Origin of the sequence: Streptomyces sp. NPDC050997, assembly GCF_040660135.1 — a bacterium.
GTDB lineage: Bacteria > Actinomycetota > Actinomycetes > Streptomycetales > Streptomycetaceae > Streptomyces.
Genome location: NZ_JBFAGK010000013.1, coordinates 78,523 through 192,766 on the forward strand (window position 1 = coordinate 78,523; position 114,244 = coordinate 192,766).

General features: G+C 70.4%; 104 protein-coding genes and 7 tRNA genes (1 of these 111 cut by a window edge). 77 read left to right on the top strand and 34 right to left on the bottom strand.

The features are described from left to right. Positions 1–257 precede the first annotated feature (257 nt). The 7 genes from AB0H86_RS27395 to AB0H86_RS27425 form a co-directional block, all read right to left on the bottom strand. Positions 258–995, bottom strand: coding sequence for an FAD:protein FMN transferase (locus tag AB0H86_RS27395; RefSeq protein WP_362444100.1), 738 nt, complete (start codon positions 993–995; stop codon positions 258–260). Between the two features lie 55 nt (positions 996–1,050). Then, a complete protein-coding gene (locus AB0H86_RS27400; protein ID WP_362444103.1) occupies positions 1,051–1,827 on the bottom strand; it encodes an FMN-binding protein in 777 nt (258 codons plus the stop codon). Between the two features lie 28 nt (positions 1,828–1,855). Next, the gene (locus AB0H86_RS27405) at positions 1,856–3,238 is read right to left on the bottom strand and encodes a ferredoxin reductase family protein (protein WP_362444106.1); all 1,383 of its coding nucleotides are present in this window, start codon (positions 3,236–3,238) and stop codon (positions 1,856–1,858) included. A gap of 147 nt (positions 3,239–3,385) precedes the next feature. Then, positions 3,386–4,096: a L,D-transpeptidase family protein gene (locus tag AB0H86_RS27410; protein WP_362444108.1), complete on the bottom strand. Its 711-nt coding sequence runs from the start codon at positions 4,094–4,096 to the stop codon at positions 3,386–3,388. A 97-nt stretch (positions 4,097–4,193) separates the two neighbouring features. Continuing rightward, on the bottom strand, positions 4,194–5,876 hold the full coding sequence (locus AB0H86_RS27415) for a heme peroxidase family protein (protein ID WP_362444111.1): 1,683 nt from the start codon (positions 5,874–5,876) through the stop codon (positions 4,194–4,196). A gap of 110 nt (positions 5,877–5,986) precedes the next feature. Continuing rightward, entirely contained in the window at positions 5,987–6,568 is a 582-nt protein-coding gene (locus AB0H86_RS27420) for a pyridoxamine 5'-phosphate oxidase family protein (protein WP_362444114.1), read from the bottom strand. A gap of 204 nt (positions 6,569–6,772) precedes the next feature. Beyond that, positions 6,773–7,651, bottom strand: a complete 879-nt coding sequence (locus tag AB0H86_RS27425) for a hypothetical protein (RefSeq protein WP_362444117.1) — start codon at positions 7,649–7,651, stop codon at positions 6,773–6,775. A gap of 206 nt (positions 7,652–7,857) precedes the next feature. Between AB0H86_RS27425 and AB0H86_RS27430 the strand changes: the two genes are divergently transcribed. The 5 genes from AB0H86_RS27430 to AB0H86_RS27450 all read left to right on the top strand — a co-directional run bounded on the left by AB0H86_RS27430 (position 7,858) and on the right by AB0H86_RS27450 (position 13,773). Next, positions 7,858–9,051 (top strand): argininosuccinate synthase, encoded by a 1,194-nt coding sequence (locus AB0H86_RS27430; protein ID WP_362444120.1) that lies wholly within the window; start codon positions 7,858–7,860, stop codon positions 9,049–9,051. A 78-nt stretch (positions 9,052–9,129) separates the two neighbouring features. Then, the gene (gene argH / locus AB0H86_RS27435; protein ID WP_362444123.1) at positions 9,130–10,557 is read left to right on the top strand and encodes an argininosuccinate lyase; all 1,428 of its coding nucleotides are present in this window, start codon (positions 9,130–9,132) and stop codon (positions 10,555–10,557) included. 74 nt (positions 10,558–10,631) lie between these two features. Beyond that, positions 10,632–11,603: an aldo/keto reductase gene (locus AB0H86_RS27440; protein ID WP_362444126.1), complete on the top strand. Its 972-nt coding sequence runs from the start codon at positions 10,632–10,634 to the stop codon at positions 11,601–11,603. An 83-nt stretch (positions 11,604–11,686) separates the two neighbouring features. After that, positions 11,687–12,253, top strand: a complete 567-nt coding sequence (locus tag AB0H86_RS27445; protein ID WP_362444129.1) for a helix-turn-helix domain-containing protein — start codon at positions 11,687–11,689, stop codon at positions 12,251–12,253. After that, a complete protein-coding gene (locus AB0H86_RS27450) occupies positions 12,250–13,773 on the top strand; it encodes an MFS transporter (RefSeq protein WP_362444132.1) in 1,524 nt (507 codons plus the stop codon). The genes AB0H86_RS27445 and AB0H86_RS27450 overlap by 4 nt, the downstream gene beginning before the upstream one ends. Before the next feature lie 220 nt (positions 13,774–13,993). Here the strand turns inward: AB0H86_RS27450 and AB0H86_RS27455 are convergent, their stop codons facing one another. Further along, entirely contained in the window at positions 13,994–14,623 is a 630-nt protein-coding gene (locus tag AB0H86_RS27455; RefSeq protein WP_362444484.1) for a lysophospholipid acyltransferase family protein, read from the bottom strand. A gap of 400 nt (positions 14,624–15,023) precedes the next feature. Here AB0H86_RS27455 and AB0H86_RS27460 point away from each other — a divergent pair, with 400 nt between their 5' ends. The 3 genes from AB0H86_RS27460 to AB0H86_RS27470 all read left to right on the top strand — a co-directional run bounded on the left by AB0H86_RS27460 (position 15,024) and on the right by AB0H86_RS27470 (position 17,321). Beyond that, entirely contained in the window at positions 15,024–16,196 is a 1,173-nt protein-coding gene (locus AB0H86_RS27460) for a glycerophosphodiester phosphodiesterase (RefSeq protein ID WP_362444135.1), read from the top strand. Between the two features lie 75 nt (positions 16,197–16,271). Then, a complete protein-coding gene (locus tag AB0H86_RS27465) occupies positions 16,272–16,778 on the top strand; it encodes a sigma-70 family RNA polymerase sigma factor (protein WP_362444137.1) in 507 nt (168 codons plus the stop codon). 45 nt (positions 16,779–16,823) lie between these two features. Continuing rightward, positions 16,824–17,321, top strand: coding sequence for a GNAT family N-acetyltransferase (locus AB0H86_RS27470; RefSeq protein WP_362444140.1), 498 nt, complete (start codon positions 16,824–16,826; stop codon positions 17,319–17,321). A 72-nt stretch (positions 17,322–17,393) separates the two neighbouring features. Here AB0H86_RS27470 and AB0H86_RS27475 read toward each other — a convergent pair whose 3' ends face one another. Both AB0H86_RS27475 and AB0H86_RS27480 read right to left on the bottom strand, forming a co-directional pair. Further along, positions 17,394–17,822 carry a hypothetical protein gene (locus AB0H86_RS27475; RefSeq protein ID WP_362444143.1) on the bottom strand — a complete coding sequence of 143 codons (429 nt, stop codon included), beginning with the start codon at positions 17,820–17,822 and terminating at the stop codon, positions 17,394–17,396. A gap of 1 nt (position 17,823) precedes the next feature. Beyond that, on the bottom strand, positions 17,824–18,183 hold the full coding sequence (locus AB0H86_RS27480; RefSeq protein ID WP_362444146.1) for a hypothetical protein: 360 nt from the start codon (positions 18,181–18,183) through the stop codon (positions 17,824–17,826). A 69-nt stretch (positions 18,184–18,252) separates the two neighbouring features. On the opposite strand from AB0H86_RS27480, the gene AB0H86_RS27485 reads away from it, so the two are divergent. The 9 genes from AB0H86_RS27485 to AB0H86_RS27525 all read left to right on the top strand — a co-directional run bounded on the left by AB0H86_RS27485 (position 18,253) and on the right by AB0H86_RS27525 (position 30,995). After that, positions 18,253–18,903: an HAD family hydrolase gene (locus AB0H86_RS27485; RefSeq protein WP_362444149.1), complete on the top strand. Its 651-nt coding sequence runs from the start codon at positions 18,253–18,255 to the stop codon at positions 18,901–18,903. 347 nt (positions 18,904–19,250) lie between these two features. Next, on the top strand, positions 19,251–20,294 hold the full coding sequence (locus AB0H86_RS27490; RefSeq protein ID WP_362444152.1) for an ATP-binding cassette domain-containing protein: 1,044 nt from the start codon (positions 19,251–19,253) through the stop codon (positions 20,292–20,294). Then, positions 20,291–21,040: a methionine ABC transporter permease gene (locus tag AB0H86_RS27495; RefSeq protein ID WP_362444155.1), complete on the top strand. Its 750-nt coding sequence runs from the start codon at positions 20,291–20,293 to the stop codon at positions 21,038–21,040. Before AB0H86_RS27490 ends, AB0H86_RS27495 begins: the two co-directional genes overlap by 4 nt. 67 nt (positions 21,041–21,107) lie before the next feature. Further along, positions 21,108–21,932 carry a MetQ/NlpA family ABC transporter substrate-binding protein gene (locus tag AB0H86_RS27500; protein ID WP_362444158.1) on the top strand — a complete coding sequence of 275 codons (825 nt, stop codon included), beginning with the start codon at positions 21,108–21,110 and terminating at the stop codon, positions 21,930–21,932. Between the two features lie 160 nt (positions 21,933–22,092). Beyond that, complete coding sequence (locus tag AB0H86_RS27505) at positions 22,093–22,728, top strand: GNAT family N-acetyltransferase (protein ID WP_362444161.1); 636 nt, start codon at positions 22,093–22,095, stop codon at positions 22,726–22,728. A 105-nt stretch (positions 22,729–22,833) separates the two neighbouring features. Further along, entirely contained in the window at positions 22,834–24,054 is a 1,221-nt protein-coding gene (cbiE, locus tag AB0H86_RS27510; protein WP_362444164.1) for a precorrin-6y C5,15-methyltransferase (decarboxylating) subunit CbiE, read from the top strand. 378 nt (positions 24,055–24,432) lie between these two features. Continuing rightward, positions 24,433–28,716 (top strand): nicotinate-nucleotide--dimethylbenzimidazole phosphoribosyltransferase, encoded by a 4,284-nt coding sequence (gene cobT / locus AB0H86_RS27515; RefSeq protein ID WP_362444167.1) that lies wholly within the window; start codon positions 24,433–24,435, stop codon positions 28,714–28,716. 146 nt (positions 28,717–28,862) lie between these two features. Beyond that, positions 28,863–30,095: a uroporphyrinogen-III C-methyltransferase gene (gene cobA, locus AB0H86_RS27520; protein ID WP_362444169.1), complete on the top strand. Its 1,233-nt coding sequence runs from the start codon at positions 28,863–28,865 to the stop codon at positions 30,093–30,095. Positions 30,096–30,176: 81 nt separating this feature from the next. Continuing rightward, a complete protein-coding gene (locus tag AB0H86_RS27525; RefSeq protein ID WP_362444172.1) occupies positions 30,177–30,995 on the top strand; it encodes an RNA methyltransferase in 819 nt (272 codons plus the stop codon). A gap of 6 nt (positions 30,996–31,001) precedes the next feature. Here the strand turns inward: AB0H86_RS27525 and AB0H86_RS27530 are convergent, their stop codons facing one another. Next, on the bottom strand, positions 31,002–32,429 hold the full coding sequence (locus AB0H86_RS27530) for a protein kinase (RefSeq protein ID WP_362444487.1): 1,428 nt from the start codon (positions 32,427–32,429) through the stop codon (positions 31,002–31,004). Positions 32,430–32,988: 559 nt separating this feature from the next. Here AB0H86_RS27530 and AB0H86_RS27535 point away from each other — a divergent pair. From AB0H86_RS27535 to AB0H86_RS27545, 3 genes are all read left to right on the top strand, one after another. Beyond that, entirely contained in the window at positions 32,989–33,186 is a 198-nt protein-coding gene (locus AB0H86_RS27535; protein WP_362444175.1) for a hypothetical protein, read from the top strand. Positions 33,187–33,711: 525 nt separating this feature from the next. Continuing rightward, complete coding sequence (locus tag AB0H86_RS27540) at positions 33,712–34,632, top strand: aminoglycoside phosphotransferase family protein (RefSeq protein ID WP_362444178.1); 921 nt, start codon at positions 33,712–33,714, stop codon at positions 34,630–34,632. A 96-nt stretch (positions 34,633–34,728) separates the two neighbouring features. Then, positions 34,729–35,040 carry a zf-TFIIB domain-containing protein gene (locus AB0H86_RS27545; RefSeq protein WP_362444181.1) on the top strand — a complete coding sequence of 104 codons (312 nt, stop codon included), beginning with the start codon at positions 34,729–34,731 and terminating at the stop codon, positions 35,038–35,040. A gap of 59 nt (positions 35,041–35,099) precedes the next feature. Here AB0H86_RS27545 and AB0H86_RS27550 read toward each other — a convergent pair. The 5 genes from AB0H86_RS27550 to AB0H86_RS27570 form a co-directional block, all read right to left on the bottom strand. Then, positions 35,100–35,171: transfer RNA gene (locus tag AB0H86_RS27550), tRNA-Val, on the bottom strand. 51 nt (positions 35,172–35,222) lie between these two features. Next, positions 35,223–35,294 (bottom strand) — tRNA-Val (locus AB0H86_RS27555). A 19-nt stretch (positions 35,295–35,313) separates the two neighbouring features. Next, positions 35,314–35,385 (bottom strand) — tRNA-Val (locus tag AB0H86_RS27560). Between the two features lies 1 nt (position 35,386). Continuing rightward, positions 35,387–35,460 (bottom strand) — tRNA-Cys (locus AB0H86_RS27565). 39 nt (positions 35,461–35,499) lie between these two features. After that, a tRNA-Gly gene (locus AB0H86_RS27570) sits at positions 35,500–35,572 on the bottom strand. 179 nt (positions 35,573–35,751) lie between these two features. Between AB0H86_RS27570 and AB0H86_RS27575 the strand changes: the two genes are divergently transcribed. From AB0H86_RS27575 to AB0H86_RS27585, 3 genes are all read left to right on the top strand, one after another. Next, positions 35,752–36,798 (top strand): chorismate-binding protein, encoded by a 1,047-nt coding sequence (locus AB0H86_RS27575; protein ID WP_362444184.1) that lies wholly within the window; start codon positions 35,752–35,754, stop codon positions 36,796–36,798. After that, on the top strand, positions 36,795–37,616 hold the full coding sequence (locus AB0H86_RS27580) for an aminodeoxychorismate lyase (protein ID WP_362444187.1): 822 nt from the start codon (positions 36,795–36,797) through the stop codon (positions 37,614–37,616). The genes AB0H86_RS27575 and AB0H86_RS27580 overlap by 4 nt, the downstream gene beginning before the upstream one ends. A gap of 70 nt (positions 37,617–37,686) precedes the next feature. Further along, positions 37,687–38,511: a GNAT family N-acetyltransferase gene (locus tag AB0H86_RS27585; RefSeq protein ID WP_362444190.1), complete on the top strand. Its 825-nt coding sequence runs from the start codon at positions 37,687–37,689 to the stop codon at positions 38,509–38,511. Positions 38,512–38,554: 43 nt separating this feature from the next. On the opposite strand, the gene AB0H86_RS27590 is transcribed toward AB0H86_RS27585, so the two are convergent. Beyond that, positions 38,555–39,076 carry a DsbA family protein gene (locus AB0H86_RS27590; protein ID WP_362444193.1) on the bottom strand — a complete coding sequence of 174 codons (522 nt, stop codon included), beginning with the start codon at positions 39,074–39,076 and terminating at the stop codon, positions 38,555–38,557. Between the two features lie 210 nt (positions 39,077–39,286). Between AB0H86_RS27590 and AB0H86_RS27595 the strand changes: the two genes are divergently transcribed. Together AB0H86_RS27595 and AB0H86_RS27600 are read left to right on the top strand one after the other, a co-directional pair. After that, complete coding sequence (locus AB0H86_RS27595; RefSeq protein ID WP_362444196.1) at positions 39,287–39,736, top strand: hypothetical protein; 450 nt, start codon at positions 39,287–39,289, stop codon at positions 39,734–39,736. 176 nt (positions 39,737–39,912) lie between these two features. Next, complete coding sequence (locus AB0H86_RS27600; protein WP_020138043.1) at positions 39,913–40,065, top strand: hypothetical protein; 153 nt, start codon at positions 39,913–39,915, stop codon at positions 40,063–40,065. 118 nt (positions 40,066–40,183) lie between these two features. Here AB0H86_RS27600 and AB0H86_RS27605 read toward each other — a convergent pair whose 3' ends face one another. Then, complete coding sequence (locus AB0H86_RS27605) at positions 40,184–40,744, bottom strand: CGNR zinc finger domain-containing protein (RefSeq protein WP_362444199.1); 561 nt, start codon at positions 40,742–40,744, stop codon at positions 40,184–40,186. Between the two features lie 289 nt (positions 40,745–41,033). After that, positions 41,034–41,447: an SsgA family sporulation/cell division regulator gene (locus AB0H86_RS27610; protein ID WP_004002642.1), complete on the bottom strand. Its 414-nt coding sequence runs from the start codon at positions 41,445–41,447 to the stop codon at positions 41,034–41,036. Between the two features lie 191 nt (positions 41,448–41,638). Here AB0H86_RS27610 and AB0H86_RS27615 point away from each other — a divergent pair, with 191 nt between their 5' ends. The 7 genes from AB0H86_RS27615 (at position 41,639) to AB0H86_RS27645 (ending at position 49,441) form a co-directional block, all read left to right on the top strand. Next, the gene (locus AB0H86_RS27615; RefSeq protein ID WP_362444202.1) at positions 41,639–42,106 is read left to right on the top strand and encodes a TIGR02611 family protein; all 468 of its coding nucleotides are present in this window, start codon (positions 41,639–41,641) and stop codon (positions 42,104–42,106) included. A 78-nt stretch (positions 42,107–42,184) separates the two neighbouring features. After that, positions 42,185–42,256 (top strand) — tRNA-Val (locus AB0H86_RS27620). Positions 42,257–42,780: 524 nt separating this feature from the next. Beyond that, positions 42,781–44,070, top strand: a complete 1,290-nt coding sequence (locus AB0H86_RS27625) for an extracellular solute-binding protein (protein ID WP_362444205.1) — start codon at positions 42,781–42,783, stop codon at positions 44,068–44,070. Continuing rightward, positions 44,070–45,068, top strand: a complete 999-nt coding sequence (locus AB0H86_RS27630) for a sugar ABC transporter permease (protein WP_362444208.1) — start codon at positions 44,070–44,072, stop codon at positions 45,066–45,068. Before AB0H86_RS27625 ends, AB0H86_RS27630 begins: the two co-directional genes overlap by 1 nt. Next, positions 45,068–46,000 carry a carbohydrate ABC transporter permease gene (locus AB0H86_RS27635; RefSeq protein WP_362444211.1) on the top strand — a complete coding sequence of 311 codons (933 nt, stop codon included), beginning with the start codon at positions 45,068–45,070 and terminating at the stop codon, positions 45,998–46,000. Before AB0H86_RS27630 ends, AB0H86_RS27635 begins: the two co-directional genes overlap by 1 nt. 6 nt (positions 46,001–46,006) lie before the next feature. Continuing rightward, positions 46,007–46,606 (top strand): hypothetical protein, encoded by a 600-nt coding sequence (locus AB0H86_RS27640; RefSeq protein ID WP_362444214.1) that lies wholly within the window; start codon positions 46,007–46,009, stop codon positions 46,604–46,606. A gap of 99 nt (positions 46,607–46,705) precedes the next feature. After that, complete coding sequence (locus tag AB0H86_RS27645) at positions 46,706–49,441, top strand: Tat pathway signal sequence domain protein (RefSeq protein WP_362444217.1); 2,736 nt, start codon at positions 46,706–46,708, stop codon at positions 49,439–49,441. A 6-nt stretch (positions 49,442–49,447) separates the two neighbouring features. Here the strand turns inward: AB0H86_RS27645 and AB0H86_RS27650 are convergent, their stop codons facing one another. Next, positions 49,448–51,931 (bottom strand): hypothetical protein, encoded by a 2,484-nt coding sequence (locus AB0H86_RS27650; RefSeq protein WP_362444220.1) that lies wholly within the window; start codon positions 51,929–51,931, stop codon positions 49,448–49,450. A gap of 102 nt (positions 51,932–52,033) precedes the next feature. Here AB0H86_RS27650 and AB0H86_RS27655 point away from each other — a divergent pair, with 102 nt between their 5' ends. Beyond that, positions 52,034–52,480 (top strand): SRPBCC family protein, encoded by a 447-nt coding sequence (locus tag AB0H86_RS27655; protein ID WP_362444223.1) that lies wholly within the window; start codon positions 52,034–52,036, stop codon positions 52,478–52,480. 39 nt (positions 52,481–52,519) lie between these two features. Then, positions 52,520–52,591: transfer RNA gene (locus AB0H86_RS27660), tRNA-Val, on the top strand. 39 nt (positions 52,592–52,630) lie between these two features. On the opposite strand, the gene AB0H86_RS27665 is transcribed toward AB0H86_RS27660, so the two are convergent. After that, positions 52,631–53,356 carry a 3'-5' exonuclease gene (locus tag AB0H86_RS27665; RefSeq protein WP_362444224.1) on the bottom strand — a complete coding sequence of 242 codons (726 nt, stop codon included), beginning with the start codon at positions 53,354–53,356 and terminating at the stop codon, positions 52,631–52,633. A gap of 192 nt (positions 53,357–53,548) precedes the next feature. Between AB0H86_RS27665 and AB0H86_RS27670 the strand changes: the two genes are divergently transcribed. The 3 genes from AB0H86_RS27670 (at position 53,549) to thrS (ending at position 57,432) form a co-directional block, all read left to right on the top strand. Next, positions 53,549–54,115, top strand: a complete 567-nt coding sequence (locus tag AB0H86_RS27670; RefSeq protein WP_362444226.1) for a DUF4365 domain-containing protein — start codon at positions 53,549–53,551, stop codon at positions 54,113–54,115. After that, positions 54,112–55,365, top strand: coding sequence for a hypothetical protein (locus tag AB0H86_RS27675; protein ID WP_362444229.1), 1,254 nt, complete (start codon positions 54,112–54,114; stop codon positions 55,363–55,365). The genes AB0H86_RS27670 and AB0H86_RS27675 overlap by 4 nt, the downstream gene beginning before the upstream one ends. Before the next feature lie 90 nt (positions 55,366–55,455). After that, a complete protein-coding gene (thrS, locus tag AB0H86_RS27680; protein ID WP_362444231.1) occupies positions 55,456–57,432 on the top strand; it encodes a threonine--tRNA ligase in 1,977 nt (658 codons plus the stop codon). 26 nt (positions 57,433–57,458) lie between these two features. Here thrS and AB0H86_RS27685 read toward each other — a convergent pair whose 3' ends face one another. Beyond that, positions 57,459–58,115 carry a potassium channel family protein gene (locus tag AB0H86_RS27685; protein ID WP_362444234.1) on the bottom strand — a complete coding sequence of 219 codons (657 nt, stop codon included), beginning with the start codon at positions 58,113–58,115 and terminating at the stop codon, positions 57,459–57,461. Positions 58,116–58,181: 66 nt separating this feature from the next. Between AB0H86_RS27685 and AB0H86_RS27690 the strand changes: the two genes are divergently transcribed. Next, entirely contained in the window at positions 58,182–58,742 is a 561-nt protein-coding gene (locus AB0H86_RS27690; protein ID WP_362444237.1) for an HIT domain-containing protein, read from the top strand. A gap of 54 nt (positions 58,743–58,796) precedes the next feature. On the opposite strand, the gene AB0H86_RS27695 is transcribed toward AB0H86_RS27690, so the two are convergent. Both AB0H86_RS27695 and AB0H86_RS27700 read right to left on the bottom strand, forming a co-directional pair. Further along, positions 58,797–60,455 (bottom strand): hypothetical protein, encoded by a 1,659-nt coding sequence (locus AB0H86_RS27695; protein WP_362444240.1) that lies wholly within the window; start codon positions 60,453–60,455, stop codon positions 58,797–58,799. 203 nt (positions 60,456–60,658) lie between these two features. Continuing rightward, positions 60,659–62,857, bottom strand: coding sequence for an elongation factor G-like protein EF-G2 (locus AB0H86_RS27700; protein WP_362444243.1), 2,199 nt, complete (start codon positions 62,855–62,857; stop codon positions 60,659–60,661). Between the two features lie 309 nt (positions 62,858–63,166). Here AB0H86_RS27700 and pgsA point away from each other — a divergent pair, with 309 nt between their 5' ends. The 4 genes from pgsA to AB0H86_RS27720 all read left to right on the top strand — a co-directional run bounded on the left by pgsA (position 63,167) and on the right by AB0H86_RS27720 (position 67,016). Beyond that, positions 63,167–63,844 carry a phosphatidylinositol phosphate synthase gene (pgsA, locus tag AB0H86_RS27705; RefSeq protein WP_362444246.1) on the top strand — a complete coding sequence of 226 codons (678 nt, stop codon included), beginning with the start codon at positions 63,167–63,169 and terminating at the stop codon, positions 63,842–63,844. Next, a complete protein-coding gene (locus AB0H86_RS27710) occupies positions 63,841–64,842 on the top strand; it encodes a phosphatidylinositol mannoside acyltransferase (protein WP_362444248.1) in 1,002 nt (333 codons plus the stop codon). The genes pgsA and AB0H86_RS27710 overlap by 4 nt, the downstream gene beginning before the upstream one ends. After that, positions 64,839–66,008, top strand: coding sequence for a glycosyltransferase family 4 protein (locus tag AB0H86_RS27715; protein WP_362444251.1), 1,170 nt, complete (start codon positions 64,839–64,841; stop codon positions 66,006–66,008). The genes AB0H86_RS27710 and AB0H86_RS27715 overlap by 4 nt, the downstream gene beginning before the upstream one ends. A gap of 462 nt (positions 66,009–66,470) precedes the next feature. Next, positions 66,471–67,016: a hypothetical protein gene (locus AB0H86_RS27720; protein WP_362444254.1), complete on the top strand. Its 546-nt coding sequence runs from the start codon at positions 66,471–66,473 to the stop codon at positions 67,014–67,016. Positions 67,017–67,155: 139 nt separating this feature from the next. Here AB0H86_RS27720 and AB0H86_RS27725 read toward each other — a convergent pair whose 3' ends face one another. The 3 genes from AB0H86_RS27725 to AB0H86_RS27735 form a co-directional block, all read right to left on the bottom strand. After that, entirely contained in the window at positions 67,156–67,716 is a 561-nt protein-coding gene (locus AB0H86_RS27725) for a TetR/AcrR family transcriptional regulator (RefSeq protein WP_362444257.1), read from the bottom strand. Positions 67,717–67,894: 178 nt separating this feature from the next. After that, positions 67,895–69,286, bottom strand: coding sequence for an amidase (locus AB0H86_RS27730; protein WP_362444260.1), 1,392 nt, complete (start codon positions 69,284–69,286; stop codon positions 67,895–67,897). Further along, the gene (locus AB0H86_RS27735) at positions 69,273–69,479 is read right to left on the bottom strand and encodes a hypothetical protein (protein ID WP_362444263.1); all 207 of its coding nucleotides are present in this window, start codon (positions 69,477–69,479) and stop codon (positions 69,273–69,275) included. The genes AB0H86_RS27730 and AB0H86_RS27735 overlap by 14 nt, the downstream gene beginning before the upstream one ends. Positions 69,480–69,695: 216 nt before the next feature. On the opposite strand from AB0H86_RS27735, the gene AB0H86_RS27740 reads away from it, so the two are divergent. The 12 genes from AB0H86_RS27740 (at position 69,696) to AB0H86_RS27795 (ending at position 82,747) form a co-directional block, all read left to right on the top strand. After that, positions 69,696–70,604: an MBL fold metallo-hydrolase gene (locus AB0H86_RS27740; protein WP_362444490.1), complete on the top strand. Its 909-nt coding sequence runs from the start codon at positions 69,696–69,698 to the stop codon at positions 70,602–70,604. A 249-nt stretch (positions 70,605–70,853) separates the two neighbouring features. Next, positions 70,854–71,765 carry a pyridoxal 5'-phosphate synthase lyase subunit PdxS gene (gene pdxS / locus AB0H86_RS27745; protein ID WP_362444266.1) on the top strand — a complete coding sequence of 304 codons (912 nt, stop codon included), beginning with the start codon at positions 70,854–70,856 and terminating at the stop codon, positions 71,763–71,765. A gap of 6 nt (positions 71,766–71,771) precedes the next feature. After that, positions 71,772–72,380, top strand: coding sequence for a pyridoxal 5'-phosphate synthase glutaminase subunit PdxT (gene pdxT / locus AB0H86_RS27750; RefSeq protein WP_362444269.1), 609 nt, complete (start codon positions 71,772–71,774; stop codon positions 72,378–72,380). 48 nt (positions 72,381–72,428) lie between these two features. Further along, positions 72,429–73,181, top strand: a complete 753-nt coding sequence (locus AB0H86_RS27755) for a YebC/PmpR family DNA-binding transcriptional regulator (protein ID WP_362444272.1) — start codon at positions 72,429–72,431, stop codon at positions 73,179–73,181. Between the two features lie 200 nt (positions 73,182–73,381). After that, entirely contained in the window at positions 73,382–73,948 is a 567-nt protein-coding gene (gene ruvC / locus AB0H86_RS27760) for a crossover junction endodeoxyribonuclease RuvC (RefSeq protein WP_362444275.1), read from the top strand. Further along, the gene (gene ruvA / locus AB0H86_RS27765) at positions 73,945–74,550 is read left to right on the top strand and encodes a Holliday junction branch migration protein RuvA (protein ID WP_362444278.1); all 606 of its coding nucleotides are present in this window, start codon (positions 73,945–73,947) and stop codon (positions 74,548–74,550) included. The genes ruvC and ruvA overlap by 4 nt, the downstream gene beginning before the upstream one ends. A gap of 32 nt (positions 74,551–74,582) precedes the next feature. After that, positions 74,583–75,653 (top strand): Holliday junction branch migration DNA helicase RuvB, encoded by a 1,071-nt coding sequence (gene ruvB / locus AB0H86_RS27770; protein ID WP_362444281.1) that lies wholly within the window; start codon positions 74,583–74,585, stop codon positions 75,651–75,653. Between the two features lie 175 nt (positions 75,654–75,828). Further along, positions 75,829–76,428, top strand: a complete 600-nt coding sequence (yajC, locus tag AB0H86_RS27775) for a preprotein translocase subunit YajC (protein WP_362444284.1) — start codon at positions 75,829–75,831, stop codon at positions 76,426–76,428. Between the two features lie 132 nt (positions 76,429–76,560). Continuing rightward, positions 76,561–78,336 (top strand): protein translocase subunit SecD, encoded by a 1,776-nt coding sequence (gene secD / locus AB0H86_RS27780; protein ID WP_362444287.1) that lies wholly within the window; start codon positions 76,561–76,563, stop codon positions 78,334–78,336. A 1-nt stretch (position 78,337) separates the two neighbouring features. Then, positions 78,338–79,462 (top strand): protein translocase subunit SecF, encoded by a 1,125-nt coding sequence (gene secF / locus AB0H86_RS27785; protein WP_362444290.1) that lies wholly within the window; start codon positions 78,338–78,340, stop codon positions 79,460–79,462. Further along, positions 79,459–79,998 carry an adenine phosphoribosyltransferase gene (locus AB0H86_RS27790; protein WP_362444293.1) on the top strand — a complete coding sequence of 180 codons (540 nt, stop codon included), beginning with the start codon at positions 79,459–79,461 and terminating at the stop codon, positions 79,996–79,998. The genes secF and AB0H86_RS27790 overlap by 4 nt, the downstream gene beginning before the upstream one ends. Before the next feature lie 205 nt (positions 79,999–80,203). Beyond that, positions 80,204–82,747 carry a RelA/SpoT family protein gene (locus AB0H86_RS27795; protein ID WP_362444296.1) on the top strand — a complete coding sequence of 848 codons (2,544 nt, stop codon included), beginning with the start codon at positions 80,204–80,206 and terminating at the stop codon, positions 82,745–82,747. 75 nt (positions 82,748–82,822) lie between these two features. Here AB0H86_RS27795 and AB0H86_RS27800 read toward each other — a convergent pair whose 3' ends face one another. Together AB0H86_RS27800 and AB0H86_RS27805 are read right to left on the bottom strand one after the other, a co-directional pair. Further along, positions 82,823–84,052, bottom strand: a complete 1,230-nt coding sequence (locus AB0H86_RS27800) for a DUF349 domain-containing protein (RefSeq protein ID WP_362444299.1) — start codon at positions 84,050–84,052, stop codon at positions 82,823–82,825. Between the two features lie 135 nt (positions 84,053–84,187). Then, entirely contained in the window at positions 84,188–85,015 is an 828-nt protein-coding gene (locus tag AB0H86_RS27805) for a peptidylprolyl isomerase (protein WP_362444302.1), read from the bottom strand. Between the two features lie 179 nt (positions 85,016–85,194). Between AB0H86_RS27805 and AB0H86_RS27810 the strand changes: the two genes are divergently transcribed. Next, on the top strand, positions 85,195–85,914 hold the full coding sequence (locus AB0H86_RS27810) for an MBL fold metallo-hydrolase (RefSeq protein WP_362444305.1): 720 nt from the start codon (positions 85,195–85,197) through the stop codon (positions 85,912–85,914). A 13-nt stretch (positions 85,915–85,927) separates the two neighbouring features. Further along, positions 85,928–87,190 carry a histidine--tRNA ligase gene (gene hisS, locus AB0H86_RS27815; protein WP_362444308.1) on the top strand — a complete coding sequence of 421 codons (1,263 nt, stop codon included), beginning with the start codon at positions 85,928–85,930 and terminating at the stop codon, positions 87,188–87,190. Between the two features lie 241 nt (positions 87,191–87,431). On the opposite strand, the gene AB0H86_RS27820 is transcribed toward hisS, so the two are convergent. From AB0H86_RS27820 to AB0H86_RS27835, 4 genes are read right to left on the bottom strand one after another with little or no spacing between them, the layout of a single operon-like run. After that, positions 87,432–88,055, bottom strand: a complete 624-nt coding sequence (locus AB0H86_RS27820) for a response regulator transcription factor (RefSeq protein WP_362444493.1) — start codon at positions 88,053–88,055, stop codon at positions 87,432–87,434. Continuing rightward, entirely contained in the window at positions 88,052–89,290 is a 1,239-nt protein-coding gene (locus AB0H86_RS27825; protein ID WP_362444311.1) for a sensor histidine kinase, read from the bottom strand. Before AB0H86_RS27825 ends, AB0H86_RS27820 begins: the two co-directional genes overlap by 4 nt. Beyond that, positions 89,248–90,093 carry an ABC transporter permease gene (locus tag AB0H86_RS27830; RefSeq protein WP_362444314.1) on the bottom strand — a complete coding sequence of 282 codons (846 nt, stop codon included), beginning with the start codon at positions 90,091–90,093 and terminating at the stop codon, positions 89,248–89,250. The genes AB0H86_RS27825 and AB0H86_RS27830 overlap by 43 nt, the downstream gene beginning before the upstream one ends. After that, on the bottom strand, positions 90,090–90,956 hold the full coding sequence (locus tag AB0H86_RS27835) for an ABC transporter ATP-binding protein (protein ID WP_362444317.1): 867 nt from the start codon (positions 90,954–90,956) through the stop codon (positions 90,090–90,092). Before AB0H86_RS27835 ends, AB0H86_RS27830 begins: the two co-directional genes overlap by 4 nt. Positions 90,957–91,101: 145 nt before the next feature. Here AB0H86_RS27835 and AB0H86_RS27840 point away from each other — a divergent pair, with 145 nt between their 5' ends. From AB0H86_RS27840 to nusB, 15 genes are all read left to right on the top strand, one after another. Next, positions 91,102–91,767 (top strand): vitamin K epoxide reductase family protein, encoded by a 666-nt coding sequence (locus AB0H86_RS27840; RefSeq protein ID WP_362444320.1) that lies wholly within the window; start codon positions 91,102–91,104, stop codon positions 91,765–91,767. Between the two features lie 69 nt (positions 91,768–91,836). Then, positions 91,837–93,192 (top strand): replication-associated recombination protein A, encoded by a 1,356-nt coding sequence (locus AB0H86_RS27845; RefSeq protein ID WP_362444323.1) that lies wholly within the window; start codon positions 91,837–91,839, stop codon positions 93,190–93,192. A 302-nt stretch (positions 93,193–93,494) separates the two neighbouring features. Continuing rightward, entirely contained in the window at positions 93,495–94,109 is a 615-nt protein-coding gene (gene rpsD, locus AB0H86_RS27850) for a 30S ribosomal protein S4 (protein WP_067428966.1), read from the top strand. A 276-nt stretch (positions 94,110–94,385) separates the two neighbouring features. Further along, entirely contained in the window at positions 94,386–94,823 is a 438-nt protein-coding gene (locus AB0H86_RS27855) for a DUF948 domain-containing protein (RefSeq protein WP_362444326.1), read from the top strand. 9 nt (positions 94,824–94,832) lie between these two features. Continuing rightward, on the top strand, positions 94,833–95,183 hold the full coding sequence (locus AB0H86_RS27860; RefSeq protein WP_362444329.1) for a hypothetical protein: 351 nt from the start codon (positions 94,833–94,835) through the stop codon (positions 95,181–95,183). Further along, entirely contained in the window at positions 95,183–97,855 is a 2,673-nt protein-coding gene (gene alaS, locus AB0H86_RS27865) for an alanine--tRNA ligase (RefSeq protein ID WP_362444332.1), read from the top strand. Before AB0H86_RS27860 ends, alaS begins: the two co-directional genes overlap by 1 nt. Before the next feature lie 17 nt (positions 97,856–97,872). After that, positions 97,873–98,337, top strand: a complete 465-nt coding sequence (gene ruvX / locus AB0H86_RS27870) for a Holliday junction resolvase RuvX (RefSeq protein WP_362444335.1) — start codon at positions 97,873–97,875, stop codon at positions 98,335–98,337. 114 nt (positions 98,338–98,451) lie between these two features. Continuing rightward, positions 98,452–100,296, top strand: a complete 1,845-nt coding sequence (gene mltG, locus AB0H86_RS27875) for an endolytic transglycosylase MltG (RefSeq protein WP_362444338.1) — start codon at positions 98,452–98,454, stop codon at positions 100,294–100,296. Further along, complete coding sequence (locus AB0H86_RS27880) at positions 100,277–101,116, top strand: shikimate dehydrogenase (RefSeq protein ID WP_362444341.1); 840 nt, start codon at positions 100,277–100,279, stop codon at positions 101,114–101,116. The genes mltG and AB0H86_RS27880 overlap by 20 nt, the downstream gene beginning before the upstream one ends. 187 nt (positions 101,117–101,303) lie before the next feature. Then, the gene (gene aroC / locus AB0H86_RS27885) at positions 101,304–102,488 is read left to right on the top strand and encodes a chorismate synthase (protein WP_362444345.1); all 1,185 of its coding nucleotides are present in this window, start codon (positions 101,304–101,306) and stop codon (positions 102,486–102,488) included. A gap of 41 nt (positions 102,489–102,529) precedes the next feature. Then, positions 102,530–104,143: a 3-dehydroquinate synthase gene (aroB, locus tag AB0H86_RS27890; protein WP_362444496.1), complete on the top strand. Its 1,614-nt coding sequence runs from the start codon at positions 102,530–102,532 to the stop codon at positions 104,141–104,143. Between the two features lie 183 nt (positions 104,144–104,326). Next, positions 104,327–105,193: a Pro-rich N-terminal domain-containing protein gene (locus AB0H86_RS27895; RefSeq protein ID WP_362444348.1), complete on the top strand. Its 867-nt coding sequence runs from the start codon at positions 104,327–104,329 to the stop codon at positions 105,191–105,193. Positions 105,194–105,373: 180 nt separating this feature from the next. Next, on the top strand, positions 105,374–106,480 hold the full coding sequence (locus AB0H86_RS27900; protein ID WP_362444351.1) for an aminopeptidase P family protein: 1,107 nt from the start codon (positions 105,374–105,376) through the stop codon (positions 106,478–106,480). A gap of 86 nt (positions 106,481–106,566) precedes the next feature. Then, positions 106,567–107,133 carry an elongation factor P gene (gene efp / locus AB0H86_RS27905; RefSeq protein WP_362444354.1) on the top strand — a complete coding sequence of 189 codons (567 nt, stop codon included), beginning with the start codon at positions 106,567–106,569 and terminating at the stop codon, positions 107,131–107,133. Between the two features lie 2 nt (positions 107,134–107,135). Beyond that, positions 107,136–107,570: a transcription antitermination factor NusB gene (nusB, locus tag AB0H86_RS27910; protein WP_362444357.1), complete on the top strand. Its 435-nt coding sequence runs from the start codon at positions 107,136–107,138 to the stop codon at positions 107,568–107,570. A 190-nt stretch (positions 107,571–107,760) separates the two neighbouring features. Here nusB and bldD read toward each other — a convergent pair whose 3' ends face one another. Continuing rightward, the gene (gene bldD / locus AB0H86_RS27915; protein ID WP_030038549.1) at positions 107,761–108,264 is read right to left on the bottom strand and encodes a transcriptional regulator BldD; all 504 of its coding nucleotides are present in this window, start codon (positions 108,262–108,264) and stop codon (positions 107,761–107,763) included. A 244-nt stretch (positions 108,265–108,508) separates the two neighbouring features. Between bldD and pyrR the strand changes: the two genes are divergently transcribed. The 6 genes from pyrR to carB form a co-directional block, all read left to right on the top strand. After that, positions 108,509–109,117 (top strand): bifunctional pyr operon transcriptional regulator/uracil phosphoribosyltransferase PyrR, encoded by a 609-nt coding sequence (gene pyrR / locus AB0H86_RS27920; RefSeq protein ID WP_362444361.1) that lies wholly within the window; start codon positions 108,509–108,511, stop codon positions 109,115–109,117. Between the two features lie 93 nt (positions 109,118–109,210). Further along, positions 109,211–110,245: an aspartate carbamoyltransferase catalytic subunit gene (locus tag AB0H86_RS27925; protein ID WP_362444364.1), complete on the top strand. Its 1,035-nt coding sequence runs from the start codon at positions 109,211–109,213 to the stop codon at positions 110,243–110,245. 5 nt (positions 110,246–110,250) lie between these two features. Next, positions 110,251–111,537, top strand: coding sequence for a dihydroorotase (locus AB0H86_RS27930; protein WP_362444367.1), 1,287 nt, complete (start codon positions 110,251–110,253; stop codon positions 111,535–111,537). Continuing rightward, on the top strand, positions 111,534–112,103 hold the full coding sequence (locus tag AB0H86_RS27935) for a hypothetical protein (RefSeq protein WP_362444370.1): 570 nt from the start codon (positions 111,534–111,536) through the stop codon (positions 112,101–112,103). Before AB0H86_RS27930 ends, AB0H86_RS27935 begins: the two co-directional genes overlap by 4 nt. Next, complete coding sequence (carA, locus tag AB0H86_RS27940; RefSeq protein ID WP_362444373.1) at positions 112,100–113,257, top strand: glutamine-hydrolyzing carbamoyl-phosphate synthase small subunit; 1,158 nt, start codon at positions 112,100–112,102, stop codon at positions 113,255–113,257. Before AB0H86_RS27935 ends, carA begins: the two co-directional genes overlap by 4 nt. Continuing rightward, positions 113,250–114,244, top strand: partial view of a carbamoyl-phosphate synthase large subunit gene (carB, locus tag AB0H86_RS27945; protein ID WP_362444376.1) — the beginning only. Its footprint extends 2,314 nt past the window's final position; only the first 995 of its 3,309 coding nucleotides appear in the window; its start codon is at positions 113,250–113,252; its stop codon lies off the right edge, out of view. Before carA ends, carB begins: the two co-directional genes overlap by 8 nt.

The window sequence follows — 114,244 nt, forward strand, 5'->3', positions numbered from 1 at the left end:
GCCGGCTCGCCTACCGCTCCGCGCCCACGCGGGTGACTCGTACACCGCTCCGCGCTCATGCGAGGGAGCCGCACGCCGCTCCGCGCCCCGAGGGCCGGCTCGCCTACCGCTCCGCGCCCACGCGGGTGACTCGTACACCGCTCCGCGCTCATGCGAGGGAGCCGCACGCCGCTCCGCGCCCCGAGGGCGGGCTCGCGTACCCCTCCGCGCTCACGCGGGGAATCGGACATCGCCCCGCGCCCCCCGAGGGGACTCGCTCACCCGAGTCGCGCGGCGAGGCCCCCCGTGCAGCGCACCTCGTCGCCTGCCGTGATCAGGAGTGCCTCCACGTCCGGGAGGGACTCCAGCCAGGCCAGCGCCTCCCGGGATCCCATCGCGAACGCCGCTGTCGCCCAGCAGTCCGCCCAGGTCAGTCGCGGGGCCACCACCGTCACCGCCACCAGGTCGGTGACCGCCGAGCGGCCCGTGCTGGGGTCGACGATGTGGGCGCCGCGCTCGGCCGTGCCGGAGGTGGCCACCGCGAGTTCGGCGGCACCCGCCGCGGACACGACGGCCGCCAGGCCGCCCGGTCGCAGCGGGTCCGACACCCCGACCCGCCACGGCCGCTGCGGACCGGGAACGCCCAGCAACTGGACGTCCCCGCCGCCGTTCACGCTGACGCCGCTCACCCCGGCGTCCGCCAGCCGCCGCGCCGCGCGCTCCGCGGCCCAGCCCTTGACGACGCCGGTCGGGTCGAGGCGGCCCTCGTAGCGCATGCTGAACCAGCCGTCGCTCGTCCGCTCCGCCTCGGCGCCCAGTTCGAGCACCTCGGCGACCAGCGGATCGCACTCCTCGACGGTCAGCTCGCCCCGCGCCAGCCGGGACACCTGGCTGTCGTCGCGGTAGGTGCTGAACACCTCGTTCACCCGGTGCAGTCCGGCCACCGCGTCCCGCAGGGCCGCCTGGACGGCCTCGGGATCCCCGCCGCGGACGTCAAAGGAGAAGACCGTCCCCATGACCTCCTCCGCATGACGTACCGCGGCGGGAGCTTGTGCCGATTCAGCCACCGTGTCAGCCACCGGCCTGGTCCAGCGCCGACTGGAGGGACTCCTTGTAGCCGGTGCTGGTGTACGTGGCCCCGGACACCGAGTCGATGTCCGCGCTGCCGGCCGCCACCGCCTCCTGGTTGAGCTTGGGCACCGAGAGAGCCGTCTTCTGGGCGCTGGTGCCGCCCTCGGGCGCCTGGATCGCCTCGGCCTTGGTGATCTTCCCGCCGGCGACCGTGATACGGACCTGGACCGGCCCGTACTGGGTCTGCGCGACGCTGCCGGTGACGGTCGTGGCGGCCTGGGCGCTGCCCGCGCCCTGGTCCTGCCCGGAACCGCCCTGGGACGCCGCCGCCTTCGCCTTGTCCAGCGCCGACTGCAGCGACTGCTTGTAGCCGGTGCTGGTGTACGTGGCCCCGGACACCGAGTCGATGTCCGCGCTCTGCGCGGTGACCGCCGCCTGGTTCAGCTTGGGCACCGAGAGGGCGGTTTTCTGGTCGCTGGTGCCGCCCTTGGGCGCCTGGACCGCCTCGGCCTTGGTGATCTTGCCGTTGGCCATGGTCAGCCGGACCTGGACGGCGCCGTACTGCGTCTGGGCCGCGTCCCCGGTGACCGTGCCGGTCCCGGCGGCCTGGGCGCCGCCCTGGGCCGACTCCTGTGCCACCGGCGGCTGGGTCGCCGCACCGCCGGCCGCGGCGGAGGCCGGGTCGGAGGACGGCTTCAGCGACAGCAGCAGCACGACGCCGGAGACGGTGGCGGCGGTCGCGAGCACGACACGTCGGACGGGGTGACTCTTCCTCATCGCTTCAACAGCTCCTGAATCCCGTCGCTCACATCTCGAACGACTCGTGATGGATGCGGCGGGCGGGCACACCCGCGCCGCGCAGTGCTTCGTACACGGACTGCGCGAAGCCGGTCGGCCCGCACATGAAGACGTCGTGCTTTTCGATGTCCGGCAGTTTCTGCCGCAGACGGTCCGCCGAGATGTCCGGGCGTTCCCCGTCCGGGCTGTTGACCGCGTACATCAGGCGGGCCCCGCGCTCGTCCGCGATGGTCGAGAGCTCGTCCCACAGAGCCAGGTCCTGGGTGCTGTTGGCCCGGTAGAGGAGGGTGATGTCACCGGCCGCGCCGGGCAGCGTCTCGAACAGCGCCCGCATCGGGGTGATCCCGACACCGCCCGCGACCAGCAGCACCTTGCCCCGGCTGCGGCGGGACGCGGTCATCGCGCCGTACGGACCCTCGGCCCACACCTTGGTGCCGGGAGTCAGCTCGCGCAGCCGTTCGCTGTGGTCGCCGATCGCCTTCACCGTGATCCGCAGCATGCCGGGGCGGGGCGCCGCCGACAGCGAGTACGGGTGCGAACTGAACCGCATCCCCGGCGCCAGGAACCGCCACCGGAAGAACTGGCCCGCCTCCGCACCCATCCGGTGCAGCTTCCGCCCGCCGATCAGCACCGACACGATGCCCGGCGTCTCCTCGATGACCGCCTCGACGTACATGCGGTGGCGCAGGTTCAGCCGGATCGGGGTCAGGATCCGGTACCAGATCACCAGCGCCGTCACCGACCCGTACAGCGCGTACCAGACGGTCTTCGCGACGGGCTCGACGGCGAAGTCGTTGCCGGTGGTCAGCTGGTGCCAGAAGGTCAGGAACACCGCCGCGTACGTCAGCAGGTGCACGTGGTACCAGGTGTCGTACGGGATCAGGCGGCGCACCGGGCCGATCGAGATCAGCCCGATGAAGAACAGCAGGCCGGTGCCGATGGCGGCCTTGCCCATGTCGGGCAGCTGGTTGATGGAGTCGATGGTCTGCTGGACGATGTCGCCGAGGCCCTTGCCGGCCTGGAGGGCGTAGCCCCACATGATGAGGAAGACATGGGCGACAGTCAGACACAGCGTGTACCGGCCGCTCATCGCGTGCCAGCGCGCCACCCGGTCCGAGCCCACCCGGCGCTCCAGCGCGGGCACCCGGGCCATCTGCAGCACCACGAGCGCCATCAGGTACCCGGCGAGCAGACCGGTGATCCGGCCCGCGTTGAGGATCTTGCCGTTGTTGTCGCTGATCGACGGGGTGTTGGCCCACCACAGCCACAGCACACCGGCCGCGCCCGCCCACACGGCGAGCAGCAGCAGGGTCGCCGGTGAGCGGCGCGGGCGGATGCGGCGCATCGTCTGGCGGCGGGCGGCGCGGCCGCCTGCGAGCGTCGTGGTCACGATTCCTCCGGGGACGGGGCAAGGGGGGTGGTGAGGTGGTCCCTTGGCCCACAGATACGTGCCGCGACGCCCGTGTGTTCAGCCGACCACAGAGTCCCGTGCAGACTGAGTGACTGGCGGTAACCCGTACTCGTGTTCACATCCGGCTCAGTAGCGGGTGATCCCCGTACGCCCGCTGCGCGTTCCGATCGCCAGGTGCGGCCGCTTCCCGGGCTCGGCCCACCGCAGGATCCGCCGCATCGCGTCCGCGGGCACCGACACACAACCGGCCGTCGCCCCGCTCCCGTTGACATGCAGGAAGATCCCGGCCCCGCGCCCGCGAACCGGCTCGGCGTAGTTGAACCCGATGACGAACGCGTACGCGTACTGCCTGGTGTAGGCGATCAGCCGCTCCGACTCGGCCGCGCGGCAATCCGCCGGACGCGGCTCGACCCACCGGTTGTAGCGCCGGGAGTCATTGTCCTGACACCACCAGGAGTTCTGCCGCACGGCCCGGTACCGGTACGTCGTCCCACCCGGCGCCCCCTTGATCCCGAAGGCGTACGGCAGCTCGTACAGCCCCGTGGGCGTGGTGTTCGTCCCCTGCCTGCGCGCGGCCCCCTCGACCAGCCCCTTCGCCCCGAAGCGGGCCGCCGCCGAACCGGCCTCCACCCACTGCCCGTTCCGCTTGCTCCACCACGTCACCGTGCCCGAGGTCGAGCCCGGGTTCGGGGCCACCGCGGTGATCAGCTGCCTGCCGCCGCCGGTGTCCGCCATGCGCGCGGGCAGCGGCGGTGTCGGACCGCCGCCGGGCGCGGCACCGACGGCGAACAGGGACGCGGAGACCAGGGCCAGGGCGGCGACGGCAGCGGGACGCATGGTGGTGAACCTACGGCGAGGCAGCGGCGGCGGCAGCCGGACTGACCCGTTCGGGCCTGCCCCGATCCGCCGCCGCCGCTCTCCGGACGGTCCGCGCTCAGTCACCCAACGGGTTGAGCAGATCCGCCCGGCCCTCGAAGGCGTACAGCATCAGGTCGGTCATCTCGAAGACGTCCTTGGCGTTCCGGTCCGCGACCGGGCTGAGGAAGGGCCGCCAGAACGGGTCCCGCACGATGGAGTACCGGCTGCCCTCCATGGCGCGGTGGAAGACCTCGGCGACGATGCGCCCGCCGACGCCCGTCAGCCGCCCGCTGCCGTTCACCTCGGCCTCGCGCAGGATGTAGAACCACAGCGGGCAGTTGGCGGCGAGCTGCTTGCGGAGTCCCTCGCTGAGCTGGGTTCCGCCGCCGTTCTCGAAGTCGGACGGCAGGAGGGGCTTCACCCCGAGGTACTTGGCCATCTGCTGACCCGTCGCCAGGCTCATCATGTTCGCCCGGGTGAGGTTGCGGAAGGCCAGGTTCAGCTCGATCGGGTCCGGAGCGGGCGCGCCACGTCCGCCGAACGAGCCGAGCGGCAGATCGGCCAGCGGATTGACCAGCTGGGTGTCGATCCGCTTGGCGAGGTTGAACTTCTCCGCGGGCACCCCCAGGTCGTCGCGGCCCGCCTCGCGGAAGTCGAACAGGCGCCGGAAGTCGGCGATCCAGTTGGTGGGAAGCCGCTCGAAGGTGCCCGCCTCGGGGTCGCCCGCGTCGGCGGGCGGCGGCGAGAGAATGCCGCTGGTGCCGGTGAAACGGAAGAGCAGTGGCAGGGTGCCCGCGCCGTTGTCGAAGATCCGGTTCCAGTTGTAGGCGCCGCGCACCATGCTGTGGCCGAGCCGGTATGCGGCCACGGAGAACTCGATCGGCATGGTCGGACGCTCGTGCTCGCCCGGAGCCGGCTCGAAGAACCTGCGGCCCTTGGTGAACACCTCGTCGACGACACCGGGGTCGACGATCCGGGTCAGGAAGTCGTGCCGCAGCATCCACTGGTAGTGCTTGACCACCGTCTCGCGTGCCGTCTCGAACAGCACCGCGCTCGACACGCCCTTGCCGACCAGATCGGCCACGACCCGGTTGTGGAACCGGATGAAGGCGCTGTGGATCTGGGCGACGACGAGGTTCTCGTCGTTGCGCCCATCGGGGATGAGCGGGCGGCGCCGCTCGGAGATCAGCGAGCCCTGGCCCACCCGGGGCAGGTCGAACCCACCGAGGGGCAGGCCGACGATGTGGTCGTTGTCGGGGGCGGGCAGCCCCTGGGTGGTGCCGGTGCGCAGCCGCAGACCGTCGTCCTCGTAGAACCGGCGGTCGAAGCGGTGGTCCGGTCCGAGGCCGTAGAGGCTGTCCAGGTCGAGCGCCGGGGACCGGCCCTGCAGGAGCTGACGGACGGTGACCTCGTCCTCCAGCCGTACCGCCGTGGCGTCCAGGGTCAGGTCGTGGTCAACGAACTGGCCGAGATAGGTGAAGCCCGCCGGCACTGCGGGGTTGTTGGAGTCGGGCTGCGGACCGGCCTTGGTCATCGCCTGGGCGAGTTCCTCGCGGGCGGGCCGGTCGAGCAGCTGGGCCGGCTTGGCCGGCGGGCCCAGCCGGGAGAACTGGAACTTGCGCAGGGCCGCGACGGTGGACGCCGTCGACGGCTGCGCCGGGCCCTCTTCCCCGGAGTCGGCGAGGATGCCCTCGCCGACCACGAAGTACGAGGTGCGGACATGACGTTTGCTCTGAGGTTCGCGCGTCGGTCGGAACATGAATCCCCCATCTGTTCGTGCGGCCAGGCTAGGCACGCATACACGGCGGAGGGGAGAATTCCGTCAATATCGACAAGGAGGTTGTGTGCGTATAGATCAAATAAAATGCACTAAATCGGACGCAACGGCAGTGGCAGCCCCGGCAGCCCGTCCAGGCTCGTGGCGATGTGCTCCTTCTTGGTGAAGTACGCACTGAGCGAGGCGTCGTCCTCCCGCGCGAAACGCCTGGCATGCACGTCGCGGTCCCCGTCGTACGACATGTGGGGCACCGCGAACCCGCAGGAGTCGCGGATGTGTTCGGCCCGTACGACGATGACGGCGCGCAGTCCGTGCGGGGTCGGGTCGATGTCCGGGAAGCGGGCCAGCAGGTCGGGAAAGCGCGGGTCGTCGCGGAAGACCGGCTCCCCGCGGCCGTGTACGCGCACGATGTTCGGCGGGCCCTGGAAGGCGCACCACATGAGGGTGATCCGGCCGTTCTCCCGCAGGTGCGCGATCGTCTCCGCGTTGGACCCGGCGAAGTCGAGGTAGGCCACGGTGAGTTCGTCGAGGATCACGAACGAGCCCTTGAGTCCCTTGGGGGAGAGGTTGACCGTGCCGTCGCCGGAGAGGGGGGCGGACGCGGTGAAGAAGAGGGGCTGCGCCTCGATGAACGTGCGCAGCCTGCCGTCTATGCGCTCATAAGTCTTTCCCATGTCTAACGATTATGGGGGCAAGTCTTTTGTCTGTCTAAGGAATTCCGGTATCCACGCCACGAGGACGTCTCCGTGGGAACGCCCGCATGGGCGTGCCCTCCTGGAGACGTCCTCGTGAAGACGTCCTCGTGAAGACGTCCTCATGAAGACGTCCGCGGCCGCCCCGGCCGGCGCTCACACGGGGCGGCCGCGGCGCCTGTCACGTCACTTGTTGAGCGTGCAGGCGGCCAGGGTGTCCAGGCCCTCGGGCTTCTCGGCGGTGCGGCCGATCGCGGTGGCGATGCGGTTGACGGTGGAGATGCGCTTGTCCTCCAGCGGGCCGAGGATCGCGTTCTGGACGAAGTTCGCCCCGCCCTGGCCGACCGTGTCCACCAGGCGCTTGTTGGCCTCCTGGATCTGGGTGTCGAGGAGGGCCAGGTTGCGGTCCACCTCGGCCTGCGCGGAGGCCGGGATCGCGGGCAGCTGGGAGGCGACGTCGGGGCAGCTGATGGTCCCCGCCGCGCCGGCCTCGCCGCCGGCCTCCGCGCCCGCTTCCTCACCGGCACCGGCTTCCTCACCGGCACCGGCCTCCTCGCCCGCGCCGGCCTCCGCTCCCGCGCCCGCCTCCTCGCCGGCCTCGGCGGCGCCCCCGCCGTTCAGGGTGCAGGGCGCGAGGGCGTCCAGGCCCTCGGGCTTCTCGGCGGTGCGGCCGATCGCGGTGGCGATGCGGTTGACGGTGGAGATGCGCTTGTCCTCCAGCGGGCCGAGGATCGCGTTCTGGACGAAGTTCGCCCCGCCCTGGCCGACCGTGTCCACCAGGCGCTTGTTGGCCTCGTCGAGCTGGGTCTGCAGGAGGGCCAGGTTGCGGTCCACCTCGGCCTGCGCCGAGGCCGGGATCGCCGGCAGCTGGGAGGCGACGTCCGGGCAGGTGATGGAGCCCGGGTCGGCCAGCGTCTTGGCGTTCGTGCTGCCGCTCTTCGACGAACCGGGCGTCTCCCCGGCGAGGGCGGAGCCGGCGATCACCGCGCCGGAGAGTACTACCGCGGCGGCGCCGCCGATCAACGCGACGCGACGCTTGTTGTACTTCGGAAGAGCCCTGGACATGCGGATGCCTCACTCGGGTCGGGGGGTTCTCGTCGTTGACAGAACGCGGCGCCTGCGTTCGGCGAGAGGTACGAGTAAGCGGTTTCTAGCGTTCAAAGGCCCGGCAAATTTCCTGCAGCTCCGCCATCTCCGCGCCTGGATTGACGAATCATGCAGAGTTCTGCATACTCATGCATGTCAGTGAATGCAGTGTGGAGGAGGATCCCGTGGCCGAGCGCGTCGTACTCGCCTACTCAGGCGGACTGGACACCTCCGTCGCCATCGGCTGGATCGCCGAGGAGACGGGCGCCGAGGTCATCGCCGTCGCGGTCGACGTCGGCCAGGGCGGCGAGGACCTGGACGTCATCCGCAAGCGCGCGCTCGCCTGCGGAGCCGTCGAGGCCGAGGTCGCGGACGCCCGGGACGAGTTCGCCGAGGAGTACTGCCTCCCGGCGATCAAGGCCAACGCCCTCTACATGGACCGCTACCCGCTGGTCTCCGCGCTCTCCCGGCCGACCATCGTCAAGCACCTGGTCGCCGCCGCCCAGAAGCACGGGGCCACCACGGTCGCCCACGGCTGCACCGGCAAGGGCAACGACCAGGTCCGCTTCGAGGCCGGCATCGTCGCCCTCGCCCCCGACCTCAAGTGCATCGCCCCGGTCCGCGACTACGCGATGACCCGTGACAAGGCCATCGCGTTCTGCGAGGAGAAGCAGCTCCCGATCGCGACCTCCAAGAAGTCCCCGTACTCCATCGACCAGAACGTCTTCGGACGCGCGGTCGAGACGGGTTTCCTGGAGGACATCTGGAACGCCCCGATCGAGGACATCTACGAGTACACCGAGAACCCGGCCGTCCCGCGCGAGGCCGACGAGGTGGTCATCACCTTCAAGGAGGGCGTCCCGGTCGCTCTCGACGGCAGGCCCGTCACCGTGCTCCAGGCCATCCAGCAGCTCAACGAGCGCGCCGGCGCCCAGGGCGTCGGCCGGATCGACATGGTCGAGGACCGCCTGGTGGGCATCAAGTCCCGCGAGGTGTACGAGGCTCCGGGTGCGATCGCGCTGATCACCGCCCACCAGGAGCTGGAGAACGTCACCGTCGAGCGCGAACTCGCCCGTTACAAGCGGCAGGTCGAGCAGCGCTGGGGCGAACTGGTCTACGACGGCCAGTGGTTCTCCCCGCTCAAGCGCGCCCTGGACGGCTTCATCGACGAGGCCAACCAGTATGTCTCCGGCGACATCCGGATGACCCTGCACGGCGGCCGCGCGGTCGTCACCGGTCGGCGCTCCGCGTCGTCGCTGTACGACTTCAACCTCGCCACCTACGACACCGGCGACACCTTCGACCAGGCCGCGGCCAAGGGCTTCATCGACATCTACAGCCTGTCGTCGAAGATCGCGGCGCAGCGGGATCTCGCCTAAGCAGTAGCGTGATGACCACCTCCCTGTCCGTCTGCGGGGAGGCGGTCGCACATCCACCATCTCCGAGGAGCAACGCAAGTGAGCAGCAACAGCGGTGACGTACGGCTCTGGGGCGGCCGTTTCGCCGACGGTCCCGCCGAGGCCCTGGCGAAGCTGTCCGCGTCCGTCCACTTCGACTGGCGGCTCGCGCCCTACGACATCGCCGGTTCGCGCGCCCACGCGCGCGTGCTGCACAAGGCGGGCCTGCTCACCGAGGACGAGCTGACCCGGATGCTCGCCGGGCTCGAACAGCTCGAAGCGGATGTCGCCGCGGGCGATTTCGTCGGCACGATCGCCGACGAGGACGTCCACACCGCCCTGGAGCGCGGTCTCCTGGAACGCCTCGGCCCCGACCTCGGCGGCAAGCTGCGCGCGGGACGGTCGAGGAACGACCAGGTCGCGACGCTCTTCAAGATGTACCTGCGGGACCACGCGCGGATCGTCGGCGGTCTGATCGCCGACCTCCAGGACGCGCTGATCGGCCTGGCCCAGGCCCATCCGGACGTGGCGATGCCCGGCCGCACCCACCTCCAGCACGCCCAGCCGGTCCTCTTCGCCCACCATGTCCTCGCGCACGTGCAGTCCCTGTCCCGGGACGCCGAACGCCTGCGTCAGTGGGACGAGCGGACGGCCGTGTCGCCGTACGGCTCGGGCGCCCTGGCCGGCTCCTCCCTGGGCCTGGACCCGGAGGCCGTGGCGAAGGACCTCGGCTTCGAGCACGGCAGCGTCGGCAACTCCATCGACGGCACGGCGTCCCGTGACTTCGTGGCGGAGTTCGCCTTCATCACCGCGATGATCGGCGTCAACCTGTCCCGGATCTCCGAGGAGATCATCATCTGGAACACGAAGGAGTTCTCCTTCGTGACCCTGCACGACGCGTTCTCCACGGGCTCGTCGATCATGCCGCAGAAGAAGAACCCCGACATCGCCGAACTGGCGCGGGGGAAGTCGGGCCGTCTGATCGGCAACCTGACCGGCCTGATGGCCACGCTCAAGGCCCTCCCGCTCGCGTACAACCGCGACCTCCAGGAGGACAAGGAGCCCGTCTTCGACTCCTGCGACCAGCTGGAGGTGCTGCTCCCCGCCTTCACCGGCATGGTCGCCACCCTCACCGTCCACCGTGAGCGCATGGAGGAGCTGGCCCCGGCCGGCTTCTCGCTCGCCACCGACATCGCCGAGTGGCTGGTCAAGCAGGGCGTGCCGTTCCGGGTGGCGCACGAGGTCGCCGGTGAGTGCGTCAAGGTCGCGGAGGCCGAGGGCAAGGAGCTCGACGAGCTGACCGACGAACAGTTCGCGAAGATCTCCGCCCATCTGACCCCCGAGGTGCGGTCCGTCCTGAACGTCGCGGGCGCGCTCGCCTCCCGCGACGGCCGCGGCGGTACGGCGCCCAGCGCGGTCGCCGTCCAGCTCGCGGAGGTCCAGACGGACGTGGCGGCTCAGCACGCGTGGGCCAACGCCAAGAAGTAGCAGGTCGGGTGAGGCCGGGGCATCACGGGTACGTTGGTCGCAAGCCGTAAGGAGCCGACCGAACGGAGCTCGCGATGCCCTTCGCCCGACTGGCCTCAGCAACGACCCCCACCTGCCACATCGGCCTGGGTCTAGCCGCCGTCGGCCGCCCCGGTTACATCAACCTCGGCCGGGACCAGGACCTGCCGCCCGTCCGCAGTGTCGAGGCCCTGCGCGCCCGCACCCACGAACTTCTCGATGCCGCTCACGCCCAGGGCGTGCGCTACTTCGACGTGGCCCGCTCCTACGGCCGTTCGGAGGAGTTCCTCGCGGACTGGCTGAACGCCCGGCCCGACATCGACGACGTCGTCGTCGGCAGCAAGTGGGGCTACACCTATACGGCGGGCTGGAGCACCGAGGCCGAACGGCACGAGGTCAAGGACCATGGCGTCCAGACGTACGAGCGGCAGCGCGCGGAGACCGGCGACCTGCTCGGTGACCGGCTCGACCTCTACCAGATCCACTCGGTGACCCCCGACAGTCCGGCCCTCACCGACAAGGAACTCCACGCGAAGCTGGCCGAGGCGGCCGCCCAGGGAGTGAGCGTCGGCTTCTCCACCAGCGGCCCCGCGCAGGCCGACGCCATCCGCGCCGCGCTCGCGGTGACCGTCGACGGCGAGCCCCTCTTCCGTACCGTCCAGTCCACCTACAACGCCCTGGAGACCTCGGCCGGCCCGGCCCTCGCCGAGGCGCACGACGCCGGTCTCACGGTGATCGTCAAGGAGGGCATGGCCAACGGGCGCCTGGCCGAACCCCACGCACCGGACGCCCTGAAGGCCGTGGCCGCGGCGACCTCCCTGGGCTGTGACGCGGTCGCCCTCGCACTCGTCCTGCGTCAGCCCTGGGCCGGTGTGGTGCTCTCCGGCGCCGCCACGGTCAACCAGCTCGCGTCCAACCTGCACGCGGCGGTGGTCGACCTGGAGGAGGAGCAGCTCGCGCGCCTGGCGACGCTGGTGGAGGACCCGCACGCCTACTGGGACACGCGCGGGCAGCTGCCCTGGCACTGAGGGACACCCTCGTAGACCTGTGGTGATGAGTCACGCATGCCTATGGTGAGACACAGTTGTCTCATATGGTCTACTCTTGTCTCATGACTGTCGATCGTGACCATGTGCTGCGCAGTGCCGCGGCCCTGCTGACCCGCAAATCCACCGCGACCATGGACGAGGTCGCCAAGGCGGCCGGGATCAGCCGGGCCACACTGCACCGCCAGTTCGCCGGCCGCGACGCGCTCGTCCGGGCGCTGGAGGCGCTCGGCATCGAGGAGTGCGAGGCGGCGACGGTCGCGGCCCGGCTCGACGACGGCCCGGCCCAGGAGGCCCTGCGCAGATTCGTGCGGGAGCTCGAAGGCGCCGCCGGACTGCTCGCCTTCCTCTACAGCGAGAACCAGCTGTTCGAGGGCGAGGAACAGAACGCGGGCTGGTCCCGCCTGGACGCCCGGATCGCCGCGCTGTTCCGGCGCGGCCAGTCGACCGGCGAGTTCCGCATCGACCTGACCCCCGGCTGGCTCACCGAGGCGCTCTACGGCCTGATGGCCGCCGGTGCCTGGGCGGTGACGGACGGCAGGGTCGCCCCCAATGACTTCACCCACATGATCACCGAGCTGCTGCTCGGCGGCGCACTGCGACGAGACGAACCCCGGAGAGAGGAATCATGACCAGCACCCTGCAGCCGGCGAACCTGACCGAGGCGGTGAAGCGTCCCGGCCGGTGGCTGGCGCTGTCCGTCCTCGTGCTCGCCGTGCTGCTGGTGGCCGTCGACGCGACCGTCCTCGGTCTCGCGACTCCCTACATCAGCGAGGACCTGAAGCCCACCGGCACCCAGCTCCTGTGGATCGGTGACGTCTACTCCTTCGTCATCGCCGGCCTGCTGGTCTCCATGGGCAGCCTCGGCGACCGCATCGGCCGCAAGCGGATCCTGCTCGTCGGCGCCACCGCGTTCGGGGCGATCTCCGTCCTCAACGCCTACGCCACGACACCCGAGCTGATGATCGTCGCCCGGGCCCTGCTGGGCGTCGCCGGCGCGACCCTGATGCCCGCCACGCTGGCGCTGATCCGCAACCTCTTCCACGACCGGCGCGAACGCAGCCTGGCCGTCGGGATCTGGGGCGCGACCGCGTCCGCGGGAACGGCGATCGGTCCGATCGTCGGTGGCTTCCTGCTCGAACACTTCTGGTGGGGGTCGGTCTTCCTGATCAACCTGCCCGTGATGGTGGTCCTGGTCCTCGTCGGCATCAAGCTGCTGCCCGAGTCCCGGAATCCGCGTCCCGGTCCGTGGGACCTGCGCAGTGTCGTCCTGTCGCTGGTCGGCGTGATCGGCATCGTGTACGCGGTCAAGGAGGCCGCGACCCACGGCATCACCTGGGAGACGCTCGCCTCGGCCCTGCTCGGCGCGGGCGCGCTGCACGGCTTCGTACGCCGTCAGCTCACCCTGCCGAGCCCGCTGCTGGACATGCGGCTGTTCCGCGATCGCGGCTTCAGCGGCGCGGTGCTGGCCGACCTGCTGACCATCCTCGGACTGTCGGGGCTGGTGTTTTTCCTCTCCCAGTACCTGCAACTCGTGCAGGGCAGGGGCCCGTTGGAGGCAGGTCTGGCCGAACTGCCCGCCGCCGTCGGCGCGGTGGTGGCGGGCCTGATCGCCGGCTCCGTGGCTCGGCGCTTCTCGGTGCGGTCCGTCGTCTCCGGCGGACTCGCGGCCGTCGGCCTCGCCCTGGCCTCGCTCACCGTCATCGACCAGTCCACCGGCTACCCGCTCCTCGGCACCGCCCTCCTGGTCGTCGGCGTCGGCGCGGGCTTCTCCTTCACCGTGACCGCCGACGTGATCCTCGGCTCCGTACCCAAGGAACAAGCGGGCTCCGCGTCCGCGGTCTCGGAGACGGCCTACGAACTCGGCGCCGCCCTCGGCATCGCCGTACTCGGCTCCATCGTCACGGCCGTCTACCGCGACTTCACGGGCCCGGCGGGCACACCGCCACAGGCCCACGAGTCGCTCGGCGGAGCGGTAGAGGCGGCGGCGGCCCTACCGCCCCAGACCTCGGAGACCCTCCTGAACGCAGCCCGAACATCCTTCGTGGACGGCCTCACCCTGGCAACAGGGGCCGGCGCGGCGGTACTCCTCACGGCGGCGATAGCAGCATGGTTCCTACTCCGCGACCAACATCTGGACAGCGCCCCATAGGGGCCCAGGGCTGTGCCGACGTGCGGCTCCCGCCGCGTGGCCGCGACAGGTGCCCTTGGCGGCGCGGGGCTGTGCCGATGTGCGGCTCCCGCCGCGTGGCCGCGACCAAGGGCGCGACCAACGCCCCTCAGGGGCGCGGGGAACTGCGCGACCAGCCACAACGAACCCGCAGACGACGACACACGGCCACCGCCCGCAAACTTCCGCCCCCAGCGGACCGCTACGCCGCCTTCGCCTTGGTGGCGTACATGTCCACGTACTCCTGCCCCGACAGCCGCATGACCTCGGTCATCACGGAGTCGGTCACGGCCCGCAGGACGTAGCGGTCACGGTCCATGCCCTCGTAGCGGGAGAACTCCATCGCCTCGCCGAAGCGGACCGTGACCCGGCCGGGGCGCGGGAAGCCGGCCCCGCCGGGCTGGATCTTGTCCGTGCCGATGATGGCGAACGGCACGACGGGCGCGCCGGTCATCATGGCCAGTCGGGCGATGCCCGTACGGCCCCGGTAGAGCCGGCCGTCGGGAGAGCGGGTGCCCTCCGGGTAGATGCTGAAGACCTTGCCCTCCTCCAGCACCCGACGGCCGGTCATCAGCGCGGCGACACCGCCGCGCCCGCCGTCCCGGTCGACCGGGATCATGCCGCAGCCCGTGAAGAACCAGGCCATCAGCCGACCCTTGACGCCCTTGCCGGTGACGTACTCGTCCTTGCCGATGAAGAAGACCTGCCGGTCACAGAAGAGCGGCATGATCATCGAGTCGATGAACGTCAGATGGTTGCCGGCGAGGATCACCGGACCTTCGCCCGGGATGTTCTCCGCGCCCTCCACCTGTGGGCGGAACATCAGGCGCATGATCGGTCCGAGCACTGCCTTGATGAGCGCGAAGCGGGACAACGGGCCCTCCGGTGTCAAGAGATGGCGAGCGAATCTGTATGAGTCTGTGCAGGTGAGGACATTACTCGCGGTCCGGGGGCTCGCGCACATCGGGCACGTCGGGTTCACCGAGGTCTTACGTACTGTTGACGCTGGTTTACCTGCGATGGCACGCCGTTGCCCGGCGGAAACCCGGCCGGAACGATGTGACAGAGGTCGCGTACCCGGCACCACGGCCATGAAGCCGACGAGTCGTCAGACATCTGTTCCCATCTGACATCCGGTGTCACCCGCGTGTTCCGCCGCGGGTCTCCCGCCCGCCATGTGCGCGCACCTACGATCAGCGCGCAATCACGAGCCGACGGCGGAGAGGGAGCTCATGGCAACTCAGGAGTCGCAGTACGAGTCGACAGAGCAGGCCCGCACGGGACGCCGGGCGCTGCTCGGGGCGGCGGTGCTCGGCGCGGGCGGAGCGGTCCTCGGACTGTCCGGCACCGCGAGAGCGGCGGGCGCGGGACAAGGCGGCGGAGTGCGGAGCCTGCCGGTCCCCACGATCATCGGCCACCGGGGCGCGAGCGGCTACCGCCCCGAACACACCTTCGGCTCCTACCAGCTGGCCCTCGACCTGGGCGCCGACATCGTCGAGGCCGGCGACCTGGTGTCCACCAAGGACGGTCACCTCGTCTGCCGCCACGAGCCGGAGATCGGCGGCACCACGGACGTCGCGCACCACTCCGAGTTCGCCGACCGCAGGACCACCAAGGTCCTCGACGGCGTCTCCACCACCGGCTGGTTCACCGAGGACTTCACCCTCGCCGAGCTGAAGACGCTCCGCGCGATCGAGCGCATCCCGGCCAACCGCCCGCACAACACCCTCTACGACGGCCGCTGGGAGATCCCCACCTTCGAAGAGGTACTGAAGTGGCAGGACGAGCAGACCCGTAAGCGCGGCAGGCAGGTCTGGATCTACCCCGAGACCAAGCACCCCACGTACTTCCGCAAGCTGGGCCTGAACCTGGAGGAGCGGGTCGCCAAGCTGCTGCGCAAGCACGGCAAGGACAAGCGCGACTCGCCGGTCATCATCCAGTCCTTCGAGCCGACCAGCATCCAGCGCCTGAACAAGCTGGTCGACAACCCGCTGGCGGTGCTCCTGTCCTCGGCCGGCAGTCGCCCCTGGGACTTCGTCGAGTCCGGTGACCCGCGCACGGTCGCCGACCTCGTCACCCGCAAGGGCCTCAGGGAGATCGCCGGCTACGCCCACGGCATCGGCCCGACCCTGGACCTGGTCATCCCGAAGGACGCCGACGGCCGGCTGACCACGCCGACCACCCTGGTGAAGGACGCGCACGCCGTCGGCCTGGTGCTGCACCCGTACACCATGCGCAACGAGAACCCCTTCCTGCCCGCGGACTTCCGCAAGGGCACGGACGCGGACGCCTACGGCGACGTCTTCGGCGCCTTCCAGGTCTACTTCGCCACCGGCATCGACGGTGTCTTCACCGACAACCCGGACACCGGTCTGCTGGCCCGCGCGGACTTCGTCAACGGCTGAGCCGACGGCCCCGGTTGGGGTGAACCACCGGCCGTCCGGGCAACCCGCCGCCCGGACGGCCGCGTCGCTCCGCATATGACCCACGACCTGCTCGCCTCCCTGCGCCCACTGCTCACCGCCGAGGCCTCCGCGGAGGCACATGCCACCGGAACCGAGCCCGGCGACCTGGAGCAGGCGGTCTGGCTCCGTCTCCTGGAGCGCCTCGACGCCCAGGGGCCGCCCCTCGACCCGCAGGGCTGGCTGCGCCGCGCCGTCCGCTCCGAGTCCCGCCGCACCCGCCGTACGCACCGCCTCGAACGGCAGTACAGGGCCGAGCCGGTCGACGACTCAGAGCGCACCCCCGAACAACTGGCCCTGGCCGCCGCCCGTCGCCGGGACCTGCGCGACGCCGTACGCCGTCTGCCCGGCCGCTGCCCCCGTCTGATGGAGGCGCTCCTGTCGCCGAGGGACCTCACCTACCGCGAGATCGCGGGGGAGTTGGGTATCTCACAGGGCAGTCTCGGCCCGGAACGTTCCAGATGCCTGGGATGTCTGCGTCGTTTACTCGCGCCGGTGGTTGCGGCCCACGGAGTGCGGGGATAGGAGTGAGGAACAACAGGCGATCAGGTGAGCGGGAGGCGTGCGCACATGGGCATGAGCGTGACCATCTCTGCGGCGACCGAGCAGGACGCGGAGCAGATCTTCAAGCTGCAGTACCTGTGCTTCCAGAGTGAGGCGGCGCTGTACGGCAACTACCGCATCGATCCGCTCGTCCAGACCCTGGACGAGCTCCGCGAAGAGGTCGCCACGGACTGCGTCTTCGTGGCGCGGCTGGGCGACGAGGTGGTCGGCTCGGTGCGTGGCCGGGTCATCGACGACGGCTCGGCCTCCATCGGCAGGCTCTGCGTCCACCCTCGCCTCCAGGGCCACGGCATCGGCGCGCGGCTGCTGCGCGCGGCCGAGTCGGCGCTGGCCGGGGAGCGCGGCGCCACCAGCTTCCGCCTCCACACGGGCCACCGCAGCGAGAGCAACCTCGGCCTGTACCGCCGGGTCGGCTACCAGACGGTGGGCACGGCCCAGGGCGCGGACGGCGTGGAGATGATCGTCCTCGAAAAGCCGGCGGGCGCCTACGCGGCGACGGCATGACAGCCTGCCTTTGAGGGGCCCCGGGAGCCCTGCGCGACCAGCCACGGACGACCGGATGCCGCCCGACAACCGTCAGGCGGCTTCCCCGTGCCGCGCGGCCTTCCGCAACCAGTACAGCGCGGAGATCGGCAGGATCACGGGAATGAAGAGGTACTCCATCCCGTAGTCGGACCACACGGTCTGGTCCGGAAAAGCGGATGGATCGACCAACGCCCAGGTGCCGACGGTCAGCACCCCCACCAGCTCCGCGCCGCAGCACACCAACGCCGCCCTGCGCGCCTGCTCCCCACCCCGCACCAGTGAGTACGTGATGAACCCGTACACCAACCCCGCGACGGCGGACAGCGAGTACGCGAGCGGCGCCCGGTCGAAATCCGTGGCGATCTGGTAGACCGAGCGCGACACCGCGCCGACGACCATCACGCCGTACAGCCACACGAGCAGCGTCCCCGGCCCACTGATCAGCCGGTTGCGCGCCGGCTTCTCCCGCGTGGCCGTCATCTCAGCCTCCCCAGATGTCATAGAGCCGCACCTCCAGCACCGCCAGCACCACACCGCCGGCCGCCACGGTGATCGATCCCCACCGGGTCCGCTCGGCCAGCGACATGAACCCGGCGGCGGGGACGGACGCGAACGCACCGATCAGATACGCCACGAAGATCGTCGTGCCCTGGTCCGGCTTCTCGCCCCGTGCCAGCTGCACGATCCCGATCACCAGCTGCACCAGGGCCAGTACCGACACCACGGCCATGGCGATGAAGTGCCAGTCCTTCGTCGGCTGATCACGGTACGCGGCCCAGCCGCACCACGCGGCCAGCACAAGTGCGGCGACGCCGGTCACCAGCGTCAGGGCATCAAGCATGCCGCGACCCTATTACGGGCCAAAAGACCCGATGCCGTCGCCCCCGGGGCGCACCGTAGGGTCGATGGCATGAAGATCCACGCCCAAGCCCTCCTTTTCGACAACGACGGAACCCTCGTCTCCTCCCTCGCCTCCGTGGACCGCTGCTGGACACGGTGGGCCGCGGAGTACGGGATCACCGTCGAGGAGTTCGCCCGCGTCGAGCTGCACGGGCGGCCGGCCGCGGAGATAGCCGCCGATCTGCTGCCCGCCGACCTGGTCCAGGAGGCCGTCGCGCGGATCGAGAAGCTGGAGGTGGAGGACGTACCGAACGACGGGGTCCACCTGCTGCCCGGCACCCGGGCCCTCCTCGACGCGCTGCCCGCCGACCGCTGGGCCGTCGTCACCTCCGCCACCCGCCGGCTGGCCGAGGCCCGCCTCGACGCCGTCGGCATCCTCCCCAAGACCCTGATCGTCGCCGAGGACATCACGCGCGGCAAGCCCGACCCCGAGCCCTACCTCCTCGCCGCCCGCCACCTGGGCGTCGACCCGGCCCGATGCGTCGTCTTCGAGGACGCGCCGGCCGGACTCCAGGCGGGCCGCGCGGCCGGAATGACCACCGTGGCATTGGCCACAACCCACCAGGCCCACGAGCTGACCGCCGATCTCGTGGTGAACGACCTGTCCGCGCTGTCCGTGCTGGTCACCGCGGAGGGTGTCGAGATCTCCGTGCGGGACTGACAGCAGTCCACCGCTGTCCGTCATACGGACAGCGGTTCTTGGTCGGATCCATAGGTCTGCTTTACTGACCGCATGACCACGACGAGCAACCGCATGCCTGCGACCGAGGCGAACCTGACGCCCGGTGCTCGTTGTATGTGTCGAATGTGCGCCTTCTAGAGCGCACCACCCCCTGAGCCATGGGGGTCCCCCCGCTCGAGCGAAGCCGAGAGTGGGGGAGCCCCGAAGCAAGCGCCGTGGCATGTCCGTACGCCGTTCGCCGTACGTGACCGAACTGCCCGCGCACATCTTCTCTTCCGTACCGGGGCACACCCACGCCCGCGTACTCGACAGTGACGGAAACCCCAGTGATCACCACATCGGGCCTCACCAAGGTCTACCGCTCGAGCGGCCGCGAGGTCACCGCCCTCGACGGCGTCGACCTCCATGTCCGCGAAGGCGAGGTGTACGGCGTCATCGGCCAGTCCGGCGCCGGCAAGTCCTCGCTCATCCGCTGCGTCAACCTGCTGGAGCGCCCCACCGCCGGGACGGTGACCGTCGCGGGGCAGGACCTCACCGCCCTCGCGGGGCGCGGACCCCGTGCGGGCAGAGAACTGCGCCGGGCGCGCAGCCGTATCGGCATGGTCTTCCAGCACTTCAACCTGCTGTCCTCACGGACCGTGCAGGACAACGTCGAACTGCCGCTGGAGATCCTCGGCAAGTCGGGCAAGGAGCGCTCCCGCAAGGCGCTCGAACTCCTCGACCTCGTCGGTCTCGCCGACAAGGCCGGGGCCTACCCGGCCCAGCTCTCCGGCGGCCAGAAGCAGCGTGTCGGCATCGCCCGCGCGCTGGCCGGCGACCCCAAGGTGCTGCTGTCCGACGAGGCGACCAGCGCCCTCGACCCGGAGACCACCCGCTCGATCCTCCAGCTGCTGCGCGACCTGAACCGGCAGCTGGGCCTGACCGTCCTGCTCATCACCCACGAGATGGACGTCGTGAAGTCGATCTGCGACTCCGCCGCGCTCATGGAGAACGGCCGTGTCGTCGAGTCCGGCACGGTCAGCGAGCTGCTCGCGAGCCCCGGCTCCGAACTGGCCGCGGCGCTGTTCCCGGTGAGCGGCGACGCCTCCGACCCCGGCCGTACCGTCGTCGACGTCACCTTCCAGGGCGAGGCGGCGACCCAGCCGGTCATCTCCCAGCTCTCGCGTACCTACAACATCGACATATCGATCCTCGGTGCGGCCATCGACACCGTCGGTGGCCTCCAGGTCGGCCGGATGCGCATCGAACTGCCCGGCGACTACGAGGACAACGTCGTGCCGATCGGATTCCTGCGCGAACAGGGGCTGCAGATCGACGTGGTGGGCGAAGCGGGCGGGGAGTCCCTGCTGGTGAAGGAAGGTGCCAAGTGACCTGGTCCGAGATGCGGCCCCTGCTGGAGCAGGCGTGTTGGGACACGCTCTACATGGTCGGCTGGTCGACGCTGATCGCCGTACTCGGCGGGCTTCCGCTCGGCATCCTGCTCGTCCTCACCGACCGTGGTGGACTGCTCCAGAACGTCGTCGCCAACAAGCTCATCGGGCAGGTGGTGAACATCGCCCGCTCGATGCCGTTCATCATCCTGATGGTCGCGCTGATGAGCTTCACCCGGTCGATCGTCGGGACGACCATCGGCCGTGAGGCCGCCATCGTGCCGCTCGCGATCGGTGCCATCCCGTTCTTCGCCCGCCTTGTCGAGACGGCTGTCCGCGAAGTGGACGGCGGCCTCGTCGAGGCCGTGCAGTCGATGGGCGGCAACACCTGGACCGTCGTGCGCAGGGTGCTCGTCCCCGAGTCCCTGCCGTCGCTGATCTCCAGCACCACGACCACGATCGTCGCCCTCATCGGCTACTCCGCGATGGCCGGCACGGTCGGCGCGGGCGGTCTTGGCGACATCGCCATCCGCTACGGCTATCAGCGTTTCGAGACCGAGCTGATGTGGATCACCGTGGCGGTCCTCGCCGTCGTCATCTCGGTCATCCAGTTCGTCGGCGACTACGCGGCCCGCTCGCTGCACAGGCGGAGCGGCCAGTCGGGCCCCGCCCCGAGGCTGCGCCTGCTGAAGGCGAAGGGGTCGTCGTCCGCCTCCGCCTCCGCCGATGTCGGCAAGGTCGCGTAGAGCCCCTCTCCATCTTCCCGTTCACCCCATACGGGATCGCTTCAACTCGTAAGGAAAGGCACTTTTCGTGCGTAACCCCGCAAAGTTCACCACTGCCGTCCTCGCCGCCGGAGCCCTCACCCTGGGTCTCACCGCCTGCGGCTCGGACAAGGACTCCGCCGACACCAGCGGACCGCTGGTCGTCGCCGCGAGCCCGACCCCGCACGCCGAGATCCTGAACTACGTCAAGGAGAACCTGGCGAAGAAGGCGGGCCTCGACCTGGAGGTCAAGGAGTTCACCGACTACACGACGCAGAACCCATCGACCGAAGACGGGTCGGTGGACGCCAACTACTTCCAGAACCAGCCGTACCTCGACGACTTCAACAAGAAGAACGGCACCAAGATCGTGCCCGTCGTCACGGTCCACCTGGAGCCGCTGGGCCTCTACTCCCACAAGGCCAAGAGCGCCGACGCCCTCAAGAGCGGCGCGACCGTCGCCGTCCCGAACGACACGGTCAACGAGGCGCGGGCGCTCAAGCTGCTCGACACCAACGGGATCATCACGCTCAAGGACGGCGCGGGCAATGAGGCGACCCCCGCGGACATCGCCAAGAACCCGAAGAACCTCAAGTTCAAGGAGCTGGAGGCGGCCCAGACCCCGCGCTCCCTGGACGACGTGGACGCGGCCGTCATCAACGGCAACTACGCCCTCGAGGCCGACCTCAAGCCCGCCGACGACGCCCTTGTCCTGGAGTCGGCGAAGAACAACCCGTACGGCAACTTCCTCGCCGTCAAGGACGGCGACCAGGACGACCCGCGCGTCAAGAAGCTCGCCAAGCTCCTGACCTCCCCCGAGGTCAAGAAGTTCATCGCGGACAAGTACGCCGGCTCCGTTCTCGCGTCCTTCTGATCCCGGTCGGCTCCGGCCGGCGGCGCGTATACGGCGTATCACCACGCAGGGGGTCCATCCCATGACTCGGGGTGGACCCCGTCGTGCGGTTGCGGGCTCACATGCTGCATGCTGGGCAGTTCAGCAGGCAGAGGGTTTCCCGACGGTTACGGAGCGGCGCATGACGAGCACCTTCCCCAACATCTCCATCAGCACGGAGCGGTTGGTGCTGCGTCCCCTTGACGAGGACGACGTGCCGGCACTGGCCGCGATGATGAACGACGAACAGGTCGGAGCCTGGACCGACGTCCCCCAGCCCTACACCGAGGACCAGGCCCGCACCTGGATCACCGAATACGCCCCCAGGGAACGCACCGCAGGCCGTGGACTCGATCTCGCCGTCACCGAGTTCCTCACCCAGCGGCTGGTCGGCATCGTCCAGCTCGCCAAGACGAACTGGCACCTCCGGTCCACCGAACTGTCGTACTCCATCGCCCCCTGGGCCCGTGGCGAGGGATATGCCTCCGAAGCGTCCCTCGCCACCGCCCAATGGCTGCTGCGCGACCAGAAGTTCGAGCGCATCGAGCTGCGCACGGCGGCCGACAACACCGCCTCCCAGCAGGTCGCCCAGAAGATCGGCTGCATCAGCGAAGGCGTCCTGCGTAACGCCTGCATAGCGCACGTCCGCGCCGAGGACGGCACCTGGACCGACATCCGCACCGACTTCATCGTATGGAGCCTGCTCCCCGAGGACCTGGACGGAGCGGGCGAGCTGGCCGACGCGAACGGATTCACCTCGTTCTCCGACTGGAACTGACCTCGGCGCCACACGACCCGGCCCCCTCCACCAGGTACCCTCACGGAGCCCGCCCGCCGGGCTGCCCCTGACAACCCGCGCACCCCCTCTGGAGACTGAGAGACGATGGCCGACCGGGTCACGGTGATCGGCTGGGACGGTTCGCCGCTGACCGCCGCGGCGCGCTCGGCCCTGGGCGCCGCCACTCTCGTGGCCGGAGCCCCCCACCACCTGGCGCTCCCCGAGGTGCCGCGCGGCGCCGAACGCATCCGCCTCGGCAGCGCTGCCCTGGCCGCCCGCCGCATCGCCGGCCACCGCGGCACCGCCGTCGTACTGGCCGACGGCGACCCCGGCTTCTTCGGCGTCGTACGGACCCTGCGCGCACCCGAGTTCGGCCTGGAGGTCGAAGTCGTCCCCGCCGTCTCCTCGGTCGCCACGGCCTTCGCCCGGGCGGGTATGCCCTGGGACGACGCACAGGTGGTCGTCGCACACCGGCGCACCCTGCGACGGGCCGTGAACGTATGCCGCGCCCACACCAAGGTCGCCGTCCTCACCTCGCCCGGCGCCGGCCCCGCCGAACTCGGCCTGCTCCTGGAGGGCGTCCACCGCACCTTCGTCATCTGCGAGGAACTCGGCACCGAACGCGAACAGGTCACCGTCGTCACCTCCGACAAGGCCGCCGACCACACCTGGCGTGACCCCAACGTCGTCATCGTCATGGGCGGACCGGTCGGCCCCGCCGGCATCGCCGAGGGCGGCGGCTGGATCGCCGGACGCGACCCGGGCACCGGACCGCGCGGCTGGACGCTGCCCGCCGAGGCGTACGGCGGCGATCTCGGCGAGGGCGAGTCGGAACTGCTCCGCGCGGCCCAACTCGCCCGGCTGGGACCGCGCGTCGGCGATCTGGTGTGGGACATCGGCTGCGGCAGCGGCGCCTTCGCCGCGGAGGCCGCCCGCGCAGGCGCCGCCGTCATCGCCGTCGACCGGGACCTCGCCGCCTGCGCCCGCACCGAGGCCGCCGGCCGCGGCTTCGGGGTGCAGCTGCAGATCGTGCGCGGCACCGCCCCGTACGTCCTGGAGAACCTTCCCGAACCGGACGTCGTCCGTGTCGGCGGCGGGGGAGCGGCCGTCGTCTCGGCCGTGGCCGACCGCCGCCCGCGGTGCATCGTCACCCACGCGGCGACCCGCGACGCGGCCGAACGCGTCGGCCGCGACCTGACCGAGCACGGCTACCTGGTGCAGTGCGCCCTCGTCCAGTCCGTCGAACTCGACACCCGGGCCTGGACGGAGACAGAGCGGAGCGTCGCGTTCCTGCTCAGCGGCCTGCTGCCGGACCGTACGGCCTGACTCCCGTTCCGTCCCGGAACCTGTCCCCGTGATCCTGTTGTCGTACTGCGCGCGGTAGGCTGGCCGATCGTTGTACCGCATTCGGATGCCCGGCGCTTCGTAGGCCAATGTCCGGAAAACGCGCCCGATTTGGGGTGGGTGTGGTACGGCAGAACCGGAGGACGCGCAACGTGGCGCAGTCCACAGCGGGCCGTCGCGGATCAAGCTGTCGCGGCGGAGCAACGGCCGCGACAATGCCAGTTAATGGCTTTGTCGTCTTTTGGCGACGGGTTGTTCGTGCCGCTGGGCACGCACGCTCGTTCTTCACTGCGGGGCGGTCGGTGCGCCGTTCCGGGTGATCCGGCCGTAGAAGCACTAACCGATGGGCGAGGGGTACGCATGACCGACACCGGCCAGGTCCCGGCCGACGGACTGCCGGAGAACGCAGGCATGGTGGATCAGCCGGGCGCCTCCGCGCACGGTGCGTACACCTACCTCTCCGAGACCACCGCCGAGGACGAAGACCTGTTGCTGCTGCCGGGCGCCCAGGGCGCTTGGGGCAACGAGGTCCCACCACCCGCACCGGAGCCCGTCGTCGAGACCGTCCACGAACCGGGGCCGCATGAGATCTCGGGCCGCGACAGTGGCTCCGTCGACCTCAGCGCCGTCCGTCTTCCCCACTCCATGCCGGTACCGCCCGTCGTGCCCGCCCCGCCTCGCCGTCCGCTCCACCTCGGTCCGCCCATCCCCGACGCCTCCGCGAGCCCGGTCCGCTCCCTCGCCGACCGCGGCGCCGTCCGCGCACCGGTGCGGCAGTCCGGCCCGGTCACGACCGGCCCCGAGTACCTCGACGTCCCGCAGTCGCGCGAGATGTCCCCGCAGGGTGCGGCGCCCTGGGGCGCGTCGGCGTCCCCGCAGGACGGCGTGCAGGGTGCGGTCCAGGCGCCGGTGAGCACCGAGGCCCCGGCTGCCGAAACGGTTGTGCCGGTGGAGGAGCATCCGGCCGAGCCGGTGGCCACCGCCGAGGCCGCCGAGGGTGCCGAGGTCCCGGCCGCCGCCCAGACGGCCGTGGCAGGGCTCGCGACAGAGGCGGTCGCCGCTACGGCTCCGCAGGGGGCGCAGGCGGGTCAGCCGCTGCAGTCCGTGGCGACCGGCGCAGGGCCGCAGTTCGCCGAGGCGGGCGTCGCGGCACCGGGCCAGGAGGCCGGGTTCGACCCGCAGGTCCCGCAGGGCGGCGAGGCATCGCAGGTCGGTGACGCTTCGTACGCCGACGGCGGCGATCCGGCCGCCCAGGTGTGGGACGCCGGGCAGCCCGCGCATGACGCTCAGGTTCCGGACGCCGCGCAGTGGCCGGAAGGCGCCCAGGTGGTGGAGGGCGATCAGCCCGCGGCGACGGCGTCCGTGTCCGACGCCGAGCAGCTTCCCGAGGCGGCGCCGGTCGTCGGAGCCGACCCGGACTCGGCCGCCGGGGCCGTGACGGACGCCGGTGAGGTGTCGGACGGTGCCCCTGATGCGAAGGCCGAGCAGTCGGCCGTGGCGGCCGTGGACGATGGTCAAGTGCCCGGAGCCGAGGCCGGTATCGACGCCGGAGCCGTTCCGGGAACGGCCGCTGTGCCGGAGGTCGAGCAGGACGCGGAGGGCGTCGGAAGCGATGTCGGAAACGGTGCCGGAAACGGTGTCGGCCCAGACGCGGGTGAGCTTGTGGCGGACGCCGTAGGACCGTACGCCGAGCAGCTGCCGGAAGGCGCACCCGCTCCGGTCGCCTCCGAGCAGGGCGCCGAGAACCCGCACGTTTCGGTGGTCGACGGTGCGCCTGTTTCCGAAGGTGACGCCTCCGACATCGCGCCGGACACCGACCTCGTGCCGGACACCGACCTCGCGCCGAGTGCCGAGACAGGTGTGCTCGACCCCGCCGCTCAGGAGCCGGGGGCCCCCGAGCCCGGCTTCACCGAACCCGCAATCGTCGACTCCGGCGCCCCCGGTGACGGGTCCGCCGTGGACGCGGGGCAGCTCCCCGAGACGCTCCCGGTCCCGGACGCGGCGCAGACGCCGCACACCGAATCCACCCCGGACAGCGCAGACGTTCCGGGCGCCGTATCCGTCCCCGACGCGGTACCCGCCCCGAGCGCCGATCCGCTTCCCGAGGCGGAACCGCTCCCCGACGCGGAACAGATCCCGGCGGCCGCCGCCCCCGTTCCGGTCGCCGACCAGATCCCCGAGGCCGTCGATCCCGGTGACCACTCGGCGGTCCCCGAAGCCGTGCCCTTCCCGGCCGCTGAGGACGTCTCGGCGAACCCGCAGTTCGTGGCCGCCACGTCGGCACCGCTTCCGCACGCCGAAGGCGTCGCCGCCGTGCACCCCGACCCGTCGCAGCAACAGGCGGTGGCCGAACAAGCCGTAGCGGAGCCCGGTCAGGCACCCACGCCGGACGCCCCCCAGGTACAGGGCCCCCAGATCGCCCCGGACCCAACCCTCGCCCAGGACACCGAGCCGGCGCCCGCCGCTTTTGTCAACGACCCGGCCACCACCCCCGTCCCGGACGCGGAGTACACCCCGGCCCCGCATGACGAGTCGGCTCCTCTCCCGGACGCCCTCGCGGCGCACGGCGAGGACATCCCCGGGCCTCAGCCGCTCCAGCCGGCCACGGAACCCCAACCCGACCAGTCCCTGGGCCAGTTCGTCGCCGTGGAGGGCTCGGTCCCGACCGCCCCCCACCTCCCGCCGACACCCCCGCACGCCATGACCCTCCCCCCGGAGGACCCGTCGGCGCCGCGACCCGTCGCCGCGGTCCCCGCACCCCGTGACGGCGACCCCGGACTCGTCCAGCGCGCGGAGGACCTGGACACCCGGGCCGCCGACCAGGAAGACCGGGAAGACCAGCAGGAGCAGCAGGACCAGCAGGGCCAGGAAGAGAGCACAGCCGCAGTGGAAGACGTACGACAGTCCACCGGTCCGGCCGCGCCCGCCTACGACGACGCCGAACGCGAGGCGGTGCTCAAGGTCATGCGCGAACGCAGAGACATCCGCAACGGTTTCCGCGGTGATCCCATCCCGCACGAGGTACTGCTCCGCGTCCTGGAAGCCGCGCACACCGCGCCCTCCGTCGGCCACTCGCAGCCGTGGGACTTCGTCGTCATCCGTTCCGCCGACACCCGGCGCGCGATGCACGAACTGGCCATGCGCCAGCGCGACGCCTACGCCAAGTCCCTCCCCAAGGGCCGGGCGAAGCAGTTCAAGGAACTGAAGATCGAGGCGATCCTCGACACCCCCGTGAACATCGTCGTCACCGCCGACCCGACCCGCGGCGGCCGCCACACCCTCGGCCGGCACACCCAGCCGCAGATGGCCCCGTACTCCGCCGCGCTCGCCGTCGAGAACCTGTGGCTCGCCGCCCGCGCAGAGGGCCTCGGCGTCGGCTGGGTCAGCTTCTTCGACGAGCGAGAGATGGTCCGCGCTCTCGGTCTGCCCGAGCACCTGGAGGTCATCGCCTACCTGTGCGTCGGCTACGTCGACGAGTTCCCGGACGAGCCCGAGCTGCTGCAGGCGGGCTGGTCCAAGCGACGCCCCCTGTCCTGGGTCGTGCACGAGGAGACGTACGGCCGTCGCGCGCTGCCCGGAGAGGAGCCGCACGACCTGCTCGGCGAGACCGTCGCCCAGATCCGCCCGCTGGACGCCAAGGCGCTCGGCGAGGCCTGGGAACGCCAGAAGCGGATGACCAAGCCGGCCGGCGCGCTCGGCATGCTGGAGATCATCTCCGCCCAGCTGTCCGGTCTGTCCCGCCAGTGCCCGCCCCCGATCCCGGAGCCGGCGGCCGTCGCGATCTTCGCGGGCGACCACGGCGTACACGCGCAGGGGGTCACCCCCTGGCCGCAGGAGGTGACGGCCCAGATGGTCGCCAACTTCCTCGGCGGGGGAGCGGTCTGCAACGCCTTCGCCAGTCAGGTGGGCGCCGAGGTCTGCGTGGTCGATGTCGGTGTCGCGACCGACCTCCCGGCGACCCCCGGCCTGCTGCCCCGCAAGATCCGCGCGGGCACCTCCGACATGACGACCGGCCCCGCGATGACCCGCGAGGAGGCCAAGCAGGCCATCGAGGTGGGCATCGAGACGGCTCGCGACCTGGTGGCGGCCGGAAACAAGGCCCTGCTCACGGGCGAGATGGGCATCGCGAACACCACCGCGTCGGCAGCTCTCATCTCGGTCTTCACGGGTGCCGATCCGGCCGAGGTGACCGGCCGTGGCACCGGCATCAACGACGAGACACTGGCCCGCAAGACCGAGGTCGTCCGCCGCGCCCTCGACCTCCACCAGCCGGACCCGGCCGACCCCGTCGGCGTCCTCGCGGCCATCGGCGGCTTCGAACACGCGGCGATGGTCGGCCTCCTCCTCGGCGGCGCCTCCCTGCGTACGCCGGTGATCCTGGACGGCGTCAGCGCGGGCGCCGCCGCCCTGGTCGCCCGCGCGATCGCCCCCGAGGTCCTCGCGGCCTGCATCGCGGGCCACCGCAGCGCCGAGCCCGGTCATGTGGCCGCCCTCAACAAGCTGGGCCTGCGCCCCCTGGTCGACCTGGACCTCCGCCTGGGCGAGGGCACCGGCGCGCTGCTGGCCCTGCCGCTGGTGCAGAGCACGGCGCGAGCGATGCACGAGGTGGCCACGTTCGACTCGGCGGGAGTCACCGAGAAGTAGGCAGCGACCGGGGGCGGGTGGTCCGGGCACGATTCCCGCGTGCCCCCCGCCCCCGCCGTACGCTGAACCCGCAGCTTAAAATCCGCACGTCAGGGCCGCTCCAGTGCCGCAGCGCCCACCCTTGCCCGTACGAGGAGCCGTACCCCATGGCCGAACACCCCGCCTACCCCGTAGGCCTTCGCCTCATCGGCCGCCGAGTGGTCGTCCTCGGCGGCGGCCAGGTCGCCCAGCGCCGCCTCCCGGCCCTCATCGCCGCGGGCGCGGACATCCTCCTCGTGTCCCCCGAGGCGACACCGTCGGTCGAGGCGATGGCGGACGCGGGCGAGATCACCTGGGAGCGGCGCCCGTACACCGACGGCGACCTCGCGAACGCCTGGTACGCCCTCATCGCCACCAGCGACACCGAGGCGAACACCCGTGCCTCGGCCGAGGCGGAGCGCCACCGCGTCTGGTGCGTCCGCTCCGACGACGCCGACGCGGCGACCGCCTGGACCCCGGCCACCGGCACCAGCGAGGGAGTGACGGTCGCCGTCCTCACCTCGCACGCCCGCGGCCGCGACCCCCGCCACACCGCCGCCATCCGCGACGCGGTCGTCGAGGGCCTGCGCGACGGCACCCTGGTCGCCCCCCACCACCGCACCCGTACGACCGGCGTCGCCCTCGTCGGCGGCGGCCCCGGCGACCCGGACCTGATCACGGTCCGCGGCCGTCGACTGCTCGCCGAGGCCGACGTCGTCATCGCCGACCGCCTCGGCCCGCGCGACCTCCTCGCCGAACTCCCGCCCCACGTCGAGGTCATCGACGCGGCGAAGATCCCCTACGGCCGCTTCATGGCCCAGGAGGCCATCAACAACGCGCTGATCGAGCACGCCAAGCAGGGCAAGTCGGTGGTGCGGCTGAAGGGGGGCGACCCGTACGTCTTCGGCCGCGGCATGGAGGAGCTCCAGGCTCTCGCCGAGGCCGGCATCCCCTGCACCGTCGTCCCCGGCATCTCCAGCTCGATCTCGGTCCCGGGCGCGGCCGGCATCCCGGTCACCCACCGCGGGATCGCCCACGAGTTCACGGTGGTCAGCGGCCATGTCGCCCCTGACGACGAGCGCTCCCTGGTCGACTGGCCGTCGCTCGCGAAACTGACCGGCACCCTCGTGATCCTCATGGGCGTGGACAAGATCGGCCGGATCGCCGAGACGCTGGTGGCCCACGGCAAGTCACCGGACACCCCGGTCGCCCTCGTCCAGGAGGGCACGACGGCCGCACAACGCCGCGTCGACGCCACGCTCGCGACGGTCGCCGAGGTCGTACGGGCCGAGGACGTGAAGCCCCCGGCCGTCATCGTCGTCGGCGAGGTCGTCACCGTCGGCCCGCCCGCGACCGCGTGAAACACGCCATCATGTAACCGCGGGTAACCCAACCCGTTCCCAGCCGTTGGCACCGCACCCAGGACAAGGCAGTATCACTCTGTGGCCGATCTCATCACCGTCGAGAACCCCGACGACCCGCGCCTGCGCGACTACACGGGCCTGACCGACGTCGAACTGCGCCGCAAGCGCGAGCCGGCCGAGGGCCTGTTCATCGCCGAGGGCGAGAAGGTCATCCGACGGGCCAAGGACGCCGGGTACGAGATGCGGTCGATGCTGCTGTCCGCCAAGTGGGTCGACGTCATGCGGGACGTCATCGACGAGCTCCCGGCCCCGGTGTACGCGGCCAGCCCGGAGCTCGCCGAGCAGGTCACCGGCTACCACGTACACCGGGGCGCGCTGGCCTCGATGCAGCGCAAGCCGCTGCCCACCGCCGCCGACCTCCTCCAGACCGCCCGCCGGGTCGTCGTCATGGAGTCGGTCAACGACCACACCAACATCGGCGCGATCTTCCGCTCGGCCGCCGCCCTCGGCATGGACGCGGTCCTGCTCTCCCCGGACTGCGCCGACCCCCTCTACCGCCGCAGCGTCAAGGTCTCGATGGGCGCCGTCTTCTCCGTGCCGTACGCCCGCCTCGACACCTGGCCCAAGAGCCTGGAGTCGGTGCGCGAGGCCGGTTTCACCCTGCTCGCCCTCACCCCGGACGCCAAGGCCAGGACCCTCGACGAGGCCGCCCCGCACAAGATGGACCGGGTGGCCCTGATGCTCGGCGCCGAGGGCGACGGCCTCTCCACCCAGGCGCTGGTGGCCGCCGACGAATGGGTCCGCATCCCGATGGACCACGGCGTGGACTCCCTCAACGTGGGCGCGGCGGCCGCGGTCGCCTTCTACGCGGTGGCCACCGGCCGGCCCCAGCCGTGAGGCCCCTCAGCCGTTTGTGACGGCGGTCCGCTGTGACGTCGACTTGTGCGGCTCCGGTGGGTTGTGGGCCGACAGCCCCTGCTCCCGTACGACGCGGTCGTCGCCCAGTCCGCGTGACGGCCCCTGACAGCCCTGCGCCGCAGCGATACCGAGCGCCACGAACAGCGTGACCACGACGAACACGAACAGCCGCTGCCGCAACAGCCGCGGATTCGCCGGCCGGCGTCCGGTCCCGGTGTTCCTGGACGCCGGACGGCTGCCGCCGCGCGACCCCGGACGGCTGCCGCCGCCGGACCGGGTCGTGTTCCGCGAGGACGGTGCGGGCCGTGACCCGGACCTGGGCGCCGGGGTGCCGTTGCCGCGCGTGCCGCCACCGCCACCGCCGCCTCGCGACGGGGCCGCGCCGCGCGACGGTGTGCCGCCTCCGCGTGCTGGGCCCGACCCCCGCGAGCCGGTGCCTTCCCGCGGCGGGGGAGTGCCCTGGGTACCCGCCGGGCCCTGCGGACGCCGTTGAGCCGCCCGCTCCGGGTAGGTGTCCGCGATCCGCCCGGTGGGCCGGTCCGCCTCGGCGGCGCGCGGCGCGGGCGGACGCAGGTCCGCGAGCCCCTGCCCCTCCCGGGCCGCGATCTCCTTCAGCCGCAGCGACAGCTGAAGCGTGCTGGGCCGCTCCTCGGGGTCCTTCGCCAGGCACGCCCGCACCAGCGGGGCCAGTGCGTCCGGCACCCCGTGCAGTTGCGCCTCCTCGTGCACCACGCGGTACAGCATCACCTCGGAACTGCCGTGCCCGAAGGGCGAGTCGCCCATCGACGCGTACGCCAAGGTGGCCCCGAGCGAGAACACGTCCGTGGCCGGGGTGACGGCGGCGCCGCGCACCTGCTCCGGGGCGAGGAAGCCGGGGGAGCCGACCGCCGTACCGACGTGGGTGAGCGTGGAGGCCCCCGTCGCCCAGGCGATGCCGAAGTCGATGATCCGCGGTCCCTTGGGGGACAGCAGGATGTTGGACGGCTTGAGATCCCGGTGCACCACCCCGGCCTCGTGCACCGCCACCAGCCCCTCCGACAGGGCGGCCCCGACGGCGGCCACGTCGGCCGCGACCAGGGATCCCTCGTCGGCGACCTTGTCGTGCAGGGAGGGCCCGGGCACGTACTGGGTGGCGAACCACGGTCGATCGGCGTCGAGGTCGGCTGCGACGAGCCGGGCGGTGCACCCGCCGCGGATCCGCCGGGCCGCCGACACCTCGCGCGCGAAGCGGGAGCGGAACTCCTGGTCCTCCGCCAGATCGGGCCGGATCACCTTGAGCGCGACCCGCTGCCCCTTGCGGTCCGAGCCGAGATAGACAACGCCCATCCCGCCCGCGCCGAGCCGTCTGTGAAGCCTGAACGAGCCGACGACGCGCGGGTCCTCGCGCCTCAGGCGCATCATCGCCATGTTCATCCCCGCTGCCCGGTCCGTGTGACGTGCCACAGCTTACGTTTCCACGCGCGGCTGCGCGCAGAGGCCGCGCCCTCTCGGTCCGATGGATTGTCAGTGCCGGGTAGGAGACTTGAAGAGTAGTCAGGGGGCGTGGGGGCGGGTTGACTTCGTCTGGTGTGCCGCGCCAACCACCTGTCGCAGACGGGGGATTGGGGCCGTGAAGGGTGATCGCGTGGAAATCGTCGTGTGCGCCGGGGACACGACATGTACATACGCGGTGGAAGTGAGCGAAGTCACCCAGTGGGGGAGGATCGGTGGTGCGTACGGCCCGTTTCATGTAGGGGCACATCGGGCGCCCCCTCCGGGAAGACCCCGAGACCTAGGACCTCGTCTCCACCCAGGGGAGTACTTCGCAGGTCATGGCTCATCCTCCGGGAGGCCCGGCAATAGGTACGAGGGCATGACGCCCGAGGGGCGCCGGAAGCCTAGATTTGAGGTCAAGCGGCGGGTGCAGCACTCGTCCCCCGAGGTCAGACACCCGCCGCTGCCAACGACAACTGAGACGGTCAGGAGAGGGACCATGGCCCTTACGGCACCGCGGACACTTGTCCGCACACAGGAGCGCATAGCGCTCCGCTCCCGCCGCACGGGGCGTCGCCATCCCTTGGTGGCGACACTCATGGCCCTTCCCCTGGCGGCCCTGCTCCTCCTGGTCTTCGACGGCTGGGAGACAGTGGCCACACAGGCGTCGTCCGTGGGTGTGATGCTGGGGCGCTGAGCGGCGACCCCAGGCCCGGAAGAGCGGTCCGGGCGGGGACATCCACCCATGAAACCCCGTGGGGACGGGGGTGCGGCGGACGGCACAAATGCCGGCGCAGCTGGGGAGCTGCGCCGGCATTGCTGTGTCTTGACTGCGGCGGTCGGTGGGGGGTCGGGGACGGGACGGGGGTGTCCGTCCTCGGTCTGGCGCGGAATCGGTTTCTTGGGGAGTGGGCGGTGTTGACGCGCCAGACGCTGCGGGCGGACACCCCCGTCCCGTCCCCTTGCCGCCGTGGGCGGGTGCGGACACCGGCACATCTACTCGCGGTGGTGGCGGGCTGCCGGGGGTCTGGGGGCGGAGCCCCCAGGGCAAGGCCCGCTTCTTGCCCCACCGAGTCGGGTGGGTGTGGTGGGCGCGAACCGGGGGTCTGGGGGCGGAGCCCCCAGGGGCGTTCGCGTCAGCGGGGGGAGAGGGATCGGCTCCGGTCCAGGGAACTTGCGTACGCTCGCGAACGGACAGCACTTCGCCCGCGCAAGGAGAACCGTGACTGCAAGCCGCCTCCTCGCCGAGCTCACGAACCGAGCCAAGACCCAGGCCCACTCGGCACCTTCGGTCTGCCCCTGCGGAGCAACCACGCTTGCCGACCGTCCCGACGCCACCGTCGTTCGTCACGCCCACACCGTCGCCAAGGCCCACGCCCCGGACACGGTCAGAGCGGACCTGACACCCCGTCTCACCACCGCCACACACCTCCCCGGCATCCTCCTCCCCCCGCTCAGCCCGACGCCCGTCACCCTGCACGGCAGACTCGTCACGTTCTGGCCGTACGGCACCCCCGTGGACCCGGAGAACCCGGACGCGGCCCCCTGGGAAGACGCCGCCACCCTCCTCGCGCGTCTCCACCGCACCCCCGCGCCAACTCCGCTGCCTCCCATGCGCGGGCCCGCGAAGGCCGCCCTCGCCGTCGCCCGCCTGCGTGCCGCCGGCTCTCATGCTGCGACGCCCCCCGTGCTGCGTGCCTGGTCCACGCTGCCGGCCTGGGCGCGTGCCGAGAGCCCGATGCCGGATGCCGCCACCCTCTGCCACGGCGACCTCCACCTCGGTCAGCTCGTCCGTCACCCGGCGCCCGACGGGCCGTGGCTGCTCATAGATGTCGACGACCTCGGCCTCGGCGTTCCTGCCTGGGATCTCGCCCGCCCGGCCGCCTGGTTCGCCTGCGGACTGCTCCCGCCCGACGAGTGGACCCGCTTCCTCGCCGCCTATCGCGCGGCGGGCGGGCCGGCCGTTCCCGCGGACGGCGACCCGTGGCCCGCACTGGACGTCCCGGCCCGCGCCCTCACCGTGCAGACCGCCGCCCGCTCGATCGCCAAGGCGGTCGCGGCGGACCGCGCCCTGGACGAGGTGGAGCAGGCCCTGGTCGACGCCTGCGACCGGATGGGTTCCGCCCCACGCGACTTGGCGTGAGGTTTCCCGACGTAGGGTGCAACCGACGGGCCGCCGGACGGAGTCTGTCCTGGCGAAACATGAAGCAGGACCAACGGGCGAGGAGTTGAGCCGACCATGCAGTGTCCGAAGTGCCATGCGCCGATGCACACGTACAACCGCAATGGCGTCCAGATCGAGCAGTGCAGCGGCTGCCGCGGCATATTTCTCGACTACGGCGAGCTGGAGTCGCTGACCCGCCTGGAGTCCCAGTGGGGTGGCGGCCCCGCTGTCCCGCCGCCTCCGGCCGCCCCGCAGTACCCGGCCGCGCAGTACCCGGCCACACCCACCGCTCCCGCGTGGGGCGCCCCGCACGGCGGGCACCACGGCGGGCACCACGGCGGTCACCAGCGCAACCGTGGCTTCGGCCACATGCTGTTCTCCAGCTGACGGCAGCCGACCGGCACACGAAGAAGCCCCCGGCAGCATGGCCGGGGGCTTTCGGTGTGTGGACGATACTGGGATTGAACCAGTGACCTCTTCCGTGTCAGGGAAGCGCTCTCCCGCTGAGCTAATCGTCCTCGCGGCCACGATCACGTCACTCACCAAGAGGAGTGATCATGGGCACTGCGTGCGCGATACTGGGATTGAACCAGTGACCTCTTCCGTGTCAGGGAAGCGCTCTCCCGCTGAGCTAATCGCGCGGGGGATCCGAAGATCCAGTGGACGATACTGGGATTGAACCAGTGACCTCTTCCGTGTCAGGGAAGCGCTCTCCCGCTGAGCTAATCGTCCATGGAGGTGGAGACGGGATTTGAACCCGTGTAGACGGCTTTGCAGGCCGTTGCCTCGCCTCTCGGCCACTCCACCAGGAGTGTGGGGGTTCGGGAAGATCCCCCACTTCCTGCGAGCGGACGACCAGGTTCGAACTGGCGACCTCAACCTTGGCAAGGTTGCGCTCTACCAACTGAGCTACGTCCGCTTGTCGTTTCCGCTCGGCTTGCGCGTCGCGGTGACGAGTTGAACTCTAGCGGATTCCGGGGCCAGCACAAAAACGCGTTTGTGCAGCGTGCTGGCCTGCGTCTACGGGAACACATGGTCAGGGCACCCGTGGAGACATGGCCGGGCAGCCTGTGAGACACCCGCCATAGACTCGACTGCGTGCTCGACCTCGCTCCTCTCGCCCGTTTCGGCGGCCGTGTCGCCACCGGTCTCCTCGATGTCACCAGCGATCCCGCGGCCCTGGACTCCACCGGCTTCTGGGCGGTCGCGGCCGACTTCGAGGGCCGTTTGACCTGCGCGCGCTTCCGCGACGTACGACACGAACCGGTCCCGGCACCCGTGCCCGGCGCCTGGCACGGCCCCGCGAGCGACGCCTGGACGTCCTCCCTCGACCGCGCCGCCTACACCGCCGGCGTTCGCCGCATCCGGGAGCACATCACGGCCGGTGAGGTCTACCAGGCCAACCTGTGCCGCGTCCTGTCCGCACCCGTCGCCCCCGACGCCGATGTCGACGCGCTGACCGCACTGCTGGCACGCGGCAACCCGGCGCCGTACGCAGGAACGATCCGCTTGCCCGCCCACGGCGTGGAGACAGCCACCGCGTCCCCCGAACTCTTCCTGCGTCGCAACGGCCGGGTGGTCGAGTCGGGTCCGATCAAGGGCACCGGGCGTACCGAGGCGGACCTGCTGGACAAGGACTACGCCGAGAACGTGATGATCGTCGATCTGGTCCGCAACGACCTGGGCCGGGTGTGCGCCACCGGCAGCGTGAGCGTGCCCGACCTGTGTGTCGTGGAGAAGCACCCCGGGCTGGTCCACCTGGTGTCGACGGTGCGTGGCGAGCTGAGCGCCGACGTCGGCTGGCCGGAACTGCTGGCGGCGTCCTTCCCGCCCGGCTCGGTCACCGGGGCGCCCAAGTCGAGCGCGATGCGGATCATAGAGACACTGGAGACCAGGACCCGCGGCCCCTACTGCGGCGGGATCGGCTGGGTGGACGCCGATCGGGGTACCGGTGAGCTGGCCGTCGGTATCCGCACCTTCTGGATCGACCGCGCCGACGGCGTGCTGCGCTTCGGTACCGGCGCCGGCATCACCTGGGGTTCCGACCCCGAGGCCGAATGGCGGGAGACCGAACTCAAGGCCTCCCGGCTCCTCGCGGTAGCGTCGGGAGAGTACGAGGCAAGTGGAGAGGGAGCGACGACGTGAGGATCTGGCTCGACGGCGGGCTGCAGGACATCGAGTCCGCCCGTGTCTCCGCCCTCGACCACGGGCTGACCGTGGGCGACGGCATCTTCGAGACCGTGAAGGCGCTCGACGGGAAGCCGTTCGCGCTCACCCGTCACCTCGAGCGGCTGACCCGCTCCGCGCGCGGCCTCGGCCTGCCGGATCCCGACCTCGACGAGGTCCGCCGCGCCTGTGCCGCCGTCCTGGAGGCCAACCCGGCACCGCTCGGCCGGCTCCGCATCACCTACACCGGCGGCCGCGGCCCACTCGGCTCCGATCGCGGCGAGCACGGCCCGACCCTCCTGGTCGCCCTCGGGGAGTCCGCCCGCCGCCCCGACTCGACGGCCGTGATCACCGTCCCCTGGACCCGCAACGAACGCGGCGCGCTCGCCGGGCTCAAGACGACGTCGTACGCGGAGAACGTCGTCGCCCTGGCCCGGGCTCGCGAGAACGGTGCCTCCGAGGCGCTCTTCGGCAACACCGTCGGGCAGCTCTGCGAGGGCACCGGGTCGAACGTCTTCGTCGTCCTCGACGGCGAGATCCACACCCCTCCGCTCGCCTCCGGCTGTCTCGCGGGCATCACCCGAGCCCTGGCCGTCGAGTGGACCGGGGCCAAGGAGACGGACCTGCCGCTGGACGTCCTGGACAGGGCGGACGAGGTCTTTCTGACCTCCACATTGCGGGACGTCCAGGCCGTGCACCGGGTGGACGGGCGCGAACTGCCGGGCGCGCCGGGCCCGGTGACCGCCAAGGCCATGCGCGTCTTCGACGAGCGATCCGGGCACGACCAGGACCCGTAAGGGCCGGACGGCGGCAAGAGCCCGGGAAAATAAGCTGACTCGGGTGTTCGTGGCGGGTAGAACTCCCTTGATGACCACGACTCTGCGGCCGATCGAGCCGCTTCAGCACGCGGCCGACGGGACGCGTTCACGCCGCTTCCAGGTGTGTGTGAACAGCCGTCCCGTCGGGCGGATAGACCTCGACACCTCCTCTTCCTTCGGGAGCGAGGTGGCCCGGATCCGAAAGCTGCATATCGAGGAGCCGGACCGGCGGCGTGGCCGGGGCACGGTGGCCGCGCTCGCCGCCGAGGAGATCGCGCGCGGCTGGGGCTGCGGACGGATCGAGGTGGCGGTGCCCGCCGAGGCCGAGGCGGCGCTGCGGGCCGCGACCGCGCTCGGGTATGTGCCGCGAGCCCGCGCGATGGGGAAGGCGCTCGGCGCCACCCCGCCGAACCTGCCCGCCGGAAGCAGCAGCCGCCCCATGACGCCGGCGGAGTTCGGCGGATGGCAGGACCACGAAATGGAGGCCTACGCGCAGAGCTGGATCTCGCGGGGAGTGCCCGAGGCCGAGGCACGCGCCAAGGCCGAGAAGGACCACGCCACCTTCCTGCCCGACGGCTCGGGCACCGAGGGCATGACCCTGAGCGTCCTGGAACACGAGGGGACCCGGGTCGGCACGCTGTGGGTGGGCACGCGCGACGGCCAGGCCTTCGTCTACGACGTCGAGACCGACGAGGCGCACCGGGGCCATGGCCACGGCCGGTCGCTGATGCTCCTCGCGGAGGCGCAGGCCGTCGCGGGCGGCCGGACCGGTATCCGCCTGAACGTCTTCGCCGGCAACGCCCCGGCCGAGCGGCTCTACGAGTCACTCGGCTACGAGACGATCACCCATCACCTGTACAAAGAACTGCTCTGATCGGCCAAGAACCGCTCTGATCGGCCAAGAACCGCTCTGAGGCTCACGCGCCCTCGGCCAGCAGCCGGTCCGCGATCTCCTCGACGCGCTCGCGCAGCCCTTCCTGGCTCTTGCCGCCGTCCAGGCGCTCGCCGCCGATGACATAGGTGGGGGTGCCGGTGACCCCGATCGCCTTGCCCTCCGCCTGGTCGGCGTCCACGATCAGGATGTGCCGTCCGTCGATCAGCGCGGTGTCGAACTCCTCGGCGTCCAGGCCGAGTTCACGTGCGACCTCGACCAGGAAGCGTTCCCCCTGACGGTCCAGTTCCTCGACCCGGCCGAGCACCGCTTCGACGTACGGCCAGCCCTGTCCCTGCTCCGCGGCCTCCTCGGCGGCCTGGGCGGCGGCGAAGGCGTGCTTGTGCTTCTCCAGCGGGAAGTGCCGCAGCCGCAGTTCCAGCCGGTCGCCGTAGCGGGCGCGCAGGGTCCGGAGGTCCTCCAGGGCGCTGCGGCAGTCCGGGCACTGGAGTTCGCACCAGACGTCGAGAACGGGGGCGGCGGGGCCGGCGGGGGAGGAGTCGCTCATGGCCACAGTCTCCCAGCCCGACTCCCGACGACCGAATCGGACCTCGGCCGCCGCCTTCGGGCGAACGACTCCTACCGGCACCTGCGGAGGAGCCGATCCCGGAGATGTCCCTGATGTCCGGCCGGAGCATGGCCGGGCGGGGTGCGGCGGGTGCAGGATGGAAGGGACGAAAGCGGGCGCTGCCCGCCCGAAGCCTGCTTGGAGGACCGGATGATTGCCGAGACCGTCTGTTCCGCCGTCTCCGCGGCCGGCCTGGGCATCGCGGTGGTCACGGCGTACCGCAAGCGTTTTCTCGCGGCCACCCGCATCGCGGCGTACTCCCTCGTGCCCATCGGCCTGGTGATGACCGGTGTCGTCGAGTGGCTGGCGGACACCGCGTTCAGTCCGACGGCCTGGGCGGGCTTCGGTGTGCTCGGTGTCTCCTGGCTGCTGTTCGCGACCACTCGCTCGGTGGAGCGCCGCCGGGGCGGCACCCGCAAGGAGCGCAGGGCGGCGGCCAAGGAGGCGGCCGGGCGCGAGGCGGTGGCCCCGACGGCCTCGGCGCCCTCCCTGGGCCCGGCCACCCGTCCGGCGGCCCAGCCCGCGAACCGGCCGCGCCGGGAGTCCGCGTCGGAGGACTTCAGCGACATCGAGGCCATCCTGAAGAAGCACGGCATATGAACGCCGCGCCCTCAGGCATATGACGTTCGCACGCGCGCTGAAACGTCACAGAGAGGTCTCGCACGTCCGGAAGTGATCACGACCCGAACCGGACATCACGGAATACAGCGAACTCCCGCTCATTACGGGCGTGTTGATCGCGCGGTGCCTGCCGACTACGTCATAGTCGCCGCGAGATGCTGGACACGACACAGAGCGATGCCGCGCCGCCGCAGGACGAGCCGCGCGGATGCCTCTTCGCCCTTTCCCAGCCACCGCTGATGATCTTCCTTGCGGTGATCGGGTGTCTGCTGCTCATGGCTGCGCTGCACGATCTGCTGCTGCTCTGAGCCGTACCCGCGGTTCCCGGCGTCACCCGTCGGGAACCGCGTCGACACCGTCGTGTCGTGTCGCGTCGTATCACGTCGCGTCGTCCAGGGCCGTCTCTGGCCGTCGTGCCGTCCGGGGTCAGCCCGCCGCTTCCTTGCGGCGCGCCCGGTAGGCGGCCACATGCAGCCGGTTTCCGCAGGTGCGGCTGTCGCAGTAGCGCCGCGAGCGGTTCCGGGAGAGGTCCACGAAGGCGCGTCGGCAGTCGGGTGCCTCGCAGCGGCGCAGCCGCTCCTGCTCGCCGGCCACCACGAAGAACGCCAGCGCCATCCCGCAGTCCGCCGCCAGGTGGTCGGCGACGGAGGCGCCGGGCGCGAAGTAGTGCACATGCCAGTCGTAGCCGTCGTGGTCCGTGAGGCGTGGGGTGGTGCCCGCCCCGGCGACCAGCTCGTTGATCAGGCTGGCGGCGGCCCGGGCGTCCGGAGCGGCGAAGACCGATGCGAATCGGCCGCGGATCCTGCGTACCGCGGAGAGATCGAACTCGGAGAGCACCCCGACATCGCTGATGTCGTGGTTTCCTACGAAATCCGCCAGGGCCGGGACATCCCGAAGGCCGTCCGGTGTCGTGTCGTCCTCCGGCGCTGTGTTGACCAGATCCACCACGGTGTCGAGGGCGCACCGGGTGTCGTGGGTGATCAGCACGTTTTGCTCCCTGGCCTGGGGGTCGGGCGCTCGCCCGCCGATGCTGACCGATGGTAACGGCTCACACGGAGAGTGACTATCTTCCCTTTTCCGGCGCCGGCCGATCGCCGGTGCCGACGGACTGCCACCGGGGCCCTGGGGCCCGGGCGCCCCGGGACGCGGACGCACGCACACCGGCGCCGCCCCGCGAGGATCCGCGGTGACGGCGCCGGGGCCTGCCCTATGCGGTTGTTTTCGCCCGAGCCGTCTCCCCGAGTGGACGGCGCCGGGCGGCTCTGTGCGTTCTCGCCTAGCTCTCCGCCAGGATGTGCGAGAGCTCCTGATCGAGATCGAAGTGCCGGTGTTCCGTGCCGGGCGGCACGGCGGCGTCGGTGCGCTTCAGGAAGGACTCCAGGGCCCGCGCCGGGGCCTCCAGCAGGGCTTCGCCCTCCGGAGAGCTCAGAGCGATGCAGACGACGCCCTGGCCGTGACTGCGTGACGGCCAGACGCGGACGTCGCCGGTTCCGGTGGGCCGGTGGAGGCCCTCCGCGAGAAGGTCGCGGGCGAACACCCACTCGACGGTTTCCTCGGCTCCGGTGTGGAAGGTGGCGTGCACGGCGTAGGGGTCGGCCGTGTCGTACCGCAGGCCTGCGGGGACAGGCAGGGAGGACTCGCTCGACACAACGAGGCGCAGGTGCAGCTCGCAGCTGACCGTGGTGTTCATAAGCGCCAGGGCCTTTCGCTCAGTGTGCGCTCGGGGATTCGCACGTCGGCGAAATCGACATGCCACCTACGGTGCCGTTGTAAACCCCTCTGGGTGTTTTGCGTGCCTTTACGTAACTCTTCCGGCCGATCGCCAGTTCGCACGGTACGACCATTCCGGTGACAGGTTTCCGTCCGGTAGGGTTTGGCCGTATGAATACGGGGAGTGACGAGCCGGGCGAGGTTGCCGTGGCCGGGGACGAGACGAAGGCGGACGGGGCGAAATCGGACGGGGCGACGAGCGAGCAGGGGCTCGGCTCCAAGGCGCCCGAATTCGTCAAGGCGCGCCGCATGCTGCACCTGAGCTGGCAGGTCGGGATCTTCATCCTCGGGCTCGCGGTCGTGGTCCTCGGCGTCATCATGCTGCCGTTGCCCGGACCGGGCTGGGTGGTGATCTTCGGCGGCATGGCGATCTGGGCGACCGAGTTCGTCTGGGCCCAGCTGGTGCTTCGCTGGACCAAGCGCAAGGTCACCGAGGCGGCCCACCGGGCGCTGGATCCCGCGGTGCGCCGACGCAACATCATCCTGACGTCGATCGGCCTGGTGATCATCGGCGCCCTGGTCGGCGTGTACCTGTGGAAGTTCGGCTTCGAGATGCCCTGGAAGATCAAGGACCAGTGATCCGCGAGGGGGGTCCTCGGGCCGGCTCGTGCGAGTCACCCGCGCCCCCTGACATGGGGTAATGTTCTCCCTGCGCCCGGGCGATTAGCTCAGTGGGAGAGCGCTTCGTTCACACCGAAGAGGTCACTGGTTCGAACCCAGTATCGCCCACCTGGGTACGACGGCCCGTCTGCGACAGAGCAGGCGGGCCGTCGTCGTTCGTGCGCCGGGCTGTGGCAGAGCGGACGGCCCGTCGTGGTTCGCGTGCCCGTCGTCCGCGTGCCCGTCGTCCGTGCGCCCGTCGAGCGAGGGCCACCGCACCCCGAGCCGGTCCCGCGGTCCGGACGGATTCCGCGGTCCGGGCGAGTTCGCGCCTTGAGCGAGTTACGCGGTCCGGGCGAGAGTGCCGCACCCCGGGCAAGACTCGCGGCCATGGGTGAGTTCCAGCCCATCAACATCCATACACCGGCGGTCAGTTCGCGTTCGGCCCGTCGATCGCGCGCGCCTCACCTGCGGCATCGTCGCCCTTCGTGTCGGATGCGGGGTCAGCAAGGCGTCAACTCGCCGTGCCGGGCCGCGAGAAATTCCTGTCCGAATCATTGACGCACTCCGAGGCCCTCCGTAGCTTGTGCCAGCAAGCGCTTACTTGAAACGATTCATGCAGGCGGCAACGACGCTGCGGGGAGGGCCCGACTGTGGGAACCAGCAGGAGTGTTGAGAGGCGAACGATCCTCAAGGCCGCGGGGGCCACGGCGGCCACGCTGGGCCTGGCCGCGACCACGGGGTGCGGGGGAGACAGCGGGACGTCCGCGGACGGGACGGTGACGATCCGTTACGCATGGTGGGGTGCCGACGACCGAGCCCAGCGCATCAACAAGACCATCGCGCTCTTCGAGAAGAAGTACCCGAAGATCAAGGTGAAAACGGACTTCCAGCCTTATCTCGACTTCTGGAAGAAGTTCAACACCCAGGCCTCCGGTGGCAATCCGCCGGACGTTTTCCAGAACGCCATCGGATTTCTTCGGAAATACGACGCCAAGAACGTGCTGCTCGATCTCAGTACGCAGGTGAAGTCGGGCAACCTCTCCATGGACGGCTTCCGGGCCGGTCTGGACAAGTTCGGAGAGGTCGACGGCAAGCTGCTCGGCGTTCCCGTCGGTTCGAACTCGATGGCCCTGGTGATCGACAAGCCCGTCTACACCAAGGCGGGGGTGAAGCCGGAGCAGGGCTGGACCTGGGACGACTTCGACGCGGCGATGAAGAGGATCCGGGACAAGTCCGGGCGCGCCGGCGACAGCGGGATGTACGGCGTCATGTACCTGTACGACCTCTACCTGCGCCAGAACGGCAAGGCGTTCTTCACCGAGGAAGGGCTCGGCTTCACCGAGGCCGATCTTACGGACTGGTGGACGAAGGCCAAGAAGGGCGTCGAGGAGGGCGAGTTCGCCGACCCCAAGAAGGTCGCCCAGGTCAAGCCCAAGTCGGCGGTCGCCGCGGAACTCGCCGGCGGGGAGTTCACCTGGGACAACTTTACCGTCCGCTACACCTCCGAGGGCAAGAGCGAATACGGTCTGGCGCCCATCCCGACCACGGACGGCAAGAAGACCGGCCAGTATCTCGGCTCCCTCATGCTCAGCGCCTCCAAGAGAACCCAGCACCCGAAGGAAGTCGCCCAGTTCATCGACTTCATGGTGCACGACCCCGAGGTCGCCAAGATCATGGGATACGACCGGGGTGTGCCCGCGACGCAGGCCCAGTACGACGCGTTCAAGCCGACCGACGAGGTCAACAAGTCGATCGCCGCCTACGAGGAGTCCCTGGTCGCGTCGGGTGTGCTGGAGCCCATCACCCCGCACCCGAACGGCGCCGACATCTGCGAGAGCGCCTTCCTGCGCATCGCAGAGGAACTCGGGTTGGGCACGCGCTCGGTGGACGAGGCCGTCAAGCAGTTCTTCACCGAGTCGAAGACGGCTCTCTCCGCCTGATGGGAACCACCGTGACACACGCCCCTGCGATGGAGGGCCTGTCCAAGGACTCCGAGCCGCGGCACGGTCCGGTGAACTCCGCGCGCCCTGCCGCACTCAAGCGGCGGGGCCGCCGGGAGAACCTGGCCGGCTATCTCTTCATGTCCCCGTGGATCGCCGGGTTCCTGCTGCTGACAGCGGGCCCGATGGTCGCCTCGCTCTACTTCGCGTTCACCGACTACAACCTGTTCGACGCGCCGAAGTGGATCGGGCTCGACAACTTCTCCGAGATGTTCGGCGATCCTCGCTGGCGCCACTCGGTGAAGGTGACGCTCTGGTATGTCGTCGTCGGTACGCCGCTCAAGTTGCTGCTCGCCCTCGGAGTGGCGCTGCTGCTCGCACAGAAGCGGCGCGGACAGGCCTTCTACCGGGCGGCCTTCTACGCGCCCTCGCTGATCGGGGCGAGTGTCTCGGTGGCGATCGTCTGGAAGGCGATCTTCTCGGACGACGCGATCGTCGACCGTACGCAGAAGATCTTCGGGATCGATGTCGGCGGCTGGACCGGCGACCCGGAGATGATCATCTACAGCCTGGTGGCGCTCACCGTCTGGCAGTTCGGCGCCCCCATGGTCATCTTCCTGGCCGGTCTCAAGCAGGTCCCGCGCGAGCTGTACGAGGCGGCCGAGGTCGACGGGGCGGGCAAGCTGCGGCGGTTCTGGAACATCACGCTGCCGATGATCTCCCCGGTCCTCTTCTTCAACGTCCTGCTGGAGACGATCCACTCCTTCCAGATCTTCAGCTCGGCGTACATCGTCGGCGGCGGCGCGGGGGGCAACGCCTGCGGTCCCGCGGACGGCTCGATGGTCTACACCTGCTACCTCTACGTCCAGGGCTTCGAGAACAGCCGGATGGGTCTGGCCTCCGCCATGGCCTGGATGCTGCTCGTCGCGGTCGCCCTGGTGACGGCGGTGCTGTTCTGGTCCCAGAAGCGCTGGGTGCACTACGAGGAAGGCGCCTGATGAGCTCCCCCAATCTCTCGACTTCGCTCGACCCGGGGGCACCCCCATCGGCCACCGGCATCGCGCCGGCCCCGTCCACCAGGGCGGGGGCCCTGCGGCGCAGGCTTCCCGGCTCCCTCGCCTGGCACTTCGGGTCCCTCGCCATCCTCGCGGTGATCCTCTACCCGGTGACCTGGGTCATCGGCGGCTCCCTGAAGAAGAGCGAGGACATCGTCGGCAGCCTGGACCTCTTCCCGGGCTCCCCGACCACCGCGAACTACTCACGGCTGACCGAGGGCATCGCGGACATCTCGATCTCCACGTTCTTCCTCAACTCGCTGACCCTCGCGATCGGTTCCGTGGTCGGGATCCTGCTGTCCTGCTCGCTGACCGCGTACGCCTTCGCGAAGATCAGGTTCGCGGGCCGCAATCTGCTGTTCACGCTGATGATCGGCACGCTCCTGTTGCCCTACCACGTGCTGCTGATCCCGCAGTACGTGCTGTTCCGCAACATGAACATGATCAACAGCTTCACCCCGCTGCTGCTCGGGAAGTACCTGGCCACGGAGGCGTTCTTCGTCTTCCTGATGATGCAGTTCATGCGCAATCTGCCCAAGGAACTGGACGAGGCGGCCCGCCTCGACGGCTGCGGGCACCTGCGCATCTACTGGTCGATCGTGCTGCCGCTGTGCCGGCCGGCCCTGATCACCAGCGCGATCTTCACCTTCATCAACTCCTGGAACGACTTCATGGGGCCGTTGATCTACCTCAACGAGCCCGACAAGTACACCGTCTCCCTCGGTCTGAAGATGTTCGTGGACCAGGAGGGCGTGGCCGACTACGGCGGCATGATCGCCATGTCACTGGTCGCGCTGCTGCCGGTGCTGGCGTTCTTCCTCGCCTTCCAGCGCTATCTGATCGACGGCATGGCGACCTCCGGGCTGAAGGGCTGAGCAGGCATGGCCGAGGCGCACGTCAAGGCAAAGGCCCCGCGCGGGGAGTCCGTCCTCGCCGAGCGGTTCGCCGTGTTCGCCGAGTGTCTGCTCACCGGAGTGTGGATCGCGGTGGCCTGCCTGGGGGTGGTCACCTACCCGGCCGCTTTCGCCGCCGGGGCGCGGCACCTGCGCCGCCGTACCGCCCATGGGGTCGGCGGGTGGCGGGAGTTCGTCGCCGACTTCCGGGCCGCGGTGCGCGGCGGATGGGTCGCCGGGCTGGCCGGCTGGGCGGCGGCCGCCGCGGTCTGGGTGGACGTCCAGGCCGCGCGGGCCGGGATTCCCGGCGGGCCGCTCGTCGGGGCCGTCGGTGTCCTCGCGCTGATCGGGCTCGCCGTGGCCGGGCTGCGCGCGGCCGCGCTCTGGACGCCGGGTGCGGCGTGGCGGGTTCTGCTGGCGGGGGCGGGTCGCCGTACCGTGCTCGACCCCGCCGGATCCTTCCTGCTCGTCGCCGGGCTGGCGGTCGTGGTGTGTTCGGCCTGGTTCATCGCCCCGCTGGCGGTCCCCGTCCTGGGGGCCGTGGCGGCGGCCGCCGTCGCCGTGGAGGAGCGCTACCGGCACCGCTGACGGGCGGTGCCCTCTCATCAGGTCGGCGCCCAGGGCGCCGTACCTCTCTCTGTCATGCCCCTGACTACTCCCTCGCATCCCGCACGGAAAGGAAAGGTCATGTCCCCCATTCCCCGCAGGTCCCTCCTCAAGGCGGCCGCCGTGGCCGGCGCCGCCGCCCAGTTCAGCTGGGCCCTAGGAGCGAAGGACGCGCAGGCCGCGCCGAGAGCGGCGGGCGCCGACGACGACCCGGTGACCCTCGACTGGCTGGAGGACGGCGGCCTGGGCGCCGCACCCGGCTCCACCGTCGGCGTCCCCTGGCCGAAGGGCGTGTACCAGCAGGACCAGAAGTTCGCGGTGACCGACGCGGACGGCAAGGCCGTGCCCGTGCAGTCCTGGCCGATCGCCTACTGGCCGGACGGCTCGCTCAAGTGGACAGCGCACGCGCTGAGTTCCGGCACCGGCAAGCTCACCCTCGACGCCGGTGTCCCATCCACTCCGAGCAAGAAGGTCACCGTCGACAGGAGCGGCGGCACGATCACGGTCTCCACCGGGGTCATCACCGCGAAGATCGGCAAGTCCGGTGCCACGCTGATCAAGTCGGTCACCCGTGGCTCGACGGAGATCGCCAAGAACGGCCGGCTCGTCCTGATCCGGCAGCCCGAGATCGAGGACGAGGACCAGGGCTCGGTGAAGACCGAGCGCTTCGAGGGGGCCATCGCGTCGGTCACCGTCGAGCAGGACGGCCCGGTCCGCGCGGTCGTCCGCATCGACGGCAAGCACCGCAAGGGCGACCGGAGTTGGCTGCCGTTCTCGATCCGCCTCTACTTCTACGCGGGCGCCGACTCCTTCCGCATGGTGCACACCATCACCTTCGACGGCACGCAGGAGCCGGGCAAGGCGAGCGGTGACTTCATCCGCGGTCTCGGCGTGCGCTTCACCGTGCCGATGCGCGACCAGTCGTACGACCGTCACATCCGCATCGGCGGCGACGGCACCGGACTGCTGCGCGAGGCCGTCAAGGGCATCACCGGACTGCGCCGCGACCCCGGCGCCGCCGTCCAGGCGGCCCAGTACGCGGGCGAGAAGCTGCCCGACCCCGCCACCTGGGACCAGCGGGTCACCACGCGGCTCCAGTACATCCCCGAGTGGGGCGACTACACCCTCTCCCAGCTCTCCGCCGACGGCTTCACCCTGCGCAAGCGCACCAAGAAGGGGCACGGCTGGATCGGCGCCGGCGGTGGCAAGCGGGCCTCCGGCTTCGGGTACGTCGGCGGTGCGAGCGGCGGGTTCTCGTTCGGCCTGCGGGACTTCTGGGAGAAGTTCCCCGCGCAGCTCGACATCCGCGACGCGCAGACCGACGAGGCCGAGGTCACCCTCTGGCTCTGGTCGCCCGAGGCGCAGCCCATGGACCTGCGCTTCTACCACGACGGCATGGACCAGGACACGTACGCCGAGCAGCTCGAAGGCCTCAACATCACCTACGAGGACTACGAGCCCGAGTTCGGCACGCCCTACGGCATCGCCCGCACCTCCGAACTCCTCTTCTGGGCCAACGAGTCCACGCCGACCGCCGAGACACTCGCCGAACAGGTCGAGGCCGTAAGGGTGTTGCCGCAGCTGGCCGCCCCGCCCAAGCAGCTGATCAAGGCCAAGGTCTTCGGCCCGGGACTGTACTCCGAGCCGGACCGCTCGACGCCCGCCAAGGCGAAGATCGAGGACCATCTCGACTTCCTCTTCACCTACTACAAGGACCAGGTGCGGCAACGCCGTTGGTACGGCTTCTGGGACTACGGCGACATCATGCACACCTACGACACGGTCCGGCACCAGTGGCGGTACGACATCGGCGGCTACGCCTGGGACAACTCGGAGCTGTCGCCCGACCTGTGGCTCTGGTTCGCGTACATCCGCTCCGGGCGGTCGGACATCTTCCGGTTCGCCGAGGCGATGACCCGGCACACCGGTGAGGTCGACGTGTACCACCTGGGCGAGTGGGCCGGCCTCGGCACCCGGCACGGCGTGCAGCACTACGCCGACAGCGCCAAGCAGCAACGGATCGCCAACACCACCTACCGGCGCTACTACTACTTCCTCACCGCCGACGAACGCGTCGGCGACCTCATGCACGCCAACGTCGACTCCGACGAGACGTTCCTCGTCCTCGACCCCATCCGCAAGATCCGCACCGAGCCGTACACGCCCGACCGGCACGCCCTGTCGATCGGCTTCGGCACGGACTGGAGCGGTCTGGTGTCCGCCTGGCTGACCGAGTGGGAGCGCAAGGGCCCCAAGTGGGAGAAGGCCAAGGCGCGCGTGCTGTCGACGATGGAGACCATCGCCGCCCAACCCAACGGCTTCGTGCAGGGCAGTGGCCTGTACGACCTGGACACGGGCAAGTTCGCGATCGCCTCGGCACCGGTCGTCAGCGTCTCGCACCTGTCCGCCGTCTTCGGCCTCAACGAACTGTGCGCCGAACTCATCGACCTCGTCGACATGCCGAAGTTCAACGAGGCCTACTTCGACTACTGCCGCTTCTTCAACGCCACCAAGGCGGAACAGGCCGCACGCTACGGCACCAACTTCGGCTCGTTGCTGCTGTTCCAGGGCCACTCGCGACTCGACGCGTACACCGCCGTCCGGACCGGTGACGCGCAGCTCGCCAAGCGGGCGTGGGAGAAGTTCTACGACTCCGACGGCTACAAGGAGTCGGCGCCCTGGAAGACGGAGGAGCTGAGCGGCCCGGCCGCGCTGGTGCCGGGCAGCGAGGCCACGTGGGTGGCCACGAACGACACCGCGCTCTACGGCCTCGCCGCCATCGAGAACCTGGCACTGCTGGGCGACAAGATGCCCTAGCCGGCCCTAGCTCATCCTCCCCAGCACCTCCCGCACCCGTCGGACGTCCCGGATGCGCTGCTCGTATGTCGCCCCGAGTGCGAGCAGCAGCAGGCCGGCGAGGGCGGGGGGTACCCAGCGGGGGAGCAGCCCGGTCACCTGCACGAGGTACGGGGCGAGCTCGTGCAGGGCGACCAGGGCGAGTACCGAGCCGCCGAGCACGAGCGGTGCCTGGAGATGGTGCCGGGCGCCCAGCAGGGTGATCAGCAGAGCCACCGCGCCGAGCAGCAGGGGGCGCGTCCAGGATACGTCGCCCCAGGCCGCGACCAGGCTCGGGAGTAGAGTGGCGGCGAGTCCGGGGCCGTACGCCGTCCAGGACGAGGCCCGCGGATCGCGGTGCCGGCGCAGCGCGCCCACGAGCAGCGCGGGGACGGTGACCGGGAGCGTGTACGCCTCGGGGGTCCCGACGTCCCAGGAGGCCAGGCGGACCCAGGTGGCGAGCACGAAGAGGGCGGTGGCCGCGTAACCGAGGGGGCGACGGTCCGGTCGTACGGCCGTGCCTGCCGTGATCACTGCGCACAGGGCCAGGACCAGGGCGAGCAGGGGCAGTTCGGTGCGGGCGAGGGCCACGGCGAGCAGCCCGGTGGCGGCGCCCGCCACCTCGACCGGAACGGTCGCCGGGGAGCCGCCGAGTCGCGCCGCGAGCAGCGCGGCGACCGCGGGCACCGCGAGGACCAGCAGGGCGGTGTGCGCCGGCGTCCAGTGCGCGGCGGCGCCGGTCGCGCAGGCCAGTGCGGCGGCGTACGCGAGGGCGGCCGGCGCGGTGACCGGGGCGAGGCGAGGTAGCCAGGAGGCGGCCGCGAACAGCGCGGTCAGGGCGGCCAGCACGACCAGCGTCGCGGTCTGCGTGGCGAGGGAGAGGAAGGCGAGGTCGAGCGAGGCGACCAGGGTGAGGAGGGTGGCGGTGATCCGAGCGGAAGCGGGCTGTACAGGCGAGTCCGTGGCAGGTGACGGTGTCCCTTCGGGCGCGGTCGAGGGCGGGCCGCTCGCCGCCGTGTCCTGCCGCAGCGGTGTCGCCCGGTGTACGGATCCCGCCGCCGCGAGGGTCGCGGCGACCGTGCACCCAAGGACCGACAGGCCTGCCACGTAAGGAAGTTCGAGGACCGCCGGAAGGGTCGCGGCCGTGGCCCAGAGCAACCCCAGCGCACCGGCCAGGGCCCGTGGCCGCCAGGTCGTGTCCCGGACCACCAGGACCAGCACGCCCGCCACGGCCAGGAGGACGACGGGGACCGTCACCGCGTGCGGCGGCCAGGGCACGTCGACGGACGCCGCGGCCCGGGCGTCCGAGGGAGCGCCGGTCCACGTGTGGGCCACCCGGCCGACCGGCCCCAACAGCGTGACGGCGAGGACGGGCAGCGTCCACAGCACGGCGAGTGCCTGTACGGCGCCGGAGGCCCAGACGAAGCCGTGCCGCACCGCGTCCGGCAGTCGCCCGGACCGCATCACGGCCAACAGGGCGATCCCGCACGCCAGATGGGCCGGCACCGTCCACGCCTCGGGCAGCGCGGGGCGCAGCACACCGCCGAACGCGCCGACCATGAGCAGCCCCGAGGTGACGGTGAGACCGACGGTCCGCTTCGCGCTCTGGCTCCACCAGGCCGCGCCCAGCGCGATCGCGGCCGCGAGGAGGAGGAGCGCCGCCGCACGGGCGACGGCGCTCGGGCCGGTGGCGGTCCAGGACAGCCAACCGGCGGCCAACACCCCCCAGGCGCCCGAGCCGTACGCGCCGACGGCGGCGACGACCCGCACGGACCGGGAGCTCGTCCGGAGCGCCACCAGGGTGTCGCCCCCGGCCGTCACCAGCAGTGCGGCCGTGATGCCGTACGGACCCGCGTCCGCCGCGATCGCCCAGAGCAGCAGCGGAAGCTGGGCCGCGGCCAGGGCGGTCGGGAGGGGCATGTGCAGTGCCGCCGTGGCCGGCGACAGGCCGTACGCGGCCCACACTCCCGCCAGTACGGCCGACGCGATCGCCGCGTACCCGGTGCCGTCGGTTCCCGCGAGGGCGGCCTCGTGCAGGGCGTAGGCGTCCAGAACCGTCAGCGCGAGCCCTAGGCCCGCCACCGACTCGGCCGTCGAGCGCAGCCCCCGCCTCAGCAGCACCGCCGGCACGGCGAGCGCGGCCAGCGTGACGGTGCCCAGCACCAGGGCCCGACCGGCGATCCCCAGATGCCCCCAGCTGACCAGGGTGAACACCATCGCCGCGATGGTGAGCAGGACACCGCCGAGCAGGAGGAGAAGGTTCTGCACGCCGGGTGCGGAGGTCTCCGGACGGGGTGGGGTCGCCGATGTCGGCGTCCCCTGGGCCTTGGCCTGGGCCTGGGCCTGCGGCTTCTGCAGGATGGCTACCAGCCAGGCGCGACGTGACAGCAACTGGGCCCGGCGGGCGTCCAGTTGCCACAGCTCGGTGTCGAGGAGCCGCAGCTCCTCGGCGGGTGGCGGGATGGGCGTCATGCCATCGAGTGTGTTGCGCGTCACGTCGTACGGCATGAGTGCGCGTACTCAAGTCGTACTCATATACGCCTCACCGGGCCCGCCCGCGGGCAGGATCCGCTCATGGACTGGACCCGTTACCACTTCCGCAGCCGGTGGTCGCTGCCCGCCGGCCCCGCCGCCGTGTACGACGTACTGGAGCGAGCCGAGGACTATCCCCGCTGGTGGCACCAGGTGCGCGAGGTGAACCGGATCGACGGGGCGACCGGAGTGATCACGATCCGTTCCCTCCTGCCGTACGACATGACCTTCACCGCCCGTGAGGTGCGTCGTGATCAGGCGGCCGGGATCCTGGAGATCGCCATGTCCGGCGACATCGACGGCCGGGCCCGCTGGACGATCAGCGCGGACGGCATGGGCAGTCTGGCCCGCTACGAGCAGGTGGTCGACGTCAACAAGCCGCTGCTCAGGCGGTTCGCCGTACCGGGACGGCCGGTGTTCCGTGCCAACCACTGGCTGATGATGCGGGCCGGGCGGCGTGGTCTGGTCGGCTACCTGGGAACGGTTTGAACGAAACCCGCGGGGACCTGTATTGTTCAGTGCGTTCCCGGGCGATTAGCTCAGTGGGAGAGCGCTTCGTTCACACCGAAGAGGTCACTGGTTCGAACCCAGTATCGCCCACCGGGAAAGGCCGGTCCGCCTGAGGCGGACCGGCCTTCTTCATGCCGCCGCCGGCAGGTCCGGACGCAGCGGCCACGCCGGGTCCACCGTCTCCTCCGTGCCGCTGCGGGCGAACCACGCCTGCAGGCCCCGGGCCTGCGCCGCGTGCCACACCGCCTGGAGCGTGTGCAGTTCGGCCGCGCTCAGCCGCTCCAGCCGCGCCGCGAACCGGCGCCCGACGGCCCGTACGACATCCAGCGCGGCCAGCGCGTCGGCGCCCGCGTCGTGCGCGCCCTCCAGCGAGACGTCGTAGTGCGCGCACAGGTCGGTGAGGGTGCGCCGGCCCTTGCGGTAGCGGTCCAGATGCTTGTCGAGGACCCGGGGGTCGAGCACCAGCAGGGGCGACGACTCGAACCAGCGATCCAGGGACGAGGCCCGGTGCCGGCGCAACTCCCGGTCCAGGATCGTCAGATCGAAGGGCGCGTTCATCACCACCAACGGGCGGCCCACCAGGGCCTGTTCGGCGAGAACCTCCGCTATCTCGTACATCACCGGAGCGGGCCAGCGCCCGTTGCGCTGCAGATGCTCCTCCGTCAGTCCGTGCACCTCCGTGGCCCCGGGCGGCACCGTGACGCCCGGGTTCACCAGCCATCGGGTCACCCGCGGCCGGGTGCCCGGTCCGTCCTGGACGACGACGGCGGCCGACACGATCCGGTCGGTCTCGACGTCCACGCCCGTCGTCTCCGTGTCGAAAGCGGCCAGGGGCCCTTCGTACCAGCAAGCCATACCAACACAACCCCTCGTTCACCCACGGCAGCTGACGCCCCGTCGTCTGCCCCGTTTGGTGATACCCGGGCTGTTTGCGCCGTACGCCGGAAGGACACAACAGGAATACGGGTCCTTGCAGTTCAGCGGCCCGACGCGGGATTCACTCGGCCCAGGTGTGGGCATTTCACTTGTCCGGGAAGGCTGTTGGCCATGGCGATAGCGCAGCCCGAGCGGGGCGGGCTGCTGCCCGAACGTGCGGGACCCCATCGCGGCACCCTCGCCACCACCGCCTGCATGGAGACACTGCAGGTGGGCTACCTGCACGCGGTCTCGGCCGCGGCCGGCTGCTCGTTGTCCCAGCCGTTTCCGGACAACGGCATCGACTGGCACGTCAGTCACAGCGCGCCCGGACACACCGTCGACGACGAGGTCACCATCAAGGTGCAGCTCAAGTGCACGTACCAGATCCCGCCGAACCCCCCGGGCCGCTCCTTCTCGTTCACGCTCGACAACGACCACCTGCGCAAGCTCGCCCGCACCCCGGTCTCGGTGCACAAGATCCTGGTCGTGATGCTCGTCCCGAGATCCCAGGACGACTGGCTGCGCGCCAGTCACGACCGGCTCGACCTCAGGCACTGCTGCTACTGGGTCAACCTCGCCGGACACCCCATCACCGGCCGGACCCGGACCACCGTGCGGATACCGACCTCGCGCATCTTCGACGACCGGGCGCTCTGCGAGATCATGACGCGCGTCGGGACGGGAGGCAGACCATGACGCACCGCCCTGTGGGAGAGCCACTGTGGTCCGTACGAACGCGACCCGTGGACATGGGTGCCCAGGGCGCCCAGGGTGCCGTCGCCTGGAACCGTCCACCCGACCCCGCCGAGGTCGACCCCGCCGTCCTCAGCGCCCTGCTGCGGCGGCACGGCTGGCAGCGGCGCGGGGGAGCGGCCGGACGCTACGGCCGCTGGACCCCGCCCGGACCGGGCGGCGGCGGGACGAGTCTGCTGGTGCCGGAGAGCCGCGCCTTCCCCGACAGCGACGACCTGCTCGGCGAGGCCCTTCTCGCGCTGTCTCGCAGCGGGGTGCCCTCCGCGCGCGAGGTGCTGGTGTCCCTCGCCGTGCCCAGCGACGAGATCCGCTGGTGGCGCGACGCCCCGACCGGCCCGGCCGACGCCGTCCCCTGGACCGTCGAGGAACAGCTGCGTACGGCCGCCCGCCAGATGCTGCTCGCCGGGGCGCTCGCCACGCGCGCGCGTGCGGGCTACTACGGCGCCCGGTACCGGCGCACCGCCGTCGCCTCCCTGGAGAACGTCCTCGTCGGCTCCGCGGCCGAGGGCCGCCGCCTGACCGCGTTCGTGCCCGTCGGCACCGGCCGCCCGCTCGCCGTACGCCTGCACCACGCCCTGTACGCCGCCCGCGAGGCCATCGACTACCAGCGGGCCACCGGCGGCATGGACGCCTTCGACGGCGCGGTGGAGGCGGGCGTCAGCCGCGAGCTCACCGAGTCGCTGATCACCCTCGTGCGCGGTACGGAGGGTGCCCGCGTCGCCGTCGAATGGGCACCGGCGGCCGGTGTCCCCGAGGGGTGCGCGGCACCCGTGGAGGCCGTCGAGTTCTCGCCCGGCGACCTGCCCGTGCTGCGGGAGGCCGGCGCCCGCTATCTGCGCGAGGAGCCCTCGGTGCCGGTGCGGATCACCGGAGCGGTGGTCCGGATGCGCAGGGCGGGACCGCGTGGCGAGGGATCGGTACGGCTGCGGGTGATCGCGGGGGCGGAGGTCCCGCACGTCCGGCTGACGCTGGACGAGGAGTCGTACCGGATCGCCGGCCACGCTCACCTCGTCGGCATGCCGGTGCGGGTGCTCGGGCGGTTGGAGAGCCGGGGCGGCTTCCGGCGGCTCACGGACGCGTCCGAGGTCGTACCGGTGCAGGTGGACGAGGCCGAGCGGGACCGGCTGATGAAGTCCTTGCAGGAGACCGCCGAGATCACCGCCTTCTTCGAGGAGGCCTGCGGCGGGGACTGACTTCGCTAAGGGCGGGCCCGGGTCGGTACGATCGCCTCTTGCGCGTGTCTCGGTACGGCACCCGCATCCGCCTTCAGTCAGGAGAGACCGGTGTCAGACGTCCGTGTGATCATCAAACGCGATTCCGAGCGGGACGAACGCGTGGTGGCGACGGGCACTACGGCCGCCGAGCTCTTCGCCGGCGAGCGCTCGATCATCGCCGCGCGGGTGGGCGGCGAGCTCAGGGACCTCGCGTACGTGCCCGCCGAGGGCGAGGTCGTGGAGCCCGTGGAGATCTCCTCCGAGGACGGCCTGAACATCCTGCGCCACTCCACCGCGCACGTGATGGCTCAGGCCGTGCAGGAGCTCTTCCCCGAGGCCAAGCTGGGCATCGGCCCGCCGGTCAAGGACGGCTTCTACTACGACTTCGACGTCGAGAAGCCGTTCACGCCCGAGGACCTCAAGGCCGTCGAGAAGAAGATGCAGGAGATCCAGAAGCGGGGGCAGAAGTTCGCCCGTCGGGTGGTCACCGACGAGGCCGCCCGCGAGGAGCTCGCGAACGAGCCCTACAAGCTGGAGCTCATCGGTATCAAGGGCTCGGCCTCCACCGACGACGGCGCGGATGTCGAGGTGGGCGCCGGTGAGCTCACCATCTACGACAACCTGGACGCCAAGACCGGCGACCTGTGCTGGAAGGACCTCTGCCGCGGTCCCCACCTGCCGTCGACCCGCAACATCCCGGCGTTCAAGCTGATGCGCAACGCGGCCGCCTACTGGCGCGGCAGCGAGAAGAACCCGATGCTCCAGCGCATCTACGGCACCGCCTGGCCGACCAAGGACGAGCTGAAGGCGCACCTGGACTTCCTCGCCGAGGCCGAGAAGCGCGACCACCGCAAGCTGGGCTCCGAGCTCGACCTTTTCTCCATCCCGGAGCAGATCGGTTCCGGCCTCGCGGTCTTCCACCCCAAGGGCGGCATCATCCGCCGGGTCATGGAGGACTACTCGCGCCGCCGTCACGAGGAGGAGGGCTACGAGTTCGTCTACACCCCGCACGCGACGAAGGGGAAGCTCTTCGAGACCTCGGGCCACCTGGACTGGTACGCCGACGGCATGTACCCGCCCATGCAGCTCGACGAGGGCGTGGACTACTACCTCAAGCCCATGAACTGCCCGATGCACAACCTGATCTTCGACGCGCGCGGCCGCTCGTACCGTGAACTGCCGCTGCGCCTCTTCGAGTTCGGGACCGTGTACCGGTACGAGAAGTCGGGCGTCGTGCACGGTCTGACCCGGGCCCGCGGCTTCACCCAGGACGACGCGCACATCTACTGCACGCGCGAGCAGATGTCCGAGGAGCTCGACAAGACGCTCACCTTCGTCCTCGGCCTGCTGCGCGACTACGGCCTGACCGATTTCTACCTGGAGCTGTCCACCAAGGACCCGGAGAAGTTCGTCGGCTCGGACGAGGCCTGGGACGAGGCGACCGAGACGCTGCGCGAGGTCGCCGAGAAGCAGGGCCTGCCGCTGGTCCCGGACCCGGGTGGCGCCGCCTTCTACGGCCCGAAGATCTCCGTCCAGACCAAGGACGCCATCGGCCGCACCTGGCAGATGTCGACGATCCAGCTCGACTTCAACCTGCCCGAGCGCTTCGAGCTGGAGTACACCTCGCCCGACGGCTCCAAGCAGCGCCCGGTCATGATCCACCGGGCCCTGTTCGGCTCCATCGAGCGGTTCTTCGCGGTGCTCCTGGAGCACTACGCGGGCGCCTTCCCGGCGTGGCTGGCCCCGGTCCAGGCGGCCGGCATCCCGATCGGTGACGGGCACGTCGAGTACCTGGAGAAGTTCGCCGCCGCGGCCAGGAAGCAGGGCCTGCGGGTCGAGGTCGACTCCTCGTCCGACCGGATGCAGAAGAAGATCCGCAACGCCCAGAAGCAGAAGGTGCCCTTCATGGTCATCGCGGGCGACGAGGACATGTCGAACGGCTCGGTGTCCTTCCGCTACCGCGACGGTTCGCAGGAGAACGGCATCCCCTTCGACGAGGCCATCGCGAAGATCGCGAAGGTCGTCGAGGAGCGCGCACAGGTCTGACCCCGTGAGTGAGGCCCCCGGGAGGCTCAGTCTCCCGGGGGCGTTTCCTCGCCCTCGCGGGAGAAGATCTGGATCAGCCAGGCGGAGAACGAGCCGGTGACCGCGCCGAGCAGGGCCAGACCGCAGGCCATCAGCCCGACGGCGATCACCCTGCCCGTCGGGGTCACGGGGGTGACGTCGCCGTAGCCGACCGTCGCCAGCGTGGCGCACGTCCACCACACCGAGTCACCGAACGTCAGGATCGTGGCGTGCGGTGCCGCGTGCTCCTGGTTGTACACGGCGAGAGCACCGGCGAACCCGAGCAGTCCCACGGACAGGCCCGCGTACACGATGACCCGGGCGTGCAAGGAGAGTCGGGGTTGGCCGTGGCGGCGCTGCACGGCGTCGTAGACCTTCACGATCTGCACCGGGCGCAACAGGGGCAACAGCACGACCACCGTGTCCAGCCAGTGCCGGCGGACGAACCCCGGGCCCTGCCCGCTGAGCCGCCAGTGCACGGCGTAGTTGACCATGAACAGGGCCCAGCTCGCGCAGATCACCGCCAGTGCCGTGTCCCGGACCGCGTCGGGGAGATCGTGGCCGAGGACCTCTACCGCGTACGAGCCGAGAAACAGCAGCGAGGCGACGCCGAGCGGAATCTCGGTGCGGCGCTCCCAGCTGGCCAGACGGCTGTCGTTGCCCATTCGTCCAGCTTGGCCCGGGACGCTTTTCCGCGAACCCGCCGACACGGCGCGAACGGGCGAAGCAATATGCTGCATGGCATGACGAGTGAGCCGGAGCAGCAGTCGGGCGTGGGGACCCAGGACGCGTTCCAGCGTCTGTGGACGCCCCATCGGATGGCCTACATCCAGGGCGAGAACAAGCCGACCGGCCCGGGCGCCGACGACGGCTGCCCCTTCTGCTCGATCCCGGCCAAGTCCGACGAGGACGGGCTCATCGTCCGGCGCGGTGAGCAGGTCTACGCCGTGCTCAACCTGTACCCGTACAACGGCGGCCACCTGATGGTCGTCCCCTACCGGCATGTCGCCGACTACACGGATCTCACGGACCAGGAGACGGTGGAGCTGGCCGCGCTGACCAAGCAGGCGATGACCGCTCTGCGGACCGCTTCCGGCGCCCACGGCTTCAACATCGGCATGAACCAGGGGACCGTGGCCGGCGCCGGTATCGCCGCCCATCTCCACCAGCACATCGTCCCGCGGTGGGGCGGCGACACGAACTTCATGCCGGTGGTCGGCCACACCAGGGTGCTGCCGCAGCTGCTGGCGGACACGCGGAAGATGCTGGCGGAGGCCTGGCCGACGGACTGACCTCCGTGGACGGGTGAGGGGCCGCTCCCAGCTCTTCGGGAGCGGCCCCTCACCCTAGGCGTCGTACAGGTCCGCCTTCTGCGGTGCCGCGTCCTGCACCGCCGTACTGAGGAACGCCGACCGCGTGCCGAACTTGTCCGTGTTCACGCCGTTCTCGGTCAGGACCCGGATCGCCGCCGAGTGCACCACCCTCAGGATCGGCGTCGCGGCCCGCAGTGCGTCGTCAGCCATGAAGCGGTGCCGCCACGGCTTGTCCGCCCAGGCGTGCCGCAGTCCGAAGGGCTCGGGGAGCGCCAGGCTGCCGCCGAGCCAGTTGAGCAGCGGCGGATACCAGGTCAGCGGTGCCCGGGCCGTCAGCCGGACCACCTCGTCCGCGTCGACCAGCGGAAGCTTCACCTTCCGGGTCTCCCAGAACCTCACCGACTTCTGGACTTCCTTCTCCTTGGCCGCCGGCTTCGAGGTGAACAGCCCGTGCACCGGCCCCAGCGCGTGCCCGGTCACCTCGATACGCAGGGTCTCGTGCAGCACGGTCACCGTGATCAGCATGGTGATGACCAGCTGCCCTTCCCACAGCGTCCACTGCACGCCCAGGTAGTGCCGGTCGCCCGCGCCGAACTGCTGCTTGTTGCAGATGTCCTGTATGGCGTGCGACTTGACCTGGTACGCGTCCACGTCCGTGCCCTCGGGCCGGGACACCTCCTTCGCGTTCTCCGCGATGGGGGTGACGACCCAGTGCCGTATCGACGGCTTCGGGAAACCGCCCGTGTTCAGCGGGCCGCGCTCCAGCATCCGCAGCTGGTCGTGGATCGAGCGTATGACGTCCCAGCTGCGGAAGGGGTGGATCTCGCGGGTGGGATCGGCGGCCACCAGGTCCTCGGCGAGCTGCCAGCTGCCCCAACGGGTGCCCATGCCGAGTATGCCCTTGGGCCCGGCGTAGAACACGGCGTTGGACTGCTGCTCGGCGCTCAACTTGGCGAGGGACTGGCGCAGTTGCTCGGCGGCGGTCTCGCGGGGGCCGGTCGGTACCGCCTCGGGCACCTTCGCCCCGACGCTGCTGCCGGCCAGCAGGCCGGCCCAGCGCTCCCGCAGGTCTCTCGCCGTGCGCTCGCAGATCTGCTTGGCCCAGAACCAGCCGACCACCGGCAGGACCACCGCCGCGCGTGCGTACCAGGCCCAGAAGCCCGTGAACGGCATCTTGACCAGGAAGAGCACGGCGAGGGCGCCCACCGCCACGAGCAGCGCGGTGGCGAGGGCGCCGGCCCTGCCCTCCTGTTTCGCGATGGTGGTACGGATCTGGAAGACCAGCAGCCAGATCAACAGCCCGGGCAGGAACAGCAGCCCGCACAGCACCATGACGATGGTCAGCAGGTTGTCCCGGTCCCGGCGGATGTTGTTCGCCGCGAGGCAGTGCTCGACCACGACCTGCGGCTCGGCGCCGAAGGACTGGATGAGCGGCTTGCGGCCGGCGCCGAGCATGCGGGCGACCACGGCGGTGGAGAACGCCTCGCCCAGGTTGGGGCGCAGGATCCTCGCCCACTTGCGGCCGCCGTTGACGGCCGATTGGTGCCACTCGTTGTTGGCCTTGAGGATCTCCTCCACCGGATTGTCCCGATAAGCCGCCGAGGCCAGCGCGAACGTCGACGTCTGGCCTCCGTCGCCCGTGCGCGGCACCTGCGGACCGAAGATGTCCGCGTAACCGCCGTCAACGGTCATTCCCGCCCCCGATCGCCGCCACTCCTGCACCTGCGGCCTTCCCGACTTCCGTGCTCCGCACACCTGTTGATCAGGTCATCAGCGTATCCGCAGATGCCGACATTCGGTGCGGACGGGCCCACATCCGTCGGCGGACGGCCGAAGCCGCCCGCCGACATGGAGGGGAGCGTTCCACAAACGACACCTGTGGGGCCTGTCGCCAACTACGAGGCGCTGCCCGCCTCTTCACGGATCCTCTCGGCGATCTGCGCGGGCATCGGCTCGTGCCGCGCGTAGGTACGGCTGAACCGGGCCGTGCCGTGGGACAGGGAGCGCAGATCGACGGCGTACCGGCCGATCTCGATCTCCGGCACCTCGGCCCTGACCAATGTCCGTCCACCGCTGGTCTGTTCCGTGCCCAGCACCCGGCCGCGTCGCCCCGACAGGTCGCTCATCACGGCGCCCACGTAGTCGTCGCCGACCAGCACGCTCACCTCGGCGACCGGTTCCAGCAGATGGATCGTCGCGTCGGCCGCAGCCTCCCGCAGCGCCAGCGCGCCCGCCGTCTGGAACGCGGCGTCGGAGGAGTCCACGGAGTGCGCCTTGCCGTCCAGCAGGGTGACCCGGACGTCGATGAGCGGATGGGCCGCCGCGACTCCCCTGGCGGCCTGGGCCCTGACGCCCTTCTCCACGGACGGGATGAACTGGCGCGGCACCGCCCCGCCGACCACCTTGTCCACGAACTCGATGCCGGACCCGCCCGGCAGCGGCTCCACCTCGATCTCGCAGATGGCGAACTGCCCGTGCCCGCCGGACTGCTTCACATGCCGGCCGCGCCCCGCCGACCTGCCCGCGAACGTCTCCCGTAGGGAGACCTGGTGCGGGACGACGTCGACCTGGACGCCGTAGCGGGTCCGCAGCCGCTCCAGCGCGACGTCGGCGTGCGCCTCTCCCAGGCACCACAGCACCACCTGGTGGGTGTCCTGGTTGTGCTCCAGCCGCATGGTCGGGTCCTCGGCGACCAGCCGGGACAGCCCCTGCGAGAGCTTGTCCTCGTCGGCCTTGCTGTGCGCCCGGATGGCGAGCGGCAGCAGCGGGTCCGGCATCTCCCAGGGCTCCATGAGCAGCGGATCGTCCTTGGCCGAGAGCGTGTCCCCGGTCTCCGCGCGGCTCAGCTTCGCCACGCACGCGAGATCACCGGCGATGCAGTGGGTCAGCGCCCGCTGCTGTTTCCCGAACGGCGCGGACAGGGCGCCGATCCGTTCGTCGACGTCGTGGTCCTCGTGCCCGCGGTCGGCGAGCCCGTGCCCGGAGACATGGACCGTCTCGTCCGGGCGCAGCGTGCCCGAGAAGACCCGCACCAGCGAGACCCGGCCGACGTAGGGGTCGGACGAGGTCTTCACGACCTCCGCGGCCAGCGGCCCGTCCGGATCGCACAGCTTCAGCTCGCGTGGCTTGCCGTCGACCGTGGTGACCCGGGGGGCCTCCCGCTCCAGCGGCGTCGGGAAGCCACCGGTGATCAGTTCGAGGAGTTCGACCGTGCCGAGCCCCGCCCGGGCGCCCTCGGCCGCGGGGGCGGCGGCCAGGACCGGGAAGAAGACCCCGCGCGCGACGGCCCGCTCCAGGTCCTCGATCAGCGTCTTGACATCGACCTGCTCGCCGCCCAGATAGCGGTCCATGAGGGTCTCGTCCTCGCTCTCCGAGATGATCCCCTCGATCAGCCGGTTGCGGGCCTGCTCGATCAGCGGCAGCTGGTCCTCGCCCGGCTCGGACTCCTTGCGCTCCCCGGAGGCGTAGTCGAACAGCTTCTGGGACAGCAGCCCGATCAGCCCGGTCACGGGCGCGTGCCCGTCCGGTGTCTGCGGGCCGCGCAGCGGCAGGTACAGCGGCAGTACGGCGTCGGGGTCGTCGCCGCCGAAGGCCTCCGCGCAGATCCGTGTCATCCCCTCGAAGTCCGCGCGGGCGGACTCCAGATGCGTGACCACGATCGCCCGCGGCATCCCGACGGCCGCGCACTCCTCCCACACCATGCGGGTCGAGCCGTCCACCCCGTCCGAGCCGGAGACGATGAAAAGGGCCGCGTCCGCCGCTCGCAGACCGGCCCTGAGTTCTCCGACGAAGTCGGCGTATCCGGGTGTGTCGAGAAGATTGATCTTGTATCCGCCCCATTCGACGGGTACCAGGGAGAGCTGCACCGAGCGTTGCTGCCGGTGTTCGATCTCGTCGTAGTCGGAGACGGTGCCGCCGTCCTCCACGCGGCCCGCCCGGTTCACCGCTCCCGCGGTCAGCGCGAGAGCCTCCACCAATGTCGTCTTGCCCGAACCGGAGTGGCCGACCAGCACCACATTCCGTACGGACGCGGGTTGGTCGGCCGCTGTAGCCCTGCCGGCGGCTCCGGGGTGTGCGTTCGCCTTGTCGCCCATGGCCTTGCCTCCCGTGCACGGTGAGGTCACTGTGGGCGCGGACACGCGGGATCCGCGTGCAGTGGCGGCTCCGGCGACGCCCGCGGTGTTCTTCGAGCTTTCCACTCCCGTCACGGTGCGTCCATACGACGGACGCGATCGCGCCACGGGGCCCCGGCGCGAGCGGCGCGATCCCGCCGTGACCCGGCCGCGGCCCGGCCGTGAGCCGGGACCGACGGTGCCCGCCCGTCGCCCACGCGCGCGCGTGGCTACGATGGGCCAGCCGGTGGCCAGCAGGGCCGCTCGGCCACACCGACCCTCGGGAAGGCCATGCTGAACAAGTACGCGCGTGCATTCTTCACGCGTGTCCTCACACCGTTCGCCGCGTTTCTCATCCGGCGGGGCGTGAGCCCTGACACGGTCACGCTTCTCGGCACGGCCGGGGTGGTCGCGGGGGCGCTGGTCTTCTATCCCAGGGGAGAGCTCTTCTGGGGCACGATCGTGATCACGCTCTTCGTGTTCTCGGACCTCGTCGACGGAAACATGGCCCGCCAGCTCGGCCGCTCCAGCCGCTGGGGTGCCTTCCTGGACTCCACGCTCGACCGGGTCGCCGACAGCGCGATCTTCGGCGGCTTCGCCCTCTGGTACGCGGGAGGCGGCGACGACAACATTCTGTGCGCGGTCTCGATCTTCTGTCTGGCGAGCGGCCAGGTGGTGTCTTACACCAAGGCGCGCGGCGAGTCCATCGGCCTGCCGGTCGCCGTGAACGGGCTCGTCGAGCGGGCCGAGCGGCTGGTGATCTCCCTGGTCGCGGCCGGTCTCGCGGGCCTGCACGCGTTCGGCGTGCCCGGTATCCAGTACCTGCTGCCGGTTGCCCTGTGGATCGTGGCCGTCGGTAGCCTGGTGACGCTGATCCAGCGGGTCGTCACGGTCCGCCGGGAGTCCGCCGAGGCGGAGGCGGCGTCCGCCGGGGAACAGAACACGCAGGGGAGCGAGGCGGCGAAGTGAGCGCCCAGGAGCGGGTCACCGACGCGCTGTACGGCCTCGGCTGGGGAGTGGTCAAGAAGCTCCCCGAGCCGGTCGCCGCGGGCCTGGGCCGAAGCATCGCCGACCTGGTCTGGAAGCGGCGCGGCAAGGGCGTGCGGCGCCTGGAGGGCAACTACGCGCGCGTGGTGCCCGACGCGAGCCCCGAGCGGCTGGCCGAGCTGTCCCGCGCGGGCATGCGCTCGTACCTGCGCTACTGGATGGAGTCCTTCCGGCTCCCCGCCTGGAGCGCCGAGCGCGTCAAGGGCGGCTTCGACGCCAAGGACGTGCACCACCTCACGGACGGACTCGCGTCCGGCAAGGGCGTCATCCTCGCGCTGCCGCACATGGCCAACTGGGACCTCGCCGGCGCCTGGGTGACCACCGCACTCGGGACCCCCTTCACCACCGTGGCCGAACGCCTCAGGCCGGAGACGCTGTACGACCGTTTCGTCGCCTATCGCGAGAGCCTCGGCATGGAGGTCCTGCCGCACAGCGGCGGCACCGCCTTCGGCATGCTGGCCCGGCGGCTGCGGGACGGCGGCCTGGTCTGCCTGGTCGCCGAGAGGGACCTCTCCGCCTCCGGGGTGGAGGTCGAGTTCTTCGGCGAGACCACCCGGATCCCGGCGGGCCCGGCGCTGCTCGCCCAGCAGACCGGCGCGCTGCTGCTGCCGGTGACACTCTGGTACGACGACTCTCCGGTCATGCGGGGCCGGGTGCATCCCCCGGTCGAGGTACCCGAGACAGGTACCCGGGCCGAGAAGACGTCTGTCATGGCACAGGCGCTGGCCGATGCCTTCGCCAGCGGCATCGCCGACCATCCGGAGGACTGGCACATGCTCCAGCGACTGTGGCTCGCTGATCTCGACCCCGCGAAGGATCCCTCGGCCCCACGCCCGACCGCTCCCTTCGAAGACCCGGTCGCCGATCCCGGCGCCGACACTCCCGCCGGCCCCTCGGCTCCCGAGAAGGGGACCCCGTGAGAATCGGCATCGTCTGCCCGTACTCCTGGGATGTGCCGGGTGGCGTCCAGTTCCACATCCGCGATCTCGCCGAGTACTTCATCCGCCTCGGCCACGAGGTGTCCGTCCTCGCCCCGGCCGACGACGACACCCCGCTGCCGCCGTACGTCGTCTCGGCCGGCCGCGCGGTGCCGGTGCCGTACAACGGCTCGGTGGCCCGGCTGAACTTCGGTTTCCTGTCGGCGGCCCGGGTACGACGCTGGCTGCACGACGGCCGGTTCGACGTCATCCACATCCACGAGCCCACCTCGCCCTCACTCGGCCTGCTGGCCTGCTGGGCCGCGCAGGGCCCGATCGTCGCCACCTTCCACACCTCCAACCCGCGCTCCCGGGCGATGATCGCCGCGTACTCGATCCTGCAGGCCGCGCTGGAGAAGATCAGCGCCCGGATCGCGGTGAGCGAGTACGCCCGCCGCACACTGGTCGAGCATCTCGGCGGCGACGCGGTGGTGATCCCCAACGGCGTCGACGTCGACTACTTCGCCAAGGCCGAGCCCAAGCCCGAATGGCAGGGCGACACACTCGGCTTCATGGGCCGCATCGACGAGCCCCGCAAGGGCCTGCCGGTGCTGATGAAGGCCCTGCCGAAGATCCTCGCCGAGCGCCCCCGGACCCGACTACTGGTCGCCGGGCGCGGCGACGAGGAGGAGGCGGTCAGGTCGCTGCCCGTCGAACTCCGCTCGCGCGTGGAGTTCCTCGGCATGGTCAGCGACGAGGACAAGGCCCGTTTCCTGCGCAGCGTCGACGTGTACGTCGCTCCCAACACCGGCGGTGAGAGCTTCGGCATCATCCTGGTCGAGGCGATGTCCGCGGGCGCCCCGGTGCTGGCCTCGGACCTGGACGCCTTCGCCCAGGTGCTGGACCAGGGCGCGGCGGGCGAGCTGTTCGCCAACGAGGACGCGGACGCGCTCGCCGAGGCCGCCGTACGACTGCTCGGCGACCCGGAGAGACGGAACGAGCTGAGCGAGCGGGGGAGCGCGCACGTGCGGCGGTTCGACTGGTCGACGGTCGGCGCGGACATCCTCTCCGTGTACGAGACGGTGACGGCCGGCGCGGCGGCGGTCGCCGCGGAGGACGGCGAGCGGGGCCCGGGCCTGCGGGGGCGGCTTGGACTGGCGCGGGACTGAGGCGGGGCGGGGCGGGGCCGGGCGGGGCCTCCGCTGGGTCGACGGTCAGTGTGCGCGGCGGTGACGACGGGCCCTGGCTCGGCGTGAGTGGGCCCGTGGCCCGTTGATACCGACCCGTGGTTCGGGGTGAGCGCGCCCGAGGTTCGGGCGAGCGCGCCCGGGGTTCGGGACTGTCGGCCGGTGGTTCGGTACGACCGTGCCCGGGACCCGGTAACTGTCGGCCCATGGCTCGGGCTTGAGCGCCCCTGGGGCTCGGCACTGCGGCTGGTGGTTCGGTACGACCGTGCCCGGGACCCGGTAACTGTCGGCCCGCGGCTCCGCACGACCGCGTCCGTGGACCGGCGATGCCGGCCCGTAGCCCGGCACGACCGTGCCCCGTCCCGACCGCGCGTCGTCCCCCGACCCGGTCCGCCTACGGGTCGGGTTCGGGAGGTGACGCCGGGCACGAGTAGCCTGCGGCCCGTGACGTCGACACTCATCTGGATCGCGGTAGCCCTGTTCGCCATCGGTCTCTATCTGAGCTGGACCGCGGGACGCCTCGACCGGCTGCACGCCCGGATCGACGCGGCGCGCGCCGCGCTCGACGCCCAGTTGCTGCGCCGGGCCTCGGTGGCCCAGGAACTGGCCACCTCCGGAGTGCTCGATCCGGCCGCGTCGATCGTTCTGTACGAGGCGGCCCACGCCGCCCGGCAGGCCGAGGAGGAACAGCGGGAGGTCGCCGAGAGCGAGCTCAGTCAGGCGCTGCGGGCCGTGTTCGCCGAGGCACCGCAGGTGGAGGCGGTACGTGAGGCACCCGGGGGAGAGGAAGCCGCCCGGGAACTGACCGAGGCGGTACGCCGGGTGCCGATGGCCCGGCGCTTCCACAACGACGCCGTACGCGCGGCCCGGGCGCTGCGCCGGCACCGTAAGGTGCGCTGGTTCCGGCTGGCGGGACACGCGCCGTTCCCGATGGCGTTCGAGATGGACGACGAGTCGCCCTCGGCACTGGCCGATCGTCCCTCTCAGTGAGCATGTCGGCGTCGGTGAACTTCGGCCCTCCGCCGTGGAGATGTCGCGCGGCCGGTGAGGGGCCCGGGCCGGGTACGCAGCGGGGTCCCGCCCGGTCCGCGGTCGGCTCCGCTCGGTCACTCCGGTGCGGTTCTCGCCGTCAGGCCCCCTCGAGAGCGTTCGTCACGAGTTCGCGCGCGTAGGCGGCGTCCAGTCGACCGGGGCGGAAGAGCATGCGGTACATCATCGGCGCCACGACCCGGTCGATCACCCGTTCCGTGTCGGGCACTTCCTCTCCGCGCCGCGTCGCACGGTTCAGGACGGCGTCGATCTGCTCCGCGGCGTAGGCAGAGCACTGGCCGGCGTTGGTGCCGTCCGGATCACCGAGGAGCGCATCCCTGATGTACGCACGCCCGGGCGGGGAGGCCATCTCGTCGAGGAACTGCTCCGCCCACGCGTCGAGGTCGGCCCGCAGGCTGCCGAGATCGACGGGGTCAGTCTCCGGGCGCAGCCGTTCGACTGCCACGTCGGACAGGAGTTCCTGCAGGTCGCCCCAGCGGCGGTAGATCGTGGAAGGTGTCACACCGGCCCGGGCTGCCACCAGGGGAACGGTCAGCGCTTCGCGGCCGGTCTCGCCGACGAGTTCGCGGACCGCGGCATGAACGGACTCCTGCACACGGGCGCTGCGCCCGCCGGGGCGCGTCATGGGCTTGGGGCTCATGCGTTCCACCTTAATGCGAATACGTTGCTTCTAGGTGCCCCCATTCCGTCCCCGGCGGCAGGGCGCCCGGCGTGGCGCCGCCATCGCCCTGGGCCCTGCACCATCTGAAGCCGGCGACCGAGAAGGTCTGCCACACGCCCCGGGGCGAGCACGAGCCACCCGGGACTTGCGCCGGTGCTCAGGCCGTCACCGGGGCGATCCGGCCCACGTCGGTGGCCGCCTCCTCGTACACCCGCCCAACGCGCAGCACCGTCGAGTCCCGGAAGGGGCGCGCCATCAGCTGCATACCGATCGGCAGTCCGGCGTGATCGTGCCCCACCGGCAAGGTGAGGGCCGGAACGCCGGTGATGTTGGCCGGGGCGGAGAGGCGGACATAGCTGTCGGACACCGCTTCCACGGTGCCGTCGGCCCATTCGACCGTGCGCTGACCGGACTTCGCGGCTGTCATCGGCACGGTCGGGGCGGCGAGGACGTCGATCCTGTCGAACATGCGGGCCCAGTCGTCGCGCATCATGGTGCGGGCCCGCTGGGCGCGCAGGTAGTCGCCGGCCGATGTGAGTTCGCCGGCCTCGAGCAGGATGCGCACGTCCGGGGTGTACAGGTCGGAGGCGGTCCGCAATGACCGCTCGTGGTAGGCCGTGGCCTCGGGGACCATCAGCCCCCACTGGGTGGCCTGGATGTAGCGAGCCATCGGGATCTCTACGTCGACGAGCTTCGCGCCGAGCTCCACCAGCCGCTCGATCGCCCGGCGTACGGCCTCCTCGACTTCGGGCGAGACCCTGTCGAAGTAGTGATTGCGGGGGATGCCGACCCTGAGCCCCTTCAGATCTCCGCCGCCGGTGACGTCCACCGGGGGGCCGGACACACTCGCCGGGTCATGCGGGTCGTGGCCGGCTGTCGTGGCCAGCACCAGAGCCGCGTCCCGCGCGCTGCGGGTGATGGGGCCGACATGGTCCAGGGACCAGGACAGCGAGGTCACACCGGAACGGGGGACGAGACCGTAGGTCGGCTTGAGGCCCACCACCCCGTTGAGTGCGGCGGGGACCCGGATGGAACCTCCCGTGTCGGTGCCCAGGGCGAACGTCGCCCCGCCCGCGGCGACCGCCACCGCCGAGCCGCCGCTCGACCCTCCGGCGACGCGGCTCTGGTCCCAGGCGTTGCTGGTCTGTGGGGTGGTCAGGCCGTAGGCGAATTCGTGGGTGTGCGTTTTGCCCAGGAGGACGGCCCCGGCAGCCTTCAGGCGTGCGGCAACCTGGCTGTCGTGGTCCGCGATGTGCCCGGCCCGGACGTCCGAGCTCGCCGTGGTGGGCAGGCCCCGGGCGTCGATCAGGTCCTTGAGGCCCATGGGGATCCCGTGCAGCGGGCTGCGCGGTCCCGTTTCGGAGATTTCCCGTTCGGCGCGAACCGCTGCAGCCAGAGCGGCGTCCGCCGCGACGGTGACGTAGGCACGGAGCCGTCCGTCGACCGCGCCGATGCGGGCCAGCACGGACTCGATGAGCTCGACCGGGGACAGTTCCCGTGCGCGTATCGCGCGGGCTGCCTCGGCGAGAGACAGCTCAAAGGGCTGCATCGACGTTCTCCTGTCCGGCCCGGTACGAGATCGCGGGGGGCGTGTCGGCGAAGTCGAGTTCCCGCAGCGTCCTGATGACGGAGTGGATGTGGTTCGCGGTCGCAGCCACCCCTTCATGACGGTCGTCGCCAAGGGCGAGTCCCGCCCGCAGCGCGCCGTGAGCTGCCTGCTCGGGAGTGAGTTCGCTGGGCATGAGTGTCCTTCCGGCTCTGTGCGGTACGTCGGTCCGGGAGCTGATCCACGGCCCACCACCACCTAAAAGCGAATGGTTTGCTTTAGGCGACGGTAGGGCCTACGGTGACTTAAAGCAAATCAATTGCCTTTAGCGACCCAGGAGAAGATCACCGTGTACGTATCCGCGACTTCGAAGCCCAGCGCTCCCGCCACCGCGCAGGCCCCCGCATGGTCCGTGGGCGACCACACCGTGCGACGTATCGACGAATCAGCCCTTCCCGCCGCGACCGGCCCGTGGCTGCTCCCCGGGGCGACTGCGGACGTCGTGACCCGGACCCCTTGGCTGCGTCCCGACTTCGCCGACGAGGAGGGCGTCCTCCGGCTGGCAAGCCACAGCTTCGCGGTCGAGGTGGACGGGCTGCGGATACTGGTCGACACCGGCATCGGAAACGGAAAGCAGCGGACCAACCCCGCCTGGCACAACCTGAACAGCGACTACGACGCGCGGCTGACGGCGGCAGGCTTCGCACCGGAGACCGTGGACATCGTCATCCTGACGCACCTGCACACAGACCACGTGGGCTGGAACACACGCTCCGAAGGCGGCAGTTGGGTGCCCACCTTCCCCAACGCGCGCTATCTCACCTCGCGTACCGAATGGAACTACTGGGCCGGTGTCGAGATGGAGGAGGGGCGGCGACAGATGTTCCAGGACTCGGTGCTCCCCGTCCGGGACGCGGGTCTCTTCGACCTCGTCGACGTCGCGGACGTGGGCACGGGCATCGCGCCGGGCGTCCGCCTGCTGCCCAGCCCCGGCCACACTCCGGGCCAGGTGACAGTGGAGCTGAGCAGCCAGGGTGAGAGCGCGCTCATCAGCGGCGACAGCATCCACCACCCGGTCCAGATCGGGCATCCGGAGCTCTGCAGCTGCGTGGACATCGCACCCGAACTCGCCGCCCGGACCCGGCACCGGATGCTCGGCTCGCTGGCCGGCACCTCAACCCTGCTGCTCGGCAGCCACTTCCCGCCACCGACCGCCGGTCACGTGCGGCGCGACGGCAATGCGTACCGACTGGTGCCGACCGCACCCGGGGGCACAAGGTCAACCCCACCCGTGTCCTCGGCGAGGGGCGCCACGAGGTGACGGACGGAGACCTGACTGCAGCATGAAGCCTCCTCCCGCAGAGCATTCCCCCCAGTGCCCGAAGGAGGCTTGGACCACTCGCACCGCGGTGACCGGAGCCGCCCGTCGAGATGACTTCTCAGGTCACTCCGGTCGGGTCACCGGGCCGGAAAACGATCCACCGCCTTCCCATTGGCCCTTGCTGTGGACTGGTCCTCTCGCGTTTCCTCGGAGCTTGCAGCAACCCTCTTTCCCCGAGTGAGGTCACCCGTGTCCACCACGCTTTCCGACAACCAGTCTCCCGAGACCGGCACCGCGCGCGTGAAGCGCGGCATGGCCGAGCAGCTCAAGGGTGGCGTGATCATGGATGTCGTCACGCCGGACCAGGCGAAGATCGCCGAGGACGCCGGCGCCGTTGCCGTCATGGCCCTGGAGCGCGTCCCCGCCGACATCCGCAAGGACGGCGGCGTCGCCCGTATGTCCGACCCGGACATGATCGAGGGGATCATCGAGGCCGTCTCCATCCCGGTCATGGCCAAGTCCCGTATCGGCCACTTCGTCGAGGCCCAGGTACTTCAGTCCCTCGGCGTCGACTACATCGACGAGTCCGAGGTCCTGACCCCGGCAGACGAGGTCAACCACTCCGACAAGTTCGCGTTCACCACGCCCTTCGTCTGTGGTGCCACCAACCTGGGCGAGGCCCTGCGCCGCATCGCCGAGGGCGCCGCGATGATCCGTTCCAAGGGCGAGGCCGGCACCGGCAACGTCGTCGAGGCCGTCCGTCACCTGCGCCAGATCAAGAACGAGATCGCCCGCCTGCGCGGCTACGACAACAACGAGCTGTACGCCGCCGCCAAGGACCTGCGCGCCCCGTACGAGCTCGTCAAAGAGGTCGCGCAGCTCGGCAAGCTCCCGGTCGTGCTGTTCTCCGCCGGTGGCGTCGCCACCCCGGCCGACGCCGCGCTCATGCGCCAGCTCGGCGCCGAGGGCGTCTTCGTCGGCTCCGGCATCTTCAAGTCCGGCGACCCGGCCAAGCGCGCCGCCGCCATCGTCAAGGCGACCACGTTCTACGACGACCCGAAGATCATCGCGGACGCGTCCCGCAACCTGGGCGAGGCCATGGTCGGCATCAACTGCGACACCCTCCCCGAGTCCGAGCGCTACGCCAACCGCGGCTGGTAACCACTGATGACCGAAGCACCTGTCATAGGCGTCCTGGCTCTCCAGGGCGATGTGCGGGAGCACCTCATCGCCCTGGCCGCGGCGGACGCCGTGGCCAGGCCGGTGCGGCGCCCCGAGGAACTCGCCGAGGTCGACGGTCTCGTCATCCCCGGCGGCGAGTCCACCACCATCTCCAAGCTCGCCGTCCTGTTCGGCGTACTCGAGCCCCTCCGCGCGCGCGTGCGGGACGGAATGCCCGTCTACGGGACCTGCGCGGGCATGATCATGCTCGCCGACAAGATCCTCGACCCGCGCTCGGGCCAGGAGACGATCGGCGGCATCGACATGATCGTGCGCCGCAACGCCTTCGGACGCCAGAACGAGTCCTTCGAGGCGGCTGTCGACGTGCGGGGAATCGCGGGCCATCCTGTAGAGGGCGTCTTCATCCGCGCCCCCTGGGTGGAGTCCGTCGGCGCAGAGACCGAGGTGCTCGCCGAGCACGGCGGTCACATCGTCGCGGTCCGCCAGGGCAACGCGCTCGCCACGTCGTTCCACCCGGAGCTGACCGGCGACCACCGCGTGCACTCCCTGTTCGTGGACATGGTGCGCGCAGACCGGGCAGCGGAGTCCTTGTAGGATCTCTGGCGTTCGTATCTCGATGGGTTACGCGAAGGAGACAGGCAGATGTCCGGCCACTCTAAATGGGCCACGACGAAGCACAAGAAGGCCGTGATCGATGCCAAGCGCGGCAAGCTCTTCGCGAAGCTGATCAAGAACATCGAGGTCGCGGCGCGCATGGGCGGTGTGGACCTCGAAGGCAATCCGACGCTGTACGACGCCGTGCAGAAGGCGAAGAAGTCGTCCGTTCCGAACAAGAACATCGACTCCGCCATCAAGCGCGGCGGTGGCCTCGAGGCCGGTGGCGCCGACTACGAGACCATCATGTACGAGGGCTACGGCCCGAACGGCGTGGCCGTGCTCATCGAGTGCCTCACCGACAACCGCAACCGCGCCGCATCCGACGTGCGTGTCGCCATGACCCGCAACGGCGGATCCATGGCCGACCCGGGCTCGGTGTCGTACCTCTTCAACCGCAAGGGCGTCGTCATCGTCCCCAAGGGCGAGCTGAGTGAGGACGACGTCCTCACCGCCGTCCTGGACGCGGGTGCCGAGGAGGTCAACGACCTCGGTGAGTCCTTCGAGGTGCTCAGCGAGGCCACCGACCTGGTCGTGGTCCGCACCGCCCTCCAGGACGCCGGGATCGACTACGACTCCGCCGACGCCAACTTCGTCCCGACCATGCAGGTCGAGCTGGACGAGGAGGGCGCCAAGAAGATCTTCAAGCTGATCGACGCGCTCGAGGACAGCGACGACGTGCAGAACGTCTTCGCCAACTTCGACGTCAGCGACGAGGTCATGGAGAAGGTCGACGCGTAGCGCTGCCGCGAGCGGAGCGAGATCAGCGGGCTGGTGGGTCACGTCCCACCGGCCCGCCGTCGTTGTCGGTGGCAAGGGATAGCCTGGCGGAGTCAAAGATCACCGCCCGCGGACCGCGACCAGCAATTGAGGAACCCCGACGGTGCTCAGCCAGGTCCGCGAGAGCGGCGGCGGTTTAGCCGCAAAGAGGGGAGGGGCGGGTGCGCGTACTGGGGGTTGACCCGGGACTGACCCGATGTGGTGTCGGTGTGGTGGAAGGCGTCCCCGGACGACCGCTCACCATGCTCGGCGTAGGTGTCGTACGGACTCCGGCCGACGCCGAGTTGGGGCAGCGCCTCGTCGCCGTCGAGCAGGGCATCGAGCGGTGGCTGGACGAGCACCGGCCCGAATTCGTCGCCGTGGAGCGGGTGTTCAGTCAGCACAACGTCCGAACCGTGATGGGCACCGCCCAGGCCAGCGCCGTCGCCATGCTGTGCGCCGCCCGCCGCGGGATCCCCGTCGCCCTGCACACGCCCAGCGAGGTCAAGGCCGCCGTCACCGGCAGTGGGCGCGCCGACAAGGCGCAGGTCGGTGCGATGGTCACGCGGCTGCTGCGGCTCGACGCACCGCCCAAACCGGCGGACGCCGCCGACGCCTTGGCCCTCGCGATCTGTCACATCTGGCGGGCGCCCGCCCAGAACCGACTCCAGCAGGCCGTCGCCCTGCACGCCAACAAAGCACCGGTCGCCCGCAAGGCACCGCTCCCGTCGAAAGGCCGCACGCCATGATCGCCTTCGTCAGCGGCACGGTCGCCGCACTCGCTCCCGACGCTGCGGTGGTCGAGGTCGGCGGTGTCGGCATGGCGGTCCAGTGCACGCCGAACACGCTGTCCACGCTCCGGCTCGGCCAGCCGGCCAAACTCGCCACCTCCCTCGTCGTACGGGAGGACTCGCTGACTCTGTACGGCTTCGCGGACGACGACGAGCGCCAGACCTTCGTACTGCTGCAGACCGCGAGCGGGGTGGGACCGAGACTCGCCCAGGCGATGCTCGCCGTGCACTCGCCGGACGCCCTGCGCAGGGCCGTCGCGACCGGCGACGAGAAGTCGCTGACCGCCGTCCCCGGCATCGGTAAGAGGGGTGCCCAGAAGCTCCTGCTGGAGCTCAAGGACCGTCTCGGTGAGCCCCTCGGCGCTCCCGCGATCGGTACGGCGGTCACCAGCGGTTGGCGGGACCAGCTGCACGCCGCTCTGATCGGCCTCGGCTACGCGACCCGCGAGGCCGACGAGGCCGTGTCCGCCGTGGCGCCCCAGGCCGAGGCGAGCGAGGGCACGCCCCAGGTCGGACCGCTGCTGAAGGCCGCGCTCCAGACACTGAACCGAGCCCGCTGAACCACCCGCGCCCGCACGAGACCGAGGGACACATGAACTGGGACGACACGACCGATGAGACCGCCTCCGAGCGGCTAGTGGGCTCTGTCGCCGACCGTGAGGACCAGGCCGTCGAGGCCGCCCTGCGCCCCAAGGACCTGGACGAGTTCATCGGCCAGGAGAAAGTCCGCGAGCAGCTCGACCTCGTCCTGCGCGCCGCACGCGCGCGCGGCGCCACCGCCGACCACGTGCTCCTCTCCGGCGCCCCCGGCCTCGGCAAGACCACCCTGTCGATGATCATCGCGGCCGAGATGAACGCCCCGATCCGCATCACCAGCGGCCCTGCCATCCAGCATGCCGGCGACCTCGCCGCGATCCTGTCGTCCCTCCAGGAGGGCGAGGTCCTCTTCCTCGACGAGATCCACCGCATGTCCCGGCCCGCCGAGGAGATGCTCTACATGGCGATGGAGGACTTCCGCGTCGACGTCATCGTCGGCAAGGGCCCCGGCGCCACCGCGATCCCCCTCGAACTGCCGCCCTTCACCCTGGTCGGCGCCACCACACGCGCGGGTCTGCTGCCCCCTCCACTGCGCGACCGCTTCGGCTTCACCGCGCACATGGAGTTCTACGAACCCGTCGAACTGGAGCGCGTCATCCACCGCTCGGCGAGCCTGCTCGACCTGGAGATCGGGGCCGAGGGCGCCGCCGAGATCGCCGGCCGCTCCCGCGGCACCCCCCGTATCGCCAACCGGCTGCTGCGCCGTGTCCGGGACTACGCCCAGGTCAAGGCCGACGGGATCATCACGCGCGACATCGCGGAGGCCGCGCTGAAGGTCTACGAGGTCGACGCCCGCGGCCTCGACAGGCTCGACCGCGCGGTCCTGCAGGCCCTGCTCAAGCTGTTCGGCGGGGGGCCCGTCGGCCTGTCCACGCTCGCCGTCGCGGTGGGGGAGGAGCGTGAGACCGTGGAGGAGGTCGCCGAACCCTTCCTCGTCCGGGAGGGACTGCTCGCCCGCACCCCGCGCGGCCGAGTGGCCACGCCCGCCGCATGGGCGCATCTCGACCTGACCCCGCCCCGCCCGGCGGGCACAGGAAACGGACAACAGGACCTGTTCGGGACGTGACGGAGCCGTCACGGCGTGCGCATTGGCCGCGGCAGGAACCCCGGTGCCATGCTGAGCGTTGTTCCATGCGCGCGGACTCGCTTAGACTCCGCCGATGCCGCCTTTGTCGGCGGCGCACATACCCCCAACCATCAGGCCGCTCAGCATCGCGGTCGCGTGAAGGAAGTACCGACCCGTGAGTCTCGTGACCCTCCTCCCGTTCATCGTGCTCATCGGGGCCATGTTCCTGATGACCCGCTCGGCCAAGAAGAAGCAGCAGGCGGCCGCGCATATGCGGAACGAAATGCAGCCCGGCAGCGGCATCCGCACCATCGGGGGCATGTACGCGACGGTGAAGGAGGTCAACGAGGACACGGTCCTCGTCGACGCCGGTCCGGGCGTCGACCTCCTCTTCGCGAAGAACTCGATCGGTGCCGTCCTGACGGACGACGAGTACAACCGCATCGTGCACGGGGTCGAGCACGACCTGAAGTCCGACCCCGACACCGTCCCGGACGACGCCTCCTCCCTCACCGAGACCGACGAGCCCGCCGCGGACGCCGCCGTTTCCGACGACAAGTCCGTCGACCTCGGCAAGAAGGACCCGGCTGAGGAGCCCGCCGCCGCGGCCGAGACCGAGACCGGCACCAAGGCCGAGACCGGCACCAAGGCCGAGACCGAGACCGAGGCCGCCGAGGCGAAGACGGCCGAGGCGAAGACGGACGTGGCGAAGGCCGACGTGGCGAAGGCCGACGAGGAGCCGAAGAAGACAGGCGGCGACTCCGAGGCGAAGTAGGCGCACTCCGAGGCGCGCAGGCCGGCTCCGCACGCCCCGGATCCTGCGCGGCTCGCACGGGATTCCGACACCATGCCATGGCCGCTCGCCCGCTGACCCGGCGCGAGGCGGCCCGAGAGGGAGTACGAGAAGGTGGCAGCACCCAAGAGGGGCCGCAACGCGAGTGCCCAGAGCAAGCCAGGGCGCTCGCTGGCTCTGATCCTGATCGCCATCGTGGCGCTCACCGGAGGAATGTTCTGGTCCGGGCACACCACCCCGCGGCTCGGCATCGACCTCGCCGGGGGAACGAGCATCACACTCCGGGCGGTCCCCGAGGCCGGCCAGGAATCCGCGATCAACAAGACCAACATGGACACCGCGGTCGACATCATGAACCGCCGTGTCAATGGTCTTGGTGTGTCGGAGGCCGAGGTTCAGACCCAGGGCAACGCGAACATCATCGTCAACATCCCCAAGGGCACGAACTCGAAGGAAGCCCGGGATCAGGTCGGCACCACCGCCAAGCTCTACTTCCGGCCGGTCATCGCCACCGAGGTCTCCGGCGCCGCCGCCACGGGCAGCCCGTCGCCGAGCGCGTCCAGCAGCGCATCGGGCGACAAGGCCACGGACAAGGCGAGCAACGAGGCCACGGACAAGTCCTCCTCGTCTCCCAGCGGCTCCCCGTCGGCGAGCTCCACCTCGCAGGGTCGTGCGGTCACCGACGCCCTGAAGGCCGACGCCACCCCGTCGGGCAGCGCCTCGGGCTCCCCGAGCGCCTCCCCGTCGGCGAGCGGCAGCCCCTCCGCCGACACCAGCAAGCTCCAGGCGCAGTACGCCGCGCTCGACTGCACCAAGCAGAAGGCCCGCGCCGACGCCGGCAAGGGCACCCGGGCCACCGACCCGGTCGTCGCCTGTGGCCAGAACTCGCAGGGTCAGTGGCAGAAGTACGTCCTCGGTCCCGCCGAGGTCGACGGCACGGACGTGAAAAAGGCCGACGCCGTCCTGAACACGACGACCGGTGCCGGCTGGACCGTCACCATGGACTTCACGGGCAAGGGGTCCAAGAAGTTCGCCGACATCACCGGCAAGCTGGCCCAGAACCAGTCCCCGCAGAACCAGTTCGCGATCGTCCTGGACGGCGATGTCGTCTCCGACCCGTTCGTCAAGCAGGCGCTGACCGGCGGCAGTGCGGAGATCTCCGGCAACTTCAACCAGGAGTCGGCCCAGAGCCTCGCCAACATGCTGTCGTACGGCGCCCTGCCGCTGACCTTCAAGGAGGACAGCGTCACCACGGTGACCGCGGCGCTCGGCGGCGAGCAGCTGCACGCCGGTCTGATCGCCGGCGCCATCGGCCTCGCGCTGGTCGTGATCTACCTGCTGATCTTCTACCGCGGGCTCTCGGTCATCGCGATTCCCTCGCTGCTGGTCTCGGCCATGCTGACGTACGTGATCATGGCGCTGCTCGGCCCGACCATCAACTTCGCGCTGAACCTGCCGGCCGTGTGCGGTGCCATCGTCGCGATCGGCATCACGGCGGACTCGTTCATCGTGTACTTCGAACGCGTCCGTGACGAGATCCGCGAGGGCCGCACGCTGCGTCCCGCCGTCGAGCGGGCCTGGCCGCGCGCCCGGCGCACCATCCTGGTCTCCGACTTCGTGTCCTTCCTCGCCGCCGCGGTGCTGTTCATCGTCACCGTCGGCAAGGTCCAGGGCTTCGCCTTCACGCTCGGCCTGACGACCGTGCTCGACGTGGTGGTCGTCTTCCTCTTCACCAAGCCGCTGATGACGATCCTCGCCCGCAGAAAGTTCTTCGCGAACGGCCACAAGTGGTCCGGCCTCGACCCGAAGGCACTGGGCGCCAAGCCGCCGCTGCGCCGCACGCGCCGTCCCTCTTCCACCGCCGGCCCTGTCGACCCGAAGGAGGCGTGAGATGTCGAAGCTCGGCAACCTCGGCGCCCGACTGCACCGTGGCGAGGTCGGCTACGACTTCGTCGGCAACCGCAAGATCTGGTACGGCATCTCGATCCTGATCACCATCACGGCCATCGTCGGCCTCGCGGTGCGCGGCCTGAACATGGGCATCGAGTTCCAGGGCGGTGCCGTCTTCACCACCCCGAAGAACACCACCGTCTCGGTCGCCCAGGCCGAGACGTTCGCGGAGGAGTCGTCCGGTCACGACGCCATCGTCCAGAAGCTCGGCAACGGCAGTCTGCGCATCCAGGTCGCGGGCATCGACACCGGCAAGGCCGACCAGGTCTCGACGAAACTGGCCCGCGAGCTGAACGTCTCCGAGAAGGACGTCACCGGCGAGCTGGTCGGCCCCAGCTGGGGCGAACAGATCGCCAACAAGGCCTGGCAGGGCCTCGCCATCTTCCTGGTCCTTGTCGTGATCTATCTGGCGATCGCCTTCGAATGGCGCATGGCGGTCGCCGCGTTCGTCGCGCTGATCCACGACATCACCATCACGGTCGGCATCTACGCCCTCGTCGGCTTCGAGGTCACGCCCGGCACCGTGATCGGTCTGCTCACGATCCTCGGTTACTCGCTCTACGACACGGTCGTCGTCTTCGACAGTCTCAAGGAACAGACCAAGGACATCACCAAGCAGACCCGCTGGACCTACAGCGACGTCGCCAACCGCTCGATCAACAGCACCCTGGTCCGCTCCATCAACACCACCGTGGTGGCACTGCTGCCGGTGGGTGCCCTGCTGTTCATCGGCGGCGGTTTCCTCGGCGCCGGCATGCTGAACGACATCTCGCTGTCGCTGTTCGTCGGCCTCGCGGCCGGCGCGTACTCCTCGATCTTCATCGCCACTCCGCTGGTCGCGGACCTCAAGGAGCGCGAGCCGCAGATCAAGGCCCTCAGGAAGCGCGTCCTCGCCAAGCGTGCCCAGGCGGCCGCGCAGGGCGAGTCCGCGGACGCCCGGGACACCGACGAGCCGTTCGACGACGAGCCGGAGGACGGCGACGCCGCTCACGCGGTGGTCGGCCCCCGCAACCAGCCCTCGTCCCGCAACCGGGGCCGCGGCCGTCCTTCGGGGAAGCGCCGGTGACCGACATCGAGGAGCTCCTGCTCAGCCGCATCCGTGACGTGGCCGACTACCCGGAACCGGGCGTGATGTTCAAGGACATCACCCCGCTCCTGGCGGACCCGGCGGCGCTCACCGCGCTCACCGACGCCCTCGCGGAGATCGCCGCGAACACCGGCGCCTCGAAGATCGTCGGCCTGGAGGCCCGCGGCTTCATCCTGGGCGCCCCGGTCGCCGTCCGCGCCGGTCTCGGCTTCATCCCCGTACGCAAGGCGGGCAAGCTCCCCGGAGCGACCCTCAGCCAGGCGTACGACCTGGAGTACGGCTCCGCCGAGATCGAGGTGCACGCGGAGGACCTCTCCTCGGGCGATCGCGTTCTGGTGATCGATGACGTCCTCGCCACCGGTGGCACCGCCGAGGCGTCCATTCAGCTCATCCGGCGCGCGGGCGCCGAGGTCGCGGGCCTCGCCGTCCTGATGGAGCTGGGTTTCCTGGGCGGCCGAGCCCGCCTGGAACCGGCTCTCGCCGGCGCCCCGCTGGAGGCGCTGCTCAAGGTGTGAGGCACCGCGAGCACCGGGTGGACGCCCCAGAGCCACCCGCAGGACACCGCAGGGACGGGCCCGGAGGAATCCGGCGCCCGTCTCTCCTGTTTACAGGGGTAGACGGTCCTCACAGTGGCCTGAAGGCGATCCCGGCACGCAGGATCGCTACCATGGGGTCTCCGGAGCCTGACCTGGGGACCCGGATCGCGCACGAGGAGTCCTCTTGCCAGACGAGGCCCAGCCCCTTATCGCCGCCAAACCCGAGCCCGGCTCGGCCCCCGCGGCGAAGCCCGCCCCGCACGGGACGAACGCTCCCGGGGCGAAGAACGACACCCGCGGGCCGGTCCAGCACGCCCAGGCCGCGCCCGTCGAGAAGCCGGCCGATCAGACGCGCCCCAAGCCGGTCGAGTCCCAGCGAGCCGTGAACACGCCCGCCGTGCGCCCGGCCACCGGCCAGCCCGCCCGCTCCGGCTCCTCCAACCGCGTCCGCGCCCGCCTCGCCCGCCTCGGTGTCCAGCGCTCCAACCCGTACAACCCGGTCCTGGAGCCGCTGCTGCGGATAGTGCGCAGCAACGACCCGAAGATCGAGACCTCGACGCTGCGCCAGATCGAGAAGGCCTACCAGGTCGCGGAGCGCTGGCATCGCGGCCAGAAGCGCAAGAGCGGCGATCCCTACATCACGCACCCGCTCGCGGTGACCACGATCCTGGCCGAACTGGGTATGGATCCGGCCACCCTCATGGCGGGCCTGCTGCACGACACCGTCGAGGACACCGAGTACGGCCTCGACCAGCTCCGCCGCGACTTCGGCGACCAGGTCGCCCTGCTCGTCGACGGCGTCACCAAGCTGGACAAGGTCAAGTTCGGCGAGGCCGCGCAGGCCGAGACCGTACGCAAGATGGTCGTCGCCATGGCCAAGGACCCACGTGTCCTGGTCATCAAGCTCGCGGACCGCCTGCACAACATGCGCACCATGCGGTACCTCAAGCGCGAGAAGCAGGAGAAGAAGGCGCGCGAGACGCTGGAGATCTACGCGCCGCTCGCCCACCGCCTGGGCATGAACACCATCAAGTGGGAACTGGAGGACCTCGCCTTCGCGATCCTCTACCCCAAGATGTACGACGAGATCGTACGACTGGTGGCCGAGAGGGCACCGAAGCGTGACGAGTACCTGGCCATAGTGACCGACGAGGTCCAGGCCGACCTGCGCTCCGCCCGCATCAAGGCGACCGTCACCGGCCGCCCCAAGCACTACTACAGCGTCTACCAGAAGATGATCGTCCGCGGCCGCGACTTCGCGGAGATCTACGACTTGGTGGGTATTCGGGTACTTGTCGACACGGTCCGCGACTGTTACGCGGCCCTCGGCACCGTGCACGCGCGATGGAACCCGGTCCCCGGCCGGTTCAAGGACTACATCGCGATGCCCAAGTTCAACATGTACCAGTCGCTGCACACGACGGTCATCGGCCCCAACGGCAAGCCCGTCGAACTCCAGATCCGAACGTTCGACATGCACCGCCGCGCCGAGTACGGCATCGCCGCGCACTGGAAGTACAAGCAGGAGGCCGTCGCCGGCACCTCCAAGGTGCGCTCGGACCAGCCGAGGACCACCGGCAAGGACGACCACCTCAACGACATGGCGTGGCTGCGCCAGCTCCTCGACTGGCAGAAGGAGACCGAGGACCCCGGCGAGTTCCTGGAGTCCCTGCGCTTCGACCTCTCGCGCAACGAGGTCTTCGTCTTCACGCCCAAGGGCGACGTGATAGCCCTGCCGGCCGGTGCCACGCCCGTGGACTTCTCGTACGCGGTGCACACCGAGGTGGGCCACCGCACCATAGGCGCCCGCGTCAACGGACGCCTCGTACCGCTGGAATCGACCCTGGACAACGGCGACCTGGTGGAGGTCTTCACGTCCAAGGCGGCCGGGGCGGGCCCGTCCCGGGACTGGCTGAACTTCGTGAAGTCGCCGCGGGCCCGCAACAAGATCCGGGCGTGGTTCTCCAAGGAGCGCCGCGACGAGGCGATCGAGCAGGGCAAGGACGCGATCGTCCGCGCGATGCGCAAGCAGAACCTGCCGATCCAGCGCATCCTGACCGGCGACTCCCTCGTGACGCTCGCCCACGAGATGCGCTACCCGGACATCTCCGCGCTGTACGCGGCGATCGGCGAGGGCCATGTCTCCGCGCAGAACGTCGTGCAGAAGCTGGTCCAGGCGCTCGGTGGCGAGGAGGCGGCCACCGAGGAGATCGACGAGTCGGTCCCGCCGTCCCGCGGACGCGGTCGCAAGCGGCGCAGCAATAACGACCCGGGTGTCGTGGTCAAGGGCGTCGACGACGTGTGGGTCAAGCTCGCCCGCTGTTGCACGCCGGTCCCCGGCGACCCGATCATCGGCTTCGTCACCCGGGGCAGTGGCGTATCGGTTCACCGCAGCGACTGCGTGAACGTGGATTCACTGTCGCGCGAGCCAGAGCGGATCCTCGAGGTGGAGTGGGCGCCCACCCAGTCCTCGGTCTTCCTGGTCGCCATCCAGGTCGAGGCCCTGGACCGCTCCCGGCTCCTCTCCGACGTCACCCGCGTGCTGTCGGACCAGCACGTCAACATCCTCTCCGCGGCCGTGCAGACCTCCCGCGACCGCGTCGCCACCTCCCGGTTCACCTTCGAGATGGGCGACCCCAAGCACCTCGGGCACGTCCTGAAGGCGGTCAGGGGCGTCGAGGGCGTGTACGACGTGTACCGGGTGACATCGGCGCGCAGCCGGTCGTAGGGCACGCCTCGCGCAGGCATACGAGAAGGGGCTCCCGTACCGAAGTACGGGAGCCCCTTTCCGGTGTCCGAGACGTCAGCCGCCGAACTCGTGCAGACCCTTCAGCGCCTGGTCCAGAAGCGCCTGGCGGCCCTCCAGCTCACGCTGGAGTTTGTCGGCCCTGGCGTTGTTGCCCTGGGCGCGCGCCTGCTCGATCTGGCCCGTCAGCTTGTCCACGGCCGCCTGGAGCTGGCCCGTCAGACCCTCGGCACGCGCGCGTGCCTCCGGGTTCGTCCGGCGCCACTCGGTCTCCTCGGCCTCCTGGATGGCCCGCTCGACGGCGTGCATCCGGCCCTCGACCTTCGGCCGGGAGTCCCGCGGCACATGGCCGATGGCCTCCCAGCGCTCGTTGATCGAGCGGAACGTGGCCCGGGCACCCTTCAGTTCCCCGATCGGCAGGAGCTTCTCGGCCTCCTCGGCCAGCTCCTCCTTCAGCTTCAGGTTCTCCGCCTGCTCGGCGTCCCGCTCCGCGAAGACCGAGCTGCGGGCGGCGAAGAAGACGTCCTGGGCACCGCGGAAGCGGTTCCACAGATCGTCCTCGTGCTCGCGCTGGGCGCGGCCGGCCGCCTTCCACTCGGACATCAGGTCGCGGTAGCGGGCGGCCGTGGGGCCCCAGTCCGTCGAGCCGGACAGCGACTCGGCCTCCGCGACCAGGCGCTCCTTGGTCCTGCGGGCCTCCTCGCGCTGCGCGTCCAGGGACGCGAAATGGGCCTTGCGGCGCTTGGAGAACGCCGAGCGGGCGTGCGAGAAGCGGTGCCACAGCTCGTCGTCCGACTTGCGGTCCAGGCGCGGCAGCCCCTTCCAGGTGTCCACCAGGGACCGCAGCCGCTCACCCGCCGCCCGCCACTGGTCGGACTGCGCGAGCTCCTCGGCTTCGGCGACCAGCGCCTCCTTGGAGTGCCGGGCCTCGTCCGACTGCTTCGCGCGCTGCTGCTTGCGCTCCTCGCGGCGCTTGTCGACGGTCTCCACGAGCTTGTCCAGGCGGACCCGCAGGGCGCCCAGGTCGCCGACCGCGTGATGCGCGTCGACCTGCTCGCGGATGTGGTCGATGGCGGCCTGCGCGTCCTTCGCCGACAGGTCGGTGGTCTTCACTCGCTTCTCGAGGAGGCCGATCTCGACAACCAGGCCCTCGTACTTGCGCTCGAAGTAGGCCAGTGCTTCCTCGGGGGAGCCTGCCTGCCAGGAACCGACGACCTGCTCGCCGTCGGCCGTACGCACGTACACGGTCCCCGTCTCGTCGACGCGGCCCCACGGGTCGCTGCTCACAGCGCCTCCTCCACATGATGCCTGCGAGGGGCCTCAGCACCCCCGGGCATCGTCCACAGTTTCGTCACGGCCAACATAGGCGACCGGCGGGTTGCCTGTCCGCATCCCGCGCGACCGAAATTTCGCAGCTGGCGGTCAGGATTTGGTGACAGTTGCCTTGTTGATCACGACAGTCGCGTTGGGTGCCGTATTGCCCGTCGTGGGGTCCGCGGCCTGGGCACCCGCGGCCGCGATCTTCTTGAGGACCTTCATGCCGGAATCGGACACCGTGCCGAACGGTGTGTAGCTCGGCGGGAGCTGACTGTCCTGGTAGACGAGGAAGAACTGGCTGCCGCCGGTGTGCGCCTGGCCGGTGTTCGCCATCGCTACGGTGCCCGCCGGGTAGACGTTGCTCTTGAGGCTTTTGTCCTTCAGGTTCTCGTCCGGGATCGTGTAGCCGGGACCACCGCTGCCGCTGCCCGTCGGGTCGCCGCACTGCAGCACGTAGATGCCCTCGGTGGTGAGCCGGTGGCACTTGGTGTGGTCGAAGAAGCCCTTGCCCGCGAGGAAGTCGAACGAGTTCACGGTGTGCGGCGCCGCCGACGTCTTCAGCGCGAGGTCTATCTCGCCGCACGTCGTCGCGAGCTTCATCGTGTACTTGGCCGACTTGTCGATGGTCACCGCCGGCTCCTTCTTCCAGGTCGCCGTCTTGACCTTGCCGGCCGCGGGCTTCCCACACGGATCCGGTGCCTTGCTCGTCGGCGCGGCGCTCGGCGTCGTCTCGGAGCTCGCGTTGGACTTGTCGTCCTCCTTGAGGACTCCGGTCGTGTACAGGGCCAGACTGCCCACCAGGATCACGCCGAGCACCGACGCGATCACCGAGTTGCGCATGCGCGCCTTGCGACGCGCGGCCGTGCGCCGCTGCTGCTGCCGCAAGAACTTCTCACGGGCGAGCTGACGCTTCCGCTGTTCCTGGGTGACCACCGGGTTCTCTCCTCATGCGTCTCGTACGTCGACTGGGGCGCGTGCGTCTTGTGAGCCGACTGCCTGCGTGTGCCCCGTACCGTATATGGGTTCGCTGAGGAATCGGCAGCGCCGGTAGGCTCTGACCACAGGCGTAACCGTCCTGAAGCCCACCCGAATCGACACAACGAAGGACGATCGTGCTCATTGCCGGGTTCCCCGCCGGGGCCTGGGGGACGAACTGTTATCTCGTCGCCCCCGCCGCCGGTGAGGAGTGCGTGATCATCGACCCCGGCCACCAGGCCGCCCAGGGAGTCGCGGAGACGCTGAAGAAGCATCGGCTCAGGCCCGTGGCCGTCGTCCTCACCCACGGTCACATCGACCATGTGGCCTCGGTCGTCCCGGTGTGCGGCGCGCACGACGTACCGGCCTGGATCCACCCCGAGGACCGGTTCATGATGAGCGACCCCGAGAAGGCGCTCGGGCGTTCCATCGGGATGCCGCTGATGGGCGAGCTGACCGTGGGGGAGCCGGACGACGTCCGCGAGCTCACCGACGGCGCGAAGCTGCAACTGGCGGGTCTGGAGCTGTCCGTCGCGCACGCGCCGGGCCATACCAAGGGGTCGGTGACCTTCGGGCTGCCCGAGGCGGCGGACATTCCGCCGGTCTTCTTCTCGGGCGACCTGCTCTTCGCCGGCTCCATCGGACGCACCGACCTGCCCGGCGGTGACATGGCCGAGATGCTCGACTCGCTGGCCCACGTGTGCCTGCCGCTCGACGACTCGACCGTGGTGCTGTCCGGCCACGGCCCCCAGACGACCATCGGCCAGGAGCGCGCCACCAACCCGTATCTGCGGCAGGCGGCCGCAGGCCGCCCAGACCGCGGCGCGGATGTCGACGCTCCCCGACGAGGAATGTGACGAGAGACCTTCCGTGAGCACCTTCAAGGCCCCCAAGGGCACCTACGACCTGATTCCGCCGGACTCCGCGACGTTCCTGGCCGTCCGCGAGGCGATCGCCGGGCCGCTGCGCAACTCCGGCTACGGCTACATCGAGACGCCGGGCTTCGAGAACGTGGAGCTCTTCGCCCGCGGTGTCGGTGAGTCGACCGACATCGTGACGAAGGAGATGTACGCCTTCGAGACCAAGGGCGGCGACCGGCTCGCCCTGCGCCCCGAGGGCACGGCGTCCGTGCTGCGCGCCGCGCTGGAGGCCAACCTGCACAAGGCGGGCAACCTCCCGGTCAAGCTCTGGTACTCCGGCTCGTACTACCGCTACGAGCGCCCCCAGAAGGGCCGTTACCGCCACTTCTCCCAGGTGGGCGCCGAGGCGATCGGTGCCGAGGATCCGGCGCTGGACGCCGAACTGATCATCCTGGCCGACCAGGCGTACCGCTCACTGGGCCTCAGGAACTTCCGGATCCTGCTGAACTCCCTGGGCGACAAGGAGTGCCGGCCGGTGTACCGGGAGGCGCTGCAGACCTTCCTCCGGGGCCTGGACCTCGACGAGGACACGCTCCGCCGCGCGGACATCAACCCGCTGCGGGTGCTGGACGACAAGCGCCCCGACGTCCAGAAGCAGCTGACCGACGCCCCGCTCCTGCGCGACTACCTCTGCGACGCCTGCAAGGCGTACCACGAGGAGGTCCGTGAGCTGATCACGGCGGCGGGCGTCACCTTCGAGGACGACCCGAGGCTGGTACGCGGCCTGGACTACTACACCCGTACGACGTTCGAGTTCGTCCACGACGGTCTGGGCTCGCAGTCCGCGGTGGGCGGCGGTGGCCGGTACGACGGCCTGTCCGAGATGATCGGCGGCCCCGCGCTGCCGTCCGTCGGCTGGGCGTTGGGCGTCGACCGTACGGTCCTCGCCCTGGAGGCGGAGGGCGTCGAGCTCGAACTCCCCTCCACGACCAGCGTGTTCGCGGTCCCGCTGGGCGAGGAGGCCCGCCGGGTGCTGTTCGCGAAGGTCACCGAGCTGCGCAAGGTGGGTGTCGCGGCGGACTTCTCCTACGGTGCCAAGGGGCTCAAGGGCGCGATGAAGAACGCCAACCGCAGCGGCGCCCGTTACACGATCGTCGCCGGTGAACGCGACCTCGCCGAGGGCGTCGTCCAGCTCAAGGACATGGAGTCCGGCGAGCAGACGGCGATCGGCGTGAACGAGATCGTGGCGGAACTGGAGTCTCGGCTGGGCTGAGGGGGGGCGGCGGGAGGTTTTCGCCCCCGCCGCCCTTACCCATCCCGTCCCTGGGGGCTGCCGCCCCCAGACCCCCGCTTCGGCCCTGAAGGGGCCTCGTCCTCAAACGCCGGACGGGCTGAAAAATCAGCCCCTCCGGCGTTTGAGGAGCGGGGGTTCAGGGGGCAGAGCCCCCGAAGGGGTTGAAGGGGCGAAGCCCCTGGAGGACGGGACGGGTAGGGGCGGCGGGGGCGGAAACAACTCAGTCGAACAGCCCGTACCGCATCGCGCTGGTGACGGCGGCTGTGCGGTCGGTGACGCCCAACTTGCCGAAGGCGCGCAGGAGATGGGTCTTCACCGTCGACTCGCCTATGAACAGGCGGCGCCCGATCTCCGCGTTGGTGCAGCCCTCCGCCACCAGTCGCAGTACCGCCGTCTCGCGTTCCGAGAGCCGGGGGCGTTCCGGCTTGGTGCGGAGCTGGTCGACCAGTCGGGCGGCGACGGAGGGGGCCAGCACGGTCTCGCCCCGCGCGGCGGCCCGTACCGCGTTCGCCAGTTCGCCGCGCGGCAGATCCTTCAGCAGGTAGCCCGCCGCCCCCGCCTCCACCGCCCGCAGAATGTCCCGGTCCGTCTCGTACGTAGTCAGGACGATCACCCGGCAGGACAGTTTCGCCTCGCTCATCCGCACGATGGAGTCCACGCCCCCGCCGCCCGGCATCCGCAGGTCCATCAGCACGATGTCGGGCCGCAGTTCCGCCGCCATGGCCTCCGCCTGAGGTCCGCTGGACGCGTCGGCGACCACCTCCAGATCCGGCTCGGCACTCAGCATCGCCCGCAGGCCCTCCCGTACGACGGGATGGTCGTCGGCCAGGATGATCCGGATCACCATGCGCTCCTCGGGGACGGTACGGGAAGGCGGACGGTCACCGTCGTACCGTCGCCGGGGGTGCTGCGTACCTGAGCCGTCCCGCCGACCTCGGTGGCCCGGGCCCGCAGCCCCGCCAGACCGTAGCCGCCCGTCACGGTGTCCGGGTCGAAGCCGCAGCCGCCGTCCCGTACCGACACGGTCAGGGCGCCGTCGGTGTACGCAAGGGAAATGCCCACCCCGGTCGAACTCCCCGCGTGCTTGCGGGCGTTGGTCAGCGCCTCCTGGCAGGCGCGCAGGGCCACCACCTCGGGGCCGGCGGGCAGCGGACGTACGGCACCCGTGACGTCCAGTGTCGCCTGGTGGCGTGCGGCCAGCCGGCGCAGCGCGTCCGGGAGCGAGGCGCCCTCCAGGTCGGCGGGTGTACCCCCGGCGACCAGGGCGCGTGCCTCGGCCAGGTTCTGCCGGGCCGTCTCGTCCATCAGCGCCAGATGGCGGCGGGCCTGCGGCACGTCGTGGTCGAGTTCCGCCTCGACGGCCTGGGTCAGCATCAGCAGGCTGGTGAAGCCCTGTGCGAGCGTGTCGTGGATCTCCCGGGCCATCCGTTCCCGCTCGGCCAGGGCACCGTGTGCCGTCGACAGCCGGGAGACCTCATGGCGGCTCGCGTCCAGCTCCGCGATCAGCGCGGCCCGCTCCTGGCTCTGCTCGATGATCCGGATGATCCAGCCGCCGAGGGCCACCGAGAAGACGAGGGACACCACGGCGAACAGCCCGTTGAAGAAGACCTCCCGGTCGCCGGGCCGCCACACCAGGGCCCAACCGATCACGGGCGCGAGGTTGATGAAGGCCACCGCCTCCAGCGCCCGCCGCATCCGCAGTGTCATGAAGCACTGGGGCACCAGCGCGAACGTCATCAGCCGGGTCTCGCCCACGAGGATCGCCGACGGCAGGAACAGCGCCACCGCCGCCACCAGGTAGGCCAGGGCCCGCCGTTCCTCGGGCGGATCGCCCCGCAGGACGGGCCGCCCCACCCACACGAACAGGGGGACCAGCGGGACCAGGAGCGCCGCCGCGGTGACCCGGACCGGCCGCCCCGGGTAGTCCGCGCCGAGCACGGACACCAGGGTGGCCAGCCAGATGATCGCGAAGTAGGTGTCCCAGATCCGGAACGACCGCGCCCAGCTGTAGGCGCCGACGGCGTCGTCCGGATCGGTCACCCGTCGCGCCGGTTCTTCCACCGGAAGGTCAGCAGACACAGCAGCAATCCTCCGACGCACCACGCCCCGAGCACCAGGGCGATCCGGCCGAACTCCCAGCTTCCCGTCTGCTCCAGGACCTGAGCCGACTCCGGCAGGAACACCCCGCGCAGCCCCTGGCACATCCACTTCAGCGGGAACAGCGCACCGATGTTCAGCATCCAGTCGGGGATGGTGTCGATCGCGATGTACACCCCGGAGATGAACTGCAGCACCAGGAACGGGAGAACGACCACGGAGCTGGCGCTCTTGCCCGACTTCGGCACCGAACTGATCGCGATCCCCAGCAGCGCGCACGCCGTCAGCCCGAGGAGGAAGATCCAGCCGAAGTCGAACCAGCGGCCCGCGTCGGACGGGAGGTCGACGTCGTACAACGTCGTGCCGACGGCCAGCAGGATCGCCGTCTCCAGTACACCGGTGACCAGAACCAGCCAGATCTTCCCGAGGAAGTACGCCGCCGGCGGCATCGGCGTGCCGCGCAGCCGGCGCAGCACCTTCTCGTCCCGCTCGATGGCGATGGAGATACCGAGGGACTGGAAGCTCGTCGACATGATGCCGGCGGCCATCATCGCCGGGACGTACAGCTGAGAGGCGTTGATGCCGGCGTCCTGGACGTCGTCGCGGAAGATCGAGGCGAACAGGAACAGGAACACCACCGGGAAGGCGAAGGTGAACACCACCTGGTCGCGCTGCCGAAAGAACTGTTTCACCTCCAGGGCGCCGCGCCGCAGCCCCAGTCCCCAGGTTCCGGGCAGTCGCCCGCCGGGCGTCTCGGTCCGGGGTCGTACGGCGGTCGTGGTCATCGCGCGTCCTCCTGTCCGGTCAGCCGGAGATAGACGTCCTCCAGCGTGGGGCGGCTCACCCGAAGTCCCGGGATCTCGCCGTCGAAGCGGCGCATCAGCTCGGCGATCGTCCGGGTGGGCGTGTCCGTGCGTTCCGCGCGCGGGGTGCCGTCCGGCTCGCTCCACTCGACGGTGGCTCCGGTGCCGTACCGCTCCCGCAGGGCGGCGGGCTCGCCCTCGGCGACGACCTGTCCCCGGGTGACCACGGCCAGCCGGTCGGCGAGGGCCTCCGCCTCCTCCAGGTAGTGCGTGGTGAGCAGGATGGTCGTGCCCTCGTCGGACAGCTTGCGGATCAGGTCCCAGAACTGGCGCCTGGCCGCCGGGTCGAAACCGGTCGTCGGCTCGTCCAGGAGCAGCAGTTCGGGGTCGCCGATCACTCCGAGCGCCACGTCGAGACGCCGGCGCTGCCCACCGGACAGCGCCTTGATCCGGCTGCCCGCCTTGGCCTCCAGCCCCACCAGGCCGATGACCTCCTCCGGGTCCCGCGGCCTCGGGTAGTAGCGGGCGAAGTGCCGCACGGTCTCGTCGACCGTCAACTCCGCGGGTGCGGATTCGTCCTGCCAGACGATTCCGACACGTGAGCGCCACGCACGTGTGCCGTGCGCCGGATCCGCGCCCAGGACGGACACCTCGCCCGCGTCCCGGGAACGGTTGCCCTGGAGGATCTCGACCGTCGTGCTCTTGCCCGCGCCATTGGGTCCCAGCAGGCCGAACACCTCGCCCTGGTGGATGCCGAGGTCGATACCGTCGACCGCGGTCACGTCGCCGTACCGCTTGCGCAGCCCCCGTACGTCCACCGCGAGGCCCTTCGCGTGTGTTGTCATGCGGTCGATCCTCGGCCTGAACCGAACGTTCCGGGACGACCGTGCGTACTTCCTTATGTCCACCGAACAGTGGACACGCGGCCGCGTGCGGCAGAATGGCCGATGGCCGAAGTAGGTCCACCTCACGAGCAGACGGATCGGCGTGATGAGCAAGACCACAGTCAAAGACGTCTCCACCGAGCCCGACCCGTCGTCGGACGCCGACGGCGACGCCGTGACGCGCACGGTGGGCGGCAGCCGGGCCTTCGCCCTGCTGCTGGTGATCACCGGCGCGGCGGGTCTGCTCGCCGCCTGGGTCATCACGATCGACAAGTTCAAGCTGCTCGAGGCCAAGGTGGAGGGCAAGACCTTCGTCCCCGGCTGCAGCCTGAACCCCGTCGTCTCCTGCGGCAGCGTCATGGAGAGCAAGCAGGCCGCCGCCTTCGGGTTCCCCAACCCGATGCTCGGTCTCGTCTGCTACGGCATCGTCATCGGCGTCGGCGTGAGCCTGCTCGCCCGGGCCCGCTTCCCGCGCTGGTACTGGCTGACCTTCAACTTCGGCACGCTCTTCGGCGTGGGCTTCTGCACCTGGCTGCAGTTCCAGTCGCTGTACCGGATCAACGCGCTGTGCCTGTGGTGCTCCCTGGCCTGGGTCGCCACGATCGTCATGTTCTGGTACGTGACGTCGTTCAACATCCGCAACGACTTCCTGCCCACCCCGCGCTGGCTGAAGAACTTCTTCGGCGAGTTCACCTGGGTCATGCCCGTCCTGCACGTCGGCATCATCGGCATGCTGATCCTGACCCGCTGGTGGGACTTCTGGATCAGCTGACCCTCCCGGTCAGGAGCCGACCGACGGCCACGACCGGGGTTGTCAGTGGGGTGACATAGGGTTTTGGGTGTGGAGCCCGACCTGTTCACCGCCGCAGCAGAAGAACGTCAGGAGAAGGACCCGGCCGCCAGCCCCCTGGCCGTCCGGATGCGCCCGCGCACGCTCGACGAGGTCGTGGGCCAGCAGCACCTCCTGAAGCCGGGCTCTCCGCTGCGCAGACTCGTCGGCGAGGGCGCGGGCGGCCCGGCCGGACCGTCCTCGGTGATCCTCTGGGGCCCGCCTGGCACCGGCAAGACGACCCTGGCGTATGTGGTCTCCAAGGCCACCGACAAACGCTTCGTCGAGCTGTCGGCGATCACCGCCGGTGTCAAGGAGGTCCGGGCGGTCATCGAGGGGGCCCGCAGGGCCACCGGTGGCTTCGGCAAGGAGACCGTCCTCTTCCTCGACGAGATCCACCGCTTCAGCAAGGCCCAGCAGGACTCCCTGCTCCCGGCCGTCGAGAACCGCTGGGTGACGCTGATCGCGGCGACGACGGAGAACCCGTACTTCTCGGTGATCTCCCCGCTGCTGTCCCGCTCCCTGCTCCTCACCCTCGAACCCCTCACCGACGAGGACCTGCGCGGACTGCTGCACCGCGCCCTCGCCGCCGAGCGCGGCCTCAAGGACGCCGTCACCCTCCCCGAGGACACCGAGGGGCACCTGCTGCGGATCGCCGGCGGCGACGCCCGCCGCGCCCTGACCGCCCTGGAGGCCGCCGCCGGGGCGGCCCTGGACAAGGGCGAGACGGAGGTCGGCCTCCAGACACTGGAGGAGACGGTGGACCGCGCCGCCGTGAAGTACGACCGCGACGGCGACCAGCACTACGACGTGGCCAGCGCCCTCATCAAGTCCATCCGCGGTTCCGACGTCGACGCGGCCCTGCACTACCTGGCCCGCATGATCGAGGCCGGCGAGGACCCCCGCTTCATCGCCCGCCGCCTGATGATCTCCGCCAGCGAGGACATCGGCCTCGCCGACCCGAACGCCCTGCCGATCGCGGTGGCCGCCGCCCAGGCCGTCGCCATGATCGGCTTCCCCGAGGCAGCCCTCACCCTCAGCCACGCCACCATCGCCCTCGCCCTGGCCCCGAAGTCGAACGCCGCGACCCTGGCGATCGGCGCGGCCATGGAGGACGTACGCAAGGGACTGGCCGGACCCGTGCCGCCCCATCTGCGAGACGGCCACTACAAGGGCGCCGCCAAGCTGGGGCACGCACAGGGGTACGTGTATCCGCACGACCTCCCCGAAGGCATCGCCGCCCAGCAGTACGCACCGGACGCGATCAAGGACCGCGAGTACTACGCACCCACCCGGCACGGAGCCGAGGCCCGGTTCGCGGACGCGGTGGAGTGGACCCGCAAGTACCTCGGTCGCAAGCGGTCCTGAACACCCTGTAGAATCGCCCCCAGTGCTGCGTCCCGTGTCCGACCCCGGTCGGCGCCTCAGGCGGGACATCCAGCCGGATCTGTTGATCCAGGAGCGTCGCGCACCGCCGTAGGTGTCGCGGGCAGCCCACCACCACCCGGGTTTCCGGGAGCGGTCGGTGGGCCGTTCGTGTGCTGCACATATGTGCCCAGACCAGGGGAACGGCTGCCTGACATGTCCCTCGTGGACCTGTCGGGATTCCCCGGCTGCGGATGCGACCTCCCGTAACCCTGAGGCAGCCGAAAAGGAAAAGGAAAAGAAGAGTGGCGAACCAGCCCCGCCCCAAGGTCAAGAAGTCGCGTGCCCTCGGCATCGCGCTGACCCCGAAGGCCGTCAAGTACTTCGAGGCCCGCCCCTACCCGCCGGGCGAGCACGGCCGCGGCCGCAAGCAGAACTCGGACTACAAGGTCCGTCTGCTCGAGAAGCAGCGCCTGCGCGCGCAGTACGACGTGTCCGAGCGCCAGCTCGTCCGCGCCTACGAGCGTGCCGCCAAGACCCAGGGCAAGACCGGTGAGGCCCTGGTCATCGAGCTCGAGCGCCGTCTCGACGCGCTGGTCCTGCGTTCGGGCATCGCCCGCACGATCTACCAGGCCCGCCAGATGGTCGTCCACGGCCACATCGAGGTCAACGGCCAGAAGGTCGACAAGCCCTCCTTCCGCGTCAAGCCCGACGACGTCGTGATGGTCCGCGAGCGCAGCCGCGAGAAGACGCTGTTCTCGATCGCGCGTGAGGGCGGCTTCGCCCCCGACGGCGAGACCCCGCGCTACCTCCAGGTGAACCTCCGCGCCCTGGCCTTCCGCCTGGACCGCGAGCCGAACCGCAAGGAGATCCCGGTGATCTGCGACGAGCAGCTCGTCGTCGAGTACTACGCCCGCTGATCACCCAGCGGCGGACGTAGCACCACCCGCGCCTCAGCCCGCCGTCTCCCCACCCTTCCGGGTGGGCGAGGCGGCGGGCTCTCGCATGTCCCAGAACGCCCGGCGCGGCGCCGAGCGCCCGTGTCGGCGTGGAGAGTTCGGCGGGTATTCAGTCCGTACGATCGGGCCGCCGCGAGGCCGCCGCGCGCGGACGGTAATCCGGTACGGAGCGCCATCCTCGGCGCGATAGGCTCGGCGTACGACTTTTTCAATATGCAGGCACGTTTCAGGGAGCGGGTGCACACAGTGTCCGGTGGAGAGGTGGCCGGGATCCTGGTGGCCGTCTTCTGGGCGATCCTGGTCTCCTTCCTCGCCGTCGCGCTGGCGAGGCTGGCCCAGACGCTCAGGGCGACCACCAAGCTCGTGGCGGACGTGACCGATCAGGCCGTCCCGCTGCTGGCCGACGCCTCCGCGGCGGTGCGCTCCGCGCAGACCCAGATCAACCGGGTCGACTCGATCGCGTCGGACGTCGAGGAGGTCACGTCGAACGCCTCCGCGCTGTCGACCACCGTCGCCTCCACGTTCGGCGGCCCCCTGGTCAAGGTCGCTGCCTTCGGCTACGGCGTACGCCGGGCCCTCGGCGGACGCAAGGACGACGTGCCTGCCAAGGCGCCCCGGCGAACCGTGATCGTGGGCCGCACGGTGTCTCGGCGGGGCAAGCGGAAGAAGGACTGAGAGCCAGCGATGTTCCGCCGTACCTTCTGGTTCAGCACGGGCGTCGCCGCCGGTGTCTGGGCCACCACCAAGGTCAACCGCAAGCTGAAGCAGCTGACGCCCGAGAACCTCGCCGCGAGCGCGGCGAACAAGGCACTCGAGGCCGGTCACCGCATCAAGGACCGCGCGGTGGGTTTCGCGCTCGACGTCCGCGACGGCATGGCCCAGAGAGAGGCCGAGCTGGGGGAGGCGCTGGGGATCAACGAGAACCCCGAACTCCCCGCCCCCCGGCGGTACGCCGCCATCGAGAACCGCAACACCCCGAAGTCCGTCGACAGCGACAGGACGACGTACACGTACAACCGGAATGAGGACCACTGATGGAGTCGGCCGAGATTCGTCGCCGCTGGTTGAGCTTCTTCGAGGAGCGCGGGCACACCGTCGTCCCTTCGGCGTCGCTCATCGCGGACGACCCGACTCTGCTCCTCGTCCCGGCCGGCATGGTGCCCTTCAAGCCCTACTTCCTCGGTGAGGTCAAGCCGCCCTTCAGCCGCGCCACCAGCGTGCAGAAGTGCGTGCGCACACCCGACATCGAAGAGGTCGGCAAGACCACGCGGCACGGCACCTTCTTCCAGATGTGCGGCAACTTCTCCTTCGGCGACTACTTCAAGGAAGGCGCCATCAAGCACGCCTGGGAGCTGCTCACCAGCTCCCAGGACAAGGGTGGTTACGGCCTGGAGCCGGAGAAGCTCTGGATCACCGTCTACAAGGACGACGACGAGGCCGAGCGCATCTGGCACGAGATCGTCGGTGTGCCCAAGGAGCGCATCCAGCGCCTCGGCATGAAGGACAACTACTGGTCCATGGGCGTTCCCGGCCCGTGCGGACCCTGTTCCGAGATCAACTACGACCGCGGCCCCGAGTTCGGCGTCGAGGGCGGCCCCGCCGTCAACGACGAGCGGTACGTGGAGATCTGGAACCTCGTCTTCATGCAGTACGAGCGCGGCGAGGGCATCGGCAAGGACAACTTCGAGATCCTGGGCGACCTGCCGAGCAAGAACATCGACACGGGCCTCGGCATGGAGCGGCTCGCCATGATTCTGCAGGGTGTGCAGAACATGTACGAGATCGACACCTCCATGGCCGTCATCAAGAAGGCCACCGGGCTGACCGGTGTCGAGTACGGCGACGCCCACGACTCCGACGTCTCCCTGCGCGTGGTCACCGACCACATGCGCACGTCGGTCATGCTCATCGGCGACGGCGTGACCCCCGGCAACGAGGGCCGCGGTTATGTGCTGCGCCGCATCATGCGCCGCGCCATCCGCAACATGCGTCTGCTCGGTGCCACCGGCCTGGTCGTCGCGGACCTGGTCGACACGGTCATCGAGATGATGGGCCAGCAGTACCCGGAGCTCGTCACCGACCGCGAGCGCATCGAGAAGGTCGCCGTCGCCGAGGAGAACGCCTTCGTCAAGACGCTGAAGGCCGGCACCAACATCCTCGACACCGCCGTCACCGAGACCAAGGCCTCCGGTGGCCAGGTCCTCGCCGGCGACAAGGCCTTCCTGCTCCACGACACCTGGGGCTTCCCGATCGACCTCACCCTGGAGATGGCCGCCGAACAGGGCCTGTCCGTGGACGAGGAGGGTTTCCGCCGCCTCATGAAGGAGCAGCGGGAGCGCGCCAAGGCCGACGCCCAGGCCAAGAAGACCGGCCACGCCGGTGCCGGTGCCTACCGCGAGATCGCCGACAAGGCCGGCGCCACCGACTTCATCGGCTACGCGGACACCGAGAGCGAGTCCACGATCGTCGGCATCCTCGTCGACGGCGCCTCCTCCCCGGCCGCCACCGAGGGCGACGAGGTCGAGATCGTCCTGGACCGCACGCCCTTCTACGCCGAGGGCGGCGGCCAGATCGGCGACACCGGCCGCATCAAGGTGGACACCGGCGCCGTCATCGAGATCCGCGACTGCCAGAAGCCGGTCCCGGGGGTGTACGTCCACAAGGGCGTCGTGCAGTTCGGCGAGGTCACCGTCGGCGCCAAGGCCCAGGCCTCCATCGACACCCGCCGCCGCACGGCCATCGCCCGCGCCCACTCGGCCACCCACCTCACCCACCAGGCCCTGCGCGACGCCCTCGGCCCGACGGCCGCCCAGGCCGGTTCCGAGAACCAGCCCGGCCGCTTCCGCTTCGACTTCGGTTCGCCGTCCGCCGTTCCCACGGTCGTGATGACCGACGTCGAGCAGAAGATCAACGAGGTGCTCGCCCGCGACCTGGATGTCCGCGCCGACGTCATGGGTATCGACGAGGCCAAGAAGCAGGGCGCCATCGCCGAGTTCGGCGAGAAGTACGGCGAGCGCGTCCGCGTGGTCACCATCGGCGACTTCTCCAAGGAGCTGTGCGGCGGCACGCACGTCCACAACACCGCCCAGCTGGGCCTGGTGAAGCTGCTCGGCGAGTCGTCGATCGGCTCAGGCGTGCGCCGCATCGAGGCCCTGGTCGGCGTGGACGCGTACAACTTCCTCGCCCGTGAGCACACGGTCGTAGCCCAGCTCCAGGAGCTGATCAAGGGTCGCTCGGAGGAGCTTCCGGAGAAGGTCTCCGCCATGCTCGGCAAGCTGAAGGACGCCGAGAAGGAGATCGAGAAGTTCCGCGCCGAGAAGGTGCTCCAGGCCGCCGCCGGTCTCGTCGAGTCCGCCAAGGACGTCCGCGGTGTCGCCGTGGTCACCGGTCAGGTCCCCGACGGCACCACCCCCGACGACCTGCGCAGGCTGGTCCTCGACGTGCGTGGCCGTATCCAGGGCGGCAGGGCCGCCGTGGTCGCCCTGTTCACGGTCAACAACGGCAAGCCGCTCACGGTCATCGCCACCAACGAGGCCGCCCGCGAGCGCGGTCTCAAGGCCGGCGACCTGGTCCGTACCGCCGCCAAGACCCTCGGCGGCGGCGGTGGCGGCAAGCCGGACGTAGCCCAGGGCGGCGGCCAGAACGCGGCCGCCGTCGGCGACGCCGTCGACGCCGTCGAGCGGCTTGTGGCCGAGACGGCCAAGTGACCGGAGAAGGACACGCCATGCGCCGCGGCCGTCGACTCGCCATCGACGTCGGGGACGCCCGTATCGGGGTCGCCTCGTGCGACCCCGACGGGATCCTCGCCACCCCGGTGGAGACGGTCCCCGGGCGGGACGTCCCGGCAGCGCACCGCAGGCTGAGGCAACTGGTCGAGGAGTACGAACCGATCGAGGTCGTCGTCGGTCTCCCGCGCTCCCTCAAGGGGGGCGAGGGCCCGGCCGCCGTCAAGGTCCGCGGCTTCGCCCAGGAGCTCGCGAAGGGGATCGCGCCGGTGACGGTGAGACTCGTCGACGAGCGGATGACGACGGTGACGGCCAGTCAGGGACTGCGCGCTTCCGGAGTGAAATCCAAGAAGGGCAGATCGGTCATTGACCAGGTAGCGGCCGTGATCATCCTTCAGCAGGCGCTGGAATCCGAACGAGTGTCAGGTAAAGCACCCGGCGAGGGCGTCGAAGTAGTCATCTGATCGCGATACGGTAACGTTCCGCGCGATGCGGCGGTATTCGAACAGCCACCGCACAAAGAGAGGCGGAACGGGAGCCGGGCCGGGCGACCGCCACCTCGCGGCTCTAGGGGATCGATGACTGAGTATGGCCGGGGCGAAGGCTCCGAACCGTGGCATCCGGAGGACCCGTTGTACGGGGACGACGGATGGGGCGGACAGCAGGCTCCCACCGGCCGGCAGTCCCCCTACGGCGGCCAGCCGCAGCACTATCCAGAGCAGCAGCAGCAGCCCCAGCAGCCGCAGTACGGCGATGGAAGCTGGGGCGACGGCCAACAGGCCGCTTACGGTCAGGCGCAGCAGCAGTACCAGCAGCAGCAGTACCGGCAGCAGTACGGCGAGCAGCAGCAGTACGACGGCCAACAGCACTACGACCAGCAGCAGTACGCGGCCCAGCAGCACCAACAGCAGCAGTATCAGAACCAGCAGTATCAGAACCAGCAGGGCCAGCCGCAGTACCAGAACCAGCAGGGCCAGCCGCAGTACCAGAACCAGCAGAACCAGCAGAACCAGCAGCAGTACGACAACGGCGGCTGGGCCACCGGCACGCACGCGAACGTCCCGTACACCGACCCGTCGGACCCGTACGGACAGAAGAACGTGGCGTACGGCGGGGAACAGGCCGACCACTACGGCACCCCGGACGCCTACCCTCCGCCGGAGCCGCCCGCGCGTCGGGCCGCCGAGCCCGAGCCGCCCAAGACCGACTGGGATCCCGGCCCCGATCAGGGCGAACACGCCTTCTTCGCGGGCGGCGACGATGACGGTGATGACGGCGACGACGAGTCGGGTGAGCGCGGCGGACGCGGTGACCGGCGGGGCCGGGGCGGCGGCAAGGAGAAGAAACGTCGCAGCGGCTGCGCCTGTCTGGTGGTCGTCCTGGTGTTCGGCGGCGGACTGGGTGGAGTCGGGTATTTCGGCTACCAGTTCTACAAGGCTCGTTTCGGCTCGGCTCCGGACTACGCGGGGGACGGCACGAGCAAGACCGTCACCGTCGAGATCCCCAAGGGCGCGGGCGGGTACGAGATCGGTCAGCGCCTGAAGAAGGCCGGCGTCGTCAAGAGCGTCGATGCCTTCGTGTCCGCGCAGGAGCAGAACCCCGAGGGGAAGAAGCTCCAGGCCGGCGCCTACCTGCTGAAGACCGAGATGTCCGCCTCAAGTGCCGTCGATATGATGCTCGATCCCGAGAGCCAGAACAATGTTCTGGTCAGGCCGGGCGAGCGAAATCTGACTGTCTACGCGGCGATCGACGAGAAACTCGAATTGTCCTCCGGCGCCACCGAGAAGGCCGCCGAGAAGAAGTACAAGAGCCTCGGCGTCCCGGACTGGGCGAACGACAGCAGCGACATCAAGGACCCGCTGGAAGGATTCCTCTACCCGGGGACCTATCCCGCAGCCAAGGGCATGAAGCCCGAGACGGTCCTGAAGCAGATGGTGACGCAGGCCGCGAAGAAGTACGAGCAGTACGGCCTCTCGTCGAAGGCCAAGGCACTGAAGCTGGACAACCCGCTGCAGGTTCTGACGGTGGCCAGCCTCATCCAGGCCGAGGGCAAGACGGAGGACGACTTCCGCAAGATGGCGGAGGTGGTCTACAACCGTCTGAACCTCGCGAACCCTGAGACCTACGGGCTGTTGCAGTTCGACTCGACCTTCAACTACCTGAAAAAAGAAAGCAACATCAACATCAGCGAGTCGGAGATCAACAGCAACAAGGACCCGTACAACACGTACACCCGGAAGGGTCTGCCGCCCGGGCCGATCGACAATCCCGGCGACCAGGCGCTCAAGGCGGCACTGAATCCGACCGATGACGGTTGGTACTACTTTGTGGCGACCGACGGCGTGAACAAGACAGAATTCGCCAAGACGCACGCTGAATTCCAGAGGCTCAAGGACAAGTTCAATGAGAGCTCGGGCAGCTGAGACCCGCCGGGCCGCCGTGCTCGGCAAGCCCATCGCCCACTCCCTCTCCCCGGCGCTGCATCGCGCCGCCTACCGGGAGCTGCGCCTCACCGACTGGTCGTACGACCGGTTCGAGCTCGACGAGGCCGCCCTGCCGGCCTACTTCGCGAAGCTCGGCCCCGAGTGGGCCGGGCTGTCGGTGACCATGCCGCTGAAGCGGGCCGTCATCCCGTTGCTCGACGAGATCACCGAAACCGCGGCCTCGGTGGACGCGGTCAACACGGTCGTGTTCACCGAGGACGGGCGCCGCGTCGGCGACAACACCGATATCCCCGGCATGGTCGCCGCCCTGCGGGAACACGGCATCGAACAGGTCGACTCGGCGGCGGTCCTCGGCGCCGGCGCCACCGCCTCCTCCGCGCTCGCCGCACTGGCCCGCATCTGCACCGGCGAGGTCGTCGCCTACGTCCGCAGCAAGGCTCGCGCCGCCGAGATGCGGCAGTGGGGAGAGCGGCTCGACATCGAGGTGCGGACGGCGGACTGGGCGGACGCCGCACAGGCCCTGCACGCCCCGCTCGTCGTCGCCACCACCCCGGCCGGGACCACCGACGCGCTCTCCTCGGCGGTGCCGGAACGGCCCGCCACCCTTTTCGACGTGCTCTACGACCCGTGGCCGACGGCCCTCGCGGCCCGCTGGTCGGGGTACGGCGGGGCCGTCGTCAGCGGCCTCGACCTCCTGGTGCACCAGGCGGTGCTCCAGGTGGAGCAGATGACGGGCTGTACCCGGGCCCCGCTGGACGCCATGCGCAAGGCCGGCGAGCACGCGCTCGCCGCCCGCTAGGAACCGCTCGGTTCCGGGCCGGGAAGCGGTGTCCCGTCCGTCCTGTGGACCGGCGGCCGGTCCCGGGGCCCGGACGTGGGAGGATCGGATGTGGCGGGCCGGGGCCGCGCACCCGGTCGCGCCGTTGCCGTACGCGAGGACACGCGTACGGCGGGCAGTACCAGGGCGCGAGCACTGAGGAGCACCGTTGAGCAGGTTGCGCTGGCTGACCGCGGGGGAGTCCCACGGTCCCGCACTCGTGGCGACGCTGGAGGGGCTTCCCGCCGGCGTGCCGATCACCACGGAAATGGTGGCGGACCACCTGGCCCGGCGCCGGCTCGGTTATGGACGCGGCGCGCGAATGAAGTTCGAGCGTGACGAGGTCACGTTCATCGGTGGTGTGCGGCACGGCCTCACCCTGGGTTCCCCGGTCGCGGTGATGGTGGGCAACACCGAGTGGCCGAAGTGGGAGCAGGTGATGGCGGCCGACCCCGTCGACCCCGAGATCCTGGCGGGCCTGGCCCGCAACGCCCCGCTGACCCGCCCGCGGCCCGGCCACGCCGACCTGGCCGGCATGCAGAAGTACGGCTTCGACGAGGCCCGGCCGATCCTGGAGCGCGCCTCCGCCCGGGAGACGGCGGCCCGGGTGGCGTTGGGCGCGGTGGCCCGGTCGTACCTGAAGGAGACGGCCGGCATCGAGATCGTCTCGCACGTCGTGGAGCTGGCCTCGGCGAAGGCGCCCTACGGCGTCTACCCCAAGCCGTCCGACGTCGAGAAGCTGGACGCCGACCCGGTGCGCTGCCTGGACGCGGACGCCTCGAAGGCGATGGTCGCGGAGATCGACCAGGCCCACAAGGACGGCGACACCCTCGGTGGTGTGGTGGAGGTGTTGGCGTACGGGGTGCCGGTGGGCCTCGGCTCGCACGTGCACTGGGACCGCCGGCTGGATGCCCGGCTGGCCGCCGCCCTGATGGGGATCCAGGCGATCAAGGGTGTCGAGGTCGGCGACGGCTTCGACCTGGCGCGCGTGCCCGGTTCCCGGGCGCACGACGAGATCGTCGTCACCGACGAGGGCATCAGGCGGGCGACGGGCCGTTCCGGCGGCACCGAGGGCGGGCTGTCCACCGGTGAACTGCTGCGGGTGCGGGCGGCGATGAAGCCGATCGCGACCGTGCCGCGAGCCCTGCAGACCGTGGACGTGGTCACCGGCGAGGCGACCGCCGCCCACCACCAGCGCTCCGACGTGTGCGCGGTCCCGGCGGCCGGGATCGTCGCCGAGGCGATGGTGGCGCTGACCGTCGCGGACGCGGTCGCGGAGAAGTTCGGCGGCGACTCGGTGCCTGAGACCCGGCGCAACGTCCAGTCCTACCTCGACAGCCTGGCGATCCGGTGAGTCCGGTGACCGCCGTGCCCCTGATCGTGCTCGTCGGCCCGATGGGCGTGGGCAAGTCCACCGTCGGGCAACTGCTCGCGGAGCGGCTGGGCTGTGCGTACCGGGACACCGACGACGACATCGTCACCGCGCAGGGCAGGACCATCGCGGAGATCTTCGTCGAGGAGGGCGAGGAGGCCTTCCGGGTGATCGAGAAGCAGGCGGTGCGCGAGGCGCTCGCCCGGCACAACGGTGTCCTCGCCCTCGGCGGCGGCGCCATTCTGGACGCGGACACCCGCGCCCTGCTGGCCGGGCAACGCGTCGTCTACCTCTCGATGGACGTCGAGGAGGCGGTCCGGCGCACCGGCCTGAACGCCGCCCGTCCGCTGCTGGCGGTCAACCCGCGCAAGCAGTGGCGGGAGTTGATGGAGGCGAGGCGGCACCTGTACGAGTCGGTCGCCACGGCCGTGGTGGCCACCGACGGCCGTACGCCCGAGGAAGTCACCCAAACCGCCCTGGACGCACTGGAGTTGAAGACTGCAATTCCCGGGGGTCAACCCCCGGACCCCCGGCCGGAGGACGTAATGGCGAACCAGGTTACAAGGATCCAGGTCGGCGGCACCGCGGGCAGCGATCCGTACGAGGTTCTGGTGGGCCGGCAACTCCTGGGCGAGCTGCCCGGGTTGATCGGCAACCGGGTCAAGCGGGTCGCGATCGTCCACCCCGAGGCACTGGCCGACACGGGCGACGCGCTCCGCGACGACCTGGCCGGGCAGGGCTACGAGGTCGTCGCCATCCAGGTGCCGAACGCGGAGGAGGCCAAGACCGCCGAGGTCGCCGCCTACTGCTGGAAGGCGCTCGGCCAGTCCGGGTTCACCCGCTCCGATGTCATCATCGGCGTCGGCGGGGGCGCCAGCACCGACCTCGCCGGGTTCGTGGCCGCGACCTGGCTGCGCGGAGTGCGCTGGATCGCCGTCCCGACCACCGTGCTCGCCATGGTGGACGCGGCCGTCGGCGGCAAGACCGGCATCAACACCGCCGAGGGCAAGAACCTCGTCGGCTCGTTCCACCCCCCGGCCGGTGTGCTGTGCGACCTGGCCGCGCTGGACTCCCTCCCGGTCAACGACTACGTCTCCGGGCTCGCCGAGATCATCAAGGCCGGCTTCATCGCCGACCCGAGGATCCTGGAGCTCATCGAGGCCGACCCCGAGGCCGCCCGGACCCCGGCGGGCCCGCACACCGCCGAGCTCATCGAGCGCTCCATCCGGGTCAAGGCCGAGGTCGTCTCCTCCGACCTCAAGGAGTCGGGCCTCAGGGAGATCCTCAACTACGGCCACACGCTCGCCCACGCCATCGAGAAGAACGAGCGCTACAAGTGGCGGCACGGCGCGGCCGTCTCGGTCGGCATGCACTTCGCCGCCGAACTGGGCCGCCTCGCGGGCCGGTTGGACGACGCCACCGCCGACCGCCACCGCGCGGTCCTGGAGTCGGTCGGCCTGCCGCTGCACTACCGCTACGACCAGTGGCCCAAGTTGCTGGAGACCATGAAGGTCGACAAGAAGTCCCGCGGCGACCTGCTCCGCTTCATCGTCCTGGACGGGCTGGCCAAGCCCACCGTCCTGGAGGGACCCGACCCGGCCGTCCTCCTCGCCGCGTACGGCGAGGTGGGCGAGTAGGTCCCGCCGTAGTCCATCGGCCTCTATCGGCCTCCATCGGCCCGATTCGCCTTGCGCGAATGGGCACTTCGGGCCGCCCCCGGCCGTTTCACCAAATGACCGCCGGGGGCGGTACCGTTCGGTAGCAAGCGGGGCCGCCCCGCTGTCAGCGTCTATCGCCTGTACGAGACGGAGTGGCACCGGATGCAGCACGCAGTGGGTTCTCCGCTGCCGCCGCCCCACCAGCCGGGGCACGGACCGGCAAGCGGCTGGTCGCCGGCCGCACATCATCCGGGGCCGCACCACCCGGGTACCCACCAGAACTCCGCCCCCGTGCCCCCGCCGCCTCCCGCCCCCGGCTACACCCAGGCTCCCGCGCCACCGGTGCCCCCCACACCGCAGCACGCCCCGGTGCCCCCGGTCCCCGACACCACCGGCCATGTGCCGCTGCCGCCCGGCGGCCCCGTCCCCATGCCCACCGCCCCGCCCGCGACGGCCCCCCACGACCCGGCCGCCACCACCCTCGCGGTGCTGCTCATCGGCCCCGCGGGCGCCGGCAAGACCAGCGTCGCCAAGTACTGGGCGGACCACCGCCGGGTCCCCACCGCCCACATCAGCCTGGACGACGTACGCGAATGGGTCCGCTCCGGTTTCGCCGACCCCCAGTCAGGGTGGAACGACCACTCCGAGGCGCAGTACCGCCTGGCCCGCCGCACCTGCGGCTTCGCCGCGCGCAACTTCCTCGCCAACGGGATCTCGTGCATCCTCGACGACGCGGTCTTCCCGGACCGCCCGGTCGTCGGCCTCGGCGGCTGGAAGCGGCACGTGGGCCCGGGGCTGCTGCCCGTGGTCCTGCTGCCCGGACTGGAGATCGTCCTGGAGCGCAACGCGGAACGCTCCGGCAACCGCCGCCTCACCGACGACGAGGTCGCCCGCATCCACGGCCGCATGGCCGGCTGGTACGGCTCCGGCCTCCCCATCATCGACAACTCCCAGCTCGACGTACCCCAGACGGCCCAGGTCCTGGACGACGTACTGGCAAGGTCGATAGCAAGCCCACCGAACTGGTGAAGCCGGGGGACTGAGCCCGGCCAAAGGGGCGCGCGGCCGTATCGGCATGCGGCTCGGCCGCGTGAGCGCGACCAGCTCCCACGCTCCCGCGGACAACAGACCACGCTCGGACGCACCCCGGTCCCCCGAACGGCACTCTCCCAACCAGCACAATTCCGACACGGCTCCTACGCTCGTGTCATGTCAGAGGTCTACGCCGCCCGCCGAAGCCGCCTACGGGAACGCTGCCAAGCCGGCGGCAGCGCCTCCGCGCTGGTCACCCGCCCCGCCAACGTCCGCTACCTCGCGGGCACCGCCCCCCAGCACGCCGTCCTGCTCCTCGGCCGGGCCGAGGATCTGCTGCTGTGCCCCGGCCCGCCGGACGACCGCTCCGCGGAAGGCCGGCCCGACGAGGCGCTGCGCGTGCAGCGGCTGCCCGGAGCCGGCGGCGACCCCGCCGTCGCCGCGGCCGGCCTCGCGGCCGGACAGGGCGGTGACTCCCTCGCCGTCGAGGAGCATCACCTCACGGTCGCCCGGCACCGGGCCATCCGTTCGGTGGTGCCCCGGCTGCGCCTCGCCGACATGGGGAGCGCGGTCGAACAGCTGAGGGTGGTGAAGGACGAGGAGGAGATCTCCTGCCTCAGGATCGGCGCCGAGATCGCCGACCAGGCACTGGGCGAACTGCTCGAGTCCATCCTCGTCGGCCGCACCGAACGCCACCTCGCCCTGGAACTGGAGCGCCGCCTCGTCGACCACGGCGCCGACGGCCCCGCCTTCGCGACCTCCGTCGCCACCGGCCCCAACTCCGGCAGACGCTGCCACCGCCCCACCGACCGGCGGGTCGAGGAGGGCGACTTCCTCTCCGTCTGTCTCGGTGCGACCTATCGCGGCTACCGCTGCGAGATCGGCCGCACCTTCGTCATCGGTACGTCCCCCACCGACTGGCAGATCGAGCTGTACGACCTCGTCTTCGCCGCTCAGCGGGCCGCCCGTGAGGCACTGGCCCCGGGTGTCGCCTACCGCGACGTGGACCGTGCCGCACGCCAGGTACTGGACTCCGCGGGATACGCGGAGAGCCTTCCCGCCCTGACCGGACACGGTGTGGGACTGGAAATCGACGAGGACCCGCAGTTGGCCCCCGCGGCCATGGGTAAACTGGACGCCTGCGTGCCGGTCACCGTCGAACCCGGGGTCCACCTCCCGGGCCGGGGCGGCGTCCGGATCGATGACACGCTCGTCGTTCGCCCCGAGGCGGACGGCGGACCCGAGCTACTCACCATCACGACCAAGGAGCTGCTCGCGCTTTAGCGGCCAGGGAAGTCCAGGCATTTCCCCGGCGCCGCTGGAGCCCGTGCCCCGGGGTCGTCCACGTCAGTCCAGGAGATTCCGCAACCGTGGCTTCCACGAACGACCTCAAGAACGGCCTGGTGCTCAAGCTCGAAGGCGGCCAGCTCTGGTCCGTCGTCGAGTTCCAGCACGTCAAGCCCGGCAAGGGCCCGGCCTTCGTGCGCACCAAGCTCAAGAACGTGCTCTCCGGCAAGGTCGTCGACAAGACCTTCAACGCCGGCGTCAAGGTCGAAACGGCCACTGTCGACAAGCGTGACATGCAGTTCTCCTACATGGACGGCGAGTACTTCGTCTTCATGGACATGGAGACCTACGACCAGCTGATGGTCGACCGCAAGGCCGTCGGCGACTCCGCCAACTTCCTCATCGAGGGCTTCACGGCCACCGTCGCCCAGCATGAGGGCGAGGTGCTCTTCGTGGAGCTCCCGGCCGCCGTCGAACTGGTCGTGCAGGAGACCGAGCCGGGCCTTCAGGGCGACCGCTCCACCGGTGGCACCAAGCCCGCCACCCTGGAGACCGGCCACCAGATCAACGTGCCGCTCTTCATCACCACCGGTGAGAAGATCAAGGTCGACACCCGCACGAGCGACTACCTCGGCCGGGTGAACAGCTAACCGTGGCTGCCCGCAACACGGCCCGCAAGCGTGCCTTCCAGATCCTCTTCGAGGGCGACCAGCGCGCGGCCGACGTCCTGACCGTCCTCGCGGACTGGGTCCGGCTCTCCCGGGACGACCCCCGGCAACCGCCGGTGAGCGAGTACACGATGCAGCTGGTCGAGGGCTACGCGCAGCACGCGAAGCGCATCGACGAGCTGATCTCCCAGTACTCGGTCGGCTGGACGCTCGACCGGATGCCGGTCGTCGACCGCAATCTCCTGCGCCTGGGCGCCTACGAGCTGATCTGGGCGGACGAGACGCCGGACGCCGTCGTCCTCGACGAGATGGTGCAGCTGGCAAAGGAGTTCTCCACGGACGAGTCGCCCTCGTTCGTCAACGGACTGCTCGGCCGGCTCAAGGACCTCAAGCCGTCACTGCGCCGGGACGAGGCGTAAGGCACGACAGCCACTACCGCATCACAGGCACATGCCCGAGGGCCCACAGCGAGACCGCTGCGGGCCCTCGGTGTGGGGGTACCCCCGGGGCCCGGGAGGCGGCGGAAGGGCGCAGAAAGCCGCCGGGGCGGCCGGAACCGTGAAGTTCCGGCCACCCCGGCGGCACGTTTCTGCTGAGACGGGCAGCGGTTCAGCTCTCCTCGTGTGACGCCACCGCACGGCGCGCGTCCGCGTCCAGCACGCCCCAGCTGATCAGCTGCTCGGTGAGGACCGAGGGCGACTGGTCGTAGATGACGGCGAGTGTGCGCAGGTCGTCCTGGCGGATCGAGAGCACCTTGCCGTTGTAGTCACCGCGCTGGGACTGGATCGTCGCGGCATACCGCTGCAGCGGTCCCGCCTTCTCGGCCGGCACATGGGCCAGCCGCTCCAGGTCCAGGACCAGCTTCGGCGGCGGCTCGGCGGCGCCGCCCGGCGTGGTGCCCGGCAGCAGCTCCTGCACGGGAACTCCATAGAAATCGGCCAGCTCGGCAAGACGCTGCACGGTCACGGCGCGGTCGCCGCGCTCGTAAGAACCGACCACGACGGCCTTCCAGCGCCCCTGGGACTTCTCCTCGACACCGTGGAGGGAAAGGCCCTGCTGGGTGCGGATGGCCCGGAGCTTGGCCCCGAGCTGTTTGGCGTATTCGCTGGACATATAGCTCCCCGGACACTGTGTCGACGCGGCCAGGCCGCGCGGCTGGTAACTCACTGTGAGGTTACGCAGCGTTACTCTCCTGCGTCAAGCCGAATGGTCCGCACCGATGCTTCCGTGGTAACGGCTGCCGATTGAGCCATAGGGGTGAATCTGGGGCGCCGTTCGGGCCTGCTACCGTGGATGGCGCAATTCCGACGTCCTTTAAGGTCCGTCCCGTGAGGCGGAGAAGGAGGTCCGTTTCCATATGGACACCCAGCACGACAAGCAGCCCGACGCACAGCAGGACACTCGATACTCCGATGCGCGGCCCGTTCTCGAAGGCCCCGACATCGCGCGGGTGTTGACCCGCATCGCCCACGAGATCGTCGAACGCGCCAAGGGCGCCGACGACGTGGTGCTCCTCGGCATTCCGACCCGGGGCGTCTTCCTCGCCCAGCGGCTCGCGGCCAAGTTGGAGCACATCACCGAGCGCAAGATCCCCGTCGGTTCGCTCGACATCACCATGTACCGCGATGACCTGCGCATGCAGCCGCCGCGCGCGCTGGCCCGCACCGAGATCCCCGGCGACGGCATCGACGGCAAGCTGGTCGTCCTCGTCGACGACGTGCTCTTCTCCGGCCGCACCATCCGCGCCGCTCTCGACGCCCTGAACGACATCGGGCGTCCGCGTGCCGTGCAGCTCGCGGTGCTGGTCGACCGAGGCCACCGCGAACTGCCCATCCGCGCCGACTACGTCGGCAAGAACCTCCCCACGTCGTTGCGGGAGACGGTCAAGGTCCAGCTCGCCGAGGAGGACGGTCGCGACACCGTGCTGCTCGGCGCCAAGCAGACCGCTCCGGGCGCGCCGCACTAGCTCTCCGGCGTACGACGCTGTCGTACGCCCCGCTCCAGCGCCCCCGCCTGCCCGGATTCTCCCGAAAATGAACTGTCTTACGGAGCCTGAAAGATGCAGCGTCATCTCATCTCGGCCGCCGACCTCACCCGCGACGACGCCGTCCTGATCCTCGACACCGCCGAGGAGATGGCCCGGGTCGCCGACCGGCCGATCAAGAAACTGCCGATCCTGCGCGGCCGGACCGTCGTCAACCTCTTCTTCGAGGACTCCACCCGGACCCGGATCTCCTTCGAGGCCGCCGAGAAGCGGCTGTCCGCGGACGTCATCAACTTCTCCGCCAAGGGATCCAGCGTGTCCAAGGGCGAGTCCCTGAAGGACACCGCCCAGACCCTGGAGGCCATGGGCGTCGACGCCGTCGTCATCCGGCACGGCGCCTCCGGAGCGCCGTACCGCCTGGCCAACTCCGGCTGGATCGACGCGGCCGTCATCAACGCCGGTGACGGCACCCACCAGCACCCCACCCAGGCGTTGCTCGACGCCTTCACCATGCGCCGCCGGCTCGTCGGGCGGGACGCGGGCCTCGGCCAGGACCTCGCCGGCAAGCAGATCACGGTCGTCGGCGACATCCTGCACAGCCGGGTCGCCCGCTCCAACGTCGACCTGCTGCACACCCTCGGCGCCGAGGTCACCCTGGTCGCCCCGCCCACCCTGGTGCCGGTCGGCGTCGAGAGCTGGCCCTGCGAGATCTCGTACGACCTCGACAGCACGCTGCCGAAGTCCGACGCGGTGATGATGCTGCGCGTGCAGCGCGAGCGCATGAACGCGGCGTTCTTCCCGACCGAGCGCGAGTACGCGCGGCGCTACGGCCTCGACGGCGAGCGCATGGCACGGATGCCCGAGCACGCCATCGTGATGCACCCCGGTCCGATGGTCCGGGGCATGGAGATCACCGCCGAGGTCGCCGACTCCGACCGCTGCACCGTCGTCGAGCAGGTCGCAAACGGAGTCTCCATCCGGATGGCCGTCCTGTACCTGCTTCTGGGCGGCAACGAGCCCGCCGTCAGCCACACCCGCCCGCCCGTCTCCCACCACCACCCTTCCAGCGAGCGCTCCGCGCACACCCTTTCCGCGGACGAGGAGAAGTAAGTCACATGAGCAAGATCCTGATCCGCGGTGCCAAGGTGCTCGGCGGCGAGCCGCAGGACGTGCTGATCGACGGTTCGCAGATCGCGGAGGTCGGCAGCGGTCTGCCGGCCGAGGGTGCCGAGGTCGTCGAGGCCGACGGCAAGGTGCTGCTGCCTGGCCTGGTCGACCTGCACACCCATCTGCGCGAGCCCGGCCGCGAGGACTCCGAGACGGTGCTGACCGGTACCCGCGCGGCCGCCTCCGGTGGCTTCACCGCCGTGTTCGCCATGGCCAACACCTTCCCGGTCGCCGACACCGCCGGTGTGGTCGAGCAGGTCTACCGGCTCGGCCAGGAAAGCGGCTACTGCGATGTGCAGCCGATCGGCGCCGTCACGGTCGGCCTGGAGGGCCGCAAGCTCGCCGAGCTGGGCGCGATGCACGAGTCCGCGGCCGGCGTCACCGTCTTCTCCGACGACGGCAAGTGCGTCGACGACGCCGTGATCATGCGCCGGGCCCTGGAGTACGTGAAGGCCTTCGGCGGAGTCGTCGCGCAGCACGCCCAGGAGCCGCGGCTGACCGAGGGCGCCCAGATGAACGAGGGCGTCGTCTCCGCCCAGCTGGGGCTCGGCGGCTGGCCGGCGGTGGCCGAGGAATCGATCATCGCCCGGGATGTCCTGCTCGCCGAGCACGTCGGCTCCCGCGTCCACATCTGCCATCTGTCGACCGCGGGCTCGGTGGAGATCGTCCGCTGGGCCAAGTCCCGCGGTATCGACGTCACCGCAGAGGTCACCCCGCACCACCTGCTTCTCACCGAAGAGCTGGTGCGGACGTACAACCCGGTCTTCAAGGTCAACCCGCCGCTGCGCACCGAGCGTGATGTGTACGCCCTGCGCGAGGCGCTCGCCGACGGCACCATCGACATCGTCGCCACCGACCACGCCCCGCACCCGCACGAGGACAAGGACTGCGAGTGGGCCGCGGCCGCCATGGGCATGGTCGGCCTGGAGACCGCGTTGTCAGTGGTCCAGGAGACGATGGTCGACACCGGGCTGATCGACTGGGCCGGGGTCGCCGACCGGATGTCCTTCAAGCCCGCGGAGATCGGGCGGGCGAGGGGCCATGGGCGTCCCGTCTCGGCAGGTGAGCCCGCCAACCTCACGCTCCTCGACACGGCATACCGTGGGTCCGTGGACCCCGCGGGCTTCGCCTCGCGCAGCCGGAACACTCCGTACCAGGGGCGTGAGCTGCCGGGCCGTGTCACGCACACCTGGCTCCGGGGCAAGGCCACGCTCGTCGACGGGAAGCTCACGTGACACCTGTAATCCTGCTGGCCTCCGACAAGGAGTCGGCTGAGGTCACCGACTGGGCCGCCCGCATCGGCTGGCTCGTCGGACTCGCTCTCTTCGTCGCGCTCGTCTACTGGCTGATGCGCGAGGGCTGGAAATGGCGCGGCACGCTCCAGGGCGACCTGCCCGAGCTGCCCGCGGCGCCGGACCAGCCCGGCGAGGCGAGACTGACGATGAGCGGCCGATACCACGGCTCCACCACCGCCGGACACTGGCTCGACCGCATCGTGGCGCACGGCCTCGGCACCCGCAGCCTTGTCGAGCTCACCCTGACGGACGCGGGCCTGGACGTCGTACGCCCGGGAGCGACGGATTTCTTCGTCCCCACCCAGGCCCTGCGCGAGGCCCGGCTCGACAAGGGCATCGCCGGCAAGGTCCTCACCGAGGGCGGTCTGCTCGTGGTCACCTGGGCGCACGGCGACCGGCTGATCGACTCCGGGTTCCGCTCCGAGCGCGCGGCCGAGCACAACGAGTGGGTCGACGTCATCAACTCCATGATCAAATCAACTACCACGGAAGGCGCCGAACGATGACGACCTCCACCAAGGGATCCGCGAAGGTTCCCGCCGTACTCGTCCTGGAGGACGGCCGGGTCTTCCGCGGCCGTGCCTACGGGGCCGTGGGGGAGACCTTCGGCGAAGCCGTGTTCTCCACCGGCATGACCGGCTACCAGGAGACCCTCACCGACCCCTCGTACCACCGTCAGGTCGTCGTGATGACCGCCCCGCACGTGGGCAACACCGGTGTCAACGACGAGGACCCCGAGTCGAAGCGGATCTGGGTCGCCGGATACGTGGTGCGCGACCCCGCGCGCGTGCCGTCCAACTGGCGCTCCCGCCGCTCGCTCGACGAGGAACTGCGCCGGCAGGGTGTCGTCGGCATCTCCGGCATCGACACGCGCGCGTTGACGCGTCATCTGCGGGAGCGCGGCGCCATGCGCGTCGGCATCTTCTCCGGCAACGCGCTGCCCGACGAGGGCACCATGCTCGCCGAGGTGCGCCAGGCCCCCGAGATGAAGGGCGCCGACCTGTCGGCGGAGGTCGCCACCAAGGAGGCGTACGTCGTCCCGGCGATCGGCGAGAAGAGGTTCACCGTCGCCGCGATCGACCTCGGCATCAAGGGCATGACCCCGCACCGGATGGCCGAGCGCGGCATCGAGGTACACGTGCTGCCCGCCACGGCGAGCGTCGAGGAGGTGTACGCCGTCCAGCCCGACGGCGTGTTCTTCTCCAACGGGCCGGGCGACCCGGCCACCGCCGACCATCCGGTCGCGCTGATGCGGGCGGTCCTGGAGCGCGGCACCCCGCTCTTCGGTATCTGCTTCGGCAACCAGATCCTGGGCCGTGCGCTCGGCTTCGGCACCTACAAGCTGAAGTACGGCCACCGCGGCATCAACCAGCCGGTGCAGGACCGTACGACCGGCAAGGTCGAGGTCACCGCGCACAACCACGGCTTCGCCGTCGACGCCCCGCTCGACCAGGTCTCCGACACCCCCTACGGCCGCGCCGAGGTCTCCCACGTCTGCCTCAACGACAACGTGGTGGAGGGACTCCGGCTCCTGGACCGACCGGCCTTCAGCGTCCAGTACCACCCCGAAGCGGCAGCCGGCCCGCACGACGCCGCCTACCTGTTCGACCGCTTCACGTCTTTGATGAACACAGTCCTGATGGAGGGCCAGCGTGCCTAAGCGCACCGATATCCAGTCCGTCATGGTCATCGGCTCCGGCCCGATCGTCATCGGCCAGGCCGCCGAGTTCGACTACTCCGGCACCCAGGCGTGCCGCGTCCTGAAGGCCGAGGGCCTCAGGGTCATCCTGGTCAACTCCAACCCGGCGACGATCATGACCGACCCGGAGATCGCCGATGCCACCTACGTCGAGCCGATCACCCCGGAGTTCGTCGAGAAGATCATCGCCAAGGAGCGGCCGGACACTCTGCTGCCGACCCTTGGTGGCCAGACGGCGCTCAACACCGCCATCTCGCTGCACGAGGCGGGAACGCTGGACAAGTACGGCGTCGAGCTCATCGGCGCCAACGTCGAGGCGATCAACAAGGGCGAGGACCGCGAGCTCTTCAAGGGTGTCGTGGAGGCGGTGCACGCGAAGATCGGGCACGGCGAGTCCGCCCGCTCGGTCATCTGCCACTCCATGGACGACGTCCTCGGGGGAGTCGAGACGCTCGGCGGCTACCCCGTCGTCGTCCGTCCCTCCTTCACCATGGGCGGCGCCGGCTCCGGCTTCGCCCACGACGAGGAGGAGCTGCGCCGCATCGCCGGCCAGGGCCTGACCCTCTCGCCGACCACCGAGGTGCTCCTGGAGGAGTCCATCCTCGGCTGGAAGGAGTACGAGCTGGAGCTGATGCGCGACAAGCACGACAACGTGGTGGTCGTCTGCTCCATCGAGAACTTCGACCCGATGGGCGTGCACACCGGTGACTCGATCACCGTCGCCCCGGCGATGACGCTGACCGACCGCGAGTACCAGACCCTGCGGGACATCGGCATCGCGGTCATCCGCGAGGTCGGCGTCGACACCGGCGGCTGCAACATCCAGTTCGCGGTGGACCCCGAGGACGGCCGGGTGATCGTCATCGAGATGAACCCGCGCGTGTCGCGGTCCTCGGCGCTCGCCTCCAAGGCGACCGGCTTCCCGATCGCCAAGATCGCCGCGAAGCT

What these genes read in the sequence shown, in the direction of transcription:
- AB0H86_RS27395 (WP_362444100.1), bottom strand. Translation starts at nt 995, where the DNA reads ATGGGGACGGTCTTCTCCTTTGACGTCCGCGGCGGGGATCCCGAGGCC.
- AB0H86_RS27400 (WP_362444103.1), bottom strand. Translation starts at nt 1,827, where the DNA reads ATGAGGAAGAGTCACCCCGTCCGACGTGTCGTGCTCGCGACCGCCGCC.
- AB0H86_RS27410 (WP_362444108.1), bottom strand. Translation starts at nt 4,096, where the DNA reads ATGCGTCCCGCTGCCGTCGCCGCCCTGGCCCTGGTCTCCGCGTCCCTG.
- AB0H86_RS27415 (WP_362444111.1), bottom strand. Translation starts at nt 5,876, where the DNA reads ATGTTCCGACCGACGCGCGAACCTCAGAGCAAACGTCATGTCCGCACC.
- AB0H86_RS27420 (WP_362444114.1), bottom strand. Translation starts at nt 6,568, where the DNA reads ATGGGAAAGACTTATGAGCGCATAGACGGCAGGCTGCGCACGTTCATC.
- AB0H86_RS27425 (WP_362444117.1), bottom strand. Translation starts at nt 7,651, where the DNA reads ATGTCCAGGGCTCTTCCGAAGTACAACAAGCGTCGCGTCGCGTTGATC.
- AB0H86_RS27440 (WP_362444126.1), top strand. Translation starts at nt 10,632, where the DNA reads ATGCCCTTCGCCCGACTGGCCTCAGCAACGACCCCCACCTGCCACATC.
- AB0H86_RS27445 (WP_362444129.1), top strand. Translation starts at nt 11,687, where the DNA reads ATGACTGTCGATCGTGACCATGTGCTGCGCAGTGCCGCGGCCCTGCTG.
- AB0H86_RS27450 (WP_362444132.1), top strand. Translation starts at nt 12,250, where the DNA reads ATGACCAGCACCCTGCAGCCGGCGAACCTGACCGAGGCGGTGAAGCGT.
- AB0H86_RS27455 (WP_362444484.1), bottom strand. Translation starts at nt 14,623, where the DNA reads ATGCGCCTGATGTTCCGCCCACAGGTGGAGGGCGCGGAGAACATCCCG.
- AB0H86_RS27460 (WP_362444135.1), top strand. Translation starts at nt 15,024, where the DNA reads ATGGCAACTCAGGAGTCGCAGTACGAGTCGACAGAGCAGGCCCGCACG.
- AB0H86_RS27465 (WP_362444137.1), top strand. Translation starts at nt 16,272, where the DNA reads ATGACCCACGACCTGCTCGCCTCCCTGCGCCCACTGCTCACCGCCGAG.
- AB0H86_RS27470 (WP_362444140.1), top strand. Translation starts at nt 16,824, where the DNA reads ATGGGCATGAGCGTGACCATCTCTGCGGCGACCGAGCAGGACGCGGAG.
- AB0H86_RS27475 (WP_362444143.1), bottom strand. Translation starts at nt 17,822, where the DNA reads ATGACGGCCACGCGGGAGAAGCCGGCGCGCAACCGGCTGATCAGTGGG.
- AB0H86_RS27480 (WP_362444146.1), bottom strand. Translation starts at nt 18,183, where the DNA reads ATGCTTGATGCCCTGACGCTGGTGACCGGCGTCGCCGCACTTGTGCTG.
- AB0H86_RS27485 (WP_362444149.1), top strand. Translation starts at nt 18,253, where the DNA reads ATGAAGATCCACGCCCAAGCCCTCCTTTTCGACAACGACGGAACCCTC.
- AB0H86_RS27505 (WP_362444161.1), top strand. Translation starts at nt 22,093, where the DNA reads ATGACGAGCACCTTCCCCAACATCTCCATCAGCACGGAGCGGTTGGTG.
- cbiE (WP_362444164.1), top strand. Translation starts at nt 22,834, where the DNA reads ATGGCCGACCGGGTCACGGTGATCGGCTGGGACGGTTCGCCGCTGACC.
- cobT (WP_362444167.1), top strand. Translation starts at nt 24,433, where the DNA reads ATGACCGACACCGGCCAGGTCCCGGCCGACGGACTGCCGGAGAACGCA.
- cobA (WP_362444169.1), top strand. Translation starts at nt 28,863, where the DNA reads ATGGCCGAACACCCCGCCTACCCCGTAGGCCTTCGCCTCATCGGCCGC.
- AB0H86_RS27530 (WP_362444487.1), bottom strand. Translation starts at nt 32,429, where the DNA reads ATGAACATGGCGATGATGCGCCTGAGGCGCGAGGACCCGCGCGTCGTC.
- AB0H86_RS27535 (WP_362444175.1), top strand. Translation starts at nt 32,989, where the DNA reads ATGGCCCTTACGGCACCGCGGACACTTGTCCGCACACAGGAGCGCATA.
- AB0H86_RS27545 (WP_362444181.1), top strand. Translation starts at nt 34,729, where the DNA reads ATGCAGTGTCCGAAGTGCCATGCGCCGATGCACACGTACAACCGCAAT.
- AB0H86_RS27585 (WP_362444190.1), top strand. Translation starts at nt 37,687, where the DNA reads ATGACCACGACTCTGCGGCCGATCGAGCCGCTTCAGCACGCGGCCGAC.
- AB0H86_RS27590 (WP_362444193.1), bottom strand. Translation starts at nt 39,076, where the DNA reads ATGAGCGACTCCTCCCCCGCCGGCCCCGCCGCCCCCGTTCTCGACGTC.
- AB0H86_RS27595 (WP_362444196.1), top strand. Translation starts at nt 39,287, where the DNA reads ATGATTGCCGAGACCGTCTGTTCCGCCGTCTCCGCGGCCGGCCTGGGC.
- AB0H86_RS27600 (WP_020138043.1), top strand. Translation starts at nt 39,913, where the DNA reads ATGCTGGACACGACACAGAGCGATGCCGCGCCGCCGCAGGACGAGCCG.
- AB0H86_RS27610 (WP_004002642.1), bottom strand. Translation starts at nt 41,447, where the DNA reads ATGAACACCACGGTCAGCTGCGAGCTGCACCTGCGCCTCGTTGTGTCG.
- AB0H86_RS27615 (WP_362444202.1), top strand. Translation starts at nt 41,639, where the DNA reads ATGAATACGGGGAGTGACGAGCCGGGCGAGGTTGCCGTGGCCGGGGAC.
- AB0H86_RS27630 (WP_362444208.1), top strand. Translation starts at nt 44,070, where the DNA reads ATGGGAACCACCGTGACACACGCCCCTGCGATGGAGGGCCTGTCCAAG.
- AB0H86_RS27635 (WP_362444211.1), top strand. Translation starts at nt 45,068, where the DNA reads ATGAGCTCCCCCAATCTCTCGACTTCGCTCGACCCGGGGGCACCCCCA.
- AB0H86_RS27640 (WP_362444214.1), top strand. Translation starts at nt 46,007, where the DNA reads ATGGCCGAGGCGCACGTCAAGGCAAAGGCCCCGCGCGGGGAGTCCGTC.
- AB0H86_RS27645 (WP_362444217.1), top strand. Translation starts at nt 46,706, where the DNA reads ATGTCCCCCATTCCCCGCAGGTCCCTCCTCAAGGCGGCCGCCGTGGCC.
- AB0H86_RS27650 (WP_362444220.1), bottom strand. Translation starts at nt 51,931, where the DNA reads ATGACGCCCATCCCGCCACCCGCCGAGGAGCTGCGGCTCCTCGACACC.
- AB0H86_RS27655 (WP_362444223.1), top strand. Translation starts at nt 52,034, where the DNA reads ATGGACTGGACCCGTTACCACTTCCGCAGCCGGTGGTCGCTGCCCGCC.
- AB0H86_RS27665 (WP_362444224.1), bottom strand. Translation starts at nt 53,356, where the DNA reads ATGGCTTGCTGGTACGAAGGGCCCCTGGCCGCTTTCGACACGGAGACG.
- AB0H86_RS27670 (WP_362444226.1), top strand. Translation starts at nt 53,549, where the DNA reads ATGGCGATAGCGCAGCCCGAGCGGGGCGGGCTGCTGCCCGAACGTGCG.
- AB0H86_RS27675 (WP_362444229.1), top strand. Translation starts at nt 54,112, where the DNA reads ATGACGCACCGCCCTGTGGGAGAGCCACTGTGGTCCGTACGAACGCGA.
- AB0H86_RS27685 (WP_362444234.1), bottom strand. Translation starts at nt 58,115, where the DNA reads ATGGGCAACGACAGCCGTCTGGCCAGCTGGGAGCGCCGCACCGAGATT.
- AB0H86_RS27690 (WP_362444237.1), top strand. Translation starts at nt 58,182, where the DNA reads ATGCTGCATGGCATGACGAGTGAGCCGGAGCAGCAGTCGGGCGTGGGG.
- AB0H86_RS27695 (WP_362444240.1), bottom strand. Translation starts at nt 60,455, where the DNA reads ATGACCGTTGACGGCGGTTACGCGGACATCTTCGGTCCGCAGGTGCCG.
- AB0H86_RS27700 (WP_362444243.1), bottom strand. Translation starts at nt 62,857, where the DNA reads ATGGGCGACAAGGCGAACGCACACCCCGGAGCCGCCGGCAGGGCTACA.
- pgsA (WP_362444246.1), top strand. Translation starts at nt 63,167, where the DNA reads ATGCTGAACAAGTACGCGCGTGCATTCTTCACGCGTGTCCTCACACCG.
- AB0H86_RS27725 (WP_362444257.1), bottom strand. Translation starts at nt 67,716, where the DNA reads ATGAGCCCCAAGCCCATGACGCGCCCCGGCGGGCGCAGCGCCCGTGTG.
- AB0H86_RS27730 (WP_362444260.1), bottom strand. Translation starts at nt 69,286, where the DNA reads ATGCAGCCCTTTGAGCTGTCTCTCGCCGAGGCAGCCCGCGCGATACGC.
- AB0H86_RS27735 (WP_362444263.1), bottom strand. Translation starts at nt 69,479, where the DNA reads ATGCCCAGCGAACTCACTCCCGAGCAGGCAGCTCACGGCGCGCTGCGG.
- pdxT (WP_362444269.1), top strand. Translation starts at nt 71,772, where the DNA reads ATGACCGAAGCACCTGTCATAGGCGTCCTGGCTCTCCAGGGCGATGTG.
- AB0H86_RS27755 (WP_362444272.1), top strand. Translation starts at nt 72,429, where the DNA reads ATGTCCGGCCACTCTAAATGGGCCACGACGAAGCACAAGAAGGCCGTG.
- ruvA (WP_362444278.1), top strand. Translation starts at nt 73,945, where the DNA reads ATGATCGCCTTCGTCAGCGGCACGGTCGCCGCACTCGCTCCCGACGCT.
- ruvB (WP_362444281.1), top strand. Translation starts at nt 74,583, where the DNA reads ATGAACTGGGACGACACGACCGATGAGACCGCCTCCGAGCGGCTAGTG.
- secF (WP_362444290.1), top strand. Translation starts at nt 78,338, where the DNA reads ATGTCGAAGCTCGGCAACCTCGGCGCCCGACTGCACCGTGGCGAGGTC.
- AB0H86_RS27830 (WP_362444314.1), bottom strand. Translation starts at nt 90,093, where the DNA reads ATGACCACGACCGCCGTACGACCCCGGACCGAGACGCCCGGCGGGCGA.
- AB0H86_RS27835 (WP_362444317.1), bottom strand. Translation starts at nt 90,956, where the DNA reads ATGACAACACACGCGAAGGGCCTCGCGGTGGACGTACGGGGGCTGCGC.
- AB0H86_RS27840 (WP_362444320.1), top strand. Translation starts at nt 91,102, where the DNA reads ATGAGCAAGACCACAGTCAAAGACGTCTCCACCGAGCCCGACCCGTCG.
- AB0H86_RS27860 (WP_362444329.1), top strand. Translation starts at nt 94,833, where the DNA reads ATGTTCCGCCGTACCTTCTGGTTCAGCACGGGCGTCGCCGCCGGTGTC.
- alaS (WP_362444332.1), top strand. Translation starts at nt 95,183, where the DNA reads ATGGAGTCGGCCGAGATTCGTCGCCGCTGGTTGAGCTTCTTCGAGGAG.
- ruvX (WP_362444335.1), top strand. Translation starts at nt 97,873, where the DNA reads ATGCGCCGCGGCCGTCGACTCGCCATCGACGTCGGGGACGCCCGTATC.
- mltG (WP_362444338.1), top strand. Translation starts at nt 98,452, where the DNA reads ATGACTGAGTATGGCCGGGGCGAAGGCTCCGAACCGTGGCATCCGGAG.
- AB0H86_RS27880 (WP_362444341.1), top strand. Translation starts at nt 100,277, where the DNA reads ATGAGAGCTCGGGCAGCTGAGACCCGCCGGGCCGCCGTGCTCGGCAAG.
- aroB (WP_362444496.1), top strand. Translation starts at nt 102,530, where the DNA reads ATGGGCGTGGGCAAGTCCACCGTCGGGCAACTGCTCGCGGAGCGGCTG.
- AB0H86_RS27895 (WP_362444348.1), top strand. Translation starts at nt 104,327, where the DNA reads ATGCAGCACGCAGTGGGTTCTCCGCTGCCGCCGCCCCACCAGCCGGGG.
- AB0H86_RS27900 (WP_362444351.1), top strand. Translation starts at nt 105,374, where the DNA reads ATGTCAGAGGTCTACGCCGCCCGCCGAAGCCGCCTACGGGAACGCTGC.
- bldD (WP_030038549.1), bottom strand. Translation starts at nt 108,264, where the DNA reads ATGTCCAGCGAATACGCCAAACAGCTCGGGGCCAAGCTCCGGGCCATC.
- pyrR (WP_362444361.1), top strand. Translation starts at nt 108,509, where the DNA reads ATGGACACCCAGCACGACAAGCAGCCCGACGCACAGCAGGACACTCGA.
- AB0H86_RS27925 (WP_362444364.1), top strand. Translation starts at nt 109,211, where the DNA reads ATGCAGCGTCATCTCATCTCGGCCGCCGACCTCACCCGCGACGACGCC.
- AB0H86_RS27930 (WP_362444367.1), top strand. Translation starts at nt 110,251, where the DNA reads ATGAGCAAGATCCTGATCCGCGGTGCCAAGGTGCTCGGCGGCGAGCCG.
- carA (WP_362444373.1), top strand. Translation starts at nt 112,100, where the DNA reads ATGACGACCTCCACCAAGGGATCCGCGAAGGTTCCCGCCGTACTCGTC.